This is a genomic window from Herbiconiux liukaitaii (assembly GCF_041927495.1).
Taxonomy (GTDB): Bacteria; Actinomycetota; Actinomycetes; order Actinomycetales; family Microbacteriaceae; genus Herbiconiux; species Herbiconiux liukaitaii.
Genome location: NZ_JBHFHG010000008.1, coordinates 57672 through 167338, shown reverse-complemented (window position 1 = coordinate 167338; position 109667 = coordinate 57672). Strand labels below are relative to the sequence as shown.

112 protein-coding genes and 1 pseudogene (2 of these 113 cut by a window edge) are annotated in these 109667 nt (G+C 70.2%); 59 read left to right on the top strand and 54 right to left on the bottom strand.

The window, feature by feature from the left end:
- Positions 1 to 988, top strand: partial view of a nucleoside hydrolase gene (locus tag ACEXQC_RS17340; protein WP_374825254.1) — the 3' portion only. The gene continues 50 nt to the left of window position 1, outside the view; the window shows 988 of its 1038 coding nt (coding positions 51-1038); its start codon lies beyond the left edge, outside the window; the stop codon is at positions 986 to 988.
- Positions 989 to 1052: 64 nt separating this feature from the next.
- Here ACEXQC_RS17340 and ACEXQC_RS17335 read toward each other — a convergent pair whose 3' ends face one another.
- Positions 1053 to 4781 (bottom strand): SCO7613 C-terminal domain-containing membrane protein, encoded by a 3729-nt coding sequence (locus tag ACEXQC_RS17335; protein ID WP_374825252.1) that lies wholly within the window; start codon positions 4779 to 4781, stop codon positions 1053 to 1055.
- A 223-nt stretch (positions 4782 to 5004) separates the two neighbouring features.
- On the opposite strand from ACEXQC_RS17335, the gene ACEXQC_RS17330 reads away from it, so the two are divergent.
- Together ACEXQC_RS17330 and ACEXQC_RS17325 are read left to right on the top strand one after the other, a co-directional pair.
- Positions 5005 to 5289 carry a type II toxin-antitoxin system Phd/YefM family antitoxin gene (locus ACEXQC_RS17330; RefSeq protein WP_374825250.1) on the top strand — a complete coding sequence of 95 codons (285 nt, stop codon included), beginning with the start codon at positions 5005 to 5007 and terminating at the stop codon, positions 5287 to 5289.
- Positions 5286 to 5552: a type II toxin-antitoxin system RelE family toxin gene (locus ACEXQC_RS17325; protein ID WP_374825248.1), complete on the top strand. Its 267-nt coding sequence runs from the start codon at positions 5286 to 5288 to the stop codon at positions 5550 to 5552. Before ACEXQC_RS17330 ends, ACEXQC_RS17325 begins: the two co-directional genes overlap by 4 nt.
- A 137-nt stretch (positions 5553 to 5689) precedes the next feature.
- On the opposite strand, the gene lepB is transcribed toward ACEXQC_RS17325, so the two are convergent.
- On the bottom strand, positions 5690 to 6421 hold the full coding sequence (lepB, locus tag ACEXQC_RS17320; RefSeq protein ID WP_374825246.1) for a signal peptidase I: 732 nt from the start codon (positions 6419 to 6421) through the stop codon (positions 5690 to 5692).
- Between the two features lie 51 nt (positions 6422 to 6472).
- Entirely contained in the window at positions 6473 to 6748 is a 276-nt protein-coding gene (locus tag ACEXQC_RS17315) for a CBU_0592 family membrane protein (protein ID WP_374825244.1), read from the bottom strand.
- Between the two features lie 92 nt (positions 6749 to 6840).
- Between ACEXQC_RS17315 and ACEXQC_RS17310 the strand changes: the two genes are divergently transcribed.
- The 4 genes from ACEXQC_RS17310 to ACEXQC_RS17295 all read left to right on the top strand — a co-directional run bounded on the left by ACEXQC_RS17310 (position 6841) and on the right by ACEXQC_RS17295 (position 15417).
- Positions 6841 to 7740: a LysR family transcriptional regulator gene (locus ACEXQC_RS17310; protein WP_374825242.1), complete on the top strand. Its 900-nt coding sequence runs from the start codon at positions 6841 to 6843 to the stop codon at positions 7738 to 7740.
- Positions 7741 to 8450: 710 nt separating this feature from the next.
- A complete protein-coding gene (locus tag ACEXQC_RS17305; RefSeq protein WP_374825240.1) occupies positions 8451 to 11021 on the top strand; it encodes a glycosyltransferase family 2 protein in 2571 nt (856 codons plus the stop codon).
- Positions 11018 to 12766: a chitinase gene (locus tag ACEXQC_RS17300; protein WP_374825238.1), complete on the top strand. Its 1749-nt coding sequence runs from the start codon at positions 11018 to 11020 to the stop codon at positions 12764 to 12766. The genes ACEXQC_RS17305 and ACEXQC_RS17300 overlap by 4 nt, the downstream gene beginning before the upstream one ends.
- A gap of 44 nt (positions 12767 to 12810) precedes the next feature.
- Positions 12811 to 15417, top strand: coding sequence for an excinuclease ABC subunit UvrA (locus tag ACEXQC_RS17295; RefSeq protein ID WP_374825236.1), 2607 nt, complete (start codon positions 12811 to 12813; stop codon positions 15415 to 15417).
- 32 nt (positions 15418 to 15449) lie between these two features.
- Here the strand turns inward: ACEXQC_RS17295 and ACEXQC_RS17290 are convergent, their stop codons facing one another.
- Positions 15450 to 16607, bottom strand: a complete 1158-nt coding sequence (locus tag ACEXQC_RS17290; protein WP_374825234.1) for a sensor histidine kinase — start codon at positions 16605 to 16607, stop codon at positions 15450 to 15452.
- Positions 16604 to 17272, bottom strand: coding sequence for a response regulator transcription factor (locus ACEXQC_RS17285; RefSeq protein WP_374825232.1), 669 nt, complete (start codon positions 17270 to 17272; stop codon positions 16604 to 16606). The genes ACEXQC_RS17290 and ACEXQC_RS17285 overlap by 4 nt, the downstream gene beginning before the upstream one ends.
- Positions 17273 to 17423: 151 nt before the next feature.
- Here ACEXQC_RS17285 and ACEXQC_RS17280 point away from each other — a divergent pair, with 151 nt between their 5' ends.
- The 5 genes from ACEXQC_RS17280 (at position 17424) to ACEXQC_RS17260 (ending at position 21716) form a co-directional block, all read left to right on the top strand.
- Complete coding sequence (locus tag ACEXQC_RS17280; protein WP_374825231.1) at positions 17424 to 18029, top strand: M15 family metallopeptidase; 606 nt, start codon at positions 17424 to 17426, stop codon at positions 18027 to 18029.
- A gap of 53 nt (positions 18030 to 18082) precedes the next feature.
- Positions 18083 to 18607 carry a hypothetical protein gene (locus tag ACEXQC_RS17275; protein ID WP_374825229.1) on the top strand — a complete coding sequence of 175 codons (525 nt, stop codon included), beginning with the start codon at positions 18083 to 18085 and terminating at the stop codon, positions 18605 to 18607.
- A complete protein-coding gene (locus tag ACEXQC_RS17270; RefSeq protein ID WP_374825227.1) occupies positions 18604 to 19782 on the top strand; it encodes a peptidoglycan-binding protein in 1179 nt (392 codons plus the stop codon). The genes ACEXQC_RS17275 and ACEXQC_RS17270 overlap by 4 nt, the downstream gene beginning before the upstream one ends.
- Before the next feature lie 51 nt (positions 19783 to 19833).
- Positions 19834 to 20475: an ABC transporter ATP-binding protein gene (locus ACEXQC_RS17265; RefSeq protein WP_374825225.1), complete on the top strand. Its 642-nt coding sequence runs from the start codon at positions 19834 to 19836 to the stop codon at positions 20473 to 20475.
- A 134-nt stretch (positions 20476 to 20609) separates the two neighbouring features.
- The gene (locus ACEXQC_RS17260; protein ID WP_374825223.1) at positions 20610 to 21716 is read left to right on the top strand and encodes an ABC transporter permease; all 1107 of its coding nucleotides are present in this window, start codon (positions 20610 to 20612) and stop codon (positions 21714 to 21716) included.
- A gap of 52 nt (positions 21717 to 21768) precedes the next feature.
- Here the strand turns inward: ACEXQC_RS17260 and ACEXQC_RS17255 are convergent, their stop codons facing one another.
- Positions 21769 to 22581 (bottom strand): SDR family NAD(P)-dependent oxidoreductase, encoded by an 813-nt coding sequence (locus ACEXQC_RS17255; protein ID WP_374825221.1) that lies wholly within the window; start codon positions 22579 to 22581, stop codon positions 21769 to 21771.
- Between the two features lie 106 nt (positions 22582 to 22687).
- On the opposite strand from ACEXQC_RS17255, the gene ACEXQC_RS17250 reads away from it, so the two are divergent.
- Positions 22688 to 23281: a TetR/AcrR family transcriptional regulator gene (locus tag ACEXQC_RS17250; protein ID WP_374825219.1), complete on the top strand. Its 594-nt coding sequence runs from the start codon at positions 22688 to 22690 to the stop codon at positions 23279 to 23281.
- A gap of 200 nt (positions 23282 to 23481) precedes the next feature.
- On the opposite strand, the gene ACEXQC_RS17245 is transcribed toward ACEXQC_RS17250, so the two are convergent.
- From ACEXQC_RS17245 to ACEXQC_RS17235, 3 genes are all read right to left on the bottom strand, one after another.
- Complete coding sequence (locus ACEXQC_RS17245) at positions 23482 to 26586, bottom strand: family 43 glycosylhydrolase (RefSeq protein ID WP_374825217.1); 3105 nt, start codon at positions 26584 to 26586, stop codon at positions 23482 to 23484.
- A gap of 397 nt (positions 26587 to 26983) precedes the next feature.
- Positions 26984 to 27604 (bottom strand): hypothetical protein, encoded by a 621-nt coding sequence (locus tag ACEXQC_RS17240; protein ID WP_374825215.1) that lies wholly within the window; start codon positions 27602 to 27604, stop codon positions 26984 to 26986.
- A 385-nt stretch (positions 27605 to 27989) separates the two neighbouring features.
- The gene (locus tag ACEXQC_RS17235) at positions 27990 to 28604 is read right to left on the bottom strand and encodes a TetR family transcriptional regulator (protein ID WP_374825213.1); all 615 of its coding nucleotides are present in this window, start codon (positions 28602 to 28604) and stop codon (positions 27990 to 27992) included.
- Between the two features lie 111 nt (positions 28605 to 28715).
- Here ACEXQC_RS17235 and ACEXQC_RS17230 point away from each other — a divergent pair, with 111 nt between their 5' ends.
- The 3 genes from ACEXQC_RS17230 (at position 28716) to ACEXQC_RS17220 (ending at position 30806) form a co-directional block, all read left to right on the top strand.
- Positions 28716 to 29678, top strand: coding sequence for an aldo/keto reductase (locus ACEXQC_RS17230; protein WP_374825211.1), 963 nt, complete (start codon positions 28716 to 28718; stop codon positions 29676 to 29678).
- Positions 29679 to 29835: 157 nt separating this feature from the next.
- On the top strand, positions 29836 to 30672 hold the full coding sequence (locus ACEXQC_RS17225) for an alpha/beta hydrolase fold domain-containing protein (RefSeq protein ID WP_374825209.1): 837 nt from the start codon (positions 29836 to 29838) through the stop codon (positions 30670 to 30672).
- Positions 30673 to 30680: 8 nt separating this feature from the next.
- Positions 30681 to 30806: a hypothetical protein gene (locus ACEXQC_RS17220; protein WP_374825207.1), complete on the top strand. Its 126-nt coding sequence runs from the start codon at positions 30681 to 30683 to the stop codon at positions 30804 to 30806.
- Here ACEXQC_RS17220 and ACEXQC_RS17215 read toward each other — a convergent pair.
- A complete protein-coding gene (locus ACEXQC_RS17215; protein WP_374825205.1) occupies positions 30767 to 31438 on the bottom strand; it encodes an SDR family NAD(P)-dependent oxidoreductase in 672 nt (223 codons plus the stop codon). The genes ACEXQC_RS17220 and ACEXQC_RS17215 overlap by 40 nt on opposite strands.
- 106 nt (positions 31439 to 31544) lie before the next feature.
- Between ACEXQC_RS17215 and ACEXQC_RS17210 the strand changes: the two genes are divergently transcribed.
- The 3 genes from ACEXQC_RS17210 to ACEXQC_RS17200 are packed head-to-tail and all read left to right on the top strand — an operon-like array spanning position 31545 to position 32758.
- Entirely contained in the window at positions 31545 to 31967 is a 423-nt protein-coding gene (locus tag ACEXQC_RS17210) for a winged helix-turn-helix transcriptional regulator (RefSeq protein WP_374825203.1), read from the top strand.
- 41 nt (positions 31968 to 32008) lie between these two features.
- A complete protein-coding gene (locus tag ACEXQC_RS17205; protein WP_374825201.1) occupies positions 32009 to 32512 on the top strand; it encodes a hypothetical protein in 504 nt (167 codons plus the stop codon).
- 9 nt (positions 32513 to 32521) lie between these two features.
- Positions 32522 to 32758, top strand: coding sequence for a DUF6199 family natural product biosynthesis protein (locus ACEXQC_RS17200; RefSeq protein WP_374825199.1), 237 nt, complete (start codon positions 32522 to 32524; stop codon positions 32756 to 32758).
- Positions 32759 to 32774: 16 nt separating this feature from the next.
- Here the strand turns inward: ACEXQC_RS17200 and ACEXQC_RS17195 are convergent, their stop codons facing one another.
- Complete coding sequence (locus tag ACEXQC_RS17195) at positions 32775 to 33257, bottom strand: DUF2000 domain-containing protein (protein ID WP_374825197.1); 483 nt, start codon at positions 33255 to 33257, stop codon at positions 32775 to 32777.
- Between the two features lie 78 nt (positions 33258 to 33335).
- On the opposite strand from ACEXQC_RS17195, the gene ACEXQC_RS17190 reads away from it, so the two are divergent.
- Entirely contained in the window at positions 33336 to 33830 is a 495-nt protein-coding gene (locus ACEXQC_RS17190) for an Lrp/AsnC family transcriptional regulator (protein WP_374825196.1), read from the top strand.
- An 87-nt stretch (positions 33831 to 33917) separates the two neighbouring features.
- Here ACEXQC_RS17190 and ACEXQC_RS17185 read toward each other — a convergent pair whose 3' ends face one another.
- Complete coding sequence (locus tag ACEXQC_RS17185) at positions 33918 to 34463, bottom strand: hypothetical protein (protein ID WP_374825194.1); 546 nt, start codon at positions 34461 to 34463, stop codon at positions 33918 to 33920.
- A 173-nt stretch (positions 34464 to 34636) separates the two neighbouring features.
- Between ACEXQC_RS17185 and ACEXQC_RS17180 the strand changes: the two genes are divergently transcribed.
- The 4 genes from ACEXQC_RS17180 (at position 34637) to ACEXQC_RS17165 (ending at position 37324) form a co-directional block, all read left to right on the top strand.
- Positions 34637 to 35305, top strand: a complete 669-nt coding sequence (locus tag ACEXQC_RS17180) for a response regulator transcription factor (protein ID WP_374825192.1) — start codon at positions 34637 to 34639, stop codon at positions 35303 to 35305.
- On the top strand, positions 35298 to 36350 hold the full coding sequence (locus ACEXQC_RS17175) for a sensor histidine kinase (RefSeq protein ID WP_374825190.1): 1053 nt from the start codon (positions 35298 to 35300) through the stop codon (positions 36348 to 36350). The genes ACEXQC_RS17180 and ACEXQC_RS17175 overlap by 8 nt, the downstream gene beginning before the upstream one ends.
- 35 nt (positions 36351 to 36385) lie before the next feature.
- On the top strand, positions 36386 to 36841 hold the full coding sequence (locus ACEXQC_RS17170; protein WP_374825188.1) for a Fur family transcriptional regulator: 456 nt from the start codon (positions 36386 to 36388) through the stop codon (positions 36839 to 36841).
- A 174-nt stretch (positions 36842 to 37015) separates the two neighbouring features.
- Entirely contained in the window at positions 37016 to 37324 is a 309-nt protein-coding gene (locus ACEXQC_RS17165; protein ID WP_374825186.1) for a hypothetical protein, read from the top strand.
- A gap of 41 nt (positions 37325 to 37365) precedes the next feature.
- On the opposite strand, the gene ACEXQC_RS17160 is transcribed toward ACEXQC_RS17165, so the two are convergent.
- Positions 37366 to 37689 carry a hypothetical protein gene (locus ACEXQC_RS17160; protein ID WP_374825184.1) on the bottom strand — a complete coding sequence of 108 codons (324 nt, stop codon included), beginning with the start codon at positions 37687 to 37689 and terminating at the stop codon, positions 37366 to 37368.
- A 78-nt stretch (positions 37690 to 37767) separates the two neighbouring features.
- Here ACEXQC_RS17160 and ACEXQC_RS17155 point away from each other — a divergent pair, with 78 nt between their 5' ends.
- Positions 37768 to 38430: a pentapeptide repeat-containing protein gene (locus ACEXQC_RS17155; RefSeq protein WP_374825182.1), complete on the top strand. Its 663-nt coding sequence runs from the start codon at positions 37768 to 37770 to the stop codon at positions 38428 to 38430.
- Between the two features lie 139 nt (positions 38431 to 38569).
- Here ACEXQC_RS17155 and ACEXQC_RS17150 read toward each other — a convergent pair whose 3' ends face one another.
- The 6 genes from ACEXQC_RS17150 to ACEXQC_RS17125 form a co-directional block, all read right to left on the bottom strand.
- On the bottom strand, positions 38570 to 40507 hold the full coding sequence (locus tag ACEXQC_RS17150) for a carbohydrate-binding domain-containing protein (protein ID WP_374825180.1): 1938 nt from the start codon (positions 40505 to 40507) through the stop codon (positions 38570 to 38572).
- Positions 40491 to 41333, bottom strand: coding sequence for a polyphosphate polymerase domain-containing protein (locus tag ACEXQC_RS17145; protein ID WP_374825178.1), 843 nt, complete (start codon positions 41331 to 41333; stop codon positions 40491 to 40493). The genes ACEXQC_RS17150 and ACEXQC_RS17145 overlap by 17 nt, the downstream gene beginning before the upstream one ends.
- Positions 41330 to 41932 (bottom strand): DUF4956 domain-containing protein, encoded by a 603-nt coding sequence (locus tag ACEXQC_RS17140; protein WP_374825176.1) that lies wholly within the window; start codon positions 41930 to 41932, stop codon positions 41330 to 41332. Before ACEXQC_RS17140 ends, ACEXQC_RS17145 begins: the two co-directional genes overlap by 4 nt.
- 66 nt (positions 41933 to 41998) lie before the next feature.
- Positions 41999 to 43042, bottom strand: coding sequence for a GtrA family protein (locus tag ACEXQC_RS17135; RefSeq protein WP_374825174.1), 1044 nt, complete (start codon positions 43040 to 43042; stop codon positions 41999 to 42001).
- 11 nt (positions 43043 to 43053) lie between these two features.
- Positions 43054 to 44031: a phosphodiester glycosidase family protein gene (locus ACEXQC_RS17130; protein WP_374825172.1), complete on the bottom strand. Its 978-nt coding sequence runs from the start codon at positions 44029 to 44031 to the stop codon at positions 43054 to 43056.
- A 96-nt stretch (positions 44032 to 44127) separates the two neighbouring features.
- On the bottom strand, positions 44128 to 44283 hold the full coding sequence (locus tag ACEXQC_RS17125; protein ID WP_374825170.1) for a hypothetical protein: 156 nt from the start codon (positions 44281 to 44283) through the stop codon (positions 44128 to 44130).
- A gap of 152 nt (positions 44284 to 44435) precedes the next feature.
- Here ACEXQC_RS17125 and ACEXQC_RS17120 point away from each other — a divergent pair, with 152 nt between their 5' ends.
- Together ACEXQC_RS17120 and ACEXQC_RS17115 are read left to right on the top strand one after the other, a co-directional pair.
- Positions 44436 to 45758 (top strand): ROK family protein, encoded by a 1323-nt coding sequence (locus tag ACEXQC_RS17120; RefSeq protein WP_374825168.1) that lies wholly within the window; start codon positions 44436 to 44438, stop codon positions 45756 to 45758.
- Positions 45759 to 45768: 10 nt separating this feature from the next.
- Complete coding sequence (locus ACEXQC_RS17115; RefSeq protein WP_374825166.1) at positions 45769 to 45963, top strand: hypothetical protein; 195 nt, start codon at positions 45769 to 45771, stop codon at positions 45961 to 45963.
- 33 nt (positions 45964 to 45996) lie between these two features.
- Here the strand turns inward: ACEXQC_RS17115 and ACEXQC_RS17110 are convergent, their stop codons facing one another.
- From ACEXQC_RS17110 to ACEXQC_RS17090, 5 genes are all read right to left on the bottom strand, one after another.
- The gene (locus ACEXQC_RS17110; RefSeq protein WP_374825164.1) at positions 45997 to 46518 is read right to left on the bottom strand and encodes a hypothetical protein; all 522 of its coding nucleotides are present in this window, start codon (positions 46516 to 46518) and stop codon (positions 45997 to 45999) included.
- Positions 46518 to 47489, bottom strand: coding sequence for a class C sortase (locus ACEXQC_RS17105; protein WP_374825162.1), 972 nt, complete (start codon positions 47487 to 47489; stop codon positions 46518 to 46520). The genes ACEXQC_RS17110 and ACEXQC_RS17105 overlap by 1 nt, the downstream gene beginning before the upstream one ends.
- Before the next feature lie 9 nt (positions 47490 to 47498).
- Entirely contained in the window at positions 47499 to 49022 is a 1524-nt protein-coding gene (locus tag ACEXQC_RS17100; protein WP_374825160.1) for a SpaH/EbpB family LPXTG-anchored major pilin, read from the bottom strand.
- 88 nt (positions 49023 to 49110) lie between these two features.
- A complete protein-coding gene (locus ACEXQC_RS17095) occupies positions 49111 to 53625 on the bottom strand; it encodes a DUF7933 domain-containing protein (protein WP_374825158.1) in 4515 nt (1504 codons plus the stop codon).
- A 159-nt stretch (positions 53626 to 53784) separates the two neighbouring features.
- On the bottom strand, positions 53785 to 54072 hold the full coding sequence (locus ACEXQC_RS17090; protein ID WP_374825156.1) for a hypothetical protein: 288 nt from the start codon (positions 54070 to 54072) through the stop codon (positions 53785 to 53787).
- A 224-nt stretch (positions 54073 to 54296) separates the two neighbouring features.
- Between ACEXQC_RS17090 and ACEXQC_RS17085 the strand changes: the two genes are divergently transcribed.
- The 3 genes from ACEXQC_RS17085 to ACEXQC_RS17075 are packed head-to-tail and all read left to right on the top strand — an operon-like array spanning position 54297 to position 55403.
- Complete coding sequence (locus ACEXQC_RS17085; RefSeq protein WP_374825154.1) at positions 54297 to 54524, top strand: hypothetical protein; 228 nt, start codon at positions 54297 to 54299, stop codon at positions 54522 to 54524.
- 59 nt (positions 54525 to 54583) lie between these two features.
- Complete coding sequence (locus ACEXQC_RS17080) at positions 54584 to 54832, top strand: hypothetical protein (protein ID WP_374825152.1); 249 nt, start codon at positions 54584 to 54586, stop codon at positions 54830 to 54832.
- A 58-nt stretch (positions 54833 to 54890) separates the two neighbouring features.
- Positions 54891 to 55403: a hypothetical protein gene (locus tag ACEXQC_RS17075; RefSeq protein WP_374825150.1), complete on the top strand. Its 513-nt coding sequence runs from the start codon at positions 54891 to 54893 to the stop codon at positions 55401 to 55403.
- Here ACEXQC_RS17075 and ACEXQC_RS17070 read toward each other — a convergent pair.
- The 8 genes from ACEXQC_RS17070 to ACEXQC_RS17035 all read right to left on the bottom strand — a co-directional run bounded on the left by ACEXQC_RS17070 (position 55400) and on the right by ACEXQC_RS17035 (position 59252).
- Positions 55400 to 56419 (bottom strand): diacylglycerol/lipid kinase family protein, encoded by a 1020-nt coding sequence (locus ACEXQC_RS17070; protein ID WP_374825148.1) that lies wholly within the window; start codon positions 56417 to 56419, stop codon positions 55400 to 55402. The two genes, ACEXQC_RS17075 and ACEXQC_RS17070, sit on opposite strands and share 4 nt — an antisense overlap.
- A gap of 4 nt (positions 56420 to 56423) precedes the next feature.
- Complete coding sequence (locus ACEXQC_RS17065; protein ID WP_374825146.1) at positions 56424 to 56618, bottom strand: hypothetical protein; 195 nt, start codon at positions 56616 to 56618, stop codon at positions 56424 to 56426.
- Between the two features lie 80 nt (positions 56619 to 56698).
- Positions 56699 to 56872 (bottom strand): CsbD family protein, encoded by a 174-nt coding sequence (locus tag ACEXQC_RS17060; RefSeq protein ID WP_374825144.1) that lies wholly within the window; start codon positions 56870 to 56872, stop codon positions 56699 to 56701.
- A gap of 77 nt (positions 56873 to 56949) precedes the next feature.
- Complete coding sequence (locus tag ACEXQC_RS17055) at positions 56950 to 57555, bottom strand: hypothetical protein (protein WP_374825142.1); 606 nt, start codon at positions 57553 to 57555, stop codon at positions 56950 to 56952.
- Positions 57552 to 58226, bottom strand: coding sequence for an Asp23/Gls24 family envelope stress response protein (locus ACEXQC_RS17050; protein WP_374825140.1), 675 nt, complete (start codon positions 58224 to 58226; stop codon positions 57552 to 57554). Before ACEXQC_RS17050 ends, ACEXQC_RS17055 begins: the two co-directional genes overlap by 4 nt.
- Positions 58223 to 58621, bottom strand: a complete 399-nt coding sequence (locus ACEXQC_RS17045) for a hypothetical protein (RefSeq protein ID WP_374825138.1) — start codon at positions 58619 to 58621, stop codon at positions 58223 to 58225. The genes ACEXQC_RS17050 and ACEXQC_RS17045 overlap by 4 nt, the downstream gene beginning before the upstream one ends.
- Positions 58618 to 58815, bottom strand: coding sequence for a DUF2273 domain-containing protein (locus tag ACEXQC_RS17040; RefSeq protein WP_374825136.1), 198 nt, complete (start codon positions 58813 to 58815; stop codon positions 58618 to 58620). Before ACEXQC_RS17040 ends, ACEXQC_RS17045 begins: the two co-directional genes overlap by 4 nt.
- Positions 58812 to 59252: an Asp23/Gls24 family envelope stress response protein gene (locus ACEXQC_RS17035; protein WP_374825134.1), complete on the bottom strand. Its 441-nt coding sequence runs from the start codon at positions 59250 to 59252 to the stop codon at positions 58812 to 58814. The genes ACEXQC_RS17040 and ACEXQC_RS17035 overlap by 4 nt, the downstream gene beginning before the upstream one ends.
- 218 nt (positions 59253 to 59470) lie before the next feature.
- On the opposite strand from ACEXQC_RS17035, the gene ACEXQC_RS17030 reads away from it, so the two are divergent.
- From ACEXQC_RS17030 to ACEXQC_RS17020, 3 genes are all read left to right on the top strand, one after another.
- Positions 59471 to 60520, top strand: coding sequence for a substrate-binding domain-containing protein (locus ACEXQC_RS17030; RefSeq protein WP_374825132.1), 1050 nt, complete (start codon positions 59471 to 59473; stop codon positions 60518 to 60520).
- A 101-nt stretch (positions 60521 to 60621) separates the two neighbouring features.
- Entirely contained in the window at positions 60622 to 62121 is a 1500-nt protein-coding gene (locus ACEXQC_RS17025) for a sugar ABC transporter ATP-binding protein (protein ID WP_374825130.1), read from the top strand.
- Positions 62118 to 63164: an ABC transporter permease gene (locus tag ACEXQC_RS17020; RefSeq protein WP_374825128.1), complete on the top strand. Its 1047-nt coding sequence runs from the start codon at positions 62118 to 62120 to the stop codon at positions 63162 to 63164. The genes ACEXQC_RS17025 and ACEXQC_RS17020 overlap by 4 nt, the downstream gene beginning before the upstream one ends.
- 3 nt (positions 63165 to 63167) lie before the next feature.
- Here the strand turns inward: ACEXQC_RS17020 and ACEXQC_RS17015 are convergent, their stop codons facing one another.
- On the bottom strand, positions 63168 to 64058 hold the full coding sequence (locus ACEXQC_RS17015; RefSeq protein ID WP_374825126.1) for an AraC family transcriptional regulator: 891 nt from the start codon (positions 64056 to 64058) through the stop codon (positions 63168 to 63170).
- 35 nt (positions 64059 to 64093) lie between these two features.
- Between ACEXQC_RS17015 and ACEXQC_RS17010 the strand changes: the two genes are divergently transcribed.
- From ACEXQC_RS17010 to ACEXQC_RS16995, 4 genes are all read left to right on the top strand, one after another.
- Positions 64094 to 67147: a DUF5107 domain-containing protein gene (locus ACEXQC_RS17010; RefSeq protein ID WP_374825124.1), complete on the top strand. Its 3054-nt coding sequence runs from the start codon at positions 64094 to 64096 to the stop codon at positions 67145 to 67147.
- 223 nt (positions 67148 to 67370) lie between these two features.
- Positions 67371 to 68471 (top strand): aldose 1-epimerase family protein, encoded by a 1101-nt coding sequence (locus ACEXQC_RS17005; protein ID WP_374825122.1) that lies wholly within the window; start codon positions 67371 to 67373, stop codon positions 68469 to 68471.
- Between the two features lie 64 nt (positions 68472 to 68535).
- Positions 68536 to 69519: an NADP-dependent oxidoreductase gene (locus tag ACEXQC_RS17000; protein WP_374825120.1), complete on the top strand. Its 984-nt coding sequence runs from the start codon at positions 68536 to 68538 to the stop codon at positions 69517 to 69519.
- Positions 69520 to 69575: 56 nt separating this feature from the next.
- Positions 69576 to 71405, top strand: a complete 1830-nt coding sequence (locus tag ACEXQC_RS16995; RefSeq protein WP_374825118.1) for a S8 family serine peptidase — start codon at positions 69576 to 69578, stop codon at positions 71403 to 71405.
- A 6-nt stretch (positions 71406 to 71411) separates the two neighbouring features.
- Here the strand turns inward: ACEXQC_RS16995 and galE are convergent, their stop codons facing one another.
- The 3 genes and pseudogenes from galE to galT all read right to left on the bottom strand — a co-directional run.
- Positions 71412 to 72371: a UDP-glucose 4-epimerase GalE gene (galE, locus tag ACEXQC_RS16990; protein ID WP_374825116.1), complete on the bottom strand. Its 960-nt coding sequence runs from the start codon at positions 72369 to 72371 to the stop codon at positions 71412 to 71414.
- Positions 72368 to 73699, bottom strand: a complete 1332-nt coding sequence (gene galK, locus ACEXQC_RS16985) for a galactokinase (RefSeq protein WP_374825114.1) — start codon at positions 73697 to 73699, stop codon at positions 72368 to 72370. Before galK ends, galE begins: the two co-directional genes overlap by 4 nt.
- 230 nt (positions 73700 to 73929) lie before the next feature.
- Positions 73930 to 75042, bottom strand: a pseudogene (galT, locus tag ACEXQC_RS16980) (galactose-1-phosphate uridylyltransferase); the annotation flags it as partial.
- Positions 75043 to 75111: 69 nt separating this feature from the next.
- Here galT and ACEXQC_RS16975 point away from each other — a divergent pair.
- Together ACEXQC_RS16975 and ACEXQC_RS16970 are read left to right on the top strand one after the other, a co-directional pair.
- Complete coding sequence (locus tag ACEXQC_RS16975; protein WP_374825112.1) at positions 75112 to 75969, top strand: DeoR/GlpR family DNA-binding transcription regulator; 858 nt, start codon at positions 75112 to 75114, stop codon at positions 75967 to 75969.
- 54 nt (positions 75970 to 76023) lie between these two features.
- Positions 76024 to 76182: a hypothetical protein gene (locus ACEXQC_RS16970; RefSeq protein WP_374825110.1), complete on the top strand. Its 159-nt coding sequence runs from the start codon at positions 76024 to 76026 to the stop codon at positions 76180 to 76182.
- A 43-nt stretch (positions 76183 to 76225) separates the two neighbouring features.
- On the opposite strand, the gene ACEXQC_RS16965 is transcribed toward ACEXQC_RS16970, so the two are convergent.
- The gene (locus ACEXQC_RS16965; protein WP_374825108.1) at positions 76226 to 77167 is read right to left on the bottom strand and encodes an alpha/beta hydrolase; all 942 of its coding nucleotides are present in this window, start codon (positions 77165 to 77167) and stop codon (positions 76226 to 76228) included.
- 109 nt (positions 77168 to 77276) lie between these two features.
- Here ACEXQC_RS16965 and ACEXQC_RS16960 point away from each other — a divergent pair, with 109 nt between their 5' ends.
- The gene (locus tag ACEXQC_RS16960; RefSeq protein WP_374825106.1) at positions 77277 to 77549 is read left to right on the top strand and encodes a hypothetical protein; all 273 of its coding nucleotides are present in this window, start codon (positions 77277 to 77279) and stop codon (positions 77547 to 77549) included.
- A 77-nt stretch (positions 77550 to 77626) separates the two neighbouring features.
- Here the strand turns inward: ACEXQC_RS16960 and ACEXQC_RS16955 are convergent, their stop codons facing one another.
- Together ACEXQC_RS16955 and ACEXQC_RS16950 are read right to left on the bottom strand one after the other, a co-directional pair.
- A complete protein-coding gene (locus ACEXQC_RS16955) occupies positions 77627 to 77839 on the bottom strand; it encodes a DUF3072 domain-containing protein (RefSeq protein ID WP_374825723.1) in 213 nt (70 codons plus the stop codon).
- Between the two features lie 174 nt (positions 77840 to 78013).
- Positions 78014 to 78262 carry a hypothetical protein gene (locus ACEXQC_RS16950; RefSeq protein ID WP_374825104.1) on the bottom strand — a complete coding sequence of 83 codons (249 nt, stop codon included), beginning with the start codon at positions 78260 to 78262 and terminating at the stop codon, positions 78014 to 78016.
- Positions 78263 to 78397: 135 nt separating this feature from the next.
- On the opposite strand from ACEXQC_RS16950, the gene ACEXQC_RS16945 reads away from it, so the two are divergent.
- From ACEXQC_RS16945 to ACEXQC_RS16910, 8 genes are all read left to right on the top strand, one after another.
- The gene (locus ACEXQC_RS16945; RefSeq protein WP_374825102.1) at positions 78398 to 79351 is read left to right on the top strand and encodes a manganese catalase family protein; all 954 of its coding nucleotides are present in this window, start codon (positions 78398 to 78400) and stop codon (positions 79349 to 79351) included.
- A 122-nt stretch (positions 79352 to 79473) separates the two neighbouring features.
- Positions 79474 to 80490 (top strand): WcbI family polysaccharide biosynthesis putative acetyltransferase, encoded by a 1017-nt coding sequence (locus tag ACEXQC_RS16940; protein ID WP_374825100.1) that lies wholly within the window; start codon positions 79474 to 79476, stop codon positions 80488 to 80490.
- Positions 80487 to 81638 carry a glycosyltransferase family protein gene (locus ACEXQC_RS16935; RefSeq protein WP_374825098.1) on the top strand — a complete coding sequence of 384 codons (1152 nt, stop codon included), beginning with the start codon at positions 80487 to 80489 and terminating at the stop codon, positions 81636 to 81638. Before ACEXQC_RS16940 ends, ACEXQC_RS16935 begins: the two co-directional genes overlap by 4 nt.
- Positions 81635 to 83011, top strand: a complete 1377-nt coding sequence (locus tag ACEXQC_RS16930) for a glycosyltransferase family 2 protein (protein ID WP_374825096.1) — start codon at positions 81635 to 81637, stop codon at positions 83009 to 83011. Before ACEXQC_RS16935 ends, ACEXQC_RS16930 begins: the two co-directional genes overlap by 4 nt.
- 158 nt (positions 83012 to 83169) lie before the next feature.
- Positions 83170 to 83472: a hypothetical protein gene (locus tag ACEXQC_RS16925; protein WP_374825094.1), complete on the top strand. Its 303-nt coding sequence runs from the start codon at positions 83170 to 83172 to the stop codon at positions 83470 to 83472.
- Between the two features lie 85 nt (positions 83473 to 83557).
- The gene (locus ACEXQC_RS16920; RefSeq protein ID WP_374825092.1) at positions 83558 to 83701 is read left to right on the top strand and encodes a hypothetical protein; all 144 of its coding nucleotides are present in this window, start codon (positions 83558 to 83560) and stop codon (positions 83699 to 83701) included.
- Between the two features lie 35 nt (positions 83702 to 83736).
- On the top strand, positions 83737 to 84192 hold the full coding sequence (locus tag ACEXQC_RS16915; RefSeq protein WP_374825090.1) for an SRPBCC family protein: 456 nt from the start codon (positions 83737 to 83739) through the stop codon (positions 84190 to 84192).
- Between the two features lie 189 nt (positions 84193 to 84381).
- Positions 84382 to 84696: a hypothetical protein gene (locus tag ACEXQC_RS16910; protein ID WP_374825088.1), complete on the top strand. Its 315-nt coding sequence runs from the start codon at positions 84382 to 84384 to the stop codon at positions 84694 to 84696.
- A gap of 20 nt (positions 84697 to 84716) precedes the next feature.
- Here the strand turns inward: ACEXQC_RS16910 and glgX are convergent, their stop codons facing one another.
- From glgX to ACEXQC_RS16895, 3 genes are all read right to left on the bottom strand, one after another.
- Positions 84717 to 86780, bottom strand: a complete 2064-nt coding sequence (gene glgX / locus ACEXQC_RS16905; RefSeq protein WP_374825086.1) for a glycogen debranching protein GlgX — start codon at positions 86778 to 86780, stop codon at positions 84717 to 84719.
- 67 nt (positions 86781 to 86847) lie between these two features.
- On the bottom strand, positions 86848 to 87612 hold the full coding sequence (locus tag ACEXQC_RS16900; protein WP_374825084.1) for an EAL domain-containing protein: 765 nt from the start codon (positions 87610 to 87612) through the stop codon (positions 86848 to 86850).
- 34 nt (positions 87613 to 87646) lie between these two features.
- A complete protein-coding gene (locus ACEXQC_RS16895) occupies positions 87647 to 88084 on the bottom strand; it encodes a MarR family winged helix-turn-helix transcriptional regulator (protein WP_374825082.1) in 438 nt (145 codons plus the stop codon).
- A 22-nt stretch (positions 88085 to 88106) separates the two neighbouring features.
- On the opposite strand from ACEXQC_RS16895, the gene ACEXQC_RS16890 reads away from it, so the two are divergent.
- Both ACEXQC_RS16890 and ACEXQC_RS16885 read left to right on the top strand, forming a co-directional pair.
- A complete protein-coding gene (locus ACEXQC_RS16890; protein ID WP_374825080.1) occupies positions 88107 to 88343 on the top strand; it encodes a hypothetical protein in 237 nt (78 codons plus the stop codon).
- Positions 88344 to 88404: 61 nt separating this feature from the next.
- Positions 88405 to 88575, top strand: coding sequence for a hypothetical protein (locus tag ACEXQC_RS16885; RefSeq protein WP_374825078.1), 171 nt, complete (start codon positions 88405 to 88407; stop codon positions 88573 to 88575).
- Positions 88576 to 88609: 34 nt separating this feature from the next.
- Here ACEXQC_RS16885 and ACEXQC_RS16880 read toward each other — a convergent pair whose 3' ends face one another.
- Together ACEXQC_RS16880 and ACEXQC_RS16875 are read right to left on the bottom strand one after the other, a co-directional pair.
- A complete protein-coding gene (locus ACEXQC_RS16880) occupies positions 88610 to 88891 on the bottom strand; it encodes a hypothetical protein (RefSeq protein ID WP_374825076.1) in 282 nt (93 codons plus the stop codon).
- Positions 88892 to 89010: 119 nt separating this feature from the next.
- Positions 89011 to 89247, bottom strand: coding sequence for a hypothetical protein (locus ACEXQC_RS16875; protein ID WP_374825074.1), 237 nt, complete (start codon positions 89245 to 89247; stop codon positions 89011 to 89013).
- Between the two features lie 354 nt (positions 89248 to 89601).
- On the opposite strand from ACEXQC_RS16875, the gene ACEXQC_RS16870 reads away from it, so the two are divergent.
- Together ACEXQC_RS16870 and ACEXQC_RS16865 are read left to right on the top strand one after the other, a co-directional pair.
- Entirely contained in the window at positions 89602 to 91536 is a 1935-nt protein-coding gene (locus tag ACEXQC_RS16870) for a hypothetical protein (RefSeq protein ID WP_374825072.1), read from the top strand.
- A 107-nt stretch (positions 91537 to 91643) separates the two neighbouring features.
- Complete coding sequence (locus tag ACEXQC_RS16865) at positions 91644 to 91931, top strand: hypothetical protein (RefSeq protein WP_374825070.1); 288 nt, start codon at positions 91644 to 91646, stop codon at positions 91929 to 91931.
- Between the two features lie 26 nt (positions 91932 to 91957).
- On the opposite strand, the gene ACEXQC_RS16860 is transcribed toward ACEXQC_RS16865, so the two are convergent.
- Positions 91958 to 92563: an arsenate reductase/protein-tyrosine-phosphatase family protein gene (locus ACEXQC_RS16860; protein ID WP_374825068.1), complete on the bottom strand. Its 606-nt coding sequence runs from the start codon at positions 92561 to 92563 to the stop codon at positions 91958 to 91960.
- A 146-nt stretch (positions 92564 to 92709) separates the two neighbouring features.
- On the opposite strand from ACEXQC_RS16860, the gene xylB reads away from it, so the two are divergent.
- Positions 92710 to 94146, top strand: a complete 1437-nt coding sequence (xylB, locus tag ACEXQC_RS16855; protein ID WP_374825066.1) for a xylulokinase — start codon at positions 92710 to 92712, stop codon at positions 94144 to 94146.
- 33 nt (positions 94147 to 94179) lie between these two features.
- On the opposite strand, the gene ACEXQC_RS16850 is transcribed toward xylB, so the two are convergent.
- Positions 94180 to 95040, bottom strand: a complete 861-nt coding sequence (locus tag ACEXQC_RS16850) for a TetR/AcrR family transcriptional regulator (RefSeq protein WP_374825064.1) — start codon at positions 95038 to 95040, stop codon at positions 94180 to 94182.
- A gap of 166 nt (positions 95041 to 95206) precedes the next feature.
- On the opposite strand from ACEXQC_RS16850, the gene ACEXQC_RS16845 reads away from it, so the two are divergent.
- The gene (locus tag ACEXQC_RS16845; protein ID WP_374825062.1) at positions 95207 to 95740 is read left to right on the top strand and encodes a MarR family winged helix-turn-helix transcriptional regulator; all 534 of its coding nucleotides are present in this window, start codon (positions 95207 to 95209) and stop codon (positions 95738 to 95740) included.
- A complete protein-coding gene (locus ACEXQC_RS16840; protein ID WP_374825060.1) occupies positions 95727 to 96239 on the top strand; it encodes a MarR family winged helix-turn-helix transcriptional regulator in 513 nt (170 codons plus the stop codon). Before ACEXQC_RS16845 ends, ACEXQC_RS16840 begins: the two co-directional genes overlap by 14 nt.
- Before the next feature lie 6 nt (positions 96240 to 96245).
- Here the strand turns inward: ACEXQC_RS16840 and ACEXQC_RS16835 are convergent, their stop codons facing one another.
- The 3 genes from ACEXQC_RS16835 to ACEXQC_RS16825 all read right to left on the bottom strand — a co-directional run bounded on the left by ACEXQC_RS16835 (position 96246) and on the right by ACEXQC_RS16825 (position 99282).
- Entirely contained in the window at positions 96246 to 97298 is a 1053-nt protein-coding gene (locus tag ACEXQC_RS16835) for a hypothetical protein (RefSeq protein ID WP_374825058.1), read from the bottom strand.
- Positions 97299 to 97399: 101 nt separating this feature from the next.
- On the bottom strand, positions 97400 to 98602 hold the full coding sequence (locus ACEXQC_RS16830; protein ID WP_374825056.1) for a sensor histidine kinase: 1203 nt from the start codon (positions 98600 to 98602) through the stop codon (positions 97400 to 97402).
- Positions 98599 to 99282 (bottom strand): response regulator, encoded by a 684-nt coding sequence (locus tag ACEXQC_RS16825; RefSeq protein ID WP_374825054.1) that lies wholly within the window; start codon positions 99280 to 99282, stop codon positions 98599 to 98601. Before ACEXQC_RS16825 ends, ACEXQC_RS16830 begins: the two co-directional genes overlap by 4 nt.
- 97 nt (positions 99283 to 99379) lie before the next feature.
- Between ACEXQC_RS16825 and ACEXQC_RS16820 the strand changes: the two genes are divergently transcribed.
- A complete protein-coding gene (locus ACEXQC_RS16820) occupies positions 99380 to 101014 on the top strand; it encodes a sensor histidine kinase (RefSeq protein ID WP_374825052.1) in 1635 nt (544 codons plus the stop codon).
- Positions 101015 to 101057: 43 nt separating this feature from the next.
- Entirely contained in the window at positions 101058 to 102224 is a 1167-nt protein-coding gene (locus ACEXQC_RS16815; RefSeq protein WP_374825050.1) for a GGDEF domain-containing protein, read from the top strand.
- 6 nt (positions 102225 to 102230) lie between these two features.
- On the opposite strand, the gene ACEXQC_RS16810 is transcribed toward ACEXQC_RS16815, so the two are convergent.
- Positions 102231 to 102881, bottom strand: a complete 651-nt coding sequence (locus tag ACEXQC_RS16810) for a hypothetical protein (RefSeq protein ID WP_374825048.1) — start codon at positions 102879 to 102881, stop codon at positions 102231 to 102233.
- A 105-nt stretch (positions 102882 to 102986) separates the two neighbouring features.
- Here ACEXQC_RS16810 and ACEXQC_RS16805 point away from each other — a divergent pair, with 105 nt between their 5' ends.
- Positions 102987 to 104432, top strand: a complete 1446-nt coding sequence (locus ACEXQC_RS16805; RefSeq protein WP_374825046.1) for a glycosyltransferase family 2 protein — start codon at positions 102987 to 102989, stop codon at positions 104430 to 104432.
- Positions 104429 to 104824 carry a hypothetical protein gene (locus ACEXQC_RS16800; RefSeq protein WP_374825044.1) on the top strand — a complete coding sequence of 132 codons (396 nt, stop codon included), beginning with the start codon at positions 104429 to 104431 and terminating at the stop codon, positions 104822 to 104824. Before ACEXQC_RS16805 ends, ACEXQC_RS16800 begins: the two co-directional genes overlap by 4 nt.
- Here ACEXQC_RS16800 and ACEXQC_RS16795 read toward each other — a convergent pair.
- The 4 genes from ACEXQC_RS16795 to ACEXQC_RS16780 all read right to left on the bottom strand — a co-directional run.
- Positions 104797 to 105717, bottom strand: coding sequence for a response regulator transcription factor (locus tag ACEXQC_RS16795; protein ID WP_374825042.1), 921 nt, complete (start codon positions 105715 to 105717; stop codon positions 104797 to 104799). The two genes, ACEXQC_RS16800 and ACEXQC_RS16795, sit on opposite strands and share 28 nt — an antisense overlap.
- Positions 105718 to 105782: 65 nt before the next feature.
- Positions 105783 to 106772: a glycoside hydrolase family 6 protein gene (locus tag ACEXQC_RS16790; protein WP_374825040.1), complete on the bottom strand. Its 990-nt coding sequence runs from the start codon at positions 106770 to 106772 to the stop codon at positions 105783 to 105785.
- Positions 106773 to 106803: 31 nt separating this feature from the next.
- Positions 106804 to 109263 (bottom strand): putative bifunctional diguanylate cyclase/phosphodiesterase, encoded by a 2460-nt coding sequence (locus tag ACEXQC_RS16785; protein WP_374825038.1) that lies wholly within the window; start codon positions 109261 to 109263, stop codon positions 106804 to 106806.
- A 22-nt stretch (positions 109264 to 109285) separates the two neighbouring features.
- Positions 109286 to 109667 carry the 3' portion of an SGNH/GDSL hydrolase family protein gene (locus ACEXQC_RS16780; RefSeq protein WP_374825035.1) on the bottom strand. Its footprint extends 308 nt past the window's final position, so the window shows 382 of its 690 coding nt (coding positions 309-690); its start codon lies beyond the right edge, outside the window; the stop codon is at positions 109286 to 109288.

Sequence of the window (109667 nt, the reverse complement as noted above, 5' to 3'; positions counted from 1 at the left end):
CGTCGACGACGGACTCGCCATCGCCCTGGCCGTCGCTGCGCGAGATCGACTCGACCTCCTGGCGATCACCATCGTGGCCGGCAACACCCCGAACCGAATCGGCTACGCCGCCGCGCAGACGCTCCTCGGCCACTTCGACGTCGACGTGCCCCTCTACCTCGGCGCCGATCGTGCTCTCGTCGAAGACCCGACACGGTGGCGTGCGCATCTCGACCGCGGAGCTCGGGACGCGACCGTGGCCAATCTGTGGGAGGACACCCCCCGACCGCAGCCGTTCCGCACGGCGCCGGCCATGCCCGCCGCTCAAGCCATCGGGGAGCTGGTCGCTGCCCATCCGGGCGAGGTCACGATCGTCGCCATCGGACCGCTCACCAACATCGCCCTCGCCCTGCGCCTCTACCCGGACCTCGCAAAGGACGTGGGTCGGATCGTCATCATGGGGGGCGTCTTCGATGTCGACGGGTACCTCGTCGACACCAACTTCGGATTCGACCCCGAAGCCGCGGCGATCGTCCTGGGCAGCGGGGCCGCCGTGACCCTGATCCCCCTGGATGTCTCGACGAGGACGATGCTGGTCCATGAGGACCTCGATCGACTCGAGCGGATCGACAGCCGCCTCACGAGGTACCTCATTCCGACTCTTCGGCCCTGGGTGACCTACTCTGCTGCGACCAGGAACATCCCCGGCACGTGGATTCACGACGTCGTGGCCGTGGCCCTGCTGTTGGATCCCACCATCGTCACGTCTCGCTCGAGGGCAGTGACGGTCGAACTCGCGCCCGGGCCCACCCGCGGACGAGCGTCGCGCTGGACCCCAGGATCGCTCGCCACTCACGGCGACCCCCGTGCCGTCGAGCCCGCGCCGATCGACGTTCTCGAAGGCATCGACAACACGCGCCTCCTCGACCTCATCACCGACTCGTTCGCCGCCGCCTCCGGCCCGATCAGCCGTCGCTCCGCGGGCACCCGGCCGGTGCCCGCGGAGTGAGGTGAGCGCGGCATCAGCCGCCACAGGCGGTAGGACGTCAGAGCGGGCGAGGCCGGGTGGGGCGTCAGCCGAGATCGCTGAGGCGCGCGCCCCCGCCCTTGGCTCCGCGCGTGCGGCGCTCTGAGGTGACGGCGATGAGCAGAAGCACGGCGCCCGCGGTAGCGAGCGTCATCCACCAGGGCGCGGCTCCGATGGAGCGGCCGATCTGCACCAGGAAGACGATCGCGTTCTCGATCGGGAGCACGAGGATGCCGAGGATGAACGGTGCTCCCAGCCGGAACAGCGAGCCGAGCAGGATGGCAGCGAGCGCAAGCGCGATCACGAGAATGGCCCGCCAGGTGAGCGGATCGGTGGCCGTGGCGAGCATCGACGGCACGAACGTGACGAAGATGCCTGGCGTGAGCAGCCGCCACGAACCCGCGAACGAGACGGGCCACGACGTCAGAACAGGGCGCGGCCGGGGACGAGACGGATCCGCAGCACGGTCGCGCATCACCAGAACACCCGCCACGAGCAGCGCCACCCCGAGAGGCAGCGAGAACGCCTCCACCCGCAGCTCGCGAGCGCTCCAGCCGGCCACCGCCGTCACCCAGGCGAGCGGGAAGAGGAAGAGGACCGGCGGGGAGACGACAGGCCTCGTCCGTGCCGCCCTGACCGTGGCGAGCATCCACAAGAGCAGTGCCGCCATGAGGAGCCAGAGCGTGACGATGACCGCCCAGCTGCCGTCCACGGCGGCGATTGGCCCGGCGACGGCGAAGAGGGCGGCCGGCATGAACGCCGTTCGGCGAGAGCGCGGGGAGGCTAGCTGCCGGCCGGCGACGACGGTCAGGGCGACGGCGACGCCTGTGAACACGAGCACGACCAGCAGCTTGCCCCCCGGATCGCCGAGGAGGCCGAAACCGAACCCCGCACCCGCACCCGCACCCGCACCCGGTGCATCCGCCCCCAATCCCGCGCGCACGGCTTGCACAGCGGGCCCACCGGCGGCGACGACCGCGAGCACCAGGGTGGATCGACGAAGAGCGGCCAGACGTGTTCCGCGCAGGCGCGGTGCGATGACGACGAGCGCAAAGGAGGTCGCCGCGAGAGCGAGCGAACGCCAGGGCAGCGGATCGCCGACCAGGAGCGAGCCCACGAGGATCAGCAGGCTCAGGGTCGGCACGACGGCGGCGGTAAGGCCGATCGCGAAGAACCGAGGCCCCGCAGCGATCCGCCGTCTCGTCATCACGACGCCCACGACGACGGCCGTGAGGGCAGGCGGGAGGAGGTACGCCTCCGCCACATCGACGCCGACGAGGCCCCAGCCGCTCCACAATGCGCCCGTCCAGCTCACCGCGGCCGCCACCCACGGCAGGCGGCGACGGGTGAGGGCGCCGGCGGTCGCCGCACCCACCCCGATCAGGAGGAGGACGAGCACACTGGTACCGAGCCCCGCCGCGGATCGGGACAGGGAGAGCAGCACCGCGAGGGCTCCCGTGAGGTAGGCGGAGAGCTCGATCATCGTGGATGCGAGACCCGCGTGGCTGGCGGGCAGGCGGAGAGCGAGTCGTCTGCCGACCGCGGGCGTCAGCGCGAGTGCGGCCGCCACGATCGTCGCGATGACCGGGAGCGTCACCGGCGAGGCGCTGATGATGAGCACCTGCGCGCCGAGGCACACCACGATCACGGCCGACGCAGGGATGAGGAGACCCGCTGCCGCGGCGCGGACCCAGCGGTTGAGCCCCGTGCGGGTGGTGAGCACGAGGGTGAGCGCGAGGGCGAGGATGACCGCGGTCGACAGCGCCGTCCACCCGCTGCGGACCAGGACCACCGAGACGATCCCGAGGAGGAACGGCACGGCGGTGACACCGAGGACCGCGTACCACGCACTCACGGGCACGCGGCCCACGAGCGTCGCGACGAGAGCGACAGCCGACGCCAGCACGGTGGTGAGGCAGAGGATCGGCACGACCTCGACACCCCCGAGCTCCAGCATCCGCGCGAAGACCGCCAGGGCGAACGCGAACCCCACCGCGACGTGGGCGGCCCGGAACCGACGCGGCACCATCCCCGCTACGGGCACGACCGCCGCGGTCGTCGCCACACCGGCCCAGACGGTGATGCCGGGATCGCTCCAGGCGATTGCCGCTGCGAGCACGAGCAGTGCGTGTGCGAGCACCACAAAGGGCGCGACGACGTGGGCGGGCAGGCGGCGCGGCACGACGACGCCCACCGCCGATGCCACGACGACCGCGATGAGCACCTGGGCAGCGGTTGCCCACGATGCCCAGGAGGCGAGGGCGAGCACGGCGAGCGCTCCTGCCCAGAGCCCCACCAGCAGCAACGACCGGCCCGAGCGGCGTCCGCTTCGAGCGAAGGACATCGTCGCACCTGCCGTCACCAGGAGAAGGCCGATCACCGACGCAGGGCCGGCCTCCGCTAGATCGGGATCGTGCGCGAGCACGATGGCAACCTGGCCGATGGCGACCGCCGCCGCCGGGGCTGCGGCGATCAGGACGACGGTCCAGGCTCCAGCTCGCACAAGAGACGGCGCCAGTCGGCGGCGGTCAGCTGCGCCACCGGACGGACGCCCGCGGAGGCGCGCACGCCGCAGCCGATCGAGGGCGACCGCACCGACGGTGGCGCCGAGCGGTGCCAATGCGATGAACTGCGGGCCGTCCGCCGGCATGGAGAGTGCCGCCAAGGCGACGGCGAGCGACCCCAGTGCACCTGCGAGGAAGCTCCAGAGGTACCACGCACCGGTTTGGTCACCCCTGGCGCTTCGCGCGCTCATGGCGGAGAGGATCGCGAGGAGGACCGCGGCGGCTGCCGCTGCGAGGGTCTGGAACCCCCCACCGATCGACAGGAAGATCGCCTGGAGCAGCACGGCCGCCACCGTGATGACGCGAAGGCTCGTGAGCGTGACGGAGTCGGTACGCAGAGCACTGGAGAACCGCGATCTGAGACCTGCGATCACCCTGACGAGCCCGAGGGAGACGAAGCCCGCCGCGAGCGATCCCGCCAGTGTCACCCAGCGATCGTCGGCGGCGAGCGCGAGCATGACGGGAGAGACGGCGACGCCGACGAGACCGACCCACAGCCAGACGCGCAGGCGCACAGCCGCCGCGAGCAGCACGAGCGCCGACGACCCCACGAGCGTCGCTGCCCCGATCACCAGCGGCACGGCTGGGCCCTCGGGCACCGCCTGCGCGAGCGCCCACAGATCGAGGGCCGCGAAGACCATGCCGAGCGCACCGACGGCCTCGGCGGAGAACGCGAGACCCCGGCGGGCGAGGAACACCGCCCCGAGGCCGAAGACGATCGTCACGGCTCCGACGATGACGCTGCGGGTGGTGACGTCGGAGAGGTCGGGGTTGAAGAACGTGAAGACGATGGCCGCCACCGCCACGAGGCCGGCCCCCGCGACCGCGAGCACCGACTGCACGCTCAGGTGCGAGGTCGACGGCGGTGCGGAGGCGTTCACGGGGCCGATGGCAGAGGGTGACTGCGGCGCAGACCCCACCGCAAGCGGCGCTTCGTACTGCCGAGCCCCAGCCGCCGCGAACTGCGCCGGCGGCGGTTGCGCAGCCTCGACCCGCTGCAGCTGCGGCACCCGATCGATCACGCCCTGGCGGAGCTCGAGCGCGAACGCAGCCCGCGCCGAGGCTTGCTGCAGCTCACCGGCGAGCGCGGTGAAGTCGGCCCCGCACTGCGGGCACCACGTGCGGTAGAGGAACTCGCTGCTGTCACAGCGCGGACAGATCGCCGAGTTCCGCAGGTACTCCATGGCCGACGCGGTCCAGCTCTGCCCCATGCGCGTCAGTCTAGGTGCGCATCCGAGGCAGAACGCGCATCCTGCGACACGCAGCGCTCGGGAACAGCGTCGGGCGGTAACGGTGTGCCCGATGCCCGGGCCCTCTCGGTGACGCCACATGATGGTGTTGCGTAATCGATGTCCAGCATTGCATCGAGCATCGCTCCTGTCGGTCTCAATTCAGGTCTGGCTTAAACCGATATGAGGGTTTAGGCTTGTCGTCATGCAGACACTGTCGATCTCGGCCGCGAAGGCCAAGCTGAGCGAACTCGTCGACACCGCCGAGACGACTCACGAGGAATACGCGATCACCGTCAATGGTGCGCCCGTGGCCATGCTGATCGGTGTGAGCGAGTGGGAGTCGATGAAGGAGACGATCTTCTGGCTCTCCCAGCCCAACATCGTCGAGGACGTCGCTGAGGCCGAGGCGGCGATCGCCGCCGGTCATGGCGTCGGCGAAGACGAGGTCAGGGCGCGTTTCGGCGTGCCCAAGCGTTCCGCGAAGTGACCTACACAGTCGTCTTCTCTCCCACCGCGATCCGCGACATGGAACGGATCCCCCCGCGCATCGTCCCGGCGATCGTCGAGTTCGCGTTTGGGGACCTTGCCGACAGCCCCCGCCGCGTCGGTAAGCCACTGAGCCGCGAGCTCGAAGGCACGTTCAGCGCCCGCCGCGGGCCGTACCGCGTGATCTACACCATCGACGACGCCGCCCAGACGATCGGAGTTCTGCGCGTCGACCACCGTGCCGACGTCTACAGACCGGCCTGAGCGGATTCGCGCCCACACGATGGGCGCGCAGGCAGACCCACCCCACACCACCCCCACGAGCAACCCCGCGGCCACCCTCATCCAAGGCGCCCCGTCGGCCCCCCCCTGAGGCGCATCACCCCGCCCGGGCGACCCCTTTACTGAGGCGGTGCGGCGGGGTCCGGGACGGCGTCGAAGGTTGGGGCGTGGTTGTCGATCCAGGTCCAGCGGGAGATGGGCCACGTCGTCAGGATCGCCCGGCCGACGACGTCGCTGGTCGGGACGAAGCCCTTGCCGGGGAGCGTGGGGTGGTACCGGGAATCCTCGGAGTTGTTGCGGTTGTCCCCCATCACCCAGAGCGAGTCGGCGGGCACGATGACGTCGAAGGGGATCGCCGACGCCGCCGTGGATCCGTTCGACGTGTCGATGTAGGAGAGCTCGTCGATCGGGACGTCGTTGATCGTGATCTGACCGAGCGGATCGCAGCACACGACGTGGTCCCCGGGTAGGCCGATGACACGCTTGATGAGGTGGTCATTGGCATCGTCGGCCGCCAACCCCACCCCTTGGAGCACCCAGTCGAGCCCCGCCTGGACCGGACTCTTCGGCGCCTCGGCCGTCGGGTCGAGCCACCCTCCCGGGTCCTTGAAGACGACGACGTCGCCCCGCTCGATCGGCATCAGATCCGGTTCGAGCTGGTTCACCAGGATGCGATCGTCGACCTGAAGCGTGTTCTCCATCGACGCCGAAGGGATGAAGAACGACCGCACGAGGAACGTCTTGATGAGCACCGACGCCAGCAGGGCCACCACGACGATGATCACGAGATCCCGCAGGAACAACCACCGCTGCCGCGACCCGCCCGCGCCCCGCTCCGTTGACTCCGACATCCGCCCCCTCCGACCCCCACGGAAGAGGCTAACCACTTCCGGATGAGACTCCTACTCCACTCCACCGCTCGTGGGCCGGGGCCCACCGGACCGCTGCTTGATGCGGAGGAGGCCCACCAGCCCGATGCCGAACCAGACGAGGTTGAGCACCGCGGACGGCCAGGCCGAGGAGTAGGCGGTGTTCACCATGAGGGCGAGGCCGCCGACGAGGTTCATGGCCTGGTAGATCGCTCCGGTGGCGGTGAGCCTGCGCGCAGTCAGCAAGGCATACGCGCCGAGCAGGAGGATCGTGCCGGTCCACCCGACGACTCCGATGATGAGGTCCATGTCGTGCTCCTTAAGTCGATATGGTCGAGACTCGCATTCAGTTGAACTTGTCTGGGAGTTCGAACTTGTGAAGCAGGGGTGAAGGAGTTCTTATGGATCTCGATGTCCGACGACTCATGGCACTGCGGGCGGTCCGCGATGCCGGCGGGGTGCTGGCCGCGGCCGCATCGATGCACATCAGCGCCTCGGCCGTCTCCCAGCAGCTGTCGAAACTCGAGCGCGAAACCGGTCTGCGACTGCTCGACCGATCCACATCGGGTCGAGTGCGACTGACGGTCGCGGGGGTGCGGCTGTGCGAGCGAGCGGATGCGATCGCAGCCGAGCTGCGCACGGCGAGCCGCGAGCTGTCCGAGCTCTCGGAGGTGCGCGATCGAACGGTCACGGTGGCCGCGTTCCCCTCGGTCATCGACACCCTCCTCATCCCCGTGGCGCGTGAACTGAGGCACGCGGACCCGCCGGTGGACCTGCGGATCATCGAGGCGCGAGACGACCTGAACGCGACCCACGCCGCCCTCCGGGCCGGCACTCTCGACCTCGCCATCTTCAAGCACGGGGAGGCGGCACCTCTGCCCGAGGGCATCGTGCAGACGATCATCCGCGACGACCCCTACCGAATCGTCATACCGGCCGGATGGCCCACCCCTACCGCGATGACCGAACTCCTCGACGCACCCTGGGTGGGCCACCCCTCAGGTTCACCAGGGCGAGAACCTCTTGCGCGAATCGAAGCGATCGAACACACCACGCTGCGCTACGACCACGAGTGCACCGAATACTCCGTGGCACTCGCGCTCGTGGAGGCGGGCCTGGCGGCAGCCGTCATCCCCGCACTGGCCATTCCCCGCACCCTCAGCGCGGAGATCACCGTGCTCGAGTTCGGCGACCTCGGATACCGTCGCATCGCAGCCCATCACCAGGCCGGCCGGACAGCGATGGGGATCATGACGCTGCTCGACGCGCTCCGCCGATCCACCGCACATGGAACCACGTGAGAAGTCGGGACACTCCCTCAACGTGACCATCACCACACCCGACGACGAGGAACGGATATCACCCACGGTGCATGACGCCGAAGACGTCACCTTCAACCGCACCCTCTCCTAGGAACGACGGGATGACCAGGGCGAAGCCCCCCCATAGCTCGCTGACAACCGCCTGGCTCCGAGAGCAGGGGGATCAACTCCGAGAGGAACTTGCGGCCCGCAGACGCGAGAGGCTCGGAGGCCGGGTGGTGTGGGGTGGGTCTTCCGGTCGGGTTGTTGGCTCGGGACTGGCGGGCGGCTGCGCAGCAGACGCGGGAGACAACCCGACCAGAAGACCCACCCCGCACCACCCACCACCGGCAACCCCGCGAGCGACGACGCAGGCACCCCAGGGTCGATTCGGTCGGCTCGGGCAGGGCGGTCAGCGTGCGGTCAGGTGTTTCCGATGTGTTTCGCGGGGATTTCGAAGAGTGGAGGAAACGCGCAAAGATTCGCGCAGTTTTGGCTCAGGACTGACGTTCTTTCGACCGCTTCATCGACAGCCGTTGCTAGTTTTCAGGGACCCGAGCGCTGGCAGAGTGCACTACCCACGCACCCATCGCCCACTCGACCCGACCCGCACCATCCGAACCGTCACCCCACGGTCAGACCCCCACCGTTCTCGAACCGCACCCACGGTTCGACGAAGGGCTGTTCGGCGTGCACAGATCCGAGGAACCATGTCGAAGTCGACCCCGGCCCCGAGCGCGCGCAAGCGCCAGTGGGGGTCCGAACGCAATCGAACACCCCTGCCCACCGTGCACACCCGCCCCTCCGACGCGAAGATCCTGTGGGGCCGCATCGCCATCATCGTGACCATCAGCGCCTGGCTGGTGTACCTCGTGACCACGATCATCCGTCAGTTCCTGGAGTACGGGACCGACAACTTCCGGCTCTCCCTCGAGGCCATCTCGTACCTCGTGGTCGTGACCTTCCTGACCTTCTCGGCGCTCATGTACCTCGTGGCGCGCCAGGGCGCACTGCGGCGCTTCCGCGACCACGTGCGCGTGCCCCGCGCCGAGCTCGACCGCCACTTCGGCGATCATGCCTACGGCGGCATGAGCGTGCTCGTGCCCTCCTACGCCGAGGAGCCCGCGGTCGTGCGCAAGACGCTGTGGTCGGCTGCGCTGCAGGAGTACCCCGCGCTGCGGGTTGTGCTGCTGCTCGACGATCCGCCCCAGCCGAAGGATGCGGCGACCGCCGCTCGACTCGAGGCCACGCGCGCCATCGCCCCCGCGATCGCCGAGGCGCTGAGTGCACCGGCCGCACGGTTCGCCGACTCGCTGCTGAGCTTCGAGCACGAGCTGCTCGTGAGCGGAGTCACGCGCACGGATGCCGTGCACCGGCTCGCTCGCGAGTACCGCCATGCGGTCAACTGGCTGCGCACCATGGCGGAGGAAGAGGTGCACGAGGACCACGTCGACACGTTCTTCATCGAGCAGGTGCTCGGTGGCCTCGCCGACGACCTCGCACTCACGGCCGACGCCCTCGAGGCCGCTCTCGCCGCCGAGGCCGAGGCGACCACCGACGACCCCGACTCCGGTGCCGTCATCGCGGCCGAGCGCATGCTCGAGCTGCACCGTCGTCTCGTCTGGATCTTCACCGTCGACACCGCCACGTTCGAGCGCAAGAAGTACGCCTCGCTCTCGCACGAGGCGAACAAGGCGATGAACCTCAACTCGTACATCGGCCTCATGGGTGGGCGCTACCGCGAAGACGTCACACCCGCCGGCGTCATCCTGCGCCCCGTCACGGGTTCGCAGCGCACCGACCTCGTGGTGCCGAACGCCGACTACCTGCTCACGCTCGACGCCGACTCGCTGCTGCTGCGCGACTACTGCCTGCGGCTCGTGCACTTCCTCGAGCAGCCCGACAACGAGCGCGTGGCCGTGACCCAGACCCCGTACTCGTCATTCCGCGGGTCGCCGACCCGCATCGAGCGGCTCGCGGGCGCGACCACCGACATCCAGCACATCCTGCACCAGGGGCTCAGCGAGTACGACGCCACGTTCTGGGTGGGTGCGAACGCGGTGATCCGCATGGAGGCGCTCGACGACATCCTCGAGATCGAGACGATCGGCGGGTTCGAGATTCGCCGGTACGTGCAGGACCGCACCGTGATCGAGGACACCGAGTCGAGCGTGGACCTCGGCCAGCACGGCTGGACGCTCGTGAACTACCCGGAGCGCCTCAGCTACAGCGCCACTCCCCCGGACTTCGGCTCGCTCATCGTGCAGCGGCGACGCTGGGCGAACGGCGGGCTGCTCATCCTGCCCAAGTTCTTCACGCAGATGCGTGCCCGCAAGCGCGCCGGGCGGCCCGTGCGGCTCGCCGAGGCGATGCTGCGCATCAACTACATGGCCTCGATCGCGTGGGCGAGCTTCGGACTCATCTTCCTGCTCGCCTACCCCTACGACAGCAAGCTGCTGAGCCCGCTCGTGCTCGTGGCGGCGCTGCCGTACTTCATCGCCCAGGCCAGCGACCTGCGGGCCTGCGGCTACAAGGGGCTCGACATCCTGCGCATCTACGGCTTCAACCTCATCCTGCTGCCCGTCAACCTCGCGGGTGTGCTCAAGTCGATCGAGCAGTCACTCACGGGCAAGAAGATCCCGTTCGCCCGCACTCCCAAGGTGCGCGACCGCACGGCCGCGCAGCTGCTCTACGTGGTGGCGCCGTTCGCCATCGTCGCCTTCTCCGTGTTCACGGTGTGGCGGAACGTGATGGATCAGAACTGGGGCAACGCGGCGTTCGCCGGGTTCAATGCGGCGACCGCGATGTGGGCGATCTTCGGGAACATCGGGATCCGGGCTTCGCTGGCTGACACCTGGCTCGGGTTGACCGACTGGATGTGGGTCGAGCGGCGTGACTCCGCCTCGCGCGCCGATGCTCGTGCTGTGGCCGCGGGCACCGCTACCGGGGCCGGATCCCTGGCTCCCGCGTTCGACTGGCAGGAGGCGCTGTACAACGGTCACGCCGCTGCCGGCGAGGAGCTGCACGGGCGGAGCGCTCGACGCTCGCGTCGCGGGGCCGGCCGGGTGGGCGCGTCGTCGACGGCGGGGGCTGGATCGGCACGTCGTGGGTCGGATGCGACTGGTCCGGGCGGATCGGCTCGTTCGGGCGGATCGGCTGGCTCGGGCGGATCGGCTGGCTCGGGCGCATCGACTGGCTCGGGCGGATCGACTGGTTCGGGATCGGGTTCCGGTGCGACCGCCTCGCGGGAGTCGGCCTCGAGCGGGAAGGCCGCGGCATGAGCGCGCTGAACCCCTCCCCCGTCGCCGCCCCCGCGGGCCCGCACGCCGGCAAGCGGCTCTCGCCGCTGCGGGTGGCTCTCGGTGTCGTGGTGGTGCTCGCCGTGGTCGCCGCGGGGCTCTTCGGCTTCCGCGTGTTCGTGGTCGATCAGGCCCGCGCCAGCACCCTCGCGCCGTGGTTCGCCTCGTACGTCGACGCCACGGTCACGCCGACATTCGCTTTCGAGACACCGGCGACGGATGCGCAGCGCGACGTCGTGCTGTCGTTCGTGGTGGCCGCATCGGGCCCGCTGAGCGGCAGCCCCGCCGAGCAGAACGGCGCGACCGACACGACCGACGCCGACTCCTCCGACAGCGGCAACGACAGTGACGCCGACACCGACACCGACATCGGCACCGGCACCGGCAGCGGTTCCGACAGCGACAGCGACTCCAGCACCGGCAGCGGCGACTCCGCCTCGTGCACGCCCAGTTGGGGCACCGCCTACTCCCTCGACGGGGCAGCCCAGGCGCTCGACCTCGACCGGCGGATCGCACGCCTGCGCCAGCAGGGCGGAGACGTCATGGTCTCGTTCGGCGGTGCCAACAACTCCGAGCTCGCCACGGCGTGCACGGATCCCGAAGCGCTCAAGGACGCCTACGCATCCGTGATCGACCGCTACGAGCTCTCGACGATCGACCTCGACATCGAGGGCGCCAACCTCACCGATGTGGCCGCCGGCGAGCGCCGCGCCGAGGCCGTGGCCGAGCTCCAGACCGAGCGCCGGGCGGCCGGCGACGACCTCGCCGTGTGGTTGACCCTGCCGATCGGCCCCAGCGGACTGCTCGAGGACGGCACGAACGCGGTGGCGCAGATGCTCGCCGCGGGCGTGGACCTCGCGGGCGTCAACGCCATGACGATGGACTACGGCGTCGACCTCGAGGGCGCCTCCATGGGCAGCACCTCGATCGCCTCGCTCGAGGGACTGCACAGGCAGCTCGATGCGCTCTACTCGCAAGCGGGCATCACGCTCACGGATGCGACGCTCTGGTCGAAGATCGGGGCGACCCCCATGATCGGCCAGAACGACGTGCCCGCCGAGGTGTTCTCCCTCGAGGATGCGCAGACCCTGAGCACCTTCGCGCAGGAGAAGCAGCTCGGCCGGCTGTCGATGTGGTCGCTCAACCGCGACGCCACGTGCGGGCCGAACTACGTCGACACGCGTGTGGTCTCGAACGCGTGCAGCGGTGTGGACCAGGGCGACGAGACCTTCGCGGGTGTGCTCGCGCAGGGCTTCGGCGGCAGCCCGGATGCGGCGGCCGACACGGTCACCACACCCGAGCCCACGACGGCCGTGGTCGACGATCCCGCGACGAGCCCGTATCCGATCTGGTCGGAGTCGGCCGCGTACCTCGCCGGCACCAAGGTGGTGCTGCACGGCAACGTGTACTCGGCGAAGTGGTGGACGAGGGGCGACACCCCCGACGACCCGGTGCTCAACGACTTCGAGACGCCGTGGACCCTCGTGGGGCCCGTGCTGCCTGGCGAGAAGCCCTACGCGCTGCCCTCGCTGCCCGAGGGCACGTTCCCCGACTGGGCGGGCGGCGACACCTACGAGAAGGGCGACCGCGTGCTCTTCGAGGGAACGCCGTACGAGGCCAAGTGGTGGACGCAGGGCGACAGCCCCGCCGCCTCCTCCGCCGACCCCAACGGCTCCCCCTGGACCCCCCTCACCGAGTCCGAGATCGCCGCCGTCGTGGGTTCGTAGACCGACCCGCGGCGGGGTCGGGGGGACCGACATACACTCGACTGATGCCTGAAACCCCGCGTGACGCCCGTGATTCCTTCGTGCGGGTGCGGGGGGCGAACGAGAACAATCTGCGGAACGTCGATGTGGATGTGCCCCGGGATGCGATCGTGGCGTTCACGGGGGTCTCCGGCTCGGGCAAGTCGTCGTTGGCGTTCGGGACCATCTTCACCGAGGCCCAGCGGCGGTATCTCGAGTCGGTCGCGCCCTACGCCAGGCGGTTGATCCAGCAGGGGCACGATCCGCACGTCGAGTCGATCACCGGCTTGCCGCCGGCCGTGGCCCTGCAGCAGCGGCGGGGTGCACCCAGCTCGCGATCCAGCGTCGGCACCGTCACCACGCTCTCGAACACGCTGCGCATGCTGTTCTCGCGGGCCGGCACGTTCCCCGAGGGGTTCACCACGCGGCTCGACTCGGATGCGTTCTCGCCCAACACCTCCGTGGGCGCGTGCCCGGAGTGCCACGGCATCGGCGTGGCGCACACGGTGACCGAGGAGTCGCTCGTACCCGATCCGTCACTGAGCATCCGCGAGGGGGCCATCGCCGCGTGGCCAGGCGCCTGGCAGGCGAAGAACCTGCGCGACATCACGATCGCGCTCGGCTATGACGTGGAGCGGCCGTGGCGTGAGCTCGACCAGGCCGATCGGGACTGGATCCTCTTCACCGACGAGCAGCCCGTCGTGCAGATCACCCCGCAGCGCGACCGTGTGGCGAAGCCGTACAACGGCATGTTCTGGAGCGCGAAGAAGTACGTGTTCCACACCCTCGCCGACTCCAAGAGCCAGATGATGCGCACCAAGGTGCTGCAGTTCGTGCGCTCCGGGCCGTGCCCTCTGTGCCACGGCACGGGGCTGCGTCGTGAAGCGCTCGCGGTCACGTTCGCCGGCCACACGATCGCCGAGCTCAACGCACTGCCTCTCACCGAGCTGGCCGAGGTCATCCGCCCCACGACACAGCTCACGGATGCCGCGCCCGCACTCCCCACCACGCTCTCCGGCGAGCGCACGGATGTGGCCGTCGCCCTCACCACCGACCTGCTCGCGCGCATCGGCGTGCTCACCGACCTCGGGCTCGGGTACCTCGGGCTCGGGCGGGTGACGACCACGCTCTCCCCCGGCGAGATGCAGCGGCTGCGGCTCGCGACGCAGCTGCGGTCGGGGCTCTTCGGTGTCATCTACGTGCTCGACGAGCCGTCGGCGGGGCTGCATCCCGCGGATGCGGAGCCGCTGCTCGAGGTGCTGGAGCAGTTGAAGCTCTCGGGGAACTCCGTGTACGTGGTGGAGCACAACATGGATGTGGTGCGGCGCGCGGACTGGATCGTCGACGTCGGGCCCGGGGCCGGGGAGGGCGGCGGGGAGGTGCTGTACAGCGGGGAGGTCGCGGGGTTGGCCTCCGTCGAAGCCTCGGCGACGCGGCCGTTCCTGTTCCCTTCGTCGAGTGACGCGGGGGCGGCGGATCGGCGTGAGCCGCGCGTGCCGGAGTCATGGCTCACGGTCGAGGGCATCCGCCTGCACAACCTGGTCGACATCTCCGCCTCCATTCCCCTCGGGATGCTGGTGGCCGTCACCGGGGTCTCCGGATCGGGCAAGTCGACGCTCGTGAGCCGGGTGCTGCGGGATGTGGTGCGCGATCACCTGCGCGCGAACGGGGGCAATGGCGATCCCGGGTCTGACGACGACGACGACTCGACGGAAGCGGCGGATGCGACTTCGGGTGCGGGTGGGAGCTCGACGGGAGGCGCCGAGCTCGCCGAGGCGGTCGTGCCCGGTGCGGCCGACACCCTCACGGTGCGTCGGGCGACGGGGCTCGAGCACATCGACCGCATGGTGCGGGTCGACCAGAAGCCGATCGGTCGCACGCCGCGCTCGAACCTCGCCACCTACACGGGCCTCTTCGATGCCGTGCGCACCGCCTTCGCAGGCACGGACCTCGCGCGCTCGCGGAAGTACTCGGCGGGTCGCTTCTCGTTCAACGTCGCCGGCGGTCGCTGCGAGACCTGCCTCGGCGAGGGCTTCGTGTCGGTGGAGCTACTGTTCCTGCCCGGCAGCTACGGGCGGTGCCCCACGTGCGAGGGCGCCAGGTACAACGCCGAGACGCTCGAGGTCACCTACGACGGCAAGACGATCGCCGAGGTGCTCGCGCTCACGGTGGAGGAGGCGGCCGGCTTCCTCTCCTCCATCCCGGCGGCGGCGCGCAGCCTGCAGACCCTGCTCGACGTCGGTCTCGGCTACCTGCGGCTCGGTCAGCCCGCCACGGAGCTCTCGGGTGGTGAGGCGCAGCGCATCAAGCTCGCCACGGAGCTGCAGCGGGTGCGGCGCGGTCACACCCTCTACCTGCTCGACGAGCCGACCACCGGGCTGCATCCCGCCGACGTGCAGCGACTGCTCGCCCAGCTGAACGCGCTCGTGGACTCGGGTGACACGGTCGTGGTGGTGGAGCACGAGATGGACGTGGTGGCGGCCGCCGACTGGGTGATCGACCTGGGCCCCTCCGGCGGAGACGCAGGCGGCCGCATCGTCGCCATGGGCACTCCCTCCGACGTCGCGGCCGACCCGTCCAGCCGCACGGCCCCCTACCTCGCCGCCCGCCTCTCCCGCTCCCCCGGCCGCTGACCGTCGCCGTCCGCACCCCTGCGGCTGGGCTCTCAGTGGGGGGTGGTGGGGAACTCCACCGTGATGAAGAGTCCTCCTCCGGCCCGCGGTGCGATGGTGAGCGAGCCGCCCAGGACCGCTGCGATGCGGTGGACGAGGGCGAGGCCGAGGCCGTAGCCGTGGTCTCCGTGTGCGGTTCGTCCGGCGCCCCGCAGGAACGGTTCCGCGAGGCGCGAGGCCGTCTCGGTGTCGAAGACCCTGCCGGTGCTCTCCACGCGGAGGATGACGGTCTGCAGATGGTCGGTCTCCGTGCGGATGGTCGCCGCGCCAGCCGCGCCAGCCGCGCCGGCAGCGCCCGCAGTGCCGCCCGTGCGGTCGGTCCCGCTGTGCCGGATCGCGTTCTGGACCAGGTTCGTGACGAGCTGGTGCAGCAGAACCGGGTCGCCGACGAGCTCTGCCGGCTGCAGGAGCGGCGTGATCGTCACCGAGCGTCGACCGGCTTCGTCGGCGTTCTCCGCGAGGGTCGTGCGCACGATGCCCGCGAGGTCGACGGGTTCGGCGAGCGCCGTGATCTCGTTCGCATCGGCCAGTCGGAGGAGTGACTCCGTGAGTCCGATGGCTCGATCGTTGGTTATCGTGAGTCTTGCGAGCAGCTCGGGGTAGTTCTGAGCGTGCGGGTTGCGCGAGGCGACGTCGAGCATCGTGGAGGTCACAGCGAGCGGTGTCCGCAGCTCGTGGGAGGCATTGGCGGCGAACCGCTCGTGCGCGTGGAAGGCGTCGCGCAGCTTGTCGAGCATGTCGTCGAAGCTGTCGGCGAGCTGGCGGAACTCATCGTTCCGGCCACTCAGTCGGATGCGGTGCTCCAGGTCGCCGGTCGCGGCGATCTGCGCGGCTTCGTTGATGCGCCGCAGCGGCTTGAGGATCCACCCCGCGAGAAACCACCCGCCCACCATCCCGATCACGGCCAGGCCGAGCAGGGCGAACCCGGAGACACCCACGACGGCTCCGAGGATCTCTCCGCGGGTCGCCACGACGGTTCCGCCGGTGTCCCGGGGGTTCGATGCCGTGAGCGGGTAGTCGGGCACGTAGCGCAGCACCACGTACACGCCGAACAGCAGCACGGCCCCTGCGGCGACCAGGAACACCGCATAGCTGAGAGCGAGGCGGAAGCGCGCCGACACCCGCACGGAGGGCACCGCCCGGTCGGTCACGGGGCCGGCTCCACCAGTCGGTACCCGGATCCCGGAACCGTCGCGATGACATCCGGTGCGCCGAGCGCTTTGCGGAGCGTCGACATCGTCACCCTGGGTGCGCTCGTGAACGGGTCGGCGTTCTCGTCCCAGGCCTTCTCGAGCATCGTCTCCGCGCTCACGACACCGCCGCCGGCCTGCATCAGGAGGTGCAGCACGGCGAACTGTTTGCGGGTCAGCTTGAGGTAGCGACCGACCCGGTACGCCTCCTGCCGGAAGGGGTCGAGACGCAGATCGCCGAACTCGAGCACGGGCGGCGACACCGCGACGGGCCGCCGCGCGAGAGCGTGCAGCCTCGCGATGAGCTCCTCGAGCGCGACCGGCTTCGTGAGGTAGTCGTCGGCGCCGAGCTCGAAGCCGGCCACCTTGTCGTTGAGCCTCCCCGCCGCGGTGAGCATGAGCACTCGCACCGCCGGATGGTCGCGGGCGATGACCGCGCAGACGTGGTCGCCGTGGGCTCCCGGGATGTCGCGATCGAGCACGACCACGTCGTACGAGTTCACGGTGATGCGCTCGAGGGCGTCGTCGCCGTCGAAGGCGACGTCGGCGGCGATCGATTCGTGTCGGAGGCCCGCTTGCAGAGCCTCGGCGAGGAAGACCTCGTCTTCGACGATCAGAACACGCATGGTCGTTCCTCCCGGTCGTGTGATGACCCTCAGTGTAGGCAGCCGCCCTGTTGCGGAAATGTTGCGGAATCGCGCAACGCCACGGCAACACCCGCACTGGTGAGGTTGGTCCCACGCCGCCGGTCACTCCGGCAGACGCCGAAAGGACACCATGCCTCACCACACTCCGAAGCCACTCGGATCACGCGCCGCACTCGCCGCCCTCGTGCTCATCTCGACGGCGGCCCTCGGCCTCTCGGCCTGTTCCAGCGCATTCGGCGAGACAAATCGGCCCGACAGCACCGCCGACCTCGCGTCGTCCTCCGAGACCTCGGTCGCGTCCGCTGCCGACGGGTACATCTCCGATGCCGAACCCGTGTCGATCTTCGACGAGAGCCTGCCGGCCATCGCCAACCTCGACCCCGAGCTGCGCGAAGCAGTCCGAGGTGCCGCCGACGCCGCCGCCGACGACGGGCAGGAGCTCGTGATCACCTCGGGGTGGAGGAGCGCTGCGTACCAGCAGGTGCTCCTCGACCGGGCGACCGCCGACTACGGCAGCTACGAGGAGGCCCGCAAGTGGGTCAGCACGCCGGAGCTCTCGGCCCACGTCACCGGAGAAGCGGTCGACATCGGGCCCCTCGACGCCCAGTTCTGGCTCATGGAGCACGGGGCCGAGTTCGGGCTCTGCCAGACCTTCGCCAACGAACGCTGGCACTTCGAGCTCGCGACCGAGCCAGGCGGCACCTGCCCGATGCAACGATCCGACGCCGCCGGATGACCCGACCCGGCCGGACGACCACCTACCACCCACCCCGACTCCAAGGAGACATCATGAACACCCTCACCAGCCCGCGCCCCAGCACCCCGACCCGCACACGACGCACCTGGCGCGTCACCCTTCTGGCAGCTCCCGCGCTGCTGCTCGCCCTCACCGGATGCGTGGCAGGCGGATCCTCCGACGCCGCATCGAGCCCAGGCAGCGCCGAGGGCACCGGGAGCGCCGAGCAGCCGATGACCGAAGCGGAGTTCTCCGCCGCCCGCGACGCGTACGACCGCAAGCTCGCGGAATGCCTGCGCGACCAGGGCCTGGACGTGAAGGATCCGCAACCGGGTGAAGGGATCACGGAGGACAGCCCCGAGATCCGCGCCGCGTACCCCGCCTGCGCCGCCGAGATCGGTGACCCACCCTCGTCGGCAGGGATCGAGATCTCCCCCGAGGACCTCGACAAGCTGCTGGAGCAGGCGGAGTGCCTCCGGAAGGCGGGCTACGACATCCAGGAACCGACGACCACCGACCCCGGTTTCATCCCCGCAGAGGTCTCCGAAGAGGACTTCGAGACGTGCCGCGTCGCGTGAGCACCCAACCGAAGACCGCAGCTGCACACCAGTCGCTCGTGCGGGCATCCGTCACCCCGTCGAACAGGCCTCGCCGACCACGACGCACGATCGTGGTCGCCGCTCTCGGCATCGTGGCGGTCGCCGCCGTGGCCGCCGCTCTGCTCGTGCGCGGAACCGCCTCCGACGAGCAGTCGACCGCACCGGCCGCTTCGACGATGTCGACGGTCCCCGTGACCACGGGCGACATGGTCTCCGCCACCAACGCCCGCGGGACTCTGCACTTCTCGAACGAGAACCCCCTGCCGGCCGGCCCGAGCGGCATCGTCACCGCGCTGCCGGATGCAGGCTCCGTCATCGCCCCAGGCGGGGTGCTCTACGAGATCGATGACCGCCCGGTCCTGCTCCTCCGCGGATCGGTGCCCGCGTGGCGTTCCTTCGAGATCGGGATGTCGGACGGCGACGACGTGCTCCAGCTCGAGCAGAACCTGACCGCGCTGGGGGTGCCGTTCTCCGGGGATGTCGACACGACCTTCACGGCAGCGACCGCGACCGCGATCAGCTCCTGGCAGAAGGGTCTGGGAGTGGAACGGACCGGCGCCCTCGACCGCACCGCGATCCTGTTCACCGACCACGACCTCCGCGTCGCCCGTCCCACCGCTCCGCTCGGCGCAGCGGTGGTCGCCGGCGCGGAGCTCTACCGGGTCTCCGCGACCGACAAGGTCGTCGACATCGACCTCCGACTGGCGGATCAGCTGCTCGCGGTGATCGGCACCCAGGTGGGGATCACCCTGCCCGACGGCACGGCCACCACCGGATCGATCGCGTCCGTGGGCGACCCGCTCGAGCGCACAGCCGCTGACGGCGCCACGTCGGATACCCCCGATGCAGCGGCCGCCGCCTTCGTGGTGCCGGTGACGATCGCGCTCACGGACCAGACCGCCGTCGCCGCGTTCCCCCGGGCGAGCGTGACGGTGCAGTTCTCCAGCACCCTCGCCGAGAGCGTGCTGACCGTGCCGGTCGAAGCCCTCGTCGCCACCGGCGCGGACAGCTTCGCGGTGGAGACACCGGACGGAGCGGATGAGGAGCCCGTGCGCTCGATCCCTGTGACCGTGGGGGCGTTCGCCTCGGGACGGGTGCAGATCTCGGGAGACGGCATCCGGGAGGGGCTCAACGTCGTGGTGCCGGAATCGTGACCGCCGTCATCCGGCTCGACGACGTGACCCGCACCTACGGGTCACCCCCCCGTGCACGCACTGGCGGGCGTCGATCTCGTGGTGGACCACGGGGAGTTCGTCGCCATCGTCGGGCCGAGCGGCTCGGGCAAATCCACCCTGTTGAACGTCATCGGAACGCTCGACCGGCCCAGTTCCGGCGAGGCGTACATCGACGGGGCGAACGTGAAGACCCTGTCGGACTCGGCCCTCTCGGCACTCCGAGCTCACCGGATCGGCTTCGTGTTCCAGCAGTTCCACCTCCGCGACGGCGTCACGGCTCTGGACAATGTCGCCGACGGCCTGCTCTACACCGGGGTCCCCCGTCGAGAACGCCGCATCCGAGCGCACGACGCCCTCGACCGGGTAGGACTCGGGCACCGGCTCGACCACGCACCGGGCGAGCTCTCGGGAGGGGAACGCCAACGCGTCGCCATCGCCCGTGCCGTGGTGGGCGACCCGCCGCTGCTGCTGGCGGACGAGCCCACCGGCAACCTCGATTCGGTCTCCGGCGAGAGCATCGTGCAGCTCCTGCGCGAGCTCAACGACGACGGCACGACGATCGTCGTCATCACCCACGATGCGGGACTGGCCGAACGCCTCCCTCGGAGGGTCTCCATCACCGACGGCCGGATCGTCACCGACTCCGCCATCCAGAGAGGGCTCACGCCATGACCGTCGATCGCAGACACGAGAAGAAAGGTGCCGGATCCGCGCCACCGCCACCGCCACCGCCACGCTCGCGACTTCGCGCGGGGGATCTCGCCTATGTCGGGTCCACCGGGCTGCGCGCACGACCGGCGCGTGCCGTGCTCTCCGCCCTCGGTGTCGCCATCGGGATCGCCGCCATGGTCGCGGTGGTCGGGATCTCCTCATCGAGCCGTGAGCGACTCGACTCCCAGCTCGAGCAGCTGGGAACGAACCTGCTGACGGTGTCGGTGGCGGAGCCCTCCGGGTCGATCCCTCCTCTCCCCCTCCCTCCTGACGCCTCGGCCAGGGCGGAACGCATCACCGGCGTGACGGGTGCGGCGGCCACCGCCGATCTCCCGGCCGTGCACGTCTACCGCAACTCGCTCGTGGACGGGGGGCGCACCGGCGGGTTGATCGTCACCGCGAGCGAACTCGATCTCCCGTCGATCGTGGGCATCGAACTCGACGAGGGGCGATGGTTGAGCCCCGCCACAGCTGCACTGCCCGCCACCGTGCTCGGTGCCACCGCTGCCGAACGCCTCGGCGTGCGGGAGGCCGGCGCCCAGGTGTGGCTCGACGGGCGGAACACCACCGTGGTCGGCATCCTGAAGCCTGTCCCGCTGGCGCCGGAGCTCGACATCTCCGCGCTCGTGGGCATGCCGATCGCCCAGGCCGAGTACGACCACACCGGCAACCCCACCCGCCTCTACGAGCGCTCGGACGATGAGGATGTGCTCGCGATCCGGGAACTCCTGCCACCCTCCGTCCAACCCGCCTCACCCTCGGACGTCGTGGTGTCCAGACCGTCCGATGCGCTCACCGCCCGCGCCGCCGTCGACGAGGTCTTCACCGGGCTCCTGCTCGCGCTCGGCTCGATCTCGTTGCTCGTCGGCGGCATCGGTGTGGCCAACACGATGATCATCTCCGTGCTCGAGCGCCGACGCGAGATCGGCCTCCGGCGGGCGATCGGCGCCACCCGGCGCCACATCCGGCTGCAGTTCCTGGCCGAAGCCGTTCTCCTCTCGGCGCTGGGCGGGCTCGTTGGAGCCGGTCTCGGCGCATCCGTGAGTGCCGCCATCGCCATCGCACAGGGATGGGTGCCTGTGATCCCCGGCTGGGTCCTGGTCGGTGGCGTCATCGCCACCATCGCGATCGGCGCTCTCGCTGGACTCTATCCAGCGGTCCGCGCCGCGCGCACTCCTCCCTCCGTCGCACTGAGCTCCTAGCGATGCCCAGAGACAGAGGCAGAGGCAGAGGCAGGGGCAGAAGTGGAGCGGACTAGGTGCGGGTGCGGCGCGCGGGGTCGGTGAGGCGGTGCATCAGGGTGGCGGCGTGGCGCCTGCTCATGATGCGGCCGATGTTCGCGCCGATCCGGTTGGAGGGGCCGTCGATCACGCTCGGGCCCGGGTCGCGCCGCTCGAGGTGGGCGAGCGCGGTGGCGACGACGTCGTCGGGTGTGCGCATCCTGGCTCCTGCGGTGGCGTCGTCGGTGCCGACCACGGTGTTGAACTCGGTGCTCGTGGCGCCGGGTGAGAGCGCGAAGACGGTGACTCCGGATGCTCGGGTCTCGGCCCAGAGCGCCTCGGTGAAGCTCAGGACGAACGCCTTCGCCGCTCCGTAGACGGCCATGCGAGGGGTGGGTGTGTACGCGGCCATGCTGGCGACATTGATGAGGAATCCCCTGCCCGCCTCGATCATGTCGGGGAGGAACACCGAGCTGATCTGCACGGGCGCGCTGATGTCGACGGCGATCTCCTGGCCGAGCCGCTCGGGATCCTCGTCCACGAAATCACCGAAGGTGCCGAAGCCGGCGTTGTTGATCACGCCCGTGATCCGGAGCCCTGTCGCGGCCACCGCGGCCGAGAGCTCGGCACCCACCGACGGCGATCCGAGATCCTGGGTGACGGCGGTGACGGCCACCCCGTGCGCCTGCCGGAGTTCGGTGGCGAGTGCGTCGAGGCGATCCCGACGTCGGGCGACCAGCACCAGGTCGGCCCCTCGAGCGGCCAGCGCGCGGGCGAAGGCCGCGCCGATGCCTGAGGACGCTCCGGTGATGAGCACGGTGTGTGTCGGGTAGTCCACTGCGGGCATGAGCTGCTCCAGGAGTCGAGGGGTTGGGGGCGCGATCTGCATCCGGTGGAAATGTATGCCTAGGTGGCACTCAGTGTCAAGCAGGCATTTAGGCTACGATCGTGGGATGAGCACCGAGTCGACGTTGTGGCAGCGGTCGCGTCAAGCGGCGTATGCGGAGATCACGAGTGTGGCGATGCGGCTGTTCCTGGAGCAGGGGTTCGAGCAGACGACGATCGATCAGATCGCCTCGACGGCGGGCATCTCGCGCCGCTCGTTCTTCCGCTACTTCGGCACCAAGGAGGACATCGTTCTGGGCGACCTCGCGAGCCAGGGCGAGCTCATGCGTGTTGCGCTCGAGCGGGTGCCCTCGACGGTGGGGCCCTGGGATGCGCTCCGGCAGGCCCTGCAGACAATCGAGGCGCTGGATGTCGAGCCAGGGGTCACGCTGAAGATCGCGACGATGATGTACGAGACGCCGTCGCTGCGGGCCCGCAGCATCGAGAAGCACCTGCACTGGCAGTCGCTGCTTGTGCCCGACATCCGGGGGCGCCTCGGGCTCGCCGACGACGACACGACGGATCCGGCCCCCGCCGCGATCGTCGCCGGCGCGATCGCCTGCCTCGACGTGGCCGGCGAACTCTGGGTGCGCGGAGGCGGCACGGCCGACCTCCCGACCCTCTACGACAGAGCAGTAGCAGCCCTCCGCGCCAGCCCCTGAACCCCGACCTCACCTCGAGGTGAGCGGTGAGCGGTGAGCGGTGCGCGTCGGGGGTGGGGGTGGCGGCGGCGGTCATGGCGGCTCGGAGACCCAAGTCGACGCCCGCGGGCACAAAAGGATCGGCCGGCCCACCTCCGCGCCGTGGCGAAGAGATGGACCGGCCGATCAGTGGTGCGTGCCGCCCTCAGGCGGGATGCGCGCTAGTCGGTGTGAGCCGCCTTGCGCACACCTCCTCGGCGGGTGCGGAACAGCAGCCAGAAGCCGGAGCCGAGCGCGAGCGCTCCGAGCCAGACCGCGGCGGTGATCGCGTCACCGTCGGTTCCTGTCTGCGCCAGCGAACCGCTGCCGCCTCCTGCGCCCGCACCAGGGCCCGGGTTGCTGCCGGTGCCCGGGCCGCTGCCGTCACCCTGGCCACCACCCGTTCCCGGCCCGTTGTCGACATTCGCCGCCAGAACGGTGATCGGCAGTCGCGTGAGCTCCGTCTCACCGTCGCGGAGCACGATGAAGTGCGCTCCGGGCACGGTGTCGGCGGGGATCACCACGGTGCTCTCCAGTCGTCCGTCCACGACCTCTGCCGTGGCGAGAGCGCGGTACTCGCTCTCGATGCCGATCTCGACCTCGGTCGCCTCGACACCGCGTGCGGTGACGGTGACCGATTCGCCGGCCTTGAGCTCGGTGCGGGACAGCTCAGCGGAGAACTCCTCGCCCTCGCCGGGTTCCTCACCGGGCTCTTCGTCAGCACCGGCGAACGCCCAGTTGTCGACCTCCAACAGGTCGGCCTCGGGGTCGGCTCCTTCGGGTCCGGCGAAGACGAAGAACACGTCGTGCTCCCCGGTCGCGCCGGTCACGTCGGCCGAGACGGTCGTCCACTCGCCGACGGTCCCGTCGACGGGGATCTCCGCCACGACGGCGCCGTCCACGTCATCGAGACGCACCTGGATGCTGCCCCCCGCGACGAGCGGCTTCACAGAAGCCGACACCGTCTCGGCGCCCGCGCCGAAGTCGACGCCGGAGATGCCGGAGAAGTCGCCGTCGTCCACGGCCGAGAGCACCATGTTGCCGCTCGCGTTGTGCTCGGGGAACTCGACCGAAGCCGCCTCCGTCACAGCCGTGCTGATGCCGAGCTGCCACGCGAGCGTCTCCGCCTCGAAGGTGCGGTACGGGTCGAAGCTCTCGACCTGGTCCACGCCGGCGCGGGTTCCGACGATCGGCTTGATGGTGCCGTCGTCGTTGAACTCGAGCTCGTCGATGTGCACCGAACGGTAGCCCTGGGTCGCCCCGGGGGTTCCGAGCGCTTCCGCCCAGGCCGCTCCTCGTGTCTGGGCGTGGTAGGTGAAGTACGTGCCGCCCTTGTAGTTGAACATGTCGGAGTGGTTGTTGCCGCCGTTGCCCGCTCCGAAGAACTGGCTCTGGTTCTGGAAGGCGACTCCCGCGTACTTCGATGCCGACAGGTCCATCGGGTCATCGGTCATCATGTACGCGATCGCACCGCGCGAGGGGTACTCGCCCGGCACTTCGTTCACCTGGAAGTTCGACGAGTACGAGTAGTAGTACTTGTCGCCGCGCTTGAACATGGTCGAGGCCTCGAACATGCCGGGGGCGTCGATCTCCACGGGGTCGCCGTCGAGGGTGACCATGTCGTCCTTCAGCTTGACCACGCGGGTCGACTTCGGGTTCTGCGGCCCCTGCACGTTCGGCGCGGTGCCGATCTGCGAGTTGCCACCGAAGTACATGTAGGCCTGGCCGTCGTCGTCGATGAACACCTCGGGGTCGAAGAGCCACATACCGGCGGGGAATCCGCCGCCTTCGATGTACTCCTCGGACACGGTGTCGGGGATGATCTTCTCGCCCAGCGGGTCGTCCCACGGGCCGAGCGGAGAACCGCCCACGACCACGGCCGTTCCGGTTCCGCTGTCGCAGAAGTAGAGGTAGACCTTGCCGTCCTTCTCGATCGCGGCCGGAGCCCACGAGTTGCGGGCCCACGGTGCCGCCCCACCCTCTCGGGCGATCGGCACGGATCCGTGATCGACCCAGTTGACCATGTCGCTCGTCGACATGACGTTGAGCTGGGTGATGCCGCCGTAGCCGTTCGACTGCGTCGGCAGGCCGTTCTCGTCCTTGCTGTTCAGGTCGTACTGCTGCGTGTCGTCGGTCGAGTAGATGTAGAGACGGTCGTTGTAGACGAGGTGGTGCGGGTCGGCACCGAACTCGTGGCCGACGAGCGGGTTGTGGTCACCGATCGGCTTCGTCTGCACGTCTTCGAGGCTCGTGAACTCCGGCTCGGCCGGTGCATCCGCGATCTTTACGAGCGACAGGTCGTCGACGAGGAAGTCCTGCAGCGCGTCGGTGCCCCAGGGCGTCTCGATGAAGAACCACGACGCACCCACGTGGCGGGCCTCGGCGGTGAACTCCTGCGAGAACGTGCCCCACTCACCCTGCGTGAACGTGTTGCCGGTGTCGATGCACCCGTTGAAGTTCGAGGGGCAGAACGTGAAGTTGAACTGCTGGGTGGCGTTGCCCTCCTCGTACTTGAGCGACCCGGTCATGCGGTAGGACGCACCGAGCTCCATGGCGCCTTCGACATCGGCGAACGGCCCCGACTGGGTGTTCTCCCGCGCGGAGACCTGCAGGGAGTGCGCACCGCTCGCGGCGTCGTCGGAGAGCGCCAGCTCGCCACCTCGGGTGTTGGTCCACCCGGTGGTGTCGGAGACGAATCGGCCGTCGGGGAGGAGGTTGCCGGGCACCGCGGGCGGCTCGACCACGGCGGAGGCGTCGCCCTCCGTGGTGAGGGCCACGTCGTCGATGACGAAGCTCTGGATCTCGGTGTTCCAGGGGGTCTCGACGAACATGATGTCGTAGTTGTCGGCGAGCGGTGTGAACGACTGCTCGATCGTGGACCACGCCCCTGCGGTAGCCGTGGTGGAGGCCACGACGTCGCAGCGGCTCCGGGTCGACGTGCAGAGCACGACGTTGAAGAGCTGGGTGGCACGGCCGGTGTCGAACTTGAGCGAGAGACTCAGGTCGTACGACTGCTCGGTGCTCAGCAGGCCCGTGACGGTCGCGGTGGGCCCGGACTGGAAGGTCGAGCGCTCGCTGATGGCGAGGGATTTCGTGCCCGTCTTGGCATCCGCGCTCTCGGAGAGCGTGCCGCCGAGGGGGGCCGTCCATCCGTCGATACCGGCCTCGAAGGTCCCGTTGGTGATGATGGCCGTGGGGGCGTCGGGCTCGGCGGGGGCTGCTGCGGCCGCGCCGGCCGCGGTCACCGTCGACGCGACGAGCGCTGCTGCGCCCAGGAGTGCGGCCACGCGCGAGACGGGCCTTCCCCGCCGATCGCCGACCGGTGTTCTCTGATGTGTCACTTCGTTGTCTCCTCTGGGGGGGGGTGACCCGTTCGAGGGCGCGCAGGCACGACGACGGCACCGCTCTGCGGTGGGATGCCTCGAACCGTCGACCTCGGACGGGAGTGCAGATGGGATGACCGACTTCTGTCGGCCGTGGATCCTCGTGGGGTGCGGGTGGGACTTCTAGTGGGCTGCTGCCACCGAACAACGCATACGTTCTCCTCTTTGAGACGTTCAGGCCGGATGACGAATGGCCTGGAACTAAGCGGTCACTATCACTACCCTCTGAACGTACCTGGGAATGTGATCGATCACAATGGGGCTGCCGCGTGAACTCCGAACGACACGCCGACGACCCGGCTCAGGGCCAGTCGCCCGGCCAGGAGCACGCACAGTACCCCACCCGACTCCCGCCCCGCGCGGCGAGAACCGCGGTCACCCGGGAACGCGTGTCGATCCATCCCGGGAGGTCGACGTCGAGGTAGCCGGCCACGGTGAGGAGGTCTGCGTACCGCGCGGGGATGTCCAACGACCAGATCCGATGGTGATGACCGATCCTGTTGCGGAAGGCCCGGAGCCCGGCGATCGGGTCGTGCACCGTCGATTGCCGGCGGTCGGGGCTGCCTGGGAAGGCGGCGACGAGGTCTGGCCAGAGGAACCGCTGGCGGCTCGAGACCATCTGGTGCCAGAACCCGAAGGAGATCTCGGAGATGATCTGACCTGGATCGACGGGTTGCCGGTTGGTCCGGACGCGGCGGATCGCCGTGGCGATGTCCTCGTAGGGGTACTTGTGCCTGTTCGGCCCGCGGCCGTCTCGACCGAGCTCACGCGCATCGTCGAAGATCCAGTGACCGGGTCGGCCCTTGGCTGCGTGCATCTGGGTCATCCGGTTGTCGAGCGCATTGCGCAGGGCGACCTCGAGGTAGGCCAGCGATTCCCAGAACGCAGCCGAGATCTCGGTGTTCCAGTCGTAGAGGAGCATGGCTCGCGACCGATCGCCGCCTCACTCCGAGGCGTAGTGGCGGAGCCGGCGCTCCGCGAAGTGCCGTTCGTAGAACGCCCAGTCCGACGCGTTGACCACTCGCGGCATCCCCTCTAGGCTTGGCGGGAACACCCCGGATCCGTCCCTGTAGTCCTCCTCGGAGGACCGATCACACGGCCGGGGTTCTGCTTTTGACGGGCCTCAGTCTAGAGGATCGCTCACGTTTGTCGGGGGCGGTGGGGTGGCCTGGCGGGCTGCGAGGGTGCTGGCTCGGGCGAGGATGTCGAGTTGGGCCTCGTCGTAGAGCTCGGTGACGGTCGCCGCGAACGCCTACTGCGTCGCCCGGAGGCTCTGCGAGAGGTGGCCGGCCGGCGCCGCCGGAACCTCAGGGAATCAGGGTGGCGGGCTTGAGGAGGAGGAAGGCCTCGTCGAGGAGGGCGCGGGAGGTCGTGGCGCCGTCGCGGTGCACCCATTCGGCCGAGGAGACGTCGAGGCAGGTGAGGGCGCAGAGAGTGACGGCCCGTGCGCGGTAGTGCCGGTCGGCCTCGGGCCCGTCGAGGGCGTCGGCGACCAGGGGCTCGAGCACGGTCAGCCAGGCCAGGTGCTTCTCGGTGTTGCGAGCGCGCAGGGAGGGCGTGCGGATCATCACCCGCATCGCCCGGAGCCCCCACTCCGGATCCGCCTCGACGGTCTCGGTGACCGCCTCGAAGCCCCACCGCAGGGCCTCCCACACGGGCATCGACGCCAGGCCCTCCGCGAGACGCCGGCGAACGGGCTCCCCATAGACCATGGGGTCGCCGAGCACAACGTCCTCCTTCGAGGCGAAGTATCGGAAGAAGCTTCGGGGAGAGATGCCCACAGCAGTCGCGATCTGGTCGACGGTGGTCTCGTCGAACCCCTGTTCGTCGAACATCACGAGGGCGACCGCCGCGATCTGCTCCCGGACGGCATCCCGCGTGCGCTGACGCAACCCGCTTCCCGATGTCGAACGTTCACTCACATCCTGAGCATACAGCGCACGTTGTGACAGTGACTGTCATGCAAGGCATAGACTGCACATTGGATGCATCGATCACCGATCGCAACCACCGCCACGACAGAAAGGGAACTCATGCAGACGCGCACTCTCGGCCAGCAGGGCCTCAGCACCTCCGCAATCGGCTACGGCTCGATGGGCATCTCGCTCGCCTACGGGCCCGGCGACGAGCAAGCGGGCATCGCCGCCATCCAGAAGGCCCACGACCTGGGCGTGACGTTCTTCGACACCGCCGAGCTCTACGGCTGGGGCGCGAACGAGGAGATCGTGGGTCGGGCCGTCAAGCCATTCCGCCACGAGATCGTGATCGCCACGAAGTTCGGCTTCACCCCCGACTACGGCTTCGACAGCCGTCCGGAGCACATCCGCGAGGTCGTGGAGAAGAGCCTCCAGCGCCTCGGCGTGGACCAGATCGACGTGCTCTACCAGCACCGCGTCGACCCGGAGGTGCCCATCGAGGACGTCGCGGGGACCGTCAAGGAGTTCATCGATGCCGGAACGGTGAAGTACTTCGGCCTCAGCGAGGCAGGCCCGGAGACCATCCGCCGCGCCCACGCCGTGCAGCCCGTCTCAGTGCTCCAGACCGAGTACTCGCTCTTCGAGCGAGAGGTCGAGGTGCTCTTCCCGGTGCTGACCGAGCTCGGCATCGGCTTCGTGCCCTACTCGCCGCTCGGCCGCGGCTTCCTCACCGGCAGCGCCAAGCCGGCCGCCGAGTACGACGAGACCGACATGCGCCGCGGCGACGCCCGCTGGCAGCCCGGCAACTACGAGAAGAACCTCGAGGCGACCCGCCAGCTCACCGAACTCGCCTCCTCGAAGGGCGCCACGGTGGCGCAGCTCGCCCTCGCGTGGCTGCTCGCGCAGGGAGAGCACATCGTGCCGATCCCCGGCACCCGCAGCGCCGCCCGCGTGGAGGAGAACGTCGGCGCCGCCGACCTCACCCTCACCGAGGCGGATCTCGCCCGCATCCTCGAGATCCTCCCCGAGGGCGGCTTCGGCTCCCGCTACCCCGAGGGCATGAACCCCGACTGGAAGTAGAGCCCCCACCCCGCACGGGCGCGGGTGCCGCAGCAGGCGCCCGCGCCCGGTGGTGGCCGACCCCGGGGCCCCGTCACACGCCCGAAACGACGCGTTGTTACGGTGTCGGGAGCGTGATCCGGGGCCGTTCCGGAGCGGAGACGAGGGGACCGGGCGGATGAGCGTCGTCGTGGAGCGGGACATCGTGTACGCCACGGAGGGAGGGGTCGAGCTCGGGCTCGACCTCTACCGGCCCGACATGGAGGGCCCCGTGCCCGTCGTGGTGTTCGTGCACGGCGGCGCGTGGAGGAAGGGCGACAAGGCGCTCGGCTCCGACACCCGGTTCCCTCGGTTCGCCGGGCACGGGATCGCCGTCGCCTCCATCAACTACCGCCTGCTCGACCAGGCGCTGTTCCCGGCCGCTCTGCACGACGTGAAGGGCGCCATCCGGTGGCTGCGCGCCCACGGTGCCGAGCTCGGGCTCGCGACCGAGCGGATCGGGTTGTGGGGCGCCACCTCCGGCGCGCACCTGGCGTCGCTCGCCGCCCTCACCCAGAACGATCCGGAGTGGGAGGGGACGACGGGCGGCCCGCCCGAGACGTCGAGCGCCGTGCAGGCCGTGGTGCACTGGTTCGGGCCGGTCGACCTCGTGAACGGCGCGCATCGCTCCTGGCTGGAGGAGATCCTGCTGGAGCCGCCCATCGAACCACCGCTCTTCGGAGCGGAGACCATCGACGGGGTCGTCGACCTCGCCCGCACCGCGAGCCCGCTCTTCAGGGTCTCAGCAGACGCGCCGCCGTTCCTCATCTCGCACGGCGACCGCGACCGGGTGCTGCCCCGCTCCGAGAGCGAGGCGTTCCACGATGCGCTCTCGCGGGCGGGGGCGCAGTCGTCGCTCCTGATCGTGGCAGGGGCGGGCCACGAGGACCACGCCTTCGACTCCCCCGCCAACCTCGCCCTCGTAGCCGCCTTCTTCACCGCCCACCTCACGCCGGCGCTCCCGCCATCCTCCTGAGCGCAGCCATGTCCATCCGGAGCGGGGCGCCGAGACGGGCCGACTCCGACGGCTACGGCTACGGCTACGGCTACGGCTACGGCTACGGCTACGGCTACGAGATAACGAGTTCCGCGGCGCTCCGCTCGGCATGAAGATCCCAGTACGCGGCGGCGATCTCATCCGGAGTCTTGAAGGGATACCCCTCGGCGGGCGCTGCCTCACCGATGGACACACCGATGGCGACGTGGGCGACGTGCACGCCCGAGCCCACCAGCTGTCCGTGCAGGTTGAGGGCCCAGTTGCGTGTGGCGGCCTGGGCCGTGTTGAGGGTGCCGAAGAAGGGGACGGGGTGGATCGACCCGCTGCCCGCGGTGAAGACGATCGTGCCGTGGCCGGCATCGACCATCGCCGGGAGCACGGCCTGTACGGCGGCGACCGCGCCCAGGAGCATGGTGTCGAGCACGGGGCGGAGGTTCTCGACCGTGACGTCGGTGGGGCTGACCATCGAGCCCGGCCCCGCCGCGTAGGGCGAGAACTCCAGCACGTCGACGCTGCCGAAGTGGGCCCTGGCCTGGGCGAGGGCGTCGGCGAGCGCGGCGTGGTCGCTGGTGTCGGCGACGAACCCCGCGGCGGGGATGCCGTGAGAGGTGAGCTCGGCGACGAGGGCGTCGAGCTTCGCGGGGTTCCTGGCGATGAGTGCGGCGCTGTAGCCGTGGCGGCCGAACGTCGTGGCGAGGGAGAGGCCCAGTCCGGGGCCCGCTCCGATGATGGCGATGGTGGGCATGATGACGCTCCTTCGGGGTTACTGTTTGTTAGCAGCCCCATCATCAGTCATCGGGGGACGGCCTACAAAAGGCACATGGGTGTGCCTGCCCGGGAGGAGCGGAGTCATGGATCGCAGCACTGTCGCCGGCGCGGAGCCCGCGCTGACGGGGTACGAGGGTCGGTGTCTCGAGACGGAGGACGGGCGGGCGATCCGCGACCTGATGGACAGGGTCGGCGACAAGTGGTCGCTGCTCATCATCGGAACCCTGCGCTCGGGCACGCTCCGCTTCAGCGAGCTGCAGCGGCACATTCCCGGCATCTCGCAGAGGATGCTCACGCTCACGCTCAAGAACCTGGCGCGCGATGGCCTCGTGACCCGCACCGTGCACGCCGAGGTGCCGCCGCGGGTCGAGTACAGCCTCACCGCCACGGGCCGCACGCTCATCGGACCCGCCGAGGCCCTCGCCGCCTGGGCCGTCACCCATCTCCCCGCCATCGCCGCGGCGCGGACGGAGTTCGATCGCAGAGCGGATGCGCGTGCTCCCTGACCATGGGGGACTCACGGAGGCGCCCGAGGTAGCCTGGGGGCATGACGAGCGAGACGCCCCGCGACGAGTCCGGTGGGAGCGAGATGGAGCGGCTGTTCCAGAGCGAGGACGGCTCGGCCATCGCCGCCGACAGGGACCCGGCCAGGCAGAGGTTCGTGCGGCGCCGGTGGCTGCTCGCGGGGGCGGCTCTCGTGGTCGTCATCATCCTCGTGGCGGTCGTGAGCATGATCGTGACGGCGGCGACCGCACCGTCGAAGATCGATGCCGCGGTGTCGTACTGCGGACTCACCGGCAATCCGTACGCCGCAGTCGCCGACGACGGCCGCTCGGTGGCGCTCGACACCACCGGCGATGCCGAGGTCGAGGGGCTCGACGCCGCCGACCTCGTGTGCGTGCTCGTGGAGACCGATGTCTCGGATGACGCGCTCGAGCAGATGAGCTCCACCGTGGGCGCAGGGCCCCAGTCGGCCGAGTGGAACGGGATGTCGGCGACCTGGGAGCACCGGCCCGACGCCGGCCTGAACGTGACCCTCACCCAGAAGTAGGCATCCGCGATGTGGATGCAGAGGGACTACGACCCGGCGCTGCTCGGCGTGCTGGGCGGGGTGCTGCTGCTGTGGGGTGTGGTGGTGCTGCTGTTCCCCCGGCCCTTCGCCCGGTTGCGGGCGCGGTTGTGGCGGGCGCGGCCCGGCGAGGTCACGGCCTTCGATCTGCTGCTGGCGCGCGTGGCGGGCATCGGCCTCGTGCTGATCGGAGCCATCTGCCTGCTCGTGCTGATCGTGCGGCTCTAGGCTCGAGGCTCGAGCGCTAGGGCATGAGCGGCAGGCCGTCGACGAGCTTGGCGATGCGGTTCTTCGGGCCCACCATGCTCACGGCCAGGTACTCCGCCTCATCCGGGGCGGCTCCCGTGATGGCGGCCACGTACTCGTCGTAGACACGGATCTCCTGGGCCACGGCCGGCATGTCGGCCACGAAGGTGCCCTCGTGCGCCTCGGCCTTGCGGCGCAGGGTGCGGAGGGTCGCGTCGTCGGCCACGAGCACCGTGCACCCGATCCACGGCAGCCCCGGATGCTCGATGCCGTCGGCGTCGAGGGTCGGCGGGCCCATGAGGCCGCGCACACCGGAGACGGTCGCGGCGCTCACGCACACGGCCGCGTTGAGGGCCCGGCCCGGCGGCAGGGAGTCGTTCACCACCACGACCCACTTGAGCCGGGCCGCGCGCGTGCTCGCGGCGGTGTCGATCTCGTGGGGGGCGAAGCCGATCGGCTCGCTCTCGGGGGTGGTCTGCATGGTTCTCCTCCCTGACCGCCCGTGCGGCCAGCGGTCTCGAATGTACGCAGATCTCGTGCTCTGCCGCAGACTTGCCGTATGAATGACCAGAAGAGACCCGCATCCGTGGTGCTCGACGAGCTCGACCTCCGGATTCTGCGTGTTCTGCAGTCGGATGCACGGATGACCAATCGCGACCTCGCCGCCGCCGTGCGCGTCTCCCCCACCACCGCCCTCGACCGGACGCGGAGCCTGCGCAGCAGGGGTGTGATCAAGCAGACGATCCTCGACGTCGACCTGGCCGCGATCGGCCGAGGGGTGCAGGCGCTCGTGTCGGTGCGCATCCGGCCGCCGTCGCGCGAGGTCATCGAGGCGTTCCGGGACTGGGTGAGCGACCTCGATCAGACCCTCGGGGTGTTCATCACGACGGGCAACGAGGACTTCATCATCCACGTGGCCGTGCGCGACAACGACGACCTCTACGCCTTCGTGATCGACGAGCTCACGCAGCGGCGCGAGGTGGCGGATGTGCGCACGTCGGTGGTCTACCGCCACATCCAGAAGCACCCGGTCACACCCCCGCCCTCCGGGTGAGGGGATGTACCGCGGTGGTGCTCCGGATACGCGCCGGGAGGGGTGGGCCCGGTCGCAGCCGTGGCGCGACCGGGCCCTCATGGCCTGCTACTCCGCCGGGACCGAGACGGCCTCCTGCGAAAGCTCGCCGAGGAGCGGGCTGCCGTCGGGGGCGCTCGACCCGGCGCTGACGGTCACGGTGTAGTCGCCGTCGCCGATCGGGATGGTGGTGCTGTACCCGCGTCCGTTGTTGTCGGCGGTGATGTCGACCCAGTCGGTGTAGTTGACGCCGCCGTTGTGGGCGCGGTTGTCTCCGATGCTGAAGACGGCGTCGGTGGCTCCGTTGGCGAGGCTGATCGACTCCGCGGTGACCGTGTAGGAGTCGACGCCGGGGGTGATGGTGAGTCCCTTCACCGTGAGGCCCGCCGCGGCGAGCTGCTCGGCGGTGGGCGGCGTGGGCTGCTCGTAGTCGACCGCAGGGGTCGGCGACACGGCGGGCACGGGCGGCACGGACTGCTCGGTCTGCACAGTCTGCGCGGTCGGCGCGGTCTGCTCTGTGGTGGCGAAGGCCGCGGGGGCGGCGAGTCCGGCCGTGATGAGCGCCATCGCGCACGCGGCGAAGGCGGCGGTGACGAGGGTGGTGTTCTTCTTCATGGTGATCTCCTAGGGGGTGGTGGCGATCCGATCGTTCCGAACCGGTGTTCGTGATCCGATCCAACCCAGTCCGATGTGGCGTCGACGCCAGAGGAATCCCTGACGTTTTCTTGATGCTCGCTGTGGTTGGGTGGGGCGACCGGCCGGAGACGGCAGACGAGACGGGAGCGGCCATGAGAGTCCTCATCGCAGAAGACGAGGCGTTCCTCGCCGAGGCCATCCAGCGGGGGCTTCGCCTGGAGGCCTTCGCCGCGGATGTCGCCGCCGACGGCGCCACGGCCCTCGAGAAGATCGCCGAGAACGACTACGACGCGCTCGTTCTCGACCGCGACCTGCCCGTCGTGCACGGCGACGAGATCTGCCGCCGACTGGCCGGGCAGCCCGGCGCCCCGCTCATCCTCATGCTCACGGCCGCCTCGACCCTCCGCGACCGCGTCGGTGGGCTGGAGCTCGGGGCCGACGACTACCTCGTCAAGCCGTTCGAGTTCGAGGAGCTGGTCGCACGGCTCCGGGCGCTGCACCGCCGCAACGCCCCCGCGCGCCCTCCCGTGCTCGAGCTGGGCGGCATCCGCCTCGATCCCTTCCGTCGCGAGGTGTACCGCGGCGGTCGGTTCGTGCGGCTCAGTCGCAAGGAGTTCTCGGTGCTCGCCGTGCTCATGGAGGCCGACGGCGGAGTGATCAGCGCCGAGACGCTGCTCGAGAAGTCGTGGGACGAGAACGCCGATCCGTTCACCAACACCGTGCGCACCACCGTGTCGAGTCTGCGCAAACGACTCGGCGCACCCGATCCGATCGAGACCGTGGCCGGGGTCGGCTACCGGATGGACGACGGTCGTGGCTGAAGCGCGCCGCGAGCGTCGGGCGGGGCTCAGCATCCGCAACCGTCTCGCCCTCACCTACACGGTGCTCCTCGTGTGCACCGGGCTCGCCATGATCGCGGCGGTGAACCTGACGGTGCAGCTCATGAACGGGGCCCTGATCGATCTGCTCTATCAGGTGGCCATCGCCACGGTACTGGTGATCGCCGGCCTCGGTGCTCTGGCGAGCTGGCTCGTGGCCGGGTGGATGCTCCGGCCGCTCCAGCGCCTCAATCGCGTCGTGCGGCAGGTGGATGAGACCTCGCTCGACACCCGGGTGCGATTCACCGGCCCCGACGACGAGATCCGGTCGCTCGCCGACACCTTCGACGTGCTGCTCTCCCGCCTGGAGGCGGCGTTCAGCAGTCGGGCCCTGTTCGCGGCGAACGCCTCGCACGAGCTGCGCACACCGCTCGCCACGATGAAGACGATGCTGCAGGTTGCGCTCCGGGAGCCGCCCGAGACCACGAGCCCCGAGACCAGGCAGACGTTCGAGCGGCTGCTGGCCACGGTCGAGTCGATGTCGGCCACCACCGCCGCTCTGCTCGGACTCGCCGAGGGCCGACAGCCGGCGACCGACGAGATCGCCGACCTGGCCGGCATCGTGGCGGAGGAGCTGGAGGTGGTGGCCGAGCGGGCGGCGGCCAAGGATCTGACCGTCACCCAGCGGCTCGCACCCGCGATGGTCACCGGCGACCCTCGATTGATCCGGGATCTGGTGGCGAACCTCCTGAGGAACGCCGTCACCCACAACCACGAGGGCGGTCGCATGGACGTCGCCACCGCCGTGCTCCCCGACGGTCGCGTTCGACTCACGGTGCAGAACTCGGGCGATGTCGTGCCGCCCGACCGCATCCCGCTGCTCACCGAGCAGTTCTACCGGGCTCGCCTGCGCACGAGCGGTGGTGCGGGTCTGGGACTGGCCATCGTCGCGGCGATCGCCGACACCCACCGCGCCGACTTCACCCTCACCCCGACCCTCCCCAACGGACTCACCGCCACAACGACCTTCCCACCCCGGATGGTTTGATTTGGTTTGGTCAAAACAACGTGTAGGGTTGGGGTATGGCCATTGGTACTGCTGCGCGCGAGGTGCTCGCTGAGCGCATTCGCGCGGCGGGGTTGAAGGTCACGGCTCCGCGGCTCGCCGTCTTGAGCATGCTGCAGGAGGCTCCGCACTCGAGCGCGGAGCAGGTCTTCGTGGGGGTGCGGGAGGAGCTCCCCGGCACATCGACGCAAGCGGTGTACGGGGTTCTGAACGCGTTCACCGGGGCGGGGCTCGTGCGCCGCTTCGATCCCGCCGGATCGCCGGCTCTCTACGAGTGCCGGGTGGGCGACAATCACCACCACGTGGTCTGCGTGCGCTGCGGCGATCTGCGGGATGTGGACTGCGTCGTCGGGGAAGCACCCTGCCTGACCCCGTCGGACACCTCCGGTTTCAGTGTGTTCGCGGCCGAGGTGACCTTCACCGGGCTGTGCGCCGACTGCCGAACAGCCCTCGCCGAGCTCGAGGCGACCTAGACCCGGGCAGCCAGCCGCCCCTCCGAGGCACCGTCATCCAGACGGCGCCCGCCTCTTCTGCGCGCCCGCTTCGCGCCCCTCCCCTGGGCGCTCTCCAACGACCAACCGCATCACCGCACAACCGCACAACCGCCCACCAGACCTACCCACCGCACACCAGAAGGAACCCGCTTCATGTCGACCTCCACCGCCTCCATCCCCCTCACCACCACCCGAAGCAGCCGCCTCCGCATCCGCACCCGCGCCCGCACGAACCTCGTGACGCACGCCGAGCACGCCCTCCACTCCACCGGGCAGAACGCCGACCTCCCCACCCCGATCATCGGCGGCTACGTCACGGCACGCACAGCCGACCAGACCCTCGAGGGCGGCTACATCGCCCCGACCGCCTACGCGACCCCCACCGACCGCATCCGCGGCTCCTACACGGGCGCGTCCGCCAACATCCGCACGACCACCCAGGGCACCTACATCACCCTCTGACCCCGCACAGCCCCGCCCACCTGGCGGATCGGGCCCCTGGTTCAGCGCGAGACGGGCCGGCGTCTACCGGCGTCGACGCCGAACTCCGCGGTGAAGCGTGCGAGCTGCTTCAGGGCGCGACCGAGCCGCGTGACACCCATGGCCACGAAGACCACCGGGACCAGAAGAGGCACCCAGGAGAAGGGTCGAGTCGGATCGACACCGAACGTGGCGAGACCCAGGCCGATCATGACCACCCCGAAGACCAGCATCGCGACGCCCACGGTGCGCCACCGCTCGAGCGCCATCCGCCGCTGGATCAGAGAGGCGTCGGCCTCGGCGCGCAGGCGAGACTCGTCGCCCTTTTCCCCCCGGATGTCGCTCACACCCGATGGTAGCGCGGGCGGGCCGAGCGCATCCGCGATTGTCACGATGGTGTCGGCGGTGCGCGGCACAATGGAGGGATGGCCAGACGACCTTCGACTCTCGCGCCGGTGATCGACGAGATCCGCCTCGGGGATCTCGGGGAGGGCGACGCCGGTGCGCTTGAGGCGCACGAGAGCTACGACGGCCTGAGCTACCGCGAGGCCGACGTGAGCGGTCGCGATCTCGCCGGCGTCTCGTTCCTCGAGTGCGAGTTCGTGGAGCTGTCGGCGAACGAGACCGACCTGCGCTCGGCGAGCTTCGTGGACACCCGCATCGAGCGGCTCAACGCGCCCGTCTTCACGGCCCCGCGGTCGCGGTTCCGCGACGTGCGCATCTCCGGGTCGCGGTGGGGATCGGCCGAGCTCTACGAGACGGACTGGCAGTCGGTGCACCTCGTCGACTGCAAGCTCGGCTACCTCAACCTGCGCGGCGCCACGCTGCACGACGTGCTCTTCACCAACTGCACCATCGACGAACTCGACCTTGGCGGCGCCACCGCCCACCGAACATCCTTCGCCGACACCCGCGTCGGCAGCCTCGACCTCACCAGAGCGACCCTCACCCACGTCGACCTCCGAGGCCTCGACCTCCAGAGCCTCACAGGCCTGGAAGGCCTCAAGGGCGCCACCATGAATGCCCAGCAGGTCGCCGAGCTGGCCCCCCTCTTCGCCGCCCACTTCGGCCTGAAGCAAGAAGAGTGAGCCACGAGGGGGGGGGGAACGCCACAGCGAGCGCCGACTCCGTCTCCGGCCCGGCGTGCGGATGACCCTCACCGAGAAACCGGCGAGCGGCGCCCTCGACCCGTGATCTGACGGGTCGAGGGCGCCGCATCCGGAGGCCCTACTGACCGCCGGAGGCAGGACGGCCGCCCGAGGGCGCCCCTCCGCCCATTCCGCCGCCGCCGCCCATCGTGCCCTGGGTCGCCTCGCCCGCCGTCACGGTGGTCGAGACCGTCGCACCGTCGGCACTGCCGGATTCGCCGAGGCCTCCGAGCAGGTCGCCGCTGACGGTGCCGCCCACGGAGACGCTATAGGTCGCACCCGTGGCCACGGCGGAGGAGGAGTAGACGAGGTTCTGGAACGCCTTGCTCGATTCGAAGGAGGCCACGACAGAACCGTCCTCGGCCACGACCTGCACGATGGTGCCGGCGTCGACCTCCGAGCCGAGGTTCGCCGAGATCCAGCCCTGGCTCGAATCGGCGCTCGGCGACACCGCCATTCCCGAGCTGCCCGCCGCGAGGAGCACGCCGCCCGAGATGGTGAACTCGCCGTTCACGTCGAGCGCACCGTTGCCGTTGTCGGTGGGACCGTTGACCACCACGGTGCCGCCCGTGATGTCGGCGGTGCCGTTCGAATCGAGCCCGTCTCCCCCCGCGTCGATCGTGAGGGTGCCGCCGGAGACCGTGACCGAGTAGTCGCCGGCCGCCTCACCCATGCCGCCGGCTTCGGCTTCGGCTCCGGTTCCGGCAGAGGCCTCGGCACTGGCACCCGCGGCATTGAGGCCGTCGTCGCTAGACGTGACCGCCACCGCGCCTCCCGCCACCGTGATGTGCGCGGACTCGATGCCCTCGTAGGAGCTCAGCACGTCGACCGTGCCACCGTCGATGAGCAGACCGGTGTCGGCGTGCAGCCCGTCATCGCCCGCGTCGACGGCCAGTGTTCCACTGACGACGTGCAGATAGGCGGCCGAGTTGACGGCATCGTCGGCGGCATCGACGGTGACATCACCGCCCTCCACGACCGTGATCACCTCGCTCGCGATGCCGTTCGACGTGGTGTCGTCCTCAGCGCTGTCGGTGGTGGCGCTGTCGGTCGACGCGCTGTCGGTCGAGGCCGAAGCGTCGCCGCCGGCCGTGATGTCGAGCGTGCCGCCCGTGACCACCACATCCGTCTGCGCCTGCACCCCGTCGTCACCGGCGGTGACCGTGACATCGCCCCCGCTCAGGTCGACGTAGCCGCGCGTCGCATCCTCGTCGTCGTCCGACTTCAGGCCGTCTCCGCCGGCGGTAACCATGAGGGTCCCCCCGGTGACGACCAGGTAGTCCTTGCCGCGGATGCCGTCGTCGACCGCATCGACGGTGATGTCGCCGGACTCGATCACGAGCGCATCCTTGCCGGTGATGCCGTCGTTGCCTCGGCCCGTGACGTTCAACGCGCCATCGCCCGTGATGAGCAGATCGGCGGCGCTGTAGAGCGCGGCGTTGGATTCGTCGGTGTCGGCGTAGGAGGAGGTGTCGCTCAGTGAGTTCGTGGTGCCGTCGGCGAGCACGAGCACGACCTCGTCGGCCGCGACCACATCGATGGCCGACGAGGTCGAGCTCGAGATGGTGGCGTCGTCGAGGATGACCCGCACGGTGCCCTCGGCGGCGCTGTCGATCACGAGCTGACCGTCGTCGAGCGAGCCGGTGACCCGGTAGGTGCCGGCGGCGGTGATCGTCACGGTGCTGCCGTCGACGGTCACGCCCGCGGCGGAGGAGTCGCCGGTCGATCCGGCCGTCACCGTGGCGGTCCCCCCCTCGAGCGAGATGGTGGTGGCGTTGTCGTCACCCGAGGCGTCATCGGTGAACTCGTGCACGTCGTCGTTCGCGGCGAGCACCGCGGCCGCGTTCTGACTCACGTCGGAGCCGGAGGCGGCATCCGACACCGTGGTGGCCGTGGTGTCGTCGGAGGTCGATGAGGTGTCGAGGGCGGCCACGGTGGCGCAGCCGGCGAGCAGGCTCACGGTCACGATCCCTCCGGCCAGCAGAGGGAAGACGTGGGGTCTACGCGAAGGCTTCATGGGGTGCTCCTTGTTCGGGGGTGGGAGAGGTCGAGTGGGTCATGGGGTCGGCGGAGGCGAAGTGACGGCGCAGGATGCGAGACCACTTGTTCGAGGCCAGTTCGGGCCGGAGGGCTGCGAGTCCCGTGCCGTACTTCGAGATGGTCGCGGGCCGGTGGCCCTGGGCCCAGAGGATGCGATCGACGTGCGAGGCGTGCGAGGCGGACTTCGTCTCGATGATCACGATGCCCGGGGTGCGCACCCGGTGCCGGTCGTCCACCGCCCAGTCGAGGTGGGTGTCGATGGTGGCGCGGCTCTCGCCCTCAGCCCCCGGCACGAGGAGGGTCGTGCGTCGGTACCGCGTGACGAGCGTGGGAGCCAGGGAATCGAGCGGCAGTCCGGTGAAGCCGGCGGCCGAGAGCGTGCTCTCGGCGTAGTCGAGACCGCCCTCATCGAGCATGCCGCGCCGGTCGAAGTCGTACTCGTACCGGTCCTTCACGGTGGCCGAGCGGGCGCCCTTGGTCTTGACCTCCAGGTAGGTGTCGGCCGAATCGACGTAGGAGCGGGTGCGCATCTTGAACCGGTGACGCCGCTGCCTGGCCGCCATCCAGTAGCTCGTGAGCTGCGGGGTGTCGAAGTAGACGGACTCGTAGCGGAAGCCGCGGATGCCGTGCATCTCGAGCACCCGGGTGCCGGGGGCGAGGCCCTCCGCCACCGAGGGGAGGGCGGTCGCCGGGAGCACGTACTTGCGGTCGATGCGGGTCTGCAGGGCCGCGCGCTGCACGAGCTCGTCGAGTCCGATCGGCTCGAGCTCCTGCAGCCGCGCCATGGCCTCGCCCACGCTCATCGGGCCACCGCCTTGTCGAGTGAGGGTGCGAGAGCGCCCGAGGTCGAGGTCGAGGTCGAGGGCAGCTGGAACCGCACATCGACGAGGGTGGTGTCGTTGACCAGATCGAGGTGCTTCACCTGCACCTGCTTCACCGTGCCACCGAGCAGCCGCTCGAGGTGGGCCACGAGAGCCGCCTCGTCAGTGAACGCCCGATCCAGCTGCATGCTCTGCTGCCGGTGGCGCTTGAAGAGCTGCGTGCTGTCGCCCACGAACATGACGGCCAGGATGAGGGCCATGAGACCGATGTTCAGCACACTCGGTGCGGCCGTGAGGCCGGCCAGGAGGCCGAGGGCGAGGGCCGAGAAGTAGTAGGCCACCTCGTGCTGGGCGATCTCATCCGACCGCAGCCGGATGATCGACAGCACGCCGAACAGCCCGAGGCCGAGGCCCGCGCCGATCGTGGTCGAACCCAGCACCATCGAGACCGCGAGAACCCCCACGTTCACACCGAGGAACGCCACCACGAGGTCACGGCGGTGGTGCCGACGGAAGTAGAGGGCGAAGGTCAGGATGCCGACTGCGAGGAGGTCGACGAGGATCATCAGGAGGTAGGACATGGAGTGCTCCGTTGAATGGATGGGAAAGACTTGGTGACCATTGGACGTCGCCCGGCTATGCGCTTCCTATGAGGCGTCTATGGCGATCTTTCGAGTGCTGGTCGCAGGGAAGACGACCCTTCGCTGCACCACAAAGGAGGCGACGTACAGCACCAGCTCCGTGGCGCACTTCGCCAGGAGCAGCGGCAGCCCCACCCGGGTGAGGGCCTCGAGCAGGAGCAGGTTCGCCACCAGCAGGGTCGCGGCCAGGGCGGCGTAGCGCAGCGCATCCTTCTTCACCGGTCGCCGCTCGCGGGAGCGGAAGGTGAGCTGGCGGTTGACGAGGAAGTTCACCGAGGCGCTCAGCACTCGCGCACCCACGACGGAGACGATGAGCGAACCCGTGACCCCGAACAGCACCTGCAGGGCGATGGCGTCGATCAGGAACGCCAGCAGGGACGACGCACCGAAGCGCAGCAAGGGGCGCATCACCCTCACGGAGTCGACGATGGGCCGGAAGTGCGAGGAGGCGTTGTGGTCGAGGTAGACGGTCTCGATGGCGATCTCGTCGATGCGGTGGCCCGCGGCCCGCGCCTCGAGCAGCACGTTCAGCTCGTACTCGAAGCGGTCGCCCTTCACGGTGATCAGCCAGTCGAGCAGGGAGGGGTGGTAACCGCGGAGCCCGGTCTGCGTGTCCTCGACCGCGATGCCGGTGGCCGCTCGGAACGCACCCCGTGAGACGGAGTTGCCGAGCCGGCTGCGAACCGGCACGGCACCGGTGAAGAGTCGACCTCCGAGAGTGATGACTCCCCGGCTCACGTTCTCCGCGACGCGGAGGATGTCTGCCATGCGGTGCTGCCCGTCGGAATCGGCGCAGACCACGACCTCACCGGGGTGGTGACGTCGCGCCTGCCGGAAGCCGTGCCTGAGAGCGTGCCCCTTGCCGTGGTTCTCGGCATAACCGACCACCTGGGCGCCTGCGGTGCGCGCGCTCTCGAAGACCGGTCGGTACTCAGGGCCGGAGCCGTCGTCGACCACGAGCACCGTGGCGTCGGGTGCGGCCAGCCTGAGCTCGGCCACCAGGTGGACCAATCGGGTGTCGGGTTGGTACGAGGGGATGAGGACGATCACGGTCGCCCGCCTCAGCCCGCGATGTAGAGGATGTCGGAGGTGCCGCGCTCTTCGCCCGTGCCGAGGGGGTTGTTCACCAGCTCGCCGTCGTAGTACATGGTGGAGGATCCTCCGCCGTCGATGTTGTAGGCGGTGGTGGCCCCGAGGGACTGCATGATCTCGGCGAGCTCGGTCATGGTGACCCCCTTGCTGTAGCCGGCGCTCCGGCCGTCGACTACCACGAAGACCAGGTGGTTGTCGTCGATCACGCCCACCGCTGTGCGCGGCTGCTCACCCTGGATGGAGTGGTTGCCGAGATTGGTGTCAACCTCCACCTCGTCGATGCCGTCCACGATCTCGCCGTCCTCCACGAGCGCGGGGCCGAACGACAGGGTGTTCCAGACGCCGTCGGCCACGAGCTGGTCGGCGGTGGTGGCGGTCTCGTCGTACACCTCCACGGTGCCGTCGGTGTAGAACGCGAGCCCCTCGCGGGCGCCGGTGTCTCGATAGACGACTCCGTTGCGGATGACGATGCCGGTGTCGCGGAAGCCGTAGTAGTCGCCGTTGATGGCGAAGATCGCGTTGTTGTCCTCCGCGATGTCGGAGGTGGTCTCCGTGATGTTCTCGCCGAAGGAGTTCTGCGCGAACGCCGACCGCAGCACCGTCGCATCCGAGAGGGTCACGTCGGCCACGTAGTAGGTGACCGTGTCGTCTCCGGTGCCTGTGGTGATGGTGGAGATGCTGATGTCGGCGCCCGTCGCAGTCTCGTCCGTCGCCGTGTCGTCGACGGTGCCGGTGAGTGCCGACTGCTCGGCCTCGTAGGCGGCCACGTCGGAGATCTCCACGTGGGCGATGACGTACCGGTCGAGGGCCCAGGTGGTTCCGAGCCCTGCCACGAGCGCGACGCCGAGCACCGATCCGATGATGACGTTGCGGCGGCGGAGCCACCTGTGGCGGCGGGTCGTGCGCGCCGGGACGGACGGCTGCGTGGTGTTCTGATTTTCTCGCATGCCTCATTGCAGGAGAGCCCCATAAGAGCCCGGCTGGAGGAACGTATCCTCACCCCGTGACTTGCTATGAGCCTGCCGAGAGCCGATCGGGAGGGGTCAGGACAACCGGAGCTGGTCGAACGAGAACTCGGTCACGTCGTCGACCCCGTCGAGGATGACCTCCCAGTACCCGTCCTCCACGGGCCCCACCACAGTGCCCGTGCGCCCGGTGGAGTCGATCGTGAAACGAGCGCCCGACTTCAAGCCACCCACCACACACCACCTCCCCAGACGAATTCTTGTACGGAGTCCACCATAGACACGATGCGTACGCATCAACATGGGCTCGCCCGTGAATTAACCTGTGGAATCACCCACGCCGCCGCAGAACCGCAGCACGATCCCGGAAGCTACACTTCTTGCTGATGGCCACGATCACGCCCGCGCACGCCCCCTCACCGGCAGGGGATCCCCCCGCGAGCGGCCGATCCGGCGGCAACCTCGACGACCTGCGTCGCCGCAACCTCTCGTCCATCCTGCAGGCCGTGCACGTGCGCGACGGCTGCACGCGCGCCGAGCTCACCCACGAGACCGGCCTCAACCGCTCGACCGTGCGTGCCCTCGTGGCCGATCTCGAGCAGGCCGGCGTCGTGTTCCAGCGCGAGCCAGCGAGCTCGGGCGGTGTCGGTCGTCCCAGCCCGTCGGTGCACGCCTCCGACGCGGTGCGGGTTCTCGCCATCAATCCGGAGGTGGATGCGACGGCGGGCGCGATCGTGGGGCTCGGCGGGCGGGTGCTCGCCCGGGCGAGGGTCGCCCACGCGCAGTCGCCGAGCCCCGCCGATGTCATCGAGGCCGTCGGCGAGCTCCGGCGCATCCTCGCCCCCGAGGGCGGTCTGCGCGGGATCGGCGTGGCGGTGCCGGGCCTCATCAACAAGTCCACGGGTGATGTGGTGATCGCCCCGCATCTCGGCTGGCAGAACGTGCCGCTCACCGAGCTGCTCACCTCCGCCGAGGGCATCCGCGTGGTCATCGACAACGACGCCAACTGCGGGGTGATGGCCGAGTCGCTCTTCGGGGCCGGTCGCGGGTTGGGCACGATGGTGTACCTGAACGGCGGCGCCTCCGGCATCGGCGGATCGGCGATGACCGACGGATCGCTGCTCGCGGGCGCCCACGGTTACGCGGGCGAGTTCGGTCACACGCTCGTGAACACCGTCGGCCGGCCGTGCGACTGCGGGGCCGCCGGCTGCCTCGAGACGGAGGTCACGCGCGCCGGGCTGCTCGCCGCCCTGGGCGGGGTCGCCCCCGACGAGCTCGAGCGCGAGCTCGTGCGCCGGAGCGAAGAGGATCGCGCGAGGCTCGCCGAGAACGCGGCCGACATGGGCGAGCCCTGCACCGGCACCGGCACATCCCCGTCCCTCTCCCCCGCCTCGGTCGAAGCCGATCGCCAACTCAGATACCTCGGCATCGCCTTGCGCACGGTCGTCAACGTCATGAACCCCGAGCGGGTGCTCCTCGGCGGCTTCCTCGCGAGCATGGTGAACGCCCGCGGCATGCAGTCGCTCGAGGCGGAGCTCGCCCACGCCCTCCCCGGGGCGAAGAACGACGTGCAGGTGGTCACGGCCGAACTCGGCGGCGACATCCTCGCGGTCGGTGCGGCCCAGCTCGTGCTCCGTCACGTGATCGACGACCCCCTCGGCACCCGCCTCGCCCCGCAGACCCGAGCGCCGGCGGCCCGCACCGCATAGGGTGCTCGGTATGAGCGCATCGGGAGCGGACGACGCGGGCCTCGCCCGCTACGCCATCATCGGAGTCGTAGCCGGGATGATCCTGGGGCCGATCCTCGGCCTCCTCATCCCGAGCCTCGGAGTGGGCTTCGGCATCGCGATCGGCCTGTTCGCCGGCATCCTCATCGCCACGATCCTCTGGATGATCCGCCGCCCCACCCGCTGAGCACCCGCGGGCCGAGAACCACGCCGCCGACCCTCACCGCGCAGCATGTAGCAGGAAGGCCTCCCGCGGCAGCTGCTCGTAGTCGGGCGGGCGCCGGAACAGCGAGAGCTGGTCGTAGTGGTCGCTGTAGGGCGGCCACGTGGCCACCCTCGTCATGCGCTCGAGCACGCGGTGCCGCTCGGGCGGGCCGAGCACGAGCAGGCGACGGCGCAGGCGCCCCTCGTAGAGTGCCGCCCCGTCGCTCACGACGGCCGCGATCATGACGCCGGCCTGGTTCGACGGATCGAGCGAGGCCGTGCCCTCCTCCGACGGCACGCCAGAGCACTCGATCTCGGCGATGTCGCCGAGCCGGAGCGTGGGCACCTCGAAGCCGCCGCCGATCACGGTGAGCGACATCGCCTCGGCGCGGTGGGGCGTGATGGTCACGACCGCAGGCACCCCGGTCTCGCCGGGCGCGATGTGGTCCCGCTCCTCGGAGGCCTCGTAGACGACGTCGGCGAGTGCGCCGAGCTCGTCGGTCACGAACGCCATCCACCACTTCACCCTGTCGTCCATCACCCCACCCCGTCCGCGACGGCCGGCCGCGCGGGGCGGCCCGACCACCACACGTACACCGCGGCTCCCGCCAGTACGCCACCGGCGATCAGCACCCACCACGGGAATGTCGGGATCTCAGGGCTCTCCCCGGCCCCGTCCAGATCCTCCTGCGGTGTCGGGATGACCCGCTCCCCGGTCACGAGGATCCGATGGCTGTTCACGCCGAGCGGCGTGCAGGTCACGAGCGTGATGAGATCGCGCCCGTCGACGGGCAGCAGACTCTCGGTCTCGGCGGGGTCGACCACGCGCTTGTCGAACACCCGGTAGGTGAGCACCTCGCCGAAGACCTCCACCGTGAAGGTGTCGTCGACCTGCACGCGGTCGAGGTGGGTGAAGAGCTCGGCTGTCGCGAGCCCCCGGTGGGCGGTGAGCACCGAGTGCGTGGTGCTGCCGCCGACGGGCACGGCGGTGCCCTCGAGGTGACCGACACCCTGGTCGAGCACCTCGTCGCTCGTGCCGTGGTAGATCGGCAGGTCGACGTCGATGGAGGGCACCTTGAGCCGCGCCATGAGCCCGTTCTCGTCGGCGCGCAGGATGCTGCCGTAGTCGCCGGGCTGCTCGGGCTGCTCGGCGAGCGGCAGACGTTCGTTCGCGGCGATGCTGGCGCCGCCGTTCGTGAGGTCGGCGTTGTAGTCGCGCGCCTGCTGCAGGCGTTCGCGCAGGGTCTCGGCGCTCAGGTCGGCCACGTCGGCCGTGAGCTCGTCGATGCGCTGCGACTGCTCGTACTGGCTGAACCACGAGACGATCGTGGGGAACAGCAGCAGCCCGACCCCGGTGACGCAGACGATCGCGATGATGAGGGGCAGCACCGGCAGTCGCCAGCGACGGCTGAGGCGCAGGGCCTTCCGCGACGGAAGGCCGGTGCCGGTTGCCTCGCCGTGGAACGGCGAAGGTGAGGCGCCGGATGGACGCCCCACCTTCGCTGTCATCACGTCAGCCTACGCAGCCGCCTGCGCAGCGGCGGCGCGGCGGCGCACCACGAATGCGGCACCGAGGGCGAGGACGATGAGTCCGGCACCACCGAGGCCGAACCACAGCCCGCCGTCACCACCGGTGAGCGGCAGCAGGAAGTTCGCCACCGACACCTGGGTGTGGTTGAACTCCACGTAGTTCTGCACGGGCGCGACCGTCGAGGTCTCCCCAGCCACGACCACGGTCGGCACCGGGTTCGAGTTCGGGAGGTTGAAGCCGACGGGCGGGGTGATCTCCCGCACGAAGTAGTTGCCTGGCGTCACGATCGGGATCTCGACGTAGCCGCTCTCGTCGGTCGTCCAGTTGGTCACTCCCTCGATGGAGATGGGGTTCTGCTGCAGGTTCGCGTCGTTCTGGCTGATGTAGACCTGGTAGACCGCGCCGGCGAGAGGCACGCGGGGGCTGCCGTTGTTGCTCTCGAAGGCGAAGACCGTGAGCTGGCCGATGGGGGTCGTGCCCGTCACCGTCTCCGTCGCGCCGTTGATGTTGGCCGTGGCGCTGTTCACGATCAGGCCGTTCGGCGGGATGGACACGGCTCGCGTGAGCACGTTGAACGACACGACGCCACCCTGCAGGTTGGTGAGACGCACGAGCCCCGCGGGGGTGAACGTGAGCGTCGACGTACCCGCCGTGGTGGTGATGGTGTAGTCGGCGCCCTCGGCGAAGCTCTGCGCGATGCCGGCTGCGCTCGTCACCGTGACCGTCGTCGGCGTGACGCCGGTCGGCGGGGTGGCCACGAACTCGAGGTCGGCGGGGATCTCGTCGACGAGCGTGAAGTTCGTGATGGGGTCGCCCACGGCGAGGGTGGGGATGCTCGACGCGATCGCCCAGCGGATGAGGTCGGGGTTGCGAGCCTCGGCGGAGTTCGCGGGTGCGGGCACCCGGGTCTTCGTGAGCTCGGTCACCGCGTTCTTCGGGTACACGTGCACGTCGTAGATCCACTGGTTCGCCGGAGCACCGACGGGGCCGGTGGGCAGCGGCAGCGACACGAGGAACGGCGCGGCCGGGTTGGTCGCGTCGGCGGGCAGCACGGTCTCCTGCACGTAGTACAGACCGATCGGCATGCCGGTCGGGTACAGGGCGGGATCGACGGTGAAGTCCGCCGTGCCGGTCGACGACGAGGGCGTCGACGTGAACGACGTGCTGCCGAGTCGCGTCGAGGCCGTGGCAGGAGTCAGGTTGGTGGCGATGGTCCAGCCCTCGGGGGTGGTGAGGTCGACACCCGAGACCTGGGTCGCGGTGAAGACCGCACCCGCGAGGGGGATGCCCAGGTTGGTGGAGGGCGGGAGCTCCTGGCCGGTGCCGGCGATCGCGCCGTTGCCGGCGCCGAGAGCGTACTTGTGCACGGTGAGGGAGCGCGGCTGCTCGGAGTCGATGTTGCCGGGCAGGATGACGGCCTGCGCCGGCGCGACGGCTACGAGCGCCACGCCCGCAGCCAGAGCGAAGGCCCCGATCGCGGCGGTGACCCGCCGAAGTGCGGTTGAGGACATGAGATTCTCCGTTCGATTGAGAGGTCAGGTGAAGCAGGTGCAGCTGATGGAGGGAGGTGCTGGATCGAGGTCACGAGGGATGGGCGTCTCAGACGGTTCTCCTTCGTGTCCGACGGCGCCCGTGCCAGATGGCGAGGGCGAGCGCGAGGGCGAGCACGACGAACCCGGAGATCAGGTAGGCGTCGACGCTCACACCGCCCGTGAGGGGCAGGTTCATGGGTGAGACGGGGGCGTTCACGAATCGGTAGACCGCCGTCTGCCCGGCCGCGGGGGCGGTGATGGTCGCCGAGGTCACGGGCGTCCACGTGCCGTTCGGCTGCCGCAGTTCGAGCCGCACCTGCCGGTAGGCGAGACGGGTGCCCGATTGGGCCAGCGCCTCGGTGAGCGTGTACGAGTGACCGGGGCGCACATCGAAGGTGCTGGGCGCGTTCCCCGTGGTCTGGAAATCGGCCCCGGCCACCGTGCGCGGTGTGAGCCCGGCGAGGGTCGCCGGGCTGGCGGTGAGGCTCCACGTCGACGGCTGGAACCCAGTGGACGGGTTCTGCACGTTCTTCAGCAGGGTCAGGGATGCGGTCGCGTTCGTCACGGTGCAGGTCACAGCGGTCGCCCTCGTGAGGGTCACGTCGCCCGCCGCCGTCACCGGCACGGTCGTGCCCGTGGCCGTGACGCACGACCATCCCCCCACCTGCACGTAGGTCGCCGATCCGCCGGTCTCCGTGAGGCGGTACGGGGTGTCGGCCGAGACGGGCACCGCGGTGAGGGCGCCGCTGCCGCCGGCTCCGCTCGGCCCCACGAGAGCGGTCGGCACGCTCCTGGTCGCCTGGAGCTGCCACGCCGAGGGCGCTGCGCTGCCGTAGGAGACGTTCTTCACGAGGGTGAGGGTGGCCACGGCGCGGTTGGTGAAGGTGCAGTCGACCACGTTGCCCGGCGCCACCGTGCCCGTGACGGGGCGCACGGCGTAGTTACCGGAGTCTGTCGCGGCGCTCGTGTCGGTGAATGAGGTCGTCGCCGTACCTCGGGTGACCGTGCAAGTGAGGTTGTCGAGCCGGTAGCCGGCCTGCTGGCGCTCGAGCACCGAGACGGTCGCGGCGCCGGCGGCGGAGCTGTAGAGCAGGAAGAACGACGAGGATCCGTTCGCGTTCGTGAGCACCTCGGAGCGCCCGGCGGTGGTGCTGGTGTTGGCGGGATCCGCGGGCAGCACGACCGTCCCCGGCCCTGCGGAGGCGACCGCCGTACCGACCGTCCATCCGGGGGCCGGCTGCGGGTTGGCCCCGAGACCGTCGACTGTGCTCTTCCTCACCGTGACCTCGGCCACCGGTTGGGCGGTGTTGTAGATCGTGCAGGCGACGCCGACACTGACCTGGTTCGGGATGGTCACCGTCGTCGACCTGGTGGAGTCCATGCGAGCCGACGCGATGCGGATGCCATCGGCGAAGCACTCGTAGATGACGGTGTAGGTCACGGGCACGGCGGTGGTGGTGGTCGAACTCGTCTGGAGGACCTCGGAGATGGTCATGACCGTGTTGACCGCTGCGGTGATCGGGGCGATCGTCGCGGTCGTGCCTGTCGTGCCGGTGGTGGCGGTGGCGACCTCGGAGCCGCCCGTCGCGACGGAGATGCGGAAGTCGTGCGCCTGCCCCGTCACCCGGCTCAGCACGACCTTGTTCAGGGAGAAGCTCGAGGGGGAGGCGCAGGTGGCGAGGTCGGTGTTGGGCACCGCGTCGGTCCCCATGGTGATCGTGGGGGTGTTGGCGACCGCCGTCCACGTCGCGGGGTCGAACTGGTACGCGTTGGTCCCTGTTCCCACGTAGGCGGTTCCGCGTGGCGAGAATGCCAGTCCGTTCAGGGGGCCGGCCCCGATGCCCGCGATGGCGCGCTGAGTCGTGGCGGTGGCGGCGATCTGGCCGCCGGCGGGTGTGGCGGCGAGCACCGGTCCGGAGACGCTGAAGAACTGGGCCGCCGTGCCCTCGCTGCGGAGGATGAACAGGTTGCCCTTCGCGTCGAAGGCCATGTCGCCGTTGCCCGCGGAGTTCGCGCCGGTGTTCACGAACCCCAGGAGCGTGAAGAGGGGGGTGGAGGTCAGTCCGTTGAAGCGCCAGAGGTTGATGCGACCGACGCCGTTGACCTCGCTCGTGGTTCCGATCACGTAGTCCCGACCGATGGGGTCGAACGCCCCCATCACGATCGAGGCCGGGACTCCCAGGGACTGAGGGGTCGTGAAGGGGGTGCGCGTCGCCGAGAGGGTGCCGGAGGCCGAGACCGAGTACGTGATGACACCGGTGGCCGTGTTGGTGTTCGTGCCCGTGCTGCGCGTCAGCGCGTAGGCCGTCTGGCCTTCGACGTCGATGGCCAGGGAGTTGGTGTTGGTGACGCCCGTCGGACCCGCGGCGATGACCGAGGCGGTCACAGCGCCCGAAGACGCGAGAGCGTTGGTCTGGGTCAGCGCCCCGTCGGATCGGACGCCGTAGAGGTAGCTCCCGTCGCAGTAGAGGCTGGGCACCGGCTGCGCTGTGTTGGTGAAGGTGCAGACGATGCTGAGGCCCGCCTCGTCGGGGATGGTCAGCGATCCCGAGACGGAGGTTCCTCTGGCGATCGTGGTCGTTCCCCGCACGCACTCGTATGTGGAGTTGTAGGAACGAAGCTGCGTGGTCGTCACCACGGTCTCCGAGACGGTGTAGGTGGCTCCGCGGGTCACCGCGATCGGGCCGACCTCCTGGGTCTGGAGGCCCACCGCGGTGCCGGCCGTGGTGGCGCTGCCGATCTCCGTGGAACCGGAGAGCAGCGCGAGGCGGAACTGATCGGCGTTCTGTGCGCGACTCACCACGTTCTTGCGCAGCGTGACGGTCGTGGGCTGCTCCACGGTCAGGGTCGTCGCCTCCGGGGCGTTCAGGATGGTCGTCACGTTCCCGGGACCGTTGGTGTACGTGCCTCCGGTGTTCGACAGCACGGCGACGGTGACCGTGCAGCTCGCGGCACCCGCAGCCAGGTCGCCCCCTGTCACGGTGATGGTGGGCGAGGCCGCGGGTGCGGTCACCACGAGGGCGGCGCCCGTGGTGCTCACGCAGGTGCCTCCGATGGCGGGGGCGGAGGGTGTGCTGGGAGCAACGACCAGGCCGCTCGGCAGCGCATCGGTGAAGCTCCAGTCGGGCTTCGCGGCCAGTTCGGCGGTGTTCGTGACGGTGAAGGTCAGCGTGGATGCGACGCCAGCCGGCACGAGCGCAGGACTGAACTGCAGGTCGAGGCTCGGCGTGGAGTCGAGCAGGCGCAGAGTGTCGAACGAGAAGTCGTTGCCCGCGATGTCGGATTCCTGGTTCGACAGCCTCACTCTCGCCGTCGCCACCTGCGCGGGGGTGAGGAGCACCGACGAGTCGGTGAAGAAGCGCCCGGCGCGGGTGGAGGGGCTGCTGCCGCCCCACGGATCGGACTGGCTGTCGGCGGGGAGGATGTTGGAGGTGTAGCGGCCGTTGGTGACGTTGCAGGCCACGATCGGGGCGGCGGTGAGGGGCCGCGCCGTCGTGCCTGTGACGAGCGCGAGGTCGAGTCGCGAGTTGTTGTTCTGGCCGCTCGGCCGGAGGGCGCAGGAGTCCTCGGAGACGTCGATCGACATCGAGTAGTAGCGGTCGGTCGTGGGGGTGGGGGCCGGGCCGACGGCCGCCACGGATTCCAGCACGACCTGGTTGGCGGCCTGCGTGCCCTGGGCCGCGTTCGTCAGGCCGGCCACCGAGTGGTTGAGGCGGGTCGCGGCCGTCGATCCGTTCACCGGTGCGGTGTCGGTCGACCCTCCGGGGTTCACGGCCCCTGCGGCGACGTTGTTCTGCACCTGACCGAGCACGTCGGCCATGCGGGCGGCCTTGAATCGCGACGCCGCCGCTGCCCCGAGGGTGCAGAAGGGAGTGGTGGGGAAGGTGGCGCTGTAGTTGACCACGACGCCGTTGCAGTTGTTCACGTTCAGCCAGAAGGCCGAGCCCGTGTACTTGTTGGTCGCGTACTGGTCGACGCGGGTCGGTGTGTTCGCCACGCCCTGCTCGAAGGTCTCGATCCACGTCTGGGTCGCCGCCTCGGGCACGCCGGCGGCCAGGGTCGAGATGTCGGATGCTGCTCGACGCGACAGCTCGGGCGGGTCATTCGCCGAGGGCTCGACCGGCTCCACGGGCACGTCGGTCTGCGCCGGGCCCTGCGGGGTGGAGGAGGGTGACGGAGTGGGGGACGGATCGCCCTCCGGGAGCTCCGGCTCGGGCTGCTCGACCGGGGGCTCGGTCGGCTCGACCTCCGGAAGCGGCACGGCGTCCGGCTCGTCAGCCGGCGGCTCCACGGGCTCGACCTCGGGTGCCGGCTGCGGCACCGGCTCCGCCTCGGGAACCGGCTCCGCCTCGGGAACCGGCTCCGCCTCGCGAGCCGGATCCGCCTCGGGTGCCTCAGCCGGCGGCGTGGAGGTCGCACCGGTCTCGACGGGGAGAGGAGCGGCGACGGATGCGGGCACCGCACCGAGGGTGAACAGACTGCCCAGGAGGGCCACGACCACCGCACCGGCCACGGCGGGGCGCACACGCCCGGCCGACTTCCCGACGCGGTCACGTCGGAGGAGCCTGGGGAGGGGAGTCATCGATCTCGCAGTGCTGGACGGGTCAGGTGTCGCCGAACAAGCACCCGCGCCTCCCGGCGTCGACCCGCTGGGCGCGCCGACGAACCCAACTTATGAGACCGCTGAGAACCCCCTCAAGAAGCCGACTACCGAAGTTCTACCTAGATCGGTACGGGTGCCCTAGGTGGTGATGAAGAAGAAGAACATCACGAACGGCACCAGCGACACCACGATGCCCGCGGTCGCCACCCAGCGCGCCGTCGAGGGTCGCGATCGCAGCACCGAGATCATCCCCGTGAAGAGCCCGATGATGGTCAGCCACAGCGGGATCCAGGTCGGGATGCCGACCGCGAGGGTCACGATGGCGGCGATCCCGCCGAGCAGCGACACCACGGCCATCGGATCCAACCCTCCGCGCGGTCGCTGGAGGGTCTGCGGGCGTTCGGTCGGATCGTCGATAACGGACATCTCTCCAGCCAACAGACCTCGGGCGCACCTGGCAAGGGGTTGTCCTCCTCCGCGCCACCAGGAGTTCATCGAGGTGCCCGAATGGAGGGCTGACGCGGTGGAGCGCCGCATCGCTACTGTCGAGAAGGCGAGCGACGACCACCCACCCCGTCGCTCGCCTCCATCCTGGGCTCGAGCCGGCGTCTCGTCTTGTCCATCGGCCCGGCCGACCCGGAGGACATCGAGTGCCGGACACCGTGACCGCGTATGGGGCTGTGAAGTTCGGATCGCGCGGCGCGCGGCCCAGGATCGTCGGGGTGTACGCCGGGGCGGGCGGCTGGCGAGAGGTCTCCGGATCGCGCCTCACCCGGGGCACGGCCGAGGAGCTCCGCGCCGAGGGCATCACGATGGTGCGGGTGCGCTGGCACTTCCGCACCCACGAGATCCTCCTGCGCCGCTACCTCGGCACCTGAACCTCACCCGGCAGCAGCCCGTCCGGGCCGTGTGCGCGGCATCCGGATACGCTCGGGGCATGACCTCAGAGACGCAGGACGAGAACACGCAGGACGCACCCGTCATGGCCGGTGCCGAGGAGGCCTCCTCCGAGGAGAAGGCCGCGGGCAAGCGCGAGCAGGATGCCGCCGACGAGGCGCACCACGGCGCCGAGCGCGACTTCACCGCCGACGCCGCGGCCGACGGCAACGACCCGGCGGAGAGCACCGACCCGACCGCGGATGCCCTCCGCTCCATCCGCGCAACGGGTGAGAGCCGCAACGGCTGACACCATCGGCCAGCCGCCGCATCCGACCCGCCGTATCCGACCCGCCGCATCCGAAACCATGAGCGACCACGCCTTCGCGCTCGGCACCGTCCGGCGCTACCACGAGCTCCTCTCACCCCTCGCTGCCCGTGAGACGCAGAACGCCGTCTTGACCGCCCTGCACGCTGACGGCTTCGGGATCGAGCCGAAGGAGTACACGGACGACGGATGGTCGGTGCGGTTCGCCGAGATCGGCGACGATTCGGCCTCGAACTGGGCGGGCTTCGCCCTCGAGGTCGTGCCGCTGCTGGCTCTCGTGGGAGTGCGGAGACCCTTCGCCCGCTGCGCCGTTCCCATCGCGGCGATCGACCTGCCCGAGGGCGGGTCGAGGCTGCTCGTGGCGACGGTCTGGGGTTTCCGCGGCGACGGCGGCACCGTGGGCCTCGTGGCGAAGCGCGTGACCGCCTCGGTCGAGCGCGCCGCCGCGCAGCTGGGCGCCGATCACCGCAGCGCCATGACGCCGATCGTCACCGACTCCCCCGTGGAGGGCCGCCGCTTCAAGCGGCTCACGGGGTGGACCTCGAAGCGCTAGCCCTCGGTCTTCTCACCCTCGCCGGCGTCGTCGATCCCGTCATCCACGATCTCGTCGTCCGCCGCCTCCACGAGCGACACAGCACTCCGCGGCGACAGCCCGGGGCTCTGCGCCGCCGGCACGGGCAGCCGCACGATGAGCGATGCGGGATCCACGCCGAACCGACCGCTCCTGGTCTCGCCCACGGGGTCGCCGTCGAGCTCGGCGAGCACGGGCTGATCGAGCGTGAACTCGAACTCGCGCCCAGGCCACTGCTTGATCGAGGCGAGGCCGTTGCGGTTGCGGGTGGCCACGTCGATGGCCACACCCAGCCAGCCGGCCACCACGTTCGGCCGCAGCATCACGAGCTCGAGGTCGCCGTCGTCGAGCACGGCGCCGGTGGCGAGCTCGATGTTGGCCACCACCGAGCTGCAGTTGCAGGCGAGCACCATGAGGCAGTCGGTGGGCTCCTCGGTCTCGCCGTCGATGGTGATGGTGGCCTCGAAGCCGCCCTTGAAGAGCGCGGGAGCTCCGGCGGCGACGTAGGCGCCCCAGCCGACCTTCTTCTTGAGGTCGTCGTCGGTCTTGTCCATGATCTCGGCGTCGAGGCCCACACCGCTCATCACCACGAACACCCGCTCCTCGCCGTCGTCGAAGGTGGCGGTGCCCACGTCGATGGCGCGGTCCTGGCCGAGCAGGGCGATCTCCACGGCGTCGTCGAGCGAGCCGAGCGGAATGCCGAGGTTGCGGGCCAGCAGGTTGCCGGTGCCGCTCGGCAGCAGGCCGTAGGGCACGCCCGTGCCGCGCAGCACGCCGGCGACCGCACGCACGGTGCCGTCGCCGCCCATGGCGCACACGAGGTCGGGCGCGGCCTCGAGCGCCGACCGACCGGCGGCGGTGCCGGAGTCGTCGATGCTCGTCTCGAACCAGAGCGGCTCGTTCCAGCCCGCGCGCTGGGCACCCTCCGCCACCGTCGCCTTGACGGCGTCGACGTCGTCGAACTTGCTGGGATTGATGACGACGGCGACTGTTCTCATGCGGTTATTCTGCACCGTCGGTGTCGTCAGCGGTGTCGGCAGCGTCGCCGTCCTCCTCCTCGGGGTTGAAGTGCGACCCGTCGGGGTCGTGGCCGAGCGCGATACCGGTGTCGGAGTTGGGGATGGTGCCGTCGCCGCCCAGGTTGGGGCCGTCGGCCCCGGGAGCGGTGGGTTCTTCGGAGTTCGACTTGTCGGTCATGGCCTTCTTCTCTCGTTCAGTTGGAATGGCAGTGTGGCCGTCACCCCTGGAGGAGAGGTGACGGCCACGCGGTGGAGGCGTCAGTGCTTGAAGGCATCCTTGACGTTCTCGCCGGCCTTCTTCGCGTCGGCCTTGGCCTGGTCGGCCTTGCCCTCGGCGACGAGCTTCTCGTTGTCGGTCGCGTTGCCCACGGCCTCCTTGGCCTTGCCGGCCAGGTCCTCCGCGGCGTTCTTGATCTTGTCTGCTGCGCTCATGATGAGCTCCTTCCAGTGTTCTTCTTCTTGCGGATCGGCCCCACGGGGTGCGGGAACCGGGGTTGGGGAGTAAGCGGCTACTGCAGCCGCGTGGTCGACGTCACGCGGGAGCGGAAGCCCCCGCTGATCTGCACGAGTGCAGGGAGCGGACGACCGAGCAGCTGGTCGAGGGCGAGCACGGCATCCTCCACGATGTCGGCCGCGTCCTTGGGCGAGACTCCGCGGCGACAGGTCACCGCGATCTTCAGCACCGGGGTGCGGCGCACCTCGTAGGTCGAGACGTGGGAGGAGACGAATTCGGGGCGATCCCGGATCGCGTCCTGCAGCACCTGCTCGACCACGCCGGACTCGACCACGGTCGTGCCGTTCTCGCTCGTGCGGTCCTCGAGCACGCGACCGGTGCGCCCTCGGCCCTGACGGACGATGAAGACGATGAGCACGATCACGGCCACGATGAGCAGCACGAGGATGGCGGGAAGGATCCAGCTCACCCCGAGGTCGCCGAGCGCGGTCTGCTGCAGCCAGGTGTCGACCTGGTCGGTGATCGCGGAGGTCGAGCTCGTCCAGCCGTCGCGCACCACGGGAACGAGCACGGCGGCGGCCGCTGCGGCTCCGAGGAGCAGGAGCACGAGGCCGACCACGAAGGTCAGGAGCCGGTTGGCGGCTCGGTTGGTGCTGTTCATGCGCCGATCCTCCCGCTCTCCGAGATGCGCACCTGCGACGTCACGCGGGGCTCGAGCCCGTAGGAGTCGAGCTGGCGCGAGACCTCCTCGTTGACCGCGGCCTTGTCGACCGGGACTCCCGAGGTGGGGGTGAGGTCGACCACGGCTCGACGGTGCGAGACGGAGACCGACGCGTTGTCGGGATCGACGTCGCCCGTGAAGGAGGCGTGGCGGGCGAGCGCGGAGGCGATCACCTCGTTGTCCACCACCACGGCGGTGCGCGAGGCGTTCAGCACGTGCCGTGCCCGGCGACCGGGCGACAGGGCCACGATCACGAGCACGAGGCCGATGACGGCCACCACGATGCCGGCCGCGGCCACGAGGGCTGCAGGGACGTCGACGAGGTTCACCGCGGAGGTGAACATGTCGCGCGGGGCGACGAGCAGGGCGGGTGCGCCCAGCAGGGCGATCACGATCTCGGTGCCGACCCAGGCGAACGCCAGGATCAGGAGCACGGCGAGCACGATCGCCACGAGCGAGCGCGGCGAGTGGGTCTCGCGCCGCAGGATGCGACGGTAGAGGGCCGCGAACGACGCGGGAACGGCCTCGGAGGCCGCACCCCGCTCGGGGCTCGACTGCGGAGTCGCGCCCACCGGCGCCGCCTGGGCGGTCTTGGTGAGTGTCGTGCTCATCGGACTCTCTCCTCGTGCTGGATGTCGACGGCGGTGAGCCGGACGGTGACCCGACCGATGGTCGAGCCGGTGATCTCGGTGACCCTCTCGCGGATCGTCTCCTGCGCGGCGGCGGCCCGGTCCACGACCGATCCACCTGTGCGGCCCACGACTCCGGCATCGCTGCGGATGCGGGAGAGCGGCACCACGCGGATGGGCGTGCTGACGGTGAGGGCCAGGAGCCCGCGCTCGTCGCCCAGGTCCACGCCCACGCGGGACGCCTTCACGCCGAGGGTGTCGGCGGTCACGGCGGCCACGACGCGGTCGAGCGCCTTCGCCGTGATGCGGTTGCGACCGCGAGCGGGCTTGGACGCGGCCGCGACGGGGCTCACGGAGCCCATCGCGACGCCGCTCATGACGACGAGCGCTTTCCGCGGAAGGCGTCGACGAGGCTGCTCACATCGAGCTTGCCGTCGAGGATCCGGCCCACGATCGCGCCGATCGCCATGGCGATCGCCACGAAGAAGAAGGCCCAGAAGCCGAGGATGATCCAGGTGAGGGCGAGGACCGCCCCGATCAGGATGCCGGTGCGCGTGCTGGAGCCGGTCACAGGACTCGCGCCTCGGCGGTCTCGTCGACGTCGTCGCTCGGCAGGTGCACGTCGTTGACGGTCACGTTGACCTCGGTCACCTGCAGGCCCACGATGGTCTCGACGGCCTGGATGATGTTCGAGCGCACGCCGTCGGCCACGTCCTGCAGCGACAGCGGGTACTCGGCCACGATCGTGACGTCGACGGCCACCTGGGTCTCGCCGACCTCCACGCGGATGCCCTGGGTCTGGTCGGTTCCGGCGACGGCCTCGCGGATGGCGCCGAAGGCGCGGGCTGCTCCGCCTCCGATGGCGAAGACGCCACGGGCCTCGCGGGCCGCGATGCCGGCGACCTTGGCGACGACGCCGTCGTTGATGACGGTCTTGCCGAGCGAGGTCGTGGTGCTCGTGGGGGTGCTGACGGCGGCGGGGGTCACGGTGGGGGTTGCGGTGGCCATGTCGATGCTCCTTCTGTAGGTGTTCGATGAGGTCTTACTGGTGAGACGCACCTGAGGCCGGATATGTCACACGGCAGCCGAGAGAACTTTGCGATCGTACGATCGTCCAGGTGTTCCGTCAGATAGTCCTCGAAGCCCGGCGTCGGGCGACGTAGCTTGAACAACGAACATCCCCTCCGGCCGTCGGGCCGGCAGATCAATGGAGACAAGGAACGCGGATGACGATTCTCACAGCACGCACCAAGAAGGGCCGGGCCGTCTTCGCGGCCACGGCCGCCGCCTTCGCACTGGTCGCCCTGAGCGCCTGCACCTCGGGCATGGAGACGGGAGGCGGAACCTCCACGGATGCCGCCGCCGCACCCTCGGACGGCCCGCTCACCATCGCCTTCCTGCAGAAGCAGGGCGATCAGCAGTACTTCATCGACGAGGCCAACGGCGCCAAGGAGGCCGCAGAGGCCGCCGGCGACGTGACGATCAACGTCGTCGACCTCGGCACCGACTCCAACAAGGCCATCTCCGAGGTGGAGGCCGCGATCGCGCAGCAGGTCGACGGCATCATCATCGTGGTGCCCGACCAGCAGATCGGCCCGCAGGTCATCCAGCTCGCCGAGGAGGCCGGCATCCCGATCATGGCCGCCGACGACACCATCGAGGACGCCGCGGGCAACGCCGCTCCGTTCTCGGGCTTCGACGGCACCTCGATGGGTGAGAAGGTCGGTGCCGAAGCCGCTCGTCTCTACCAGGAGGCCGGCTGGACCGCGGAGAACACCCGCATCCTCTCCGCCTACAAGGAGGACCTCTCGGTCTGCCAGCAGCGAGTGGAGGGTGCCGCGAGCGCCTTCGCCGAGGCCATCCCCGACGGCCCCGAGATCATCGACGTGGGCACCGACAACTCGGCCACGGATGCGCAGGACAAGGCGGGCGCCATCATCACGGCGAACGCCGGCGTGACCAACTGGGTGGTCTGGGGCTGCAACGACGAGGGTGAGACGGGTGTCGTGACGGCGCTGCAGAACTCGGGCGTCTCGGCCGACAACATCATCGGCGTCGGCCTCGGCGCGTACCTCACCTGCAAGGACTGGAAGGCCGGTCAGGAGACGGGCAACAAGGCCGCCCTGTTCATCTCGGGCATCGAGGTCGGCAAGGCCGCCGCGACGTCGATGATCGACCTGCTGCGCAACGGCACCGCCCTGCCGCCGCAGTCGATCGCGAACACCGAGATCGTCGACGCCTCCAACTGGGAGGAAGAGGGCGTGGTCTGCACCTAGCGGTTCCGGACGGCGGGGGCGGTCGCACGCGGCCGCCCCCGCCGTTCTCCGTTCCAGGTCGGTTCACCACGTCACCCCTCACCACGGATTCGAGGTCAGCAATGCCAGAGGAAGTCATCGCGCTGCGCGCAGCGGGAATCACGAAGAGCTTCGGCCCGGTCCGCGCCCTGCGCGGCGTGGAGCTCGAGCTGAGAGCAGGGCAGGTCACCGCCCTCATGGGCGAGAACGGCGCGGGCAAGTCCACGCTGCTCAAGATCCTCAACGGCGACTACCGCCCCGACGCGGGCGGACTCATGATCGACGGCGAGCCCGTGGCGTTCACGGATCCGGCGGATGCGAGGGCCGCCGGCCTCCGGGTGATCGCCCAGGAGCCCGAGATCATCGCCGCCGTCTCGGTGGCGGAGAACATCTTCGTGGGCAGCCTCGGCAGGGCCGGCTTCAACCGGCGCGCGCTGCTCAAGCGCACCCGCGAGGAGCTCAAGCGCTGGGGCTTCCACCGCACGCTGCGCGCCGAGGCGCTCGGCTCCGAGCTCTCCCCCGCGCAGCGCCAGATCGTGGAGATCATGCGGGCCGTCGTGAGCCGACCGCGCATCATCTGCTTCGACGAGCCCACCTCGTCGCTCGGCGACGAAGAGGTGGCGCTGCTGTTCTCGCTCATCCGCCAGCTGCAGGCCGAGGGCATCGCCATCGGCTACGTCTCGCACCGCATGGCCGAGATCTTCCAGCTCGCCGACCACATCACGGTTCTCCGCGACGGCGCCTTCGTGGGCACCAAGGCCGTGGGCGAGACCGACCACGAGGAGCTCGTGCGCATGATGGTGGGCCGCGACCTCGACAAGTTCTTCCACCGCGATCCCGCTCCTCTCGGTGAGACCGTGCTCGAGCTGCAGGGCGTGGGCAACCAGTTCGTCGAGGGCATCGACCTCAGCGTGCGGGCCGGCGAGGTCGTGGGCATCGCGGGCCTCGTGGGCGCCGGTCGCAGCGAGCTCATGAAGACCATCGCGGGCGACTACCCCATAGTCTCGGGCCAGATCCTCATCTCCGGCAGGCGCGAGACCATCCGCCAGCCCTCCGACAGCATCCGAGCGGGCATCGGCTTCGCTCCCGAGGAGCGCAAGGCCGAGGCCCTGCTGCTGCAGCGCTCGGTGCGCGACAACGCCGCCCTCGTGGTGCTCAAGTCGCTCTCGCGCTGGATCTTCGTGAACAGCCGCGCCGAGAAGGCGCTCGCGCAGGAGTACATCACGCGGCTCCGCATCCGCACCCCCTCTACCGAGCAGCTGGTCGGAAACCTCTCCGGAGGCAACCAGCAGAAGGTCGTGCTCGCCAGGTGGCTCGCCACCAAGCCCAAGCTCCTGCTGCTCGACGAGCCCACCCGCGGCATCGACGTGGGTGCCAAGAGCGAGATCTACGCCATCATCGACGAGCTCGCGCACCAGGGTGTCGCCGTGATCGTCGTCTCCAGCGAACTCCCCGAGGTGCTCGGCGTCTCGGACCGCATCTACGTCATGGCCGGTGGCCGCATCGCCGGGGAGCTCCCCCGCGCGGATGCGACCGAAGAGCGCATCCTCGCGCTCGCGATGGACGAGGACGTCGCCGCATGACCTCCACCACCCGAAAGGAATCCCCCGTGGGAACGACCGGAACAGCACCTCTCGAGACGGACACGGTGTCGCCGTTCAAGCGCTTCATCGGCGCCGTCGGCGTGCAGAACATCTCGCTCATCATCGCCATCGCCGCCGTGGTGGCCGTCATCGGCATCCAGAACCCGCTCTTCTTCACGGTGCCGAACCTCAAGGTCATCGGCACCGCGATCGCCATCGTGGGCCTGCTCGCGGTGGTGCAGACGATCGTGATCATCCTCGGCGCCCTCGACATCTCGGTGGGATCGATCGCCGGTCTCACCTCGGTGACCTCCGCCATGATCTTCACGGCCACCACCTCGGCCGCGCTCGGCGTGCTCGGGGCCGTGGCCATCGGCGTGGTCTGCGGGTTGATCAACGGCTGCATCATCGTGTTCGGCCGGGTCAACCCCGTGATCGCCACCCTGGCCACCCTCGCGGCGTTCAAGGGTGTGGCGCAGCTCATCTCGGACGGCCGCGCGCAGGGCTACACCGGCGCCGACCCGTTCTTCGTCTTCCTCGCCCGCGGCACCCTGCTGGGAGTCCCCACCCTCATCTGGGTGCTCGTGGCGGTGGCCGTGCTCGCCCACGTGGTGCTGCGCTACACCACCATCGGCCGCAACATCTACGCGGTCGGCGGCAACAACATCGCCTCGCGACTCGGCGGCATCAACATCAACCGCTACATCATCGGCGTCTACATGGTCACGGGCGCCGTGGCTGCCATCGCGGGGATCCTCATCACGGCCCGCACCGGATCGGGTCAGCCGATCTCGGGCTCCGAGGGTCTCGAACTGCAGGCCATCACGGCCGCAGCGCTCGGTGGAGCCGCGCTCAAGGGCGGAAAGGGCGCCATCGCCGGCACCATCCTCGCCGTGATCCTGCTCGGAGTGCTCACGAACGGCATGACGCTGCTCGGCGTGAACACCTTCTGGCAGAACGTGGCCCAGGGCACGCTGCTCGTGGTGGCCGTGGTCATCCAGCAGCTGCGCTCCGGCGAGCGCCGCATCGGCATCCCCGGCTGATCGTCACCCCTTGTGCTGCGATCGATACGTGGACGGGTTCACACCGTGGAGACGACGGAAATGCCGGGAGAAGTAGAGCGGATCGGCGTAGCCGACGGCGAGGGCCACTTCGGCGACGGGCATCGTGGTGGTGTCGAGCAGGGTGCGCGCACGGCCCATCTTGAGCGAGGTGTGGAAGGCGCCGGGCCCGCCTCCCGTGGCGTGCCGGAAGAGCGTGCTGAGGTGCGAGGGCGAGAGGCCCACGATCGCGGCCAGCTCGGTGACCGTGATGGCGCCCTCCACACGCGCCTCGAGGTAGCGCATGGCGCGCTCGAGCGGGGAGCCCGTGGCCGGCAGCATGCTGTCGGCGGCGAGCCGCGTGAGCAGGTGCCAGGCCACGCCGGCCGCGGCCAGCAGGTGGATGGGTGTGGTGCGCTGCTCGAGGCTGCCCACGAGCTCGTCGAAGAGCGCGGCGATGCGGTCGACCGACTTGAGCTCGATCACGGGCTGCTGGCCGGCCAGCACGGGGCCGATGAGGTCGGCCACGTCGGCGCCGCGCACATGCATCCACCAGATCGTCCAGGGGTCGTCGTCGGATGCCGCGTACTCGTGCGAGGTGAACGGCGGGATGATCGCGGAACTCGACGGCGTGAGCTCGTAGCTCTGGCCGTCGACGGTCACCGTGCCGCGGCCCGCCACGCACAGGATGACGATCGTCTCCGCCGCCCCGTGGCTCCTGCGCCGGCGGTGGTGGTGGGCGCGCGGGAAGTAGCCGGCATCCGTGACCAGCAGGCGGCGGGTGCCCGCCCGCACCGCCGCCGCATCGACCTGAGGCCTCGGGACCACGCACAAGCGCTGGTTCGCGAAGCCGTCCCTCACGTCGGACGCCGGCTCCCCGGGAGTCGCTTCGTTCATGTACTGCACTGTAATCCCTGCCGAGGAGGCACCCCATGACCATCGACCACGACGTCGATCTCTCGAAGATCCGCCTCCCCGAGGTGCCCGAGGCCCTGCGTGCCACGCTCGAGGCGGGCCGGCCGGTGGCCTGGAGCGAGCCGCTCACCATCCGCACCTACGACGCCGAGGCGCCGAGCGCGTATCCGATGTTCCTCGACCACCGCGTCTACCAGGGGTCGAGCGGCAAGGTCTACCCGATCCCGTTCACCGAGCGGGTCTCGGATGAGGGGCGGCCGCGCGAGTGGCAGGCCGTGCACCTCGAGAACGAGTACGTGCGGCTCGTGGTGCTGCCCGAGCTCGGCGGTCGCATCCACATCGGCTACGACAAGACCACCGACTACGACTTCTTCTACCGCAACAACGTCATCAAGCCCGCCCTCGTGGGGCTCGCGGGGCCGTGGGTGAGCGGCGGCGTGGAGTTCAACTGGCCGCAGCACCACCGGCCGGCCACCTACCTGCCCGTCGAGTCGAGCATCGAGTGGGGCGACGACGGATCGGTCACGGTGTGGTGCGCCGACCACGATCCCTTCGCGCGCATGGCGGGGCAGCACGGCGTGCGCCTGCGCCCGGGCAGCACCGTGGTGGAGCTGGCCGTGCGGCTGCACAACCGCACGAGCGAGCGGCAGACCTTCCTGTGGTGGGCCAACGTGGCCGCCGCCGTGAACGACGACTACCAGTCGTTCTTCCCGGAGGACGTGCGGTACGTGGCCGACCACGCGCGGCGGGCCCTCACGGCCTTCCCCGCGGCCGACCGGCCGTACTACGGGGTCGACTACCCGGCGCTCGCCGACGCACGGCCGGGAGCCGACCGCGTCGACTGGTACCGCAACATCCCGGTGCCCACGTCGTACATGATCGTGGACTCGCAGGACGACTTCTTCGGCGGCTACGACCACGGGGCCGGGGCCGGGTTCGTGCACTGGGCCGAGCGGCGGGTCTCGCCGGGCAAGAAGCAGTGGACGTGGGGCGACGAGCCGTTCGGGCACGCGTGGGATGCGCAGCTCACCGACGGGGACGGGCCGTACGTGGAGCTCATGGCGGGCGTCTACACCGACAACCAGCCCGACTTCAGCTGGCTGCTGCCCGGCGAGACGAAGGTCTTCTCGCAGTACTGGTACCCGCTGCCCGCTCTCGGGCCCGCGCATCAGGCGACTCCGGATGCCGCCGTGCACGTGCGGCGGGATGCGGCGGGGCGGGTGGAGGCGGCGCTGTTCGCGGTGACCTCGCCGCGACCTCGAGCCACGCTGCGGGTGCGGGCGGGGGGTGCTGTGGTGGCTTCCCGGGTGGAGGATCTGGTGCCGGGGGTGGCGGTGGAGCTCGCGGTGGCTGCGGGCGACGGCTCAGGCGGTGCCGCGGGTGCTGTTGGGGGCGCTGGCTCGGTGGTGACGGCGGTGGAGCTGCTCGACGAGAGCGGGCGGGTGCTCGTGCGGTGGGAGCCGTCGGACGTCTCCGACGAGGAGCCGTGGGTGGCCGACGAGCCCATGCTGCCCGAGCAGGTCGAGTCGGTGGAGGAGCTGTACCTCACGGGGCTGCATCTCAGCCAGTTCCGGCATCCGACCCGGTCACCGCTCGGCTACTGGCGGGCAGCGCTCGCTCGCGACCCCGGCGACGTGCGCACGAACCTCGCGCTCGCCGACCACGAGTACCGGGCCGGCGAGTACGAGAAGGCGCTCGAGCACGTGCAGACGGCGCTCGCGCGGCTGACGCGGCGGAACGCCAATCCGCTCGACGCCGAGGCCTTCTACCTGGCGGGGCTCGTGCTGCGTCGGCTCGGGCGGCATGTGGAGGCGGAGCAGTTCTTCGGCAAGGCGGGGTGGGACGGCACGTGGGCGGCCGCGGCGGGCTTCGAGCTCGCGGCCTCGCTCTCGCGGCGCGGTCGTACGCGGGCGGCGCTGCGGGTGCTCGACACGCTCGACGGGGTCGTGTCGCACGACAGCCGCCGCGCGGTGCTCCGCGCCCTCCTCCTTCGTCGCACCACCGCTGGTTCGGCCGGATCCGCCGGTGTCGCCGGCGTGGGCGGGGGAGAGAACGAGCTGGGTGGGCTGAGGGCTGAGGGGGCTGCCGAGGCGGTGCTTCGGGCCGAGCTCGCGCTTGAGCCGCTCAACCCCACGGTGCGGGCCCTGCTGGGCCTGCCGGGGCCCGTCGATGCCTCCCTGCTGCTCGACGTGGCGCTCGACCTGCTCGCGGCGGGGACGCTGCCGGAGGCTCTCGAGGTGCTCTCGACCGTGACCTCCCTGCCCCCCACCGCGGCGGGCAACGTCGTGCCTGTGGCGCACTACGTCGCGGCGAGCGCGCACGAGGCGCTCGGCGATCACGCCGCCGCCTCGGCATCCAGGGCCGCCGCACGATCCTCCGACCTCACCTGGGCGTTCCCGCACGGGCTCGATGCGCACGACGCCCTGCGGGCGGCCCTCGCTGCCGAGCCGAGCGACGCCGTGGCGCGCCACCTGCTGGGCATGCTTCTCTACTCGCACGGGCGACGGGCCGAGGCCCTCGCCCTGTGGACCGAGGCTGTGGAGGCCGGGCTCGCCGAGCCGGTGCTGCTGCGCAACGCCGCCCTCGCGTCATACAACATCGCGCATGACGACACGCGGGCCTGGGACCTCTACGAGCGCGCGGTACAGCTTGCGCCCCACGACGCCCGCCTGCGCTACGAGCAGGACCAGCTCGCGGCCCGCCTCGGTCACTCCACCGCCGAGCGCCTCGCGCGGCTCGAGGGCGTGGAGCAGCTCGTGCTGGGGCGCGACGACTTCACGATCGAGTACGTGGGGCTGCTCGTGGCGGAGGGTCGCGCGGCGGCGGCGCACGGGATCCTGCTCGGTCGCCCGTTCCACCCGTGGGAGGGCGGTGAGGGCCGGGTGATCGCGGCCTGGGATGCCACGCTCGAAGCCCTCGGGCTGCCGCTCACGGATCCGCCCGCCCACCTCGGCGAGGCCCGCGCCCACTACACGCCCCCGGCGGCCGTGCGCGACGACGGAGTCACCGACTACTTCGCCACGAGCCTCCCCGAACTCCTCCTCTTCGCCCGCGCCTCCCCCACCCCCTGACCTCTTGCCCACCGCCCACCGCCCCTCCGCCCACCACCCCACCCACCGTGCCCGCCACCCCAACCACCACGCCCACCACCCCACCCGACGTGCCCACTCCGCCTCCGCGCGTCGCGGGGTCGCCGGGTCGCGCACTACTGGCCACCCACCGCCGCGAAGGCGCTTTCGCTCTCCCCGCGGCGCGGGTGCGAGGTAATCTGCGCGTAGTGAGGGAGGAGCGGGCATGGTGAGGGAGGAGTTCGGGATCGCGGCGGGTGGGTACGAGGCGCGCGTCGTCTCCGAGGGTGCCACACTGCGGGCGCTCACGTTCCGCGGGCGCGACCTCGTGGTGCCCTTCGGCGTCGACGAGCCCCGCCCCACTATGCGCGGCGCCCTCCTCGCTCCGTGGCCCAACCGCACCGCTGACGGCCGCTACACCTTCGACGGCAGCACCCACCAGCTCGAGCTCACCGAGCCCGAAACGGGCAACGCCGCCCACGGCCTCGCCCACTCCCTCCCCTTCCACCCCGCGCCAACCCCCGAGCCGGCCGCCACCCCAGCCCACCCCACGCCCACCGCCCCCACTCCGGTCGCCACCGCGGCCCCTCCGGCCCACCCCGCCGCGCGGGGCTCCGCGGCGGGGTCCGATCGGGTGGTGCTCACCGGGTGGATCGAGGCTCAGGAGGGGTATCCGTGGCGGGTGCGACTTGATGTGGAGTTCTCGGTGGGGGTGGGCGGGTTCCGGCAGCGCATCACCGCCACCAACGAGAGCGATCGGCCCGCGCCGTTCGGCATGGGGGTGCATCCCTACCTGCTCGCGGGGCCGGCGGCACCCGGCGCGGTCGACGGCTGGGAGCTCGAGCTCCCCGCCCACGAGGTGCTCCTCGTCTCCCCCGACCGGCTCCTCCCCGTGGCCCGAGTCGCGGTCGACGACCCCGGCGGCGTCACCACCACCCCCACCGGTTCCGGCGGCGGCCTCGACTTCAGCAGGCCGCGGCTCATCGGCGGCACCGTGCTCAACCATGCGTTCACCGCGCTGCAGCCGGATGCCGACGGTCGCGTGGTGATCCGCCTCACCGACCCCGCGCATGCGGCCGGCTCGGGCTCGGCGGGCTCGGGCGGGGGCGGGCCGCGCGGGGTCGAGATGGGGATCAGGGCGGGTACCCCCTGGGTGCAGCTCTACTCGGCCGACCACAATCCGGGGCCGGATCGTCGGCACGCGCTCGCCGTCGAGCCCATGACCTGCCCGCCCGACGCGCTCAATTCCGGCACCGACCTGCGCATCCTCTCCCCCGGCGCGAGCACCTCGCTCGAGTGGACCCTGAGGGCCCTCGACGAACCCTGACGCGGCTCTGGTCTCAGCCCGCCTTCCGGAATACTCTGAGCCCAGAACCCAGGAGGTGATCGCGGTGAAGAAGCCGAGCGAGACCAGTGTCATCGAGTACGACAGGGTGGGCACGTCGGAGGTGCTGCACTCGCGCATCCGCCCGCTCAAGCCGGCCGGCCGGGGCGAGGTGACCATCGAGGTCATCGTCACGGGCATCAGTCACATCGACGGCTTCATCCGCAGCGGCAAGGAGGAGTCCTGGGCCGACGTGCCGTTCCCCCGCCGCTCGGGCAGCGACTTCGCCGGCATCGTGGTCGACTCCGCCGACAAGGCGTTCCCCCGCGGCTGCGAGGTGGTCGGGCACGTGCGCTCGGGTGCGCACGCCACCTACATCACGGTGCCCGTGACGTCGATCGTGAGGAAGCCCAACCGCCTCGGCTGGGAGGCCGCAGGCGGCCTGTTCCTCTCCGGCGCGACCGCTCTCGACGTGCTCGACGAGCTGCGCATCGGCGCGGGCGACACCGTGGTGGTCTCGGCCGCCGCGGGCGGTGTGGGCAGCATCGAGGCCCAGGTGGCCAAGTACCGTGGCGCCACCGTCATCGGCACGTGCGGCGACCGCAACTTCGACTACCTGCGCCAGATCGGCATCACCCCCGTGAAGTACGGCGAGGGCATCGCCGACCGCATCCGCGCCCTCGCCCCCAAGGGCGTGACGGCGTTCATCGACAACTTCGGTCAGGACGGCCACCTGCTCGCCGCCGAACTCGGCGTTCCGATGTCCCGCTACCGCTCGAGCGCCGACCGCCGCGAGATCGAGCTCAAGCTGCTGCTCGACGACCCCGCGTCGGTGGAGCACGGCACCCGCCAGCTCGAGGTGCTCGTGGGCCTCGCCGAGAAGCAGGCGTTCCACCTGCTCGTCTCGGGGTACTACGCACTCAGCGAGGTGGCGGTGGCCTACGCCGATCTCGACAAGCTGCACTCCCGCGGCAAGATCGTGCTCGGCACCCACCCGGTCTCGAACACCCGCCACCTCAAGGCACGCGACGTGGCCGACGCCCGCAACTGACGGGGTACTACGTGCACCCCTGCGCGCGGGGCGGCACCGCCGTTAGGCTCGCGATCGTGAAGCGCCTCCCTGCTCTGCTGGCCGTGCCCGCCCTCGTCGCGCTCGCGCTCGCCACCCCGTCGCTCCCCGCCCAGGCCGCCCCCGCATCCGCCACCGCCCCCACGGCGACGGATGCCTGCACGCCGTCCCCGGCCTACGACGTCGTCAGGGCGCTCGGTATCGACTCACTGCAGAACGCAGGCCTCGACGGCGCCGGCCTCACAATCGGCGTCATCTCCACCTCCTACGACAACTACGCCCCCACCCCCACCAACCCCACGCCGGCCACGGATGCCGCCGCCGACGTGGCCTCCGGCGCCCTGCCCGGCCTCGGCAACCCGTGCGGCTTCACCGATCCGGTGCTCAAGGTCGACGACAGCGTCGCGAGCGACGACGAGGGCCGCGCGATGCTGCAGATCGTGCACGCCATCGCACCGGCAGCCAAGCTCGCGTTCGCGACGGGGGCTAGCAACGACCCCGACGGCACCCTCGCCGAGGAGGATCAGACGGTCGCCGACGCCATCGACGCCCTCGTGGCGGCCGACGTGGACATCATCGTCGACGACATCATGATCGAGGGCGACCTGGCCTTCGCCTCGGGCTTCGCGGCGAGCGCGGCCGAGCGCGCGACCGAGGCGGGTGTGCTCTACACGGTCGCCGCCGGCAACCTCAACCACGTGGGCGAGACGGATGACATCGGCCCGCCGTTCCCGAGTGCCGGCTACAGCATCGCGAGCTGGCAGACCACCGCCTTCCGCGACACCGGATGCCCCGCGAGCGTCGAGGAGCAGCTGCCCGGGATCGCGCTCGAATGCCTCGACTTCGATCCGGGCGCGGCGGAGGACAACACCGACACCATCACCCTCTACCCGCCGCCCAAGGCCTCCGACTACCCGTACTCGGGTGTGCTGCAGTGGGGCGAGGCTCCCTACGCCACCACCTCGCAGCTCTACGCGTTCTTCCTGAACGCCGACGGCACCGTCGACGTCGAGAACACGATCTCGCCCGACCCGGAGTCGGGTCTGCCCATCGCTGCGGGCGGCCTCTTCGCATCGCTCGCCACCGAGGTGCTCACCACGAGGTCGCTCGTGATCGCCCGTGTGGCCTCGGAGACGACCGATCCGCTGCCCGTGTCGTTCCAGTTCTTCAGCGACGACGGGGAGCGCACCGTCGTGGACGTCGAGTACTTCGAGTCGACCGAGACCGACACCATCGGATCGACCCTCGTGGGCCGCGCCGCCAACCCGAGCAGCATCACGGTGGCCGCGGCCTTCTCGTTCACCTCGCTCGAGCGGTTCAGCTCGGCGGGCCCGCAGGTGCGCTACTTCGGCGACGTCACCGAGGCCGGCATCGCCCCGGAGCGGCTGACCGAGCCCGAGCTGAAGGTGGGGCCGACCATCACGAGTCTCGACGGCATCCCCACGACGTTCTTCGGTGTGCCCTACGGCGACGTGTTCGTCTACTCGGGCACCTCGGCGGCCACTCCGGTGGTGGCGGGAGTGCTCGCCCTCGGCCGCCAGGCCGCGCCGACCGCCACGGATGCGCAGCTCACGGAGGCGCTCACGAGCTCGGCGACGCCGCTCACGCAGACCTGGCTCGGCACCGTGCCCGCCGAGACCAGCGGAGCGGGCCTCATCGACGTGGCGTCCTTCCTGACCGCGCTGCGAGCGCTGCCGACACCCACGCCGACACCGACGCCCGCACCCACCCCGGGCCCGTCGCCGACCCCTGCCGCGGGTCCCGCTCTCGCGGCCACCGGCGGTTCGCTCGACCCGGCCCTGTGGGCCGCGATCCTCCTCGCCCTCGGCGCAGCAGCCCTCGCCACCACCCGCCGCCGCCCGGCCTGACCGCGATCAGGCGCGGGGCTGGGCCGTCCAGGCCGAGGAGACCATGTCGCGCAGCGAGTGCCGCATGCTCCAGCCGAGGTCGCGCGCCGCGAGATCGCCCGCCGCCACGATGCGCGCCGGGTCGCCCGGGCGCCGCGGTGCCACCTCGGGGGTGAAGTCGATGCCCGTCACCTCGGCCACGGTGTCCATGATCTGTCGCACCGAGACGCCGTCGCCCGAGCCCAGGTTGTAGGCGGGCAGCAGCTCCTCGCCCGCGTCGAGCCGGCGCGCGGCCTCCACGTGGGCGAGCGCGAGATCCGAGACGTGGATGTAGTCGCGCACGCACGTGCCGTCAGGGGTGTCGTAGTCGTCGCCGTTGATGCGCGGTGTGCGCCCCTCGGCGAGCGCGGCGAACACGAGCGGGAACAGGTTGTGCGGGCTCGAGTCGAAGAGCTCGGGCGACCCCGACCCCACCACGTTGAAGTAGCGCAGCGCCGTGGCTCGCAGGCCGGCGGCCCTCGCCTGGTCGCGCAGCAGCCACTCGCCGATGAGCTTCGACTCGCCGTAGGGCGACTCGGGGGCCTTGGGGGTCTCCTCGGTCACGAGGTCGGTGTCGGGTGTGCCGTAGACCGCGGCGCTCGAGGAGAACACGAGCCGGTCGACACCGACGGTCTGCATGCGCTCGAGCAGCAGGGCGGTGCCCGTGACGTTCTGCTCGTAGGTGTGCAGCGGCCTGCTCACCGAGACGCCCGCGTACTTGTAGCCGGCCACGTGGATGACACCCGTCACACCGTGCTCGCGCAGCGTCGCCTCCACGAGGTCGCCGTCGAGGATGCTGCCGCGCACGAACGGAACACCCTCGGGCACGAAGCCCTCGTGCCCGCTCGAGAGGTCGTCGAGCACCACAGCGGTCAGCCCGGCCTCACCGAGCGCCTTCACCACGTGGGAGCCGATGTACCCGGCCCCTCCCGTCACGAGCCAGCTCACAGCGATCCCCCGATCGAGTCGATCCCATCCGTCGCGCCGACACCGGCACTCGCACCTGCACCTGCACCTGCACCTGCGAGCGGCAGCCGCTCGGCGCCCTGCGACGGTACCACCTCGAACACCACGGGCTCGGCGTAGCCGGCGGCGGCGAACGCCTCCCGCTGGGCCGCACGCAGCTCGCCGACGAGACGGCGGTCGATCACGGCGAGGGACGATCCGCCGAAGCCGCCGCCCGTCATCCGCGACCCCACAGCACCCACCCTGCGGGCCACCTCGACCGAGAGGTCGAGCTCGGGCACCGAGATCTCGAAGTCGTCGCGCATGGAGGTGTGCGAGGCGTCGAGCAGCTCGCCGATCGCGCCGGGGCCGGCGGCGCGCAACCGTTCCACGAGCGCGAGCACCCTGGCGTTCTCGGTGACGATGTGCCGCACGCGGCGGAACGTCTCGTCGTCGAGGTCGCGCTCGGCGCGGGGGAGGTCGTCGATCGTGAGATCGCGGAGCGAGGGCACCCCGAGCACGGCCGCCCCGCGCTCGCACGAGGCGCGGCGGTCGGCGTAGCCGCCCGTGGCGTGCGCGTGGTCGACGCGGGTGTCGGTGACCACGATCGCGAGCTGCTCGTCGTGCAGCCCGAGGGGCACGAGGGTCGACTCCTTCGAGCGGCAGTCGAGCAGAACGGCCGAGTCGCGGGCGCCGAGGAGCACGGCGGACTGGTCCATGATGCCCGTGGGCGCCCCCACGGCCTCGTTCTCGGCCAGGCGGCCGAGCTCTGCCAGGGTGGGGCGGTCGAAGCCGAGGCTCCAGAGCTCGTCGAGGGCGATGGCGACCACCGATTCGATGGCGGCCGACGACGACAGTCCCGCGCCGAGGGGCACGTCCGAGACGAAGTACAGGTCGAGCCCGTGCACGGCGGCGAGGTCGGCACCGTGCCGACCGGCGGCCCACACCACACCCAGCGGATACGCGGACCATCCCGAGAGCGTCTCCGGCGACAGCCCGTCGATCGCCGCCTCCACCACTTCGGGCGCCCCAGCACCTGCGTCCGCTCCGGACGCGGTGTCGGATTCGGATTCGGAGACGGTGTCGGATTCGGAGGCGGTGTGGGCACCCGCGAACTCGCTCGCCACGCGCATCACGCGGTCGGTGCGGGGGGCCGCCGCCATCACCGTGTGGCGGTCGATGGCGAAGGGCAGCACGAAGCCGTCGTTGTAGTCGGTGTGCTCGCCGATGAGGTTCACCCGGCCGGGTGCCGCCCACAGCGAGGTCGGGGCCCGGCCGTAGAGTCGGGCGAAGCCGGCCGCAGCCGCCTCGAGCAGGTGCTCACGGGTCACGACGGGTCCTCCACGCTCTCGGTCTCAGGATGCAGCTCGGCCTCACGGCGCGTTCCCGCCTCGGGATCCGTGTCGGCTTCCGGTCGCGGCTCGGCCGAGAGGCCTTGCCCGCCATCGGCCCAGCTGCCACTTTCGGCCCCGTCGCCGCCATCGGCACCATTGGCACCATTGGCACCATTGGCGCCATTGGCGTCATTAGCCCCATCGGCACCATCAGCCCGATCGGCGCGCTCGAGCGCCTCGCGGAGGAGACGGGCCGAGCTCTCCGGCGGCACGTCGCCGATGAACGCCCCCATGGCCGCCTCCGACCCGGCCAGGAACTTGAGCTTGTCGGCCGCGCGTCGGGGCGACGTGATCTGCAGCATGAGCCGGATGTCGTCGCGGTGCTCGTGCACGGGCGCCTGGTGCCAGGCCGCGATGTACGGCGTGGGCGTGTCGTACAGCCGGTCGAGCCCACGCAGGAGGCGCCGGAGCACCACCGCGAGCTCGTCCCGCTCCTCCGCCGTGAGCCCGGCGAAGTCGGCGACATGCCGGTGCGGCAGCAGGTGCACCTCCACGGGCCAGCGCGCCGCGAACGGCACGAACGCCGTGAAGTGCTCCCCCTGCACGAGCACGCGGTTCGACCCCTGCTCGAACGCGAGGATGTCGGCGAACAGATCGCCGTCGTAGCGCTCGATCGAGTCGATGAGCTTCTGCGTGCGCGGCGTGACGTACGGATACGCGTAGATCTGGCCGTGCGGGTGATGCAGCGTCACACCGATCGCCTCACCGCGGTTCTCGAACGGGAACACCTGCTGCACCCCGGGCAGCAGCGAGAGCGCCGCGGTGCGATCGGCCCACGCCTCGATGACCGTGCGCACGCGCGAGACGGGCAGCTCCGAGAGAGAGCCCTCCGTGGCGGGGCTGAAGCACACCACTTCGCAGCGCCCCACCGAGGTCGCCGTGCGGCCGAGCCCCACACGCCGGAGCTCGCTGAGCTCGTGCAGCGGATCGACGCCGGCCTCGGCGAGGTCGGGACCGAACGAGGGCGACTTGTTCTCGAACACCGCGACGTCGTAGTCGCTCGGCACCTCGGTGAGGTGGTCGGCGGTCGAGGGCGCGAGCGGATCGAGGTGCTTGGGCGGCAGCATCACGCGGTTCTGGCGGGCGGCGGCGATCGAGATCCAGTCGCCCGTCAGCACGTCCTGCCGCATCTCGGCCACGGGAGGGCGGGGGGCGACCGGTCGCGCATCCTCGGCCCGCGAGGGCGGGAGCCGGGTGTCGGCGTCGTCGAAGTAGATCAGCTCGCGGCCGTCGGAGAGGGTGGTGGCGCGCTTGATGACGGCGCCGCTCGGTGTGCTCACCCTCCGATTACCCCAGTTTCGTTTGCGAAAGTCAAGCGCGATCTGCTTTCGAATCTGTAAGCTGGCGGCATGCTTGACGAGGAGATCAGCAGCACAGGCGGCACAGGCGGTGCCGGCGACCCGGCCGCCGTGCGCCGACGCCGCATCCTGAGCCTCGTGGCCGAGACGGGCTTCGCGCGTGTGGCTGTGCTGAGCGGCGTGCTCGGCGTCTCCGAGGTGACGGTGCGCTCCGACCTCGCAGCCCTGGAGCGCGAGGGATCTGTGGATCGGGTGCACGGCGGCGCCGTGGCCCGCGGCTCCGCACCCCGCAGCGAGACCCCCTTCGACCTGGCGCGGGCGAACGCGGCCGACGAGAAGCGCCGCATCGGCCGAGCAGGCGCCGCACTCGTCGAGAGCGGATCGAGCGTGCTGCTCGACGTCGGCACCACCACGGCCGCGGTGGCCGACGCCCTGCTCGAGCGCGACGATCTCGACGACGTGGTGGTCATCACCAACGGCCTCAGCATCGCCCTCGCGCTCGAGCCCGCCATCCCGCGCTTCACCGTGGTGGTGACGGGCGGCACCCTTCGCCCGCTGCAGCACTCGCTCGTGGCACCGTACGCCTCGATGCTGCTCACGGGCATCCGCGCCGACCTGGCCTTCATCGGGTGCACCGGGGTGGATGCGGTGGCGGGCGTCACCAACGTCAACCTCCCCGAGACCGAGCTCAAGCAGGCCATGCTCGCCGCGGCGGATCGCGCGGTCGTGGTGGCAGATTCGTCGAAGCTCGGGCGCACGAGCCTCGGGGTCATCGGCGCCCTCGACCGCTTCGAACTGCTGCTGACCGCGACCCCGGCCGAGGGGCCCGCCCTGCACGCACACCCCGCGCGGCACGAGGAGGCCCTCGCACGCTTGAGCGCTGCCGGTCTCGACTGCACCTCGGCCTGACGCCGCCACCCACCTCCGCGAGCGGGATGCGCTCAGCCGGTGCAGACTGGGGGCATGTACGGAATCGTGATCGCAGTCATCATCATCGGCCTCGTCCTGCTCGCGCTCGGCATCTTCATCGAAGCGGCCAAGTTCCTGCTGTGGGTGGGCCTCGTGCTCGTGATCCTCGCGATCATCGCCGCCCTCCTGCGCTACATCCGCAGCCGCGCCTGACCTGCGCAGCGCCTGACCTGCGCAGCGCTGCCTCGCCTCCTGCTCAGGCGGCGAGCGCCGTCTTCACCGCGCGCACGATCGTGGCACGCGCGGCACGCCCCTCAGCGGTGGGCAGCAGCGGGAACACGTGCACGAGCCCCGCACCCTCGTGGTAGTCGAGCTCCACACCCGCCGCGGCGGCCTTCTGCACGAGCAGCCGCGCATCCGGATTCAGCACGTCGCGTGTGCCGCTGAAGAGCGTGATGGGCCCTAGCCCCGCGAGATCCCCCTCGAGCGGGCTCACCACGGCGTCGAGCAGATCCCGATCGCCGCGCCAGTGCTCGGCCAGCACACGCCCGCCCGGTGTGGCGAGCCACGGATCGCTCGGCTGCACCTCGGGGATGCGCGGATTGCTCCAGGTCAGGTCGAGTGCGGGTGAGATGAGCACCGTGCGCGGCAGCACGATGCCGTGCTCGTCGCGCAGCGCGAGCGCCGTGGAGAGCGAGATCTGACCACCGGCGGAGTCGCCCGCCAGCACCGTCGGCCCGTGCACGGCGAGGTTCGCGCGCACAAGGTCGGCCACGCCGTCCGCGGCCTCGAGCGCGGTTCCGAAGGGGATGAGCGGGTAGATCGGGAGGGTCACGGTGGTGTTCGCCTCGGCGGCGAGCTGCGCGGCGAGGTGCCAGTGCTGCGTGGCGATCTCGCCGACCCACCCGCCGCCGTGCACGTAGACCACGCTGCCGCGAGGTGCGGCCTGCTCACCCGTGCGAGTGCCCGCGCCCGCGCCGGCTCGGCCGGAACGGGGTGTGATCGTGTAGATCGGCCAGTCGGTGTGCGCCACGTCGACCCGCACATCGGGCCTCAACCGCGAGGGCGGCCCGTACGGCACGGGCCGCAGCTCGCGCTCCCGCACGCGGCGTCGTGCACCCTCCTCCGAGACGAAGACCCGGTTCGCCCTCATGAGGCGCAGCAGGGGGGCGACAACGCCATTGGGGAGAGTGACCATTCACCTATCTTTCACCCCCATTACCCCCGTTCGGGTGCGCCTGGCGTGCCATCGCCGCCGGATCGGGATACTCTCGGTACTTCCACAGTCGAACTACCAGGGGGACACCATGTCGAACAAAGACACACTCATCAGCGCGCCGGCCGGCACCGACTACCCGGGCAAGACCCTCGGCATCGTCGGTCTCGTCGTCGCCATCATCGCGAACCTCATCGGCCTGATCATCAGCGCCATCGCGCTGTCGCAGTCGAAGAAGGCCGGCTACAAGAACACGCCTGCACTCGCGGGCGTCATCATCGGAGCCGTGCTCTTCGTGATCGGCATCATCGTGTCGATCATCAGCTTCACCGCCGCCATGTCGATGGTGCCGACGACCTACTGATCACCGGTTGATCGCCGAAAGGCCCCGGCCTCCCGCAAGGGGAGCCGGGGCCTTTCGCGTACCTGCCGGCCTGCCAGCTACTGTCCGCGGCCGGTGGCCTTCTGCAGCCGGTCGATGTGCTCGGAGGCCTCCGCCTTCGTGAGGTTCGCCGGCAGCTCCTCGCCCGCCTCGCGGAGCAGGGTGTCGAGGTAGCTCTTCTGCGGGCCGGTCATCGGCTCGTCGCCGGTCACCCAGTCCTCGGGGTCCTTGCTCGCCGACTGCGAGGGGTCGGGGCCTGCGCCGCCGAGCATCTCGGGCTCGTCGGCGGATGCGATCTGCTCGTTCTCGGCGAAGCTCTCGCGAGCGCCGGGTCCGTTGGGGTTGTCCGGGGTGGTGTCGGGGGTGGTGGGGGTGTCTGCGGTGTCGCTCATGCGCAGGAGCGTACGCCGCAGATGGGAACCCGCCAGGGGTTGCGCCCCCGCGGGTTACCGGTCGCTGTCGCGCAGATCGTCGGGCGCCTTGTCGCCCACGGGCTGCGACTCGTCCTCACCGGCCACGCCGGGCGCGTAGTTCTCCCAGTCGGGCTCGGCCTCGCCGGGGGCACCCCCGGTGGGTCCGTCGTTGCCCTCGCCCTCGCCGGAGAACACGGTCTCCCCCGCCACGGCATCGTTCGTGACGGTCTCCTGGGCCAGGTCGAGGTCGTCCATGCGGTCGTCGTTCTCGCGTGCAGTCATGACTCCACATCTACTCCCCCGGTCGCCGTCCCGCTCACACGCACGGCCGGAAAATCAAGGGGGGCTGAGAAATCGGATGGTCGACCGATGGTGGGGGCAGAGCGGCGACAGGTCCGCTCCCAACGGAGGTCGACCATGTATTTCCACGCACAGGAATGGATCAACGAGATCGCGGCGGACGAGCCCGATCCCGCAGCCGCCAACGCCCTGCAGGAGGGTCTCGGCGGCCAGTTCGGCGAGATGCGCACGATGATGCAGTACCTCTTCCAGGCCATGAACTTCCGCGGCCCCGCCGCGAAGCCGTACCGCGACCTCATCCAGGGCGTCGGCACCGAGGAGATCAGCCACGTCGAGCTCATCGGCACCACCATCTCCCGGCTGCTCGACGGCTCGCCGCGCTACCAGGGCAAGCCCACCGATCCTCTCGACACCCCTGGTGCCGGCGGAGCGACCCCGCTCGGCATCGCGCTCGACACGGGCAACATCCACCACTACCTCGTGGGCGCCCAGGGTGCGCTGCCCGTCGACGCCGCGGGCAACCCGTGGCTCGGCAGCTACGTCTACAACTCGGGCAACCTCGTGCTCGACCTGCTCTACAACCTCATGCTCGAGTCGACCGGTCGGCTGCAGAAGTGCCGCATGTACGAGATGACCGCCAACAAGACGGCCCGCTCCACCATCGCCTACCTCATCGTGCGCGACCAGGCCCACGAGAACGCCTACGCCAAGGCGCTCGAGACGCTCGGCATCGACTGGAAGAAGACCCTGCCGATCCCGAAGACCAACGCGGAGCAGTTCCCCGAGGTCAAGAAGCTCGTCGACCTGGGGCTGCAGAGCAAGCAGTACTCGTTCGACCTCAAGGGCGAGTCGGAGGCGGGCCGCATCTTCCAGGGCGCATCGCCCTCCAACGACGGCACCGAGCTCCTGGCGACCGAGCAGGCCCCCATCGGCTCTCCGTCGTTCATCGCCCCCGAGCGCCTCGAGGAGTTCTCGCCCGGTCTCGACCCCGAGCTGCTCAAGCTCATCCAGACCACGGCCGAGCTCGAGCTCGCCGAGGTCGACGCCACGTTCGGGCCGCTCTCGGCCTGACACCAGACCACCCCGGTGCAGGAGCCTCCCCCCAGCCTCTCGCACCGGGGTGCAACCCGCCGAGAGTGACCCGATCCTCCGGAGGGATGGCGTGGGGGCCGGATCACGGCATCCTGGAGAGGATGCCTTCCACCCCCACGCCTCTTCCCCGTGCCGCCGTCGCGCCGTCGACCCCTCCGCAGGGCACCGTCGACGAGGGTCGCCGCCGCCACTTCGCGCGCTTCTACGGCCTCGACACCACGGATGCCGGCCAGGCGATCCCCGGCCCGACGGATGCCGGCCAGACGAATCCCGGCCCGACGGATGCCCGCCCGATCGGCCTCGTCTTCGGCAACTGCCAGGCCGAGTCGCTGCGTCTCGCTCTGCCCGTCTCCACGGCCTGGGTGCGCATGCCCCCCGTGCACGAGCTGACCGCAGCCGACGTGCCGCACCTCGAGGCCCTCCTCGCGGTCGCGGGTGTGCTCATCAGCCAGCCCGTGCACGACGACTACCACGGCCTGCCGCTCGGCACCCGCCAGCTCTTCGCGCGCGTGCCCTCCGACTGCCGCACCGCGGTCATGCCCGTCATCCGCTCGGCCGGGCTGTACCCCACCCACGCCATCGTGCGCCCGCCGAGCGATCCGTCGCTCACCCCGCCCGTGGCCCCGTACCACGACCTCCGCACGCTCGCCGAGGCCGCAGGCGACCCGCTGCCGCCGCTCACGGTGGCCGCCGTGCTCGCCATCGCCGAGCTCTCGCAGCGCGAGCTGCGCTCCCGGGAGTCGCGGCACGAGGCCGTGGTCATCTCCGACCTGTTCGACCGCCCGGGCTTCGAGCTCATGCGCACCATCAACCACCCCGGCAACCCCGTGTGGACCGAGCTCGCCACCCGCGTGGCCGACCACCTGGGCCTCGAGGGCCCGCCTGCGGAGCTCGACCGGCCACTGCTCAACGGCATCCACGCTCCGCGGAACCCCGTGGTCATCGAGGCGTGGGGGCTCGAGACGCCGAGCACCGGGCACTGGACGATCGACGGCGTGCAGGTGACCGAGGAGGAGCTGCGCGCGATCCACCTCGACTGGTATCGCGAGCACCCCGACGTCGTGACCGCGGGGGTCGCCAGGCACCGCACCGCGCTCGATCTGCTGGCCGCGTCGTGACCCGCGCCGACGACCTCGCGCGGCGGCCGGAGGAGGAGTGGGCGCCGCCCTCGCTCATCCTCACCGGCCAGCCGGAGCACGGGGTCAGCACCTACGCCCGCCACCTCGCCGAGAGCGTGCGAGCCTCGTACCCGGCCACCGAGCTGTGGGACGCGCGCGCCGCCGGGGCCCTGCCCGTCTCGTCGGCCGTGCCCGCCGTGGCGCAGGTGGCCTCGCCCTTCCGCCCCGCGGGCGAGGGGGCGGAGTGGGTGCACCTGCACTTCACCGACCGGCTCTGGGGGTCGGATGCCGCCTCGGCGGCGAGCGCCGTGGAGGCCGTGGCGGCGCACCACCGCGTCACGGTGACCCTGCACGACGTGCCCCAGCCCTCCGACCGGCAGCACCTGCCCCGGCGCGCGGAGGCCTACCGCCGCGTGGTGCGGGCGGCATCGGGTGTGGTGTGCAACAGCAGGCACGAGGCCGAGCTGCTGCGTCGGTTCACGGATGAGGATGCGACGCCCGTGGTCATCCCCCTGCCTGTCGCCGCCGCGCATCCGTTCGCCGTGCCCGAGCTGCTCGAGCCCGCGGTCGCGATCCTGGGCTTCTACTACCCGGGCAAGGGCCACGACCGAGCCATCGCGGCCGTCGCCGCTCTGCTTCACGAAGAACAGCTGCACGAAGACCAGCTGCGCGAGCACGCGGCCACCTCGGCAACCGACCGGGCGCTGCGGCCGAAGGTCATGGCGCTCGGGCGCGCCTCGGCCGGCCACGAGCGCGACCTCGAGACTCTCACGGAGCGCGCCAGGCGCCGCGGGGTGCTGTTCGAGGCCACTGGCTACCTGAGCGACCCTGAGCTGCTGCGCCGGTCGCGCCAGGTGGCGGTGCCCGTGATCGCGCACGACCACGTGTCGGCCTCGGGATCGCTGGCCTCGTGGATCACCGCCGGCCGCCGCCCCATCGCCGTGCGCAGCCGCTACATGGAGGAGATGGCGGCGCTCCGTCCTGGCACGATCGAGCTCGTGGAGGGCGACGACCTGCCCGCCGCGATCGCCCACGCCCTGCGGAACCCGCGCAGCACGTGGCTCACCGGCCACGAGTCGCTGCACCCCACGCACCGCGACACCGTGGACCTCTACTGCACCTTCTGGGCCGAGACGATGCACGCGTGACCGCTCAGCCGCCGTTCGGGCGTGCCGTGCCCGGCAACGACTGGAGTGTGCTCGACGGGGTGCAGCCCGCGGAGCCGCCGTTCGTCTCGGTGGTCGTGGTGCACTACGAGCAGCACGACGACCTCGCCCGCCTGCTCCGCGCCCTCGACGCGCAGACGCACCCGGCCGATCGGCTCGAGGTCGTGGTGGTCGACGACGGATCCGCGGTGCCGCCGACCGTTCCCCCCGGTGTGCGGCTGATCGTGCACGAGGACCGCGGATTCCGCGCCTCCGCGGCCCGCAATGCCGGCGTCGCCGCGACCACGGGCGAGGTGCTGTGCTTCCTCGACGCCGACACCGCCCCCGAGCCGGGCTACGTCTCCGCCATTATCCGCCTGCCCGCCCTCGCGCCCGAGGCCGTCACCGTGGGCCACCGCCGCCACGCCGCCCTGAGCGCCCTCAGCACCCCCGCGGTGCCCGCGCTCCCCATCGAGGTGTCCATCCCCATCGAGCTGGCGGGTCCCGCGCACGAGCTGCCCGAGCCCGCCTGGCTCGCCGAAGCGTACGCGGCCTCACGCGACCTCCTCGATGCCGATGAGCGCTCGTACCGCTACCTCATCGGCGCCGTGCTCGCCTGCTCCCGCTGGTTCTTCGACGAGCTCGGAGGCTTCGACGAGACCTTCGTGGAGTACGGCGGCGAGGACTGGGACTGGGCCCACCGCGCCTGGCTGGCGGGAGCGGTCCTGGCGCACGTGCCCGAGGCCGTGGCCTGGCACAACGGGCCGGACGCGGCGATCCGCGAGAGCGACGACCCTCGCCGGGCGCACGAGAAGAAGACCGCAGAGACCCTCGCGCTCCTCAGCCGCATCACCGTGCCCGGAGCCACGGGTCGCGGCCTCGCTCCGGCGGTCCCCGACGTCGTGGTCCGCCTCCCCGACGGCCCACCGGCCGCGCTCTACCGGTGCGTCGACACCGTGCTGCGGCTCCTCCCCACCGCCATCGTCGTCGTGCCGCTCGACGCCGGCCACCTGTTCGCCCACGACTCCCGGGTCACGACCGACGGCGACACCGCCCTCCGCGCGCGCACCACCGTGGAGGCATCCGCCCTCTTCGCCGTCGCCGAAGCCGACCTCGAGACGGTCGGCAGCGCCCTCACCGACGCCTCCACCCGCGTGGGCCGCGGCGCCCTCGCCGAGATCACCCTCGACGGCGACGGCGAGAGCGAAGGCGTGAGCGACGTCGAGCTCACGGTCACCTCGTCGCGCTCCCGCGCCAGGATGCGCCGCTGGGGCCACCTCGACGGCTGGACGACCGAGCGCCGATCCACCCCCGTGAGGCCTGCGGATCCGCTCGCCGACCTCGCCGCCCACCTCGGCGGCTGGGCCGAACTGTGAACACGATTCTCCACAGGTTCTCCACCGATGTGGATAACGGGAGGAACACTGATGACTAGACGCTCTAAGTAAAAAAGACCCGCCTGTCAATGGGTCACGCAGCACTATTTTTTTGGCTAGATTATCTAACGACTCGACAATCTAGCTAAGGCAGGATCATGACCGCAGTACTCCCCAGCCGCCCTGACACGGCGATCCTGCGTTGGGCCTCGCCCGAGACCAGGCTCTGGGTGGCGACGCACGACGGCGAGTACGCCGGCATGGTCGAGTTCACCGATGGTCACTTCGTGACCCACGACCGCGCAGGTCGCACGGTCGGCACCTCGAGCTCGCTCCCCGCGGCTCAGCGCGCCATCCTGCACCCCGTCGCCGCGCCCATCTCGCTGCCCTACGTCGCAGCGGTCGCGGGCACGGTAGCCCTCTCGCTCTCCACGATGGGCATCGCGGCCCTCGCCGCTTGACCCTCCCGATCGTCACCGGCACCACCCCCCACGCGCAGCATCCCCCTCCCCCACCGCTCCACCCCTTCCGAGACGAGGAACGACCATGATCGACACCGCCGCCCGCATCCCCACCATCACCCCCCTCGTGCACCCCGACGTGCTCGACTACGTGAAGAACCGCTTCGGCTACTCAGAGCACGACCTCATCATCGACAGCCTCGAGCCCATCGTCCCCGAAGCCGCCTGACCCGCTACCGATCCACCACGAGAAGGAGCACCACCATGGCCCAGATCATCGAGACCATCGACGTCGACGTCCCCGTGACCGTCAGCTACAACCAGTGGACGCAGTTCGAGTCGTTCCCGCACTTCCTGAGCGAGGTCGAGTCGATCACGCAGACCGACGACACCCACTCCCACTGGAAGGTCAAGGTCGGCGGCGCCGAGCGCGAGTTCGACACCGTCATCACCGAGCAGCACCCGGATGAGCGCGTGGCGTGGACGAGCACGGGTGGCGACACCGAGCACGCCGGCGTCGTGACCTTCCACAAGCTCTCCGACACCACGAGCCGCGTCACCGTGCAGATCGACTGGGAGCCCGAGGGCCTGCTCGAGAAGGTCGGCTCGCTCGTGGGCGCCGGCTCGCACGCCGTCAAGAAGGACCTCGAGAACTTCAAGGAGTTCATCGAGAAGGAGGGCAACGCCACCGGCGCCTGGCGCGGAGACGTCCAGGCCTGATCACGACGGTCCGCAGTGACGGACCGGCTCGAACACCTCCGAAGCGCGGAGCGGATGATTCCGCTCCGCGCTTCGTCGTGCCCGGACGATCGACGCCACCCGGCCGAGGCGGCCGCAGTCTCCCTACGCCCCTCGAGACCGCCCCACCACCCCCGTGCGGTCGGGCGCCCCGGGGTGTGCGATGGAAGCATGTCCTTCACACCGCGCCCCACCCTCCCGCCGTCCACCACCTGTCACCCTGGGGCACGTCGCCCGCTGGCCCGCCGCCTCCTGGCTCTGAGCGCGGGCACCGCCCTCGCGGCCGGCGCCGTGCTCGGCCTCTCCGGCTGCGGCGATGCCGACGCCCAGACCCCGTACCCCGAGCGCACCGAGTCCGGCACGCCCGTGCCGCCGGACGACGACATCAGCCCCGCTCCCGAGACCGCGGAGCCGACCCCCGCGGAATCGGACTTCCCGAGCCCCGTGCCCTCCTCCGAAGACGACTCCGGCACCCTCGACGGCTGAGCCGCAGGCGCCGCGCCGCCTCAGGCGCCCGACTGCAGCAGGGTGAACGACCCGTCGCGCACGATGAGCGTCGTGACGGCCCCCTCCACCTGCTGACCGGGGTCGCTCGAGGCGGCGAGCGTCCACTCCGCATCCGGGGCCGCCGGCACGGCGAACTCCACGCCGTTCTCCGCGGCGTTCAGCAGCAGGGCGAACGAGTCGGCCCCCGGGTGCGAGAACACGAAGCCGATCGAGCGCGCATCCGGGTTGTCCCAGTCCTCTTCGGCGAACGGCTCGCCGTCCGAGCGCAGCATGAGCACCGTGTCGGTCGCTCCCTGCGCGGTCAGCCCCTGCCGGAACCACGCGGGCCGGAGCGCCGGCTGCGTGCGTCGCAGCTCGAGCAGCGAGGTCGTGAACTGCAGCAGCGAGGTGTCGACGGCAGCCCAGTCGAACCACGAGATCTCGTCGTCCTGGCAGTAGGCGTTGTTGTTGCCGCCCTGGGTGCGCCCGAGCTCGTCACCGCCGAGCAGCATCGGCACCCCCGCCGAGAGCAGCAGGGTGGCGAGCAGGTTGCGGCGCTTGCGGTCGCGGCGCTCGTTCACGGCGTCGTCGTCCGTCGGCCCCTCCGCGCCACCGTTCGACGACTTGTTGTCGCTCTCGCCGTCGTTGCCGTCCTCGCCGTTGGCCGCGTTGTGCTTGTCGTTGTACGAGGTGAGGTCGTGCAGCGTGAAGCCGTCGTGCGCCGTGATGAAGTTCACGCTCGAGAGCGGCGAGCGCCTGTCGGCCTCGTACACGTCGGGCGAGCCGAGGATGCGCTGCGAGACCGTGCCGAGCACAGCATCCGTGCCGTTCCAGAAGTCGCGCACGTCGTCGCGGAACTTGCCGTTCCACTCCGCCCAGTCGGCGGGGAAGCCGCCCACCTGGTACCCGGCGGTGTCCCACGGCTCGGCGATCATCTTCACGGGCGCGAGCACCGGATCCTGCTGGATGAGGGTGAGGAACGCGCTGTGCAGCTCGGCGTCGCCGCCCTGCCGGGTGAGGGTCGTGGCGAGGTCGAAGCGGAAGCCGTCGACGTGCATCTCGGTCACCCAGTAGCGCAGCGAGTCCATGATGAGCCCGAGGGCTGCTGGGTGCCCCACGTTGAGGCTGTTGCCGGTGCCCGTGGTGTCGAAGTAGTTGCCCTCGTCGCCCTCGACGAGCCGGTAGTAGGCGGCGTTGTCGATCCCCTTGAGCGAGAGCGACGGGCCCATGTGGTTGCCCTCTGCGGTGTGGTTGTAGACCACGTCGAGGATCACCTCGAGACCCGCGGCGTGCAGCGCCTTCACCATCTGCTTGAACTCGGTGACCTGCCCGCCCGACTGGCCCGCCGCGTCGCTCACGTACTCGTTGTGGGGCGCGAAGAAGCCGATCGAGTTGTAGCCCCAGTAGTTGCGCAGGCCCTTCTCCTCGAGGTGGCTGTCCTGCACGAACTGGTGCACGGGCAGCAGCTCCACCGCGGTCACGCCCAGGTCGGTGAAGTGCTTGACGGCGGCGGGATGCGCGAGCCCCGCGTAGGTGCCGCGGATCTCCTCCGGCACCTCGGGGTGCAGCTTCGTGAACCCCTTCACGTGCGTCTCGTAGACGACGGTCTCGGAGTACGGCGTGCGCGGGGCGCGGTCGGCCTCCCAGTCGAAGCCGGGATCGGTGATGACGCACAGGGGCGTCGAGCCCGCGGAGTCGATGTCGTCGCGCCGCTCCGGCTCGTTCATGTCGTGGGCGAACACGGCCTGGCCCCACTGGTAGCCACCCTCGATGGCGGTGGCGTGGGGGTCGAGGAGGAGCTTGTGCACGTTGTGGCGGAGGCCTGCCTCGGGGTTCCACTCGCCGTCGACGCGCACGCCGTAGCGGGTGCCGACACCGGCGTCGTCGACGAAGCCGTGGAAGACGTGACCGGTGCGGTGCTCGAGCCGGGTGCGGGTCTCGGCGCCGCTCTCGTCGAAGGTGCAGAGGTAGACGGCGTCGGCGGTCTCGGAGTAGAGGGCGAAGCTGTAGCGCCCGTCGATCGACGAGAAGCCGAGGGGGTACGGCAGCGAGCGGGCAGGGGTGGAGGAGGGGGATTCGGGCATGACCTCATCTAGACATGACCCACGCCGATCGCTAAGGGGTTGCCGCTCCGGCCGAAGTCGGCCGTGTTCAGCCCGAAACGCGCGGCGGCACGGGCAGGCCCGCGATGGTCGTGGCGGCCGAGGCCGCACCGGCCGAGGCGTTCGGCAGGCGCTCCGGTGGCCCGAACAGCAGGCCCCGGCCGTGGGTGGCACCGAGCGCCCTGGCCGCGAGCAGCTGCTGCTCGGTCTCGATCCCCTCGGCGATCACCACGGTCGGCCGCCCCGTGGGCTGCGGCTCGATGATGCTCACGTCGAGCGTGACGACGTCGGGGTCGAGGAGCGGCAGCAGGGCGAGCGCGGCCGGCTCCGCTCGGAGTCCGTCGATGGAGATGCCGATGGCGAGGCCGAGGTCCCTGGCGCGATCGATCGTGGAGACCAGGTCACCCGCCGAGGCGAGCAGCGCACGCGCGCTGAGCTCCACCACGAGAGCGGGGCCGGCCCCTCCCCCCTCGAGGGCGACCCCGGCGCGGAACGACTCGGGCTGGATGCTCACGAGCACCCCGAAGGGGGCGGTGAGTCCCGCACGCGCGGCGTTGAGCACGCTAGCGCGCCTGAGGGCGCGGTCGAGCTCCAGCATGCGTCCGCCGGCCTCGGCGTGATCGAGGATCTCCTGCATCGAGCCGAAAGCCGAGCCGCGCGGCGGCCGGTTCACAGCCCGGTAGGCCACCGTCTCGCGGGTCTCGAGCGAGACCACGGGCTGGAACAGCGTGTCGATCGAGGCCGGGGAGCCGGGGGCGCGGGAGACCACGATGTCCTCGAAGTGGGACTCCTGCACCGCGCGCCATGTCGACATCCGGTCTCCAGCATCGCAGACCCGGCCGATCGCCCTAGGCGGGCACCGGTGCCACGCGCTCGATGATCGCCGACAGCCGGGACTGCAGCTCGAGCAGTTCCGCGAGATCGACACCGAGCGCGGCCACCACCTGCGGCGGCACCCGCTCGGCCTCCTGGCGGAGCGCCTCCCCCGCCGCGGTCAGCCGCAGCTCGAGACGCCGTTCGTCGACCGCCGCACGCTGCCTCGTGACGAGTCCGGCCGCCTCGAGCCGCTTCACGAGCGGTGAGAGCGTGGCCGGCTCGAGACGCAGCACGTTCGCCACGTCGGAGAGCGAGCGCGGGGCCCGCTCCCACAGGGCGAGCATCACGAGGTACTGCGGATGCGTGAGACCGAGCGGCTCGAGAATGGGCTTGTAGGCGCCGATCACCGAGCGCGAGGCCACCGCGAGCGCGAAGCACAGCTGCCGGTCGAGAGCGAGCGGATCATCCATATTCGTTAGTATACTAATCATTATGGCACGAAAGAAACGCGACGACCCGATGAACCCGTTCAGCGGCAAGCCCGGGTTCATCAACAACCTCAACCGCATCGTGTACAGCTACGCCGGTCCCGCCCAGGTGGGGATCGGCCGCACCGAGGCGCCGTACGTTCCCCCCGTCGATCCGCGCTGCCCGCTCTGCGGCAACCTCATGGCGGCTCACGACATCGACCGCTCCGGCGAACGCACCCAGCTGCACTGCCCCCGCTAAGCACCACTTGTCGATCAGCGCAACCCCTCGTCCATTCAGCGTGGCTGAATACGGTGTGAACATGGCAACGCTGCGAGCGACGATGACGAAGAACGGCACCACCGAGGAGTTCCAGGTGGAGGCGGCCGACTTCGAGTCGGCGAAGCACCGATTGCCGTTCTCCGAGGGCTGGGTCGTCACCTCGTACTTCTACGATGCGCGTGCGGAGTCCTCGCTCGAGGCAGCAGCCTGATCAGCACTTAAGCCCTGGTCAGTGGCCGATCCTGTCAGTGCCCGAAGACGCCCTCGATGCGTCGGGCGAGCTCTTCGGACATCGTGGCCACGCGCCAGTGCTCGTCCACCCCATCGGGGGCGGCGTAGGGAGCTGCACCGCGATACGCCGCTGCGATCTCGCGAGCGGCCCTGGCGGCCAGTTCGGGTGTAGCGGCATCGCGGATGCGCGACTCGTCGTAGACCAGGGGGAGATCGCCGAGCGGCGCACGGCGCAGCCGGATCCCCTCCAGCACCATGACCGTTCCGGTGATGAAGATCTGGTCGGAGAGATTCATCGCCTGCAGCCAGCGGGCGGTTCTCGATGTCTGTGGATTCTGCATGGTGCTCCGCACTGAGAGTACCGAGATCACCTGATGACCCGTACTCCCAGCCCGGGTGCCACCCGTTCGGGCGCCTACTCGGCGACGAAGAGCAGCGGCTTGCCGTCGTAGTAGTCGGAGTTGAACTCGACGGGATCGCCCGAGACCTTCGACTGCGAGAGGTGGATGAACGAGATCTCGAAGCCCTTGAGCTCATCCTTGTCGAACTGCTCGTTGAGGAACGCGACCTGCGCGGCGGCGGCCGCCGTCACGTCGACGAGCTCGGCGCTCAGAAGGGCCTTCTGCCCATCGGTACCGGTGAATTCGTACACGAGGGCTTCCCCTGCGCCCACTTGTGTGCCCGGCGCCGCCACATCACCGCTCGCGGCCGCGGCGTCCGAGCCCTCGTCCTCGGTCTCGGTGGTCGGGAGGGCCTTCTCGACCGGGTCTGTTCGGACACCACATATGGTGACTTTCCCCTACTCACAGCACTATGGGGAGTACTACCCATGGCGCTTGTCTACAGATGCTGTATAAGGTGTAACCCGGTCGGGGGAACTGGGTTCCGAAGTAGGAGACACCAAAGCACGCCCCCGGGACACGCACAAAGGAACTAGGGGTCTATGACGAACTCATGGAAGAAACGGCTCGCGTATCTCGCAGTCGGAACGGTCACGGTCGCCGGTATGACCGGCGCATTCGGATCCGCTGCATTCGCCGCACCCTCTGACGAGCGCCCTGCGCCCATCGGGGACTTCAATGCGTTCGCGCAGGAGCAGCTCGCTGCCTCCGACCAGGTCGCGGCAATCATGCCGACCGACAACGGCACCAAGGCCGTCGCGTACGTCGTCGCTCCGAAGGACGGCGAGTCCGAGGACGCAGCCGTCACCGAGCTCAAGGCCAACCCGAACGTCGAGATCACTCTGATGGACGGCGCCTTCGAGGCCTACGCCGACACCGACGTGGTCGGCGGCGCCGGCTACTTCGCCGGCGCGACCCCCACCGCCACGTCCGGCGGACTGTGCTCGGTCGGCTTCTCGGGCTGGTCGCCTGAGGGTGACCCCGTCGTCATCTCGGCCGGTCACTGCACGAGCGACAACGTCAACGACATCTCGTCCCTGACCCTGCCGACCGGTGACGCCGCTGGTGGCGGCAACGACTCCACGGTTGCGGTCACCTACCCGCTCGGCGAGCTCGCGTTCTCCCAGTACGGCGGACCGAACAACACCACCGGCACCAACGGTGACCTCACGAGCGTCGACATCTCGGTGTTCGATGTCACGAACGCCGACCTCACCACTCTCCCCGAGGTCACCGACTGGACCACGTCCAGCACCGAGGACCTCTCGGCGTCGACCATCCCCGTGCGCGAGATCGGCGAGGCCGTCAAGGGCCCGATCAAGAAGAGCGGCCGTACCACCGGGCTCACCGAGGGCACCGTCCTCCAGACCAAGGGCTGGGCGAACGTCGGAGGCCGTCAGGTCTACGGCTTCGCCGCCGCACTGGACTCCGCCGGTGGCGACTCCGGTGGATCCATGATCCAGGGCAACACCGCCGTGGGCGTGCTCTCCGGTGGCGGACCCGCCGCTGACGGAACCGAGATCACCATCGGTGCCGACCTCAACGCCGGCCTCGCGCTGGCCGGCGGTTACACCGTGGCTCTCTACCTCGACGCTCCGATCGTGACCTCGGTCGCGAACGGTGGCCAGGTCTACACGGGCTCGACCATCTCCGGAACCGGCCCCGCCGGTGCGACCCTCGAGGTCAGCCAGTCCTTCGGTGGATCGGGTGACACCTTCGAGGTGGCCATCGACGCCAACGGCAACTGGAGCTTCCCGGCCCCGAGCAACCTCGGCCCCGTCGACTACACGATGACGGCCGTCCGTGGCTTCGACCGCTCCGACTCCGCGACCCTCGCGGTCGAGGTCGTCCTGGGCGCTCCCGCCATCACGTCGCCCTTCGACGGCCAGCGCGTCGAGAGCGACGTTCCGGTCATCTCGGGCACCGGCTTCCCCGGCGCCACCGTCACCCTCACCGGTGCCGTGACCGGCGAGGCCGTCGTCGCAGCCTCCGGTCTGTGGAGCATCGAGACCGGCGGACTCACCTACGGTGCGTACTCCGTCTCGGCCACCCAGGCCGCTGAGGGATCCGTGTCGCCTGCTGCAGCCGTGTCCTTCCAGGTCATCCCGGTCGCTCCGATCATCACGTCGCCCGTGGGTGGAACCACCTACGAGCCCGGATCGGCTCCCACGCAGGTCACAGGAACCGGCATGGCCGGCGCCACGGTCGTCGTCTACGTCAACGGCCAGTCGGCCGGCGAGGTCGTCGTCTCCGAGAACGGCACCTGGGCCAAGCCCTTCTCCGCCGCACTCGCTGCCGGTGACTACGAGATCTCGGCTGCTCAGGTCATCAACGGTGTCGGCGGAACCGTCGCCTCCGTGAAGATCGCCGTCGCCGGCGCCGGGTCGGCTCCGACCGGCAACGGCCCCGGCCTCGCCAACACCGGTAACCCGGCCATGCCGCTCGTCGGCGGAGGCGCACTCGCGCTCCTGCTGGCTGCCGGTGGCGTGCTGCTGATGGTCCGTCGCAACGCGACGACCGCTGCTGACCGCCGTAGCTGAACACCGCTGTAACGCCTGAGGGCGGGTGCGACTCCGGTCGCACCCGCCCTTTCGGCATCCCAGGGCACTTTCGGCGGCCCACCCCCATTCGGGGTAGCGTGGTCAGGATGCAGCACAGAACCCCCGATGACGCGGGAGAAACCGAAGGCGTGGCCGCCGAGAGCGCTCCGGACGACGCCTACCTGATCGATGTGGCAGCCATTCCGAGCGGCAAGTTCGCCGAGCCGAAGCCCGGTCGGCACCACCCTCGTGGCCGCTTCTACCGGCCGGAGCTGTACAGCACCACCGAGAAGCTCGGGTCGAGCGTCGCCTTGAAGGTCGGACTCGTCTGCGCGCTCACGATCGCCGCGGGCACTCTCATCGTGCTCGCCGTCTCAACCGGCGCGATCCTCTAGCCAGGCGTTCAGCGACAGTCAGGCGGTCAGGCTCGGCCGACGGCCAGGGCTCCGACGCGCAGCACGCGCGCGATCTCCTCCACGGCGGGCACGAGCTGCTCGGCCGACCTCTCGTAGGTGGCGTCACTGCGGCGGTACGGGTCGATCACGTCGTCGTCCTCCGTGGTGGCAGGTGCCCCGATCTGGCCCTTCCGCGAGGCCACGAGTGCCACGACCTCGGCGAGACCCGCCCGCACGCTCACGCCGCGCGCAGCCGCCTCCGCCACCTCCGCGTCGGCGAGGCCCTCGGAGAGCCGGGCGAACTCGCGCAGGGTGAACGTGACGCCCACCTTGCGCGGCACGAGCTCCACGATCTCCCGTCGGTGGCTCCGCGACAGGGCGAAGATCAGATCGCTCGACTCCACGATCGGCTCGGTGAGGTACCGGGCGCGGTGGGCCTCCGGCGATCCCCCGTAGCGCGCCGAGAGCGCGGCGGCCTGCTCGGGCATGGGGTCGCCCTCCCCCGCGTACGTGCCCGCGCTCGCGAACCCGAGCGAGGGGATGTCGGCGAGCCGTGCCCGCAGGATCTGCTCGGCCATCGGAGACCGGCAGATGTTGCCGGTGCACACGGTCAGAACGGAGAAGTCGGCCATCCCCTCACGCTACCTGGTCGTCCCCACCACGGAATGCCGCGCCGGGTTGGTGCGTCGGCGCTCGGTCGAATATGTTGTGGGTGGATACTTTCTCGTCCTGTCCCGCAAAGACGCCCCGACACCGGCCACTGGCCCAGGAGACACCCATGACGCTCGTCGCCGGAATCGACTCGTCCACCCAGAGCTGCAAGCTCGTCATCCGCGACCTCGAGAGCGGCGCCCTCGTGCGTCAGGGCCGAGCGAAGCACCCGGCGGGCACCGAGGTCGATCCCGCCGCCTGGTGGACCGCCCTGCTCGAGGCCGTAGCCGAGGCGGGCGGTCTCGACGACGTGGCCGCGATCTCGATCGCCGGCCAGCAGCACGGCATGGTGGTGCTCGACGAGCAGGGTGAGGTCATCCGCCCGGCACTGCTCTGGAACGACACCCGCTCCGCCGGTGCCGCCGTGGCGCTCATCGAGGAGTTCGGTGCCGCAGCCCTCGCCGCCCGCACCGGTCTGGTGCCCGTGGCCTCCTTCACGGCCACCAAGCTGCGCTGGCTGCGCGACGCCGAGCCGGAGGCGGCCGCCCGAGTGGCCGCCGTGGCCCTGCCGCACGACTGGCTCACCTGGCGCCTCCGCGGCTTCGGGCCCGCAGGCCAGAGCCCCCTCGGGCCCGTGCTCTCCGAGCTGGCGACCGATCGATCGGATGCGAGCGGCACCGCGTACTGGAGCCCGGTCGCCGAGGACTACGACCGCGAACTGCTCGTGGCGGCCCTCGGGCACGACGCCGTGCTCCCACGCGTGCTCGGGCCCGCCGAGAGCGCCGGCGCCACCGCGGAGCTGCACACCGAGGTCGCAGGTACTGCAGTGGGCATCCCCGCGGGCATCGTGGTGGGCGCCGGAGCGGGCGACAACGCCGGCGCCGCACTCGGCCTCGGTGCGTCGGAGGGCGACGTGGTCGTCTCCATCGGCACGAGCGGCACCGTGTTCGCCGTCACCGACAGCCCCTCGGCCGACGAGACCGGAGCGGTGGCGGGCTTTGCCGATGCCTCCGGCCTGTTCCTGCCGCTCGTCGCCACCCTCAACGCTGCACGCATCCTCGACTCCGTCGCCGCCCTGCTCGCGATCGACCACACCGAGCTCGGCGTTCTCGCGCTCGAGGCCGATCCCGGATCCGGCGGTCTCGTGCTGCAGCCGTACTTCGAGGGCGAGCGCACCCCCAACCTGCCGGGTGCCACCGCCACGCTCTTCGGCATGACCCTGGCCTCGACCACCCGCCCCACGCTCGCCCGCGCGGCCATCGAGGGCCTGCTGTGCGGCCTCGCCGACGGCCTCGACGCCGTGCGCAGGGTGGGGGTGCAGCCTCGCCGCATCCTGCTGATCGGTGGCGCGGCGCTCAACCCCGCCGTGCAGGCCATCGCAGCCCAGGTGTTCGACGTGCCCGTGGCCGTGCCGCTGCCGGGCGAGTACGTCGCCGACGGAGCGGCCACCCAGGCGGCCTGGGCCCTCACGGGCACACGCCCGTCGTGGCCGATCGCGCTGTCGGCCGAGCCGACGCCCGACCACCGCCCCGTCATCCGCGAGCAGTACGCCGCCCGCGCCTGAGGCTGCTGAGAACGATCCCGGCGAGGGTGCCGCCTACGACTCGGCGCCCTCGGCCCGGAGTCGCTGCGCCTCACGCAGGTGGGCCACCGCCGTCTCCACGTCGTAGTCGGGATCCTCTTCGACGAAGTACTCGAGGATGGCCACGAGGGCGATGGCAGGCAGACGCCAGCCGCTCTCGTCGGCGCCGAGAGTGACGCTCGCGGGGCCGGGGAAGTCGGCGTCGACCAGATCGGGGTTGCCGAGGCGGCGGAGCCCCAGCCCTTCGACCACCGCGGAGATGACCACCGCATACGGCCGGTAGTCGTCCCCCCACTCCTCCTTGAGCCGATAGCCGAGCATGAGCGAGAACCAGCGGTAGAACTCGGCCATGCGGTCAATGAACTCCGCACTTCCTCCGCGGAGCGCCCCCTCGATCTCCTCCCTTGCCGACGACTCCATGTTGCTGAGCAGGGTGGCGGAGAGCCCCACGTACGACTGCCAGGCCACCGACGAGATCACCGCGCGGAAGTTGTGCTCGAGCGCGACCCTGATGACCTCGTTCATCACCTTGCGGCGACCCTCCACGTCGGCCAGTGCGTCGATGTTGGCGAAGAGGATGCGCTCACAGATCTCGAGCGTCTCGTCGTCGGCCAGTCGCTTCGAGGTGTCGCTGGCGATCTCGATCAGCAGGTCGGCCACGAACGACTCCTTCGAGTCCCACAGCCGGTAGGTGGAGCTGCGGGGCACTCCGGCCTCGCGGATGAGGTCGTCCATGACGATGTGCTCGAAGCCGATGGTGAGACCGATGCCCTGCACACGGTCGAGAGCCGCGTCGAGCACCCTCCGCCTCACCTCGGCGGCGCTCAGGCGCGATCGCCTGTTCTGGTCGCCTCCGGATGCAGCTTCATCGACCACGCTCGCACCCCTTCCCCGTCCGTCGACCCGCCGAAAACACGACAGGTGTAGTCAAATCTAGCGAACCACCGGCGCGTCGCCCTCGCCGCACCGCTGACGCGGCCGATCCGACATCCGATCCGAAGAACCTAGGCCATCTAGTAAAGAGTTGGACTACGTTTGAGGGATGACCACCGAACGACCCGACTCGGCACCGCACTACTGGTACGGCTCCGATTCGCCGACGGCCCGCGAGCGAGGTGTCGCCGTCCTCGAGGCGATGCGCTCCTTCCGCACCGCCGAGTCTGCCATGCGGCGGCGTTCCGAGGCCTCGCTCGGCATGGGTGAGAACGACCTCGTGGCCATGCGCTACCTGCTGCGGGCAGCGGAGCAGGGCAAGTCCGTCGGCCCCAAGGAGCTCGCGCAGTACCTCGGCATCACGAGCGCCTCCATCACCGTTCTGCTCGACCGGCTCGAGAAGCAGGGTCACATCCACCGCGAGCCCAGCCCGTTCGACCGCCGTGCGCTCATCATCGTGCCCACCGTGCCGACCGACGAGGTGCAGGCCGCCACCCTCGGCGACGTGCGCCGCGAGCTGCTCGACGTCGTGGAGCGCCTCACCCCGGAGGAGGCCGCCACCGTGGTGCGCTTCATCTCCGACCTCAGGGCAGCCGTCGACCAGGTCGACGCCCACATCGTGGAGCAGGATGACCGACGCTGACGACGGATCTCCGGCGTACGGCACCTTCGCGACGACCTCCCCCCACGGCACGGCCGTGATGCAGGAGCTCGTGGCCTATCGGCACGCCGAAGAGGCCATGCGCCGCCGCACACGCGACTCGATGAGGATGGGCGAGAACGATCTCGCCGCGCTCCGCTACCTGCTCCGCTCGCGCGGCCAGGGTGTGGTCGTCACTCCGGGCATGCTGGCCGAGCACCTCGGCATGAAGTCCGCCTCCGTCACGGTCATGCTCGACCGTCTCACCACCTCGGGCCACCTCAGCCGCAGCCCCCACCCCACCGACCGTCGGAGCCTCGCGATCGTCGCCTCCTCGGGATCGGATGAGGAGGTGCGCGCCACCCTCTCCCAGATGCACCGCCGCATGATGGGAGTCGCCGAGACCCTCGACGCCGAGAGCGCCGAGATCGTGCGTCGCTTCCTCACGGAGCTCGCGGCCGCCGCAGACAGTGCCGCCCAGGCCGACCCGAGAGCGGTCTAGTCCGCGTCAGCCCAGGCGGTCGATGTCGAAGTGCACGAGCAGTTCGTCGCCCACGATCTGCTCCGACGTGGTGCGGAACATGAGCCTCGTCATGCGGATGAACGGGATGACATCCGCCCGGAGCGCCCGCACGTCGCTGCTCGCACAGCGCACCGAGCCGAAGCGATCCGATTCGCCCTCGAGCAGCTCGAGGATGACGGATCCCGGTCGCGTGTGCGTCGACCCCTGCAGGGCGATGAGCAGCGTGCGGAGGGTGGCCCTGTCGTCTTCGTGCAGTCGCAACGAGAGTCCGCTCTCGTCGACGAGGAGGTCGACGTGGGCACCGAGCGAGTCGAGCGACTGCGTCTCGGTGATCGCCGCGTGCAGCGCGTGCGCGAGCTCGCCCGCCCTCGCGGTGTCGGCGGCCGTCAGCTCCCCGCTCCGCCGGAGCGCGGCGAGGAACGGCACGACCTCGCTCCGCAGCGAGCCGACCTGCCCCAGCACGTCGTCGTCCACGAACTCGCGCCGGAGCTCGTCGATCTGCCTGTCCCGCGCCTCGGCCTGCTCGAGCCGCTCGGCGTAGATGCCGAGCAGAAGTCGGCGGGCGTAGGCGACCGCACCGAGCCCGAGGGCCAGGGCGGGGGCCACGGCCACCGCGAGGGTCACCGGCAGGGGGATGCCGTCGCCGGGGCTCAGGAAGCTGTGCAGCACCGCGAGCAGCGCCGCCAGGGCTGCGCCCACCCCCGTGTAGATCGCGATCTCGCCCGAGGTGCGGAACGGTGCCGCCGCCATCAGCACGAGGCCGAGCGTCAGCAGCCCCCAGTCGTCGCGCACCACGATGTTCGAGCCGAGGTAGCTGAGGGAGTTGAGCACCCCCGCCACCGCCACGAGCGCGAACGAGAGGGCGTAGCGGTCGCTCGTGACGCCGAGGTCGAAGCGGAAGGTGCTCCGCAGGAACCACGCGTAGCCCGCGAGCAGGGCGACGAGCGCGGCGACGGCGAGCGGCCACGACGAGACCTGGTCGACCGTGGTGAGGGTGAGACCCACGGCGCACACGACCGAGACGAAAGCGGCCATCACGAGGAAGCCCCTCGCGCTGATGGCGGCGAGCGGATCGAGCTCGAGGGCCGTTGCGCCTTGAGGAGGGCGGATAGCCTGCGGGCGCGGGCGCCGCTCCGCGGTCAGGACGCCACCGCCGGAACCGTCATGAACACGGCCGTGCCGTCTCCCGGCCGCGACCAGATCTGCACCGAACCACCGATCTCCGCGATGCTGTCGACCACGATCATGCGCAGCCCCACCGCGAGGTCTCCTGTGTTGTTGACGTCGAAGCCCACGCCGGAGTCCGAGACCATGATGCTGAGCTCCGGCGAGCTCGCCATCACAGCGATGTCCACGTCGCGCACGCCGCTGTGCGCCAGCACGTTCGCCAGGCACTCCGTGAGCGCCCGCTCGAGGCTGCGGCCCACCGCCGGGGTCAGCAGGTTCACGGCCTCGAGGTCGCCCGTCACCCGCAGCTTGAGGCCCTGCTGCTCGGCGCGGCCCACGATGCCGGCGAGCAGCGGCACCTTCACGAGCGCGCGCGAGGCGGAACCGCCGAGGCCGGGGCCGTCGAGGATGAGGGTGACGTCGGCGAGGTTGGTGAGGTCGCGGTCGATCGCCTGGCGCTGGGAGGGATCGAGCGGGCCGGGCTCCGCCGCCGCGAGCGCGCGCAGGTCGGCGAGCACGGTGTCGTGCAGCCACGACGTGGCGCGGGCGTTGAACCGCGCCACAGCCACGTCGTGCTCCTCGGCGAGCGCGGCTCCCGCCATGAGGGAGGTGCCGCGTGCGGCGTCGCGACGGCCGATCCACAGCACGGAGACGAAGAGAGCGAGCGCCACGTAGCCGGCGATCACGGGCACGTCGACGGCGAGCGGCAGGCCCTGCTGCCAGGCGGCGAGCTGCACGAGGCCGGGGCCCAGCACGAGGGCGAGGGTGCCGAGCGAGAGGGCGCGGGTGAGCGAGCGGGCGGAGATGCCCACCACGAGCACGGCGAACTCCGGCATCGAGAGCAGCACGTAGTCGCTCGACGGAGGCGCGCCAGGGCCCTGTGCCGAGACCGAGCTGCTGACGAGCGCGTAGAGGTAGAGGCCGGCGCACGCGATCACGGTGCAGACGAGCGCCCTGCCGTGGCTGGACGTGCGCAGCCCGCCGAACACCCCCAGTCCCGTGATCACGAGGCCCACGAGCGCGAAGCCGATGTCGAGGCGGCCGGTGAGCGGGATGAAGAACGCCGCGATGAGGAAGGTGGCCCCGAGGAACACCCCGGCGAACCACATGCCCGACCGCGCGAGGGCATGGCTCGTGGCGACTCCGTCGACGTCGGTCGCGATCTGCAGCGTCACGCCAGGTAGCCGTCTTCGGCGGCGCGCAGCATGAGCTCGTGCTTGGTGTCGGCCTGACGGCCCTCGGAGGCGTACTGCCCGCGGATGCGCTCGAGCGCGTTCTTGACGGCCTGGATGTTGGTGCCGAGGATCATCGCCACCTCCACGGGGCTGTGGCCGGAGGCGTAGAGCCGCAGCGTCTCCTCCTCGTCCTCCGAGAAGCGGATGGTCGAGCTCAGCGCCCGCGGACCCGCCGGGTCGTCCCACGCTCCGCGGCCGCCGCGACCCACGCCGAGCACGCGCCGCACCTCGTCCACGAGCTCACCGGCGGGGCGGGCCTTCGACACGAACGCCGCGGCTCCCGCGGCGAGCACTCGCTTCACGGTCTCCGGACCGTCGAGAGCGCTCATGACCACGACGACGGCGCCCACCGAGCGGCAGATGCGCAGGCGCGCCTCCACCGAGATCGGCTCGCGCAGCTGCACGTCCATGAGCACCACGTCGGGCGGGAAGGCGGGATCGCGGGCCAGCTCGGACCAGGAGGCGGCGCGGATGACGACGTCGAGGTCGGGGGCATTGGCGTCGACCCAGGTGGCGAGGCCGTCGAGCATGAGGGCGTGGTCGTCGACGATGCCGACGCTGTGCACCGTGGAACCCGCCACATCTGCTCCGCCGACCTCGCGGGAACTCCGCCCGCTCACGCCTGACCTTCGATCACCCTGACACCCCTACCGGCATAGTATCCGCCCGTCTCGGACGGGTCCAATCGTGATGGTCGGCAGCCTGTAGCCTCAACACATGAGTACGGGGAACGTGCACACCGAGGCGGATCGGCGCTCCCGGTTCGACCGAGCCGTGTTCCAGTCCCAGCTGCTCCTGGCCGGCGCCCTGCTCGTGCTCTTGTGCGCCGCGTACCTCTTCGAACCCACCTCCGTCATCGACATCCGGTTCTTCGGGGGCATCGCCGCCGTCTTCGTGCTCACCGGGGCCTCCGCGATCGTTCCGTGGTCGCGGTTCGACAGGAGGTGGGCCGCCCTCCTCCCCCTCCTCGACATCTTCGCGGTGCACGCCGTGCGGGAGGGCAACCCCGACCTCGGCGTCGGCCTGCTGCTCGTCTTCCCGATCATCTGGCTCTCCAGCTACTACGCCCTGCCAGGAGCCGTCGCGGGGGTGCTGGGCTCCTCGGTGCTCATCTGGGTCTCCGCCGCCGTCAGCGGGCAGCCGCTCACGGTGTCGAGCCTCGCGGGGGTGCTCGTGCTGCCGATCACGCTCTCGTTCGTGGCCACCGCCACCCTCGCCACCTCGAGCCGCACCGCCGCGCAGCGCGGCCTGCTCCGCCAGCAGGCCGATCTGCTCGAGGTCGCGCTCCGCCGTGCTCGGCGCCAGGAGCAGACGCTCGACGAGGTGCTCAACGCCGTCACCTTCGGTGTGGTGGCCTTCGACCGCACCGGCCGGCTGTCGATCGTGAACCGCTCGCACCGCACTCTGCAGAGCCAGTTCGGCGAGCCGGAGATGGCCGTGGAGCCCTCCGTGCTCTACAGGCAGGACCGCACGACCCCCTACGAGGAGGAGGAGCGGCCATTCCACCTCGCCGTGCAGGGCGAGCGCTTCGACGATCTGGTGGTCTGGCTGGGAGAGCCGGGCGAGAACCGGATCGCCCTGTCGGTGAGCTCCCGACCGCTCACCGCGCCGGACGGCGAGCTCGACGGCGGCGTCCTGGTGTCGCGCGACGTGACCGCCGAGATCAACGCCATCCAGTCCAGGGACGATCTGGTGGCCTCCGTCTCGCACGAGCTGCGCACGCCGCTCACGTCGATCCTCGGCTACCTCGAGCTCGCCCTCGACGACGAGTCGCTCGATGCCTCGACCAGGTCGATGCTCGAGGTCGCCTCCTCCAACGCCGATCGCCTGCTCGCCCTCGTCTCCGACCTGCTCACGGCGGCGAGCCAGAAGGATCAGCAGATCGCGATGTCGTTCAGCCAGTGCGATCTGGCCGAGATCGTGGGCGAGGCCATCGAGGCGCAGCGGATCGCCGCGTCAGGGCGCAGCATCGAGATCGACAACTCCCTCGAGGGCCCCGTGCTGCTCGAGGCCGACGGCTTCCGCCTCCGCCAGGTGGTCGACAACCTGCTCTCGAACGCCATCAAGTACAACCGCGAGGGAGGTCGCGTCGACGTGGGGGTCACGGTCTTCGACGACCGGATCGACCTCGTGGTCTCCGACACCGGCATCGGCCTGAGCGAGGTGGAGCAGCAGAAGCTGTTCGACCGCTACTTCCGCGCGGAGGGCGTGCGGCAGTCCACGATCCACGGCTCGGGGCTCGGCCTCACCATCAGCCGCGACATCGTGCGCCGGCACGGTGGCGAGCTCACCGTGCAGAGCACCGCCGGAGTGGGGACCGCGTTCACCGCGACCATCCCGCGCTCGCGGTAAGCTCCAGATCGACGCCACCCACCCACGCGAGGAAGGCCTGCCGATGATGCTGGACACCGCCACGCTCCTGCTGGTCGCCGGTCTCATCATCGTGCTCTGCAGCGTCTCGTTCATCTTCAACACGGCCATGCGCAGGAACGACGCCTCCGGCCGGCTCTGGAGCATCTCGTTCATCGCCGGCATGCTCACGGCGCTGTCGTTCTCGGTGTGGAGCGTCTCACCCCATCTGTGGTGGATCCTCGCCATCGGCAACACCGCGTACGTGGTGTCGATCGGGGCCATCTGGTCGGGTGCCCGGGTGTTCAACGGCCGCAGTTCCTACATCTGGGTGCCGCTCGCCGCCGGGGTCGTGGTCTTCATCTGGAGCACCCTCGAGGGGCCGCAGGGCAGCATCTGGACGGGCTCGATCCCCCTGTTCACGGGAGTCGCCGCGTTCTCGGGACTCGCCGGCGCCGAGACCATGCGTGCCCGCATGCGGCGCAACCTGAACGCGCGCATCCTGAGCTTCTGCCTCTGGATCGTCTGCGCCTTCTTCGTGCTGCGGGTCTCGATCTTCCTCACCCTCGGGCCCGAGAGCGAGGTCTTCCAGGTCTACTTCGGCACCCGGATCGCCACTATCATCACCGTGCTGCTGGTGCTGCTCGGCACCATCTCGATGTCGATCCTGCAGGCCGAGCGCTCGGGCGCCCGTGCCCTCGGCGATGTCACGGTGGGGGTGCACTCGGTGGTGGGGGTGCTCTCGGCGGCCTCCTTCATGCAGCAGTGGGCCGATTGGGTGGAGCGCGCGTCGTTCCACGGCGAACGGCTGGCCACGATCGCCATGGACGTCGACAACCTGCCGCAGATGAACACGGCGTTCGGGCGCACCTTCGGCGACACGGCCATCCGCTCCGTGGCGCAGATCGTGCGCCACCACGCCCCGATCTGCGCACTGCTCGGCCACACCGGAGCGGGCCGGTTCGTCATCGTGAGCGTCGTCGCCAGCGCCGAGGAGGCCGAGGAGCTCGCCATCCGGCTGCAGACGGCCCTCGTCGACGAGCCCATCGATCCGCTGCAGTCGCTGCGGGCGACCGCGAGCTTCGGCGTGGTCGACACCGACTCCTTCGGTTACAGCCTGCCCGCGCTCCGCCGGGCCCTCGACGTGGCCACGAGCACGGCCCGCGACGAAGGCGGCAACCGCATCGTCGTAGGCCGCCCCCAGGCCGCCTGAGCCGGGCTATTCAGCCGGCTGGGCGATGGCGATCGTGAGCTGATCCGTGGCCGTCTGCTTGGCGTAGTCACCTGAGCCGGGAGCCGTCTGCAGCAGGATCTCGTAGGTGAACGAGACGGTGATCGAGGTCGCCGCCGGGTCGAGCGCCGGCAGGATGAAGGTCTGGCTGTAGGAGTACGGGCTCTTGATGTAGTAGCCGGGCGGCACCGAGGCCTGGTCCGTGAGCGGAGCGGGCGCGGGGAGCGACCCCAGCGGGCCGTCGACCCCGGGGGTGAGGGTCACGCGCGAGAGGTAGAAGCTCTGCCCGTCGTCGGTGCCGAGGGCGCCGGTGAGCGAGAAGGTGAGGGGCTTGTTGGCCTCCGCCGTCCACTGATCCATGCTCAGCGTGGAGTAGTAGTCGAGCGTGAGGGCGATGTCGCCCGCCTGCAGGGTGTGCCGTGCCGAGCCGGAGGCCAGCTCGTTGATGACGGGCGTGATGGTGGCGGGCGCGGTGGGCCGCGCGGAGCTCGAGGGAGTGGCCGCGGAGGTGTTGAACCCCGGCTGGTCCCACGGAGCGGTGCCGCACGCGCTCAGCGCCACGGCCGTGCCGAGGGCCAGACTCAACGCCGCTGCGCGCCTGACGACCGGCTTGCGCGCCGCCCGTGAGGTGCGTGCCATCGAAAAGACCTTTCCCTGGAGTGCTGATTCAATCCTAAGCTGATCCTGACGCGACCCTAGCGCATTGGCGGGGGAACGCTGGGGACGGCATTGGAGACTGGGAACATGTCAGAGATCAACCCGTACGTCACCGATCGCACCGAGTTCGGAGATGCGAACGACGAGTTCCAGAACGACTTCATCGAGTCGGTGGAATCGCTCCCGTCGTACCGCCCCACCATCGGCTGCATCATCCCCGCCTACAACGAGGAGGAGTCGATCGGCGAGGTGCTGGAGTCGCTGCTGGGCCAGACGCGCCTTCCCGACGTCATCCACGTGGTGGTGAACAACACCACGGACAACACGGTCAAGATCGCAGCGCAGTTCGCAGGTCCCCACCTCAAGGAGATCGACGGCGTCGAGCAGTTCACCGAGGTGTACGTGCACGACATCGGCAAGAACAAGGACAAGAAGGTCGGTGCCCTCAACTACGGCTACCAGCTGATCGAGGGCTGCGACTTCCTGCTCGGCGTCGACGGCGACACCACGGCGGCACCGGATGCGGTGGAGCGTCTCGCAGAAGAGATCACCTCTGACTCCCGCATCGGCGGCATCTCGGCGATCTTCTCGATCGACGACCGCCCGATCCAGGGCCTCATGGCCAAGTTCCTCATCACCGGCCAGCGCTTCCAGTTCGCCGCCTTCAACATGCAGAACATGCTGAAGGGCCGCAACATGGCGGTGCTCGGCGGCCAGTTCTCGATCTTCAGCACCAAGGCGCTCCGCCAGATCATGGTCGAGAACCACCAGAACACCCCCTGGGTGAAGGACTCCGAGGTGGAGGACTCGCTGCTGTCGCTGCAGATCAAGAGCGCCGGCTACCTCACCAAGATCTCGGCCCAGGCCCGCGCCGACGTGGGCGGCATGACCACGCTCCGCGGCCTCGACGGCCAGCAGGTGAAGTGGAACTTCGGTGCCATCGAGCTCATGTGGCCCGGCCAGCGCGGCGACACGAAGGGCCAGCCCTTCCACCCCAACCTGCGTCTTCGCTGGCTCGAGAACCTCTCGATGCTCACCAACCTCGTCACCCGCGTGCTCTTCGTGCTGCTGCTCATGGGGTCGCTCTCGATCAGCGCGTTCGTGTTCTCGCCGATCTGGCTGATCCCCCCGGTGATCGCCATCCTGCTGAACCTCCGCACGGCCCTGTCGATGAAGAACCGCAACAAGCGCGACATCCTCTTCGCCATCCTGCTGTTCCCCGCGGAGATCTACATGTGGGTGCGGCTCGGGCACTTCCTCCGGGCGTGGACGAAGTTCCTCAGCAAGAAGCAGACCGACAACTGGGCCGCCCAGGCCAAGGCCGAGCGCGGTCGAGGCAACGGCTACCTCGTGCCCCTCGTCATCCTCGTGCTCGTGGTCGCCGTGCTCGTGCTCGCCTGGTTCCTGCTCGATCCCTTCACCCAGTCGACCATCCTCTGGATCGGCTGGCCCGTGCTCGGCGTCATCACCATCCTGCAGACCATCACCATGACCGCCAAGGTGCTCACGCGCTACCGGGGGTACAAGGTTTGACCCGATACCGCTACGTCGATCAGGAGGCGCTGGTCTCGCTCCTCAACGCCGTGGGGGACGACGACCGGCGGGGCCGTTTCGTGCACGACTTCATCAGCATGTGGGAGACCCGCTCGCAGCGCCTCATGAAGGCCATGGGTCAGCACGACTACGAGGACGCCGACGTGGTGCTGCTGAGCATCCGCTCGTCGAGCACGATGCTCGGCGCGTGGCCGCTCGAGGCCATCGGCGGCATGATGCACCGCGAGATCAAGAACTTCGACATCCCGGGCGCGATGGTGCACCTCGCCCGACTGCACGAGGTGGGCTCGGCGACCTGCCGCGAGCTCACCTCGGTGCTGGACTCGATGCGGGAGAACCCGGCTCAGTCGCCGGAGGCCGCGAGCCGGTAGCCCACGCCGCGCACGGTCTCGATCCAGCGCGGGGTGGTGATGGAGTCGGCGAGCTTGCGGCGCAGATTGGCCATGTGCACCTCGATGGCGCGCTTGTCGGCCTCGCTCACGAAGTGGGCCGTGACGTAGCTCTCGCCGCGCAGCAGCAGCGCGAGATCGGCCTTGCTGCGCACCCGGCGCTGGCTCTCCATGAGCGCGTTCAAGAGGTCGAATTCGCTGCGGGTGAGCTCGACGGGCCGGTTCTCCTTCTCGGCGAGACGCATCTCGGAGTTCACGTAGAGGCCGTTGTGCTCGAGCCAGCCGTCTTCACGGCTGTAGCTGCGGGCCACGGGCGGTGCTGCGGGCGCCTCAGGGGCCGCCTGGGGGGCCACAGGAGCCGCGGCGGAGACGGGCGCGCCCGCGGGCACTCCGACGGCGGCAGCGGGCGCTGGGGCGGCGGGCGCGGCGGGGGCCGCAGGCGCTGCTGCTTGAGCGATGGGCGACACGGGGCCGCTGCCGTCGACGGCGAGCACCTGGCGCGGGCGGCGCAGCATGGCCTCCACACGGGCCCGCAGCTCGCGCGGGCGGAAGGGCTTGGTGAGGTAGTCGTCCGCCCCGGCCTCGAGGCCCTGCAGGGTGTCGATCTCCTCGTCGCGCGCCGTGAGCATCACGAGGTAGGTGTTGCTGAAGGCACGGATGCGCTTCGCGGCCTCGAAGCCGTCGATGCCGGGCATGCTCACGTCGAGCGTGGTCACCATGGGGTCGTAGGCGCGCACGGCCTGCACCCCGTCGATGCCGTTCCCCGTGGCGATGACCTCGAAGCCCGCCTGCGTGAGAACCGTCTCGAGCAGGTGGCGGATGTCGGCATCGTCCTCGATGATCACCGCGACGCGTCGTTCCCCTTGAGTGTCCATCTGCATGATCGTACCAATCGTTGGGCGCTCGGACGGGGGATTCGACCCCGCCGTGCGCGGCCGGGCTACCAGCCGGCGTCGGCCGCCAGTTCGAGGGCGTTCTCGTTCCACCACTCGCCGGCCTCAGGGCCGCCGTTGCATGGCCCGTCGCTCTCGCCCGGCGGCTTGATCCACAGTGTGGCGTCTTCGGCGGATCCGGCCTGGCTGGCCGCCGGGGTGCTGCCGAGCGCCCGACCGGGAGGGTTGCACCACTCCCCCGTCGATCCGTTGCCGTTGCGGCCGGTGTCGATCACGTAGTGGGCGCCGTTCGTGAGCCCCGAGATCTCGTCGGCGTAGGCGCGCTCGAGGTCGGTGGTGTTGTAGTTCGAGACGTTGGTCGAGAAGCCGCGGGCTTTCGAGACGCCGGCCTGCTCGAGCAGGGCGGCCATGTCGGCGGCCGGGCCCCAGTTGGAGTGGCCGGCATCGATGTAGACCACCAGCTCGGCGCCGGAGAGGATGTCGACGGCCCCGCTCACCTCGGCGAGCCGCTGGTCGACGTTGTCGCACTCGTCGGCGAGCGCGAGCGCATCCGGTTCGAGGATGATCACGGCGGAGCTGCCCGTCAGGGCGTCGGCGATCTCCTGCACCCACACGGGGTACTCCTCGGCGGTGAGCCCGCCCCCCGAGAAGTTGCCGCAGTCGCGGTTGGGCACCCCGTAGACGGTGAAGATGGGCGACTCGCCGAGCGCGTCCGCTTCCGCCACGAGGTCGCCCAGGTAGCCGCCGATCTCACCGGCGGGGTACTTCTCGGGCGTGAGCCAGATGGCGGTGGGCACCTCGGCGATGGCGTCGAAGACCTCGGCCGACGTCTCGTCGCCCGCCTCCCGCACGGTGCTGGCGGCGGTGGCGGCCTTCGAGGCGGGGTCGGCGTAGAGGGAGAGCGTGGCGAACGGGTTGTCGGCGGCCACACCCCGCTGCGTGAGGATCGAGGCGACTCCGAAGACCATGACTCCGAGCACACCCGCGATGGCGACCACGGCGACCGCCAGCCCGATGCGCGGCAGAACTCTCGTCACGGATGGCCCTTCGATCGCTGGTGGGATCAGCCTAGCGAACCGCGGGCACGGAGGCGTTCTTGCCCACGGTGCCCGCGGCGCCATTCGCCTTGAGGCGCGACATGGTCTGGGCGAACGGCACGGGGCGGCCGTAGAAGAAGCCCTGCGCGTGGCGCACACCGATGCCGATGAGGATGTCGACCGCTTCCCTGGTCTCCACCCCCTCGACCACGGTGGAGTAGTCGAACGCGTCGCCGAACCCCTGCAGGGCGCGCACGACCTCGCGCTGCCTCGTGTCGTCGAGGTTGTCGACGAGAGAGCGGTCGATCTTGAGGATGTCCATCGGGATGCGCACGAGGGCGCCCACGCTCGAGGCCTCCGACCCGTAGTCGTCGAGTGCGATGAGCACGCCCATCGAGCGGAAGAGCTCGGCCTGGGCCCGCAGGTCGTCGTCGATGTCCTTCGTGGAGCGCTCGTTGAGCTCGAGGCAGAGCGCGACATCCGGGTAGCGGGGCACGATGTCCTTGAGGAACGCGCCCACGTGCTCGTCGCGGATCTGCTCGACCTCGAGGTTGATGGTGACGACGCTGATCGAGGGCACCACCTTGCGGAACTCCCGCGCCGACTTGAGCGAGGCCTCGATGACCTGCGTGGTGAGGAGGTCCATGCGCCCGAGGCCCTTGGCCTTCTCGATGAGCGACGAGGTCGAGATGCGGCCGAGCTCCGGATGCGTGTAGCGCACGAGGGACTCGAAGGCCCAGATCTTGTCCTCCACCGTGTTGACGATGGGCTGGTAGACCACATTGAGCACGCCGTCGTCGATGGCCTTCGCCACGATCTCGTTGATGCGGCTCGACCGGTGCGGCGAGATGCCGATACTCGACTCGAACGCGGGGCCGCCCTGCCTGCGCGACTTCTTGATGGCGAGCATGGAGTGGTCGGCGTCGACCACGATCGACTGGGGGTCGGTCTCCTGGTGCCCGGAGTACGCCAGGCCCACGCTCACGAGCGGCCGGTACTCGCGGCCGCCGAGCGTGGCGGGGGCTCCCACGTTGGCCACGATGTGATCGGCCACGTTCTTCGACTCCGCGAGCGACTGCAGCTTGGTGAGGATCACCACGAACTCGTCGCCGCCCACGCGCGCCACGAAGTCGTGCGAGCGCACGCTCGCCCTGAGCCGCGTGGCCACCGTGGCGAGCACCTCGTCGCCGATGTGGTGGCCCGCGCTGTCGTTCAGCCGCTTGAACTGGTCGAGGTCGATGAACAGCACGGCGATGCCCGAGGCGTAGGTGCGGTCCTCGTTGAGGCGCGCCAGCGAGCGCTGGAAGGCGTTGTAGTTGGGCAGGCCCGTGAGCGAGTCGCGGTCCACCCTGTCCAGCAGGGTGTCGTAGGCGCCCCGCACGCGGGCGGTCTCCGAGGCGATGTGGCCGATCGCGTCGAGCGCGAGCTCGTCGTCGGAGGTGAACGGGGTGCCGCCGTTCTTGCGGCTCGCCACGAGGTACTCGGTGGGCTCGACGGCATCCTGCAGGTGCTCCCTGGAGACGCCCTCCGGACCGCTCGAGACCGCGTCGGCGGTGAGCTGCGGATCGGTCACATCGATGGAGGAGAAGCGGGCGCCGATCTCGTGCGGGCCGGGCGGGGTGCGGCGCACCTCGAACTCGCCGGCGTCGATGGCGCGGCGGGCGAACTCGACCATGAGCTGCTTCGTGTCGTCCTCGACGCCCCAGGGCAGGGCGCGTGCTGCATCCACCACACCGCTCAGCCGCTGCTCGCTCAGGCGGGTCTGGCGGCGCTTGGCCGCCCCGTAGAAGACGAGGGCGACGACGAGCAGCGGCACGGTCTCCCTGGCCAGCCGCAGCTCGGACTCCGTGCCCTCCATGAGCTGGAGCGCACCCGTGGTGGTGACGTGGATGCCGATGGCCACCACGGAGCCGAGCACCATGACCCCCACGAGCCTCATCCAGCTGAGAGCACCGATGCCGAAGGTGCCGTCGATGTTCCAGCGGCCGCGCTCCCACACGAAGGCGACCAGGAGCACCACGAACATGTAGGCCACGATGCCCGCCACGAGAGCCGCGAACGACCAGACGCCGACATCGACGAGCGACCTCGAGAGCACCACGAAGGCTATGGCGCCGATCGCCGCAGCACCCGCCCACTGCGCGGCCAACCAGATGCTGCGCGAGGTCACCCACTTCGAGACGAAGCAGGCCAGCACCCAGAGGCTCACGGTCAGCGCAGGATCGGCTCCGGCGGTGCCGATGGCCAGGAACGCACTCGCCACCCCGACAGGTGGAAGACCGGCCACCCGGCTGATCGGCAGCTGGTAGACGGCGGTGACCGCCACGCTGATGAAGAAGACGAGGCAGCTGATCCAGCTCGGCGGAGGGTTCTGCAGCCCGGTGACGACACCGGTGGCGACTGTCGCCGAGGCGATCACGACGAGCGCGATGGAGACGGCCTTGAGGCTCCTGTCGGCCCTGCCTCTGCTCGCTCGGAGCCTCACACCCATGTCTGGATTGTAGTGCGCGGCGTCAGAGCCCGAGACGCTCCAGCTCCGCGTCCATGCGGCTCGTCATCTCGGCGTAGCCGTCGTCGTTGGGGTGCAGCCGGTCGGCGGCCATCCACTCCGGATGACCCTCGATCCAGCGTGAGGCGCCCGGGATGTAGTCGGCGCCCACGTCGGCCGCGGCGTCCTCCACCCAGCCGATGATCGTGTCGACGGACTCGGGGCGCGCATCCGTGTACCAGAAGGGCTCCACCACGATCAGGCGGGCGTCGGGGAGCTCGGTGCTGAGGGTCTCGAGGTCGATCTCGATGGCCTGCTGGATCTCGTCGGCGCGCTGCGGCATGGAGAAGTTGTCGTTGAGGCCCATGGTCACGAAGACGATGTCGGGATCCTCCGCGATGATCTGC

Excerpts from the sequence above, each read along its gene's own strand:
- ACEXQC_RS17250 (WP_374825219.1), top strand. The coding sequence starts at position 22,688 with ATGAGCACCGAGTCGACGTTGTGGCAGCGGTCGCGTCAAGCGGCGTAT.
- ACEXQC_RS17210 (WP_374825203.1), top strand. The coding sequence starts at position 31,545 with ATGGATCGCAGCACTGTCGCCGGCGCGGAGCCCGCGCTGACGGGGTAC.
- ACEXQC_RS16965 (WP_374825108.1), bottom strand. The coding sequence starts at position 77,167 with ATGGTCACTCTCCCCAATGGCGTTGTCGCCCCCCTGCTGCGCCTCATG.
- ACEXQC_RS16970 (WP_374825110.1), top strand. The coding sequence starts at position 76,024 with ATGTACGGAATCGTGATCGCAGTCATCATCATCGGCCTCGTCCTGCTC.
- ACEXQC_RS17300 (WP_374825238.1), top strand. The coding sequence starts at position 11,018 with ATGAGCGCGCTGAACCCCTCCCCCGTCGCCGCCCCCGCGGGCCCGCAC.
- ACEXQC_RS16820 (WP_374825052.1), top strand. The coding sequence starts at position 99,380 with ATGAGTACGGGGAACGTGCACACCGAGGCGGATCGGCGCTCCCGGTTC.
- ACEXQC_RS16840 (WP_374825060.1), top strand. The coding sequence starts at position 95,727 with ATGACCGACGCTGACGACGGATCTCCGGCGTACGGCACCTTCGCGACG.
- ACEXQC_RS17185 (WP_374825194.1), bottom strand. The coding sequence starts at position 34,463 with ATGAAGAAGAACACCACCCTCGTCACCGCCGCCTTCGCCGCGTGCGCG.
- ACEXQC_RS17215 (WP_374825205.1), bottom strand. The coding sequence starts at position 31,438 with ATGCCCACCATCGCCATCATCGGAGCGGGCCCCGGACTGGGCCTCTCC.
- ACEXQC_RS17095 (WP_374825158.1), bottom strand. The coding sequence starts at position 53,625 with ATGACTCCCCTCCCCAGGCTCCTCCGACGTGACCGCGTCGGGAAGTCG.
- ACEXQC_RS16955 (WP_374825723.1), bottom strand. The coding sequence starts at position 77,839 with ATGCTCGGCGGCGCAGGCCCCGACCCCTCGCAGTCGGCGAGCAAGGAC.
- ACEXQC_RS17230 (WP_374825211.1), top strand. The coding sequence starts at position 28,716 with ATGCAGACGCGCACTCTCGGCCAGCAGGGCCTCAGCACCTCCGCAATC.
- ACEXQC_RS17065 (WP_374825146.1), bottom strand. The coding sequence starts at position 56,618 with ATGACCGACAAGTCGAACTCCGAAGAACCCACCGCTCCCGGGGCCGAC.
- ACEXQC_RS17090 (WP_374825156.1), bottom strand. The coding sequence starts at position 54,072 with ATGTCCGTTATCGACGATCCGACCGAACGCCCGCAGACCCTCCAGCGA.
- lepB (WP_374825246.1), bottom strand. The coding sequence starts at position 6,421 with ATGTCGGAGTCAACGGAGCGGGGCGCGGGCGGGTCGCGGCAGCGGTGG.
- ACEXQC_RS17240 (WP_374825215.1), bottom strand. The coding sequence starts at position 27,604 with ATGCTCCTCTACGACTGGAACACCGAGATCTCGGCTGCGTTCTGGGAA.
- ACEXQC_RS17110 (WP_374825164.1), bottom strand. The coding sequence starts at position 46,518 with ATGGACGACAGGGTGAAGTGGTGGATGGCGTTCGTGACCGACGAGCTC.
- glgX (WP_374825086.1), bottom strand. The coding sequence starts at position 86,780 with ATGCCCGAATCCCCCTCCTCCACCCCTGCCCGCTCGCTGCCGTACCCC.
- ACEXQC_RS17255 (WP_374825221.1), bottom strand. The coding sequence starts at position 22,581 with ATGCCCGCAGTGGACTACCCGACACACACCGTGCTCATCACCGGAGCG.
- ACEXQC_RS17005 (WP_374825122.1), top strand. The coding sequence starts at position 67,371 with ATGGTGAGGGAGGAGTTCGGGATCGCGGCGGGTGGGTACGAGGCGCGC.
- ACEXQC_RS17190 (WP_374825196.1), top strand. The coding sequence starts at position 33,336 with ATGAATGACCAGAAGAGACCCGCATCCGTGGTGCTCGACGAGCTCGAC.
- ACEXQC_RS17200 (WP_374825199.1), top strand. The coding sequence starts at position 32,522 with ATGTGGATGCAGAGGGACTACGACCCGGCGCTGCTCGGCGTGCTGGGC.
- ACEXQC_RS17045 (WP_374825138.1), bottom strand. The coding sequence starts at position 58,621 with ATGAGCGGCGTCGCGATGGGCTCCGTGAGCCCCGTCGCGGCCGCGTCC.
- ACEXQC_RS17035 (WP_374825134.1), bottom strand. The coding sequence starts at position 59,252 with ATGGCCACCGCAACCCCCACCGTGACCCCCGCCGCCGTCAGCACCCCC.
- ACEXQC_RS16885 (WP_374825078.1), top strand. The coding sequence starts at position 88,405 with ATGGCAACGCTGCGAGCGACGATGACGAAGAACGGCACCACCGAGGAG.
- ACEXQC_RS17060 (WP_374825144.1), bottom strand. The coding sequence starts at position 56,872 with ATGAGCGCAGCAGACAAGATCAAGAACGCCGCGGAGGACCTGGCCGGC.
- ACEXQC_RS16925 (WP_374825094.1), top strand. The coding sequence starts at position 83,170 with ATGACCGCAGTACTCCCCAGCCGCCCTGACACGGCGATCCTGCGTTGG.
- ACEXQC_RS17225 (WP_374825209.1), top strand. The coding sequence starts at position 29,836 with ATGAGCGTCGTCGTGGAGCGGGACATCGTGTACGCCACGGAGGGAGGG.
- ACEXQC_RS16860 (WP_374825068.1), bottom strand. The coding sequence starts at position 92,563 with ATGGCCGACTTCTCCGTTCTGACCGTGTGCACCGGCAACATCTGCCGG.
- ACEXQC_RS16915 (WP_374825090.1), top strand. The coding sequence starts at position 83,737 with ATGGCCCAGATCATCGAGACCATCGACGTCGACGTCCCCGTGACCGTC.
- ACEXQC_RS16920 (WP_374825092.1), top strand. The coding sequence starts at position 83,558 with ATGATCGACACCGCCGCCCGCATCCCCACCATCACCCCCCTCGTGCAC.
- ACEXQC_RS16890 (WP_374825080.1), top strand. The coding sequence starts at position 88,107 with ATGGCACGAAAGAAACGCGACGACCCGATGAACCCGTTCAGCGGCAAG.
- ACEXQC_RS16805 (WP_374825046.1), top strand. The coding sequence starts at position 102,987 with ATGTCAGAGATCAACCCGTACGTCACCGATCGCACCGAGTTCGGAGAT.
- ACEXQC_RS16945 (WP_374825102.1), top strand. The coding sequence starts at position 78,398 with ATGTATTTCCACGCACAGGAATGGATCAACGAGATCGCGGCGGACGAG.
- ACEXQC_RS17280 (WP_374825231.1), top strand. The coding sequence starts at position 17,424 with ATGCCTCACCACACTCCGAAGCCACTCGGATCACGCGCCGCACTCGCC.
- ACEXQC_RS16795 (WP_374825042.1), bottom strand. The coding sequence starts at position 105,717 with ATGGACACTCAAGGGGAACGACGCGTCGCGGTGATCATCGAGGACGAT.
- ACEXQC_RS16910 (WP_374825088.1), top strand. The coding sequence starts at position 84,382 with ATGTCCTTCACACCGCGCCCCACCCTCCCGCCGTCCACCACCTGTCAC.
- ACEXQC_RS17030 (WP_374825132.1), top strand. The coding sequence starts at position 59,471 with ATGACGATTCTCACAGCACGCACCAAGAAGGGCCGGGCCGTCTTCGCG.
- ACEXQC_RS17105 (WP_374825162.1), bottom strand. The coding sequence starts at position 47,489 with ATGACAGCGAAGGTGGGGCGTCCATCCGGCGCCTCACCTTCGCCGTTC.
- ACEXQC_RS16785 (WP_374825038.1), bottom strand. The coding sequence starts at position 109,263 with ATGGGTGTGAGGCTCCGAGCGAGCAGAGGCAGGGCCGACAGGAGCCTC.
- ACEXQC_RS17055 (WP_374825142.1), bottom strand. The coding sequence starts at position 57,555 with ATGAACAGCACCAACCGAGCCGCCAACCGGCTCCTGACCTTCGTGGTC.
- ACEXQC_RS17115 (WP_374825166.1), top strand. The coding sequence starts at position 45,769 with ATGAGCGCATCGGGAGCGGACGACGCGGGCCTCGCCCGCTACGCCATC.
- ACEXQC_RS17145 (WP_374825178.1), bottom strand. The coding sequence starts at position 41,333 with ATGAGCGTGGGCGAGGCCATGGCGCGGCTGCAGGAGCTCGAGCCGATC.
- ACEXQC_RS17315 (WP_374825244.1), bottom strand. The coding sequence starts at position 6,748 with ATGGACCTCATCATCGGAGTCGTCGGGTGGACCGGCACGATCCTCCTG.
- ACEXQC_RS16880 (WP_374825076.1), bottom strand. The coding sequence starts at position 88,891 with ATGAATCTCTCCGACCAGATCTTCATCACCGGAACGGTCATGGTGCTG.
- ACEXQC_RS16810 (WP_374825048.1), bottom strand. The coding sequence starts at position 102,881 with ATGGCACGCACCTCACGGGCGGCGCGCAAGCCGGTCGTCAGGCGCGCA.
- ACEXQC_RS16865 (WP_374825070.1), top strand. The coding sequence starts at position 91,644 with ATGCAGCACAGAACCCCCGATGACGCGGGAGAAACCGAAGGCGTGGCC.
- ACEXQC_RS17305 (WP_374825240.1), top strand. The coding sequence starts at position 8,451 with ATGTCGAAGTCGACCCCGGCCCCGAGCGCGCGCAAGCGCCAGTGGGGG.
- ACEXQC_RS17150 (WP_374825180.1), bottom strand. The coding sequence starts at position 40,507 with ATGAAGCCTTCGCGTAGACCCCACGTCTTCCCTCTGCTGGCCGGAGGG.
- xylB (WP_374825066.1), top strand. The coding sequence starts at position 92,710 with ATGACGCTCGTCGCCGGAATCGACTCGTCCACCCAGAGCTGCAAGCTC.
- ACEXQC_RS17010 (WP_374825124.1), top strand. The coding sequence starts at position 64,094 with ATGACCATCGACCACGACGTCGATCTCTCGAAGATCCGCCTCCCCGAG.
- ACEXQC_RS17025 (WP_374825130.1), top strand. The coding sequence starts at position 60,622 with ATGCCAGAGGAAGTCATCGCGCTGCGCGCAGCGGGAATCACGAAGAGC.
- ACEXQC_RS17075 (WP_374825150.1), top strand. The coding sequence starts at position 54,891 with ATGAGCGACCACGCCTTCGCGCTCGGCACCGTCCGGCGCTACCACGAG.
- ACEXQC_RS17335 (WP_374825252.1), bottom strand. The coding sequence starts at position 4,781 with ATGGGGCAGAGCTGGACCGCGTCGGCCATGGAGTACCTGCGGAACTCG.
- ACEXQC_RS17130 (WP_374825172.1), bottom strand. The coding sequence starts at position 44,031 with ATGCGAGAAAATCAGAACACCACGCAGCCGTCCGTCCCGGCGCGCACG.
- ACEXQC_RS17050 (WP_374825140.1), bottom strand. The coding sequence starts at position 58,226 with ATGAGCACGACACTCACCAAGACCGCCCAGGCGGCGCCGGTGGGCGCG.
- ACEXQC_RS16975 (WP_374825112.1), top strand. The coding sequence starts at position 75,112 with ATGCTTGACGAGGAGATCAGCAGCACAGGCGGCACAGGCGGTGCCGGC.
- ACEXQC_RS17155 (WP_374825182.1), top strand. The coding sequence starts at position 37,768 with ATGGCCAGACGACCTTCGACTCTCGCGCCGGTGATCGACGAGATCCGC.
- ACEXQC_RS17295 (WP_374825236.1), top strand. The coding sequence starts at position 12,811 with ATGCCTGAAACCCCGCGTGACGCCCGTGATTCCTTCGTGCGGGTGCGG.
- ACEXQC_RS17330 (WP_374825250.1), top strand. The coding sequence starts at position 5,005 with ATGCAGACACTGTCGATCTCGGCCGCGAAGGCCAAGCTGAGCGAACTC.
- ACEXQC_RS17275 (WP_374825229.1), top strand. The coding sequence starts at position 18,083 with ATGAACACCCTCACCAGCCCGCGCCCCAGCACCCCGACCCGCACACGA.
- ACEXQC_RS17080 (WP_374825152.1), top strand. The coding sequence starts at position 54,584 with ATGACCTCAGAGACGCAGGACGAGAACACGCAGGACGCACCCGTCATG.
- ACEXQC_RS17015 (WP_374825126.1), bottom strand. The coding sequence starts at position 64,058 with ATGAACGAAGCGACTCCCGGGGAGCCGGCGTCCGACGTGAGGGACGGC.
- ACEXQC_RS16895 (WP_374825082.1), bottom strand. The coding sequence starts at position 88,084 with ATGGATGATCCGCTCGCTCTCGACCGGCAGCTGTGCTTCGCGCTCGCG.
- ACEXQC_RS16900 (WP_374825084.1), bottom strand. The coding sequence starts at position 87,612 with ATGTCGACATGGCGCGCGGTGCAGGAGTCCCACTTCGAGGACATCGTG.
- ACEXQC_RS17220 (WP_374825207.1), top strand. The coding sequence starts at position 30,681 with ATGTCCATCCGGAGCGGGGCGCCGAGACGGGCCGACTCCGACGGCTAC.
- ACEXQC_RS17020 (WP_374825128.1), top strand. The coding sequence starts at position 62,118 with ATGACCTCCACCACCCGAAAGGAATCCCCCGTGGGAACGACCGGAACA.
- ACEXQC_RS17310 (WP_374825242.1), top strand. The coding sequence starts at position 6,841 with ATGGATCTCGATGTCCGACGACTCATGGCACTGCGGGCGGTCCGCGAT.
- ACEXQC_RS16870 (WP_374825072.1), top strand. The coding sequence starts at position 89,602 with ATGACCGGCGCATTCGGATCCGCTGCATTCGCCGCACCCTCTGACGAG.
- ACEXQC_RS17100 (WP_374825160.1), bottom strand. The coding sequence starts at position 49,022 with ATGTCCTCAACCGCACTTCGGCGGGTCACCGCCGCGATCGGGGCCTTC.
- ACEXQC_RS17205 (WP_374825201.1), top strand. The coding sequence starts at position 32,009 with ATGACGAGCGAGACGCCCCGCGACGAGTCCGGTGGGAGCGAGATGGAG.
- ACEXQC_RS17165 (WP_374825186.1), top strand. The coding sequence starts at position 37,016 with ATGTCGACCTCCACCGCCTCCATCCCCCTCACCACCACCCGAAGCAGC.
- ACEXQC_RS17285 (WP_374825232.1), bottom strand. The coding sequence starts at position 17,272 with ATGCGTGTTCTGATCGTCGAAGACGAGGTCTTCCTCGCCGAGGCTCTG.
- ACEXQC_RS17195 (WP_374825197.1), bottom strand. The coding sequence starts at position 33,257 with ATGCAGACCACCCCCGAGAGCGAGCCGATCGGCTTCGCCCCCCACGAG.
- ACEXQC_RS16940 (WP_374825100.1), top strand. The coding sequence starts at position 79,474 with ATGCCTTCCACCCCCACGCCTCTTCCCCGTGCCGCCGTCGCGCCGTCG.
- ACEXQC_RS17140 (WP_374825176.1), bottom strand. The coding sequence starts at position 41,932 with ATGTCCTACCTCCTGATGATCCTCGTCGACCTCCTCGCAGTCGGCATC.
- ACEXQC_RS17170 (WP_374825188.1), top strand. The coding sequence starts at position 36,386 with ATGGCCATTGGTACTGCTGCGCGCGAGGTGCTCGCTGAGCGCATTCGC.
- ACEXQC_RS16950 (WP_374825104.1), bottom strand. The coding sequence starts at position 78,262 with ATGACTGCACGCGAGAACGACGACCGCATGGACGACCTCGACCTGGCC.
- ACEXQC_RS16960 (WP_374825106.1), top strand. The coding sequence starts at position 77,277 with ATGTCGAACAAAGACACACTCATCAGCGCGCCGGCCGGCACCGACTAC.
- ACEXQC_RS16845 (WP_374825062.1), top strand. The coding sequence starts at position 95,207 with ATGACCACCGAACGACCCGACTCGGCACCGCACTACTGGTACGGCTCC.
- ACEXQC_RS17180 (WP_374825192.1), top strand. The coding sequence starts at position 34,637 with ATGAGAGTCCTCATCGCAGAAGACGAGGCGTTCCTCGCCGAGGCCATC.
- ACEXQC_RS17120 (WP_374825168.1), top strand. The coding sequence starts at position 44,436 with ATGGCCACGATCACGCCCGCGCACGCCCCCTCACCGGCAGGGGATCCC.
- ACEXQC_RS16815 (WP_374825050.1), top strand. The coding sequence starts at position 101,058 with ATGATGCTGGACACCGCCACGCTCCTGCTGGTCGCCGGTCTCATCATC.
- ACEXQC_RS17070 (WP_374825148.1), bottom strand. The coding sequence starts at position 56,419 with ATGAGAACAGTCGCCGTCGTCATCAATCCCAGCAAGTTCGACGACGTC.